We start from the raw sequence: 114,800 nt of genomic DNA on the forward strand, positions 1-114,800 counted from the left end.
TGTCGTCGGATTCCGTTGCGGTGTTCTCCGGCTGGGGCGCCTCCTGCGATCGCTCGACCGCCGTGCCGATGGTCGCGAGCAGCCGGGAGCCGGCGACTGGCTTGACCAGGAAGTCGAAGGCCCCGAGCCGCATCGCCGCGATCGCCCGCGAGAGCGATCCATCGGCCGTCACAACAACATATGTCGGCGCATTGGCATCGCGGTTCTCGAGCAGCGACAAGCCGTCGCCATCGGGCAATTGCAGGTCGAGCAAGGCCGCAGCGAAACGGGTCGAGGTCAGCGCTTCGCGCGCTTCGGCGAGGGAGGCGGCGAGCGTCACAGCATAGCCAGCCTCTTCGAGCTGGGCGGCGTAGCCCAGCGCGAGCGACGCGCTGTCTTCGATGATCAGGACGGCTGGTTTCGACATCGACTATCCCGCGAGTGCGAACTCCGCTTGCGATCCATCTTCGCTGGCATGAACCCATTCGAGTTTTCGCTCATCGCCGAAATGGCGCATCGCGCCGCTCACCAGTCCATGCGCGATATGCGCGAAGGGGCGATGCGAGGCATAGCGCACGTGCAGGACATTACCTTCACAATGGGTGGTCACTTTCGGTGGCTGCGCGTCGGGGTAGAGGACTTTGACCTCCTCGTGGATATGGTCGCCAACATGCGCCAGCAATGCCTCGGCATCGCCGTAGCGCCCGACGATATCGGCGTAGAGCACGGTAAAGCGATCGAACAGATAGGCGCCGAACTGCTGGCACAAATCGGCGAAGTCGGCACCGCTCTCGCGCGAAGCGACTTCGACCACCCGTACGGCCTCCTGCCAGGGATACTGGCCGATCCGCGAATAGGCACCGCCATGCGGCAGGTCCGCGTCGGCCAGCACCTTTTCGGCGAATGCCGGCCCACCCGCGCGATCGAGAAAGCCGACCAACTCCGAAAATACGATACCCTTCACCACCAACTCCTGGGTTCCTGCATGCACATGCGAAACGCCATGCAAGAGCCGTGCCGCTCCTAAAGCGCCAATCCGGGGCATTTTCAGGGTCATTTCGCCGCAATATGCGAAAAGCCTTTGCAAATTGCAAAGAGCGCCGCCGCATTTTGCAAGGGTGCCCTTCGCAAATTGCGATGACCAGCGCTGAAAACGGCAGAATTCTGCGATTGGCACGGTGCTTGAACAGGTGTCGTCACCAATCAACGGAGATGTGACGTGCCCCGATCGAACATACGAAATGCGAGCCTCAGCCTTGCCGTCGGTGCCCTCATGGCGGGGTGCGTGTCGGGGCCGGCCCCCGCCAACCACCGCGCCGCGCTCTATGCCCCGCACCAGGCCGCAGCCGACCGCGGCGGCCATCCCGAGGGTGACTGGATCGCCTCAGCGCCGGTCGCTCGCGGTGCCCCGACCTGCGATTGGCAGGTCCCGCGCGAGCTCGACACCTATCGTCGCGCATCGATCGGAGAATTCGTATCGGTCAACGCGCCGCTCGCGGCGGGCGACCGGCTTGTCATCCGCATTCTGGGCGACAGCGATCGGCTGTCCGGCACTTACGTCGTCGAAACCGACGGCACCGTCCGCCTGCGCGGGATTGCCCCAACCCGCGCAGGCGGCGGCTCGTTGCAGGATCTCGAAACGGCTTTACGTGGCCGCTTGCTCGCGGCCGGGATAGTCCGGCCGCTGCGCAACGCCGTGTCGGTCTCTCTGATCGAGGCCGCTGGCGTGTCCGTGGCTGTCAGCGGCGCCGTGTTCGAACCGAGCGCGGTCCGCGCGGGCGAGCGGACCCCGGAAAGCCGCATCGGACTCAAGGAAGGTGCTGTGACCGGCGATGCCAATGTCGCGCGCTCGGTCGCGACCGCCATTCGTGCCGCGGGCGGCGTGCGCCCCGATGCGGATGTCCAGCGGATCTTTCTCCTCCGCGACGGTGCCTATGTCGAACTGGACCTCTCCGGCCTCGTCAACGGCTGGGCCGCTCGCGATGTGCCGATCACAAGCGGCGACCGGATCATCGTGCCGAGTCGCAACTGTTTCGACGCCAAGCTGGCGCGGCCGACCCCGCTGACGCCACCGGGCATCCGCGTCTATATGTCCAACCTTACCCGCAGCGCGAACAACAATGCCGGTGCCGCCATCGGCAAGGACGCCACCTCGCTGCCCTATGGCACGCGCCTGCTGCAAGCGCTGGTGGCGGCCAATTGCGTCGGCGGGAGCTACATGCAGTCCGATCGCCGCGCGGTCCTGATTTCACGCAATCCGATCAGCGGACGTAGCGTGGTGATCGAGCGCGATATCGAGAAGCTGGTGCGCGAGGCCGATCGCGATGCCTACGACCCCTTCCTCATGCCGGGCGACGCAATCGCATGCTACGACAGCCGCTGGACGAACTTGAGCGAAGCGATCGGGCTCGTGTCACAAGGCGTCAGCACCGTGACCCCCGCGATCCTGCTGGACAATGCGCTGTGATGGATGTTGCATCGCCCCCGGTGGTGCCGGCCCGCTCGCGCTTTCTCGAAAGCGCGTGGGTGCTGGTACGCGACGGCCTGCCATCCGTCGGGCGCTATCGCCGCTATTTCGCGGCGCTGGCCGGCCCGCTCGCGGTGATATGGTGCGTCACGATCGCCTATCTGATGTTTGCGCCCGATCACTTCGACAGCCGGATGACGCTGATCCTGCCGGGCACGGGCGTGGGCGGTTCGCTCAATCTCGAATCGATCGGCCAGGCGACCACCACCACCGCCTCGGCCTTTTCCAGCCCTTCGCTGAGCCCGACCGAAAACTACAAGCGCCTGCTTACGTCCGATATCGTGCTGCGCGATGCCGCGCGGCGTGCGGGCGAAGAAGAATCGGCGTTTCCCGCCCCTAAGATCAAGCTGATCGACCAGACCAATCTGATCGAGGTCGACATGCCCGCCGGCAGTCCGGAAACGGCGAAGCGGCGCATGCAGGCGCTCGAGGCGGCCTTCTTCGGCGCGCTCGATACGCTGCGCAAGGATGAGGCGGAAGCGCGCGAGAATGCCGATGCCGCCCGCATCGCAGAGCTCGAGGCCAAGGTCGACGAAGCGCAGAAAGCACTGCTCGACTTCCAGGGCGAAACCGGTCTCGTGTCGCTCGACCAGTTCGCCGGCCGCGTCACCGCGCTCGACCAGCTCAAGGCGAGCGAGCGCGACCGCCGCGTGCAACTTGCGCAAAGCAGGGCCGGGGCAGGGCGTCTTGCCGCCACGCTCGACATCAGCCTGCAAGAGGCGCGCATGGCGATGCGGCTCAAGGCCGATCCCGAATTCCGCAATCTGCTAACGCGCTATGCCACGGTCGCCGCGCAATTTGCCGAGAGCGGCGCGACGCTGGGCGATGTCCATGCCACGATGGAAGAGCTGGCGGTCGAGCGCGATGCCCTGCGCGATGCGCTGGCAAGGCGCGGTGCCACGGTCTCCGGAGCGCGCGAGGCCAACGTGCTCTCCTTCGCCGATCTTGCCGTTTCGGACACGCGCGAGCGGCTGTTCGCGGCGCTGACCGAACGCGATGCGGGCGGGGCCGGGCACAGCGCCGCGCTCGCCGAATTGCGACGCCAGATTGCCGCGCAATCGGGCGACGCGCAGCGCCAGGTCGAAGAGGCCGCGCGCCTTGCCGATCTGATGCGCGACCTGCGCGTGGCCGAGGCAGTGTTCAGCTCCGCGCTCGCGCGGCTCGACACCAACAAATCGGATCCCTTCGCCTCCTACCCGCTCGTCCAGATCCTCGAAGCGCCTTCGCTCCCGCGCACCAAATCGGCACCGTCGTCGCTGCTGGCGATCGCGGGCGGGCTGGGCGCCACCCTGTTCACGCTGTTCGGATTTCTGCTGCTGTGGCTGCGCCAGCCCATCATCCGCAAACTGCTGCCGAACGCATAGTCGGCGGCACGATCGCAGCGACCTGGCTGCTGTGGCTGGTCGGCGGGCTGTATGTCGCCGGGCCGGTGATCGGCTGGGTACTCGCGTTGCTGGTGTTCGGCTCGCTCTATCTCGACCGCAAGCCGGTCGGTGCCATTCCCGGCACGATCTGGTTGTGGCTGGCCGCGATGGCCGCGATGCTGGTCGTCCTCTGGATCGGACATGCCAATTTCGCGCTCGGGAGCGGGCAGACGATCAAGAGTTCGATCGGCTGGGCCAAGGGCTGGGCGCTTATCGCGCTCTTCCCACTGGCGGGTGCGGTACTCGACATCCGCATGGCGGTGATCGCGCGGGCGGTCTGCCGCCTCGGCATGTGGACGCTGGCGCTCCTGCCGCTGTTTCTGGCAGCCCCCTATCTCGGCTTGCCGGCGACGCTGTGGGTCTCGCCGCTCAAGGCGGTCGGCGGGCCGGGGCCGGAATATTTCGCGACCATACTCTATACGATCGAGCCCGGGGCGGGCACGCCCCGATGGCAGTTCTTCGCCCCCTGGTCTCCGGCCGCCGGGATGATCGCGGTGATCTATGTCTTCCTCGCCGCGCAGGAGCGCCACCTTGCCTGGCGCCTCGTCGGCATGGCCGGGTTCCTCGCGATCGCACTGCTCTCGCAGTCGCGGCTGGCGCTGGTCGCGCTCCCCCTGATCGCTCCGGCGGTCTGGGGGGCCGCCCGGATCGACCGGGGGACGACCTGGCTGCTGGCTGCCCCGGCATTGGTGTTCGTCGGCCTGTTCGGATTCGAACTGCTGGCTGCGTTCGACCAGCTGATGAGCGAGTTCAGCTCGGCGCGGGCGGATTCGAGCCGGGTGCGCGCAGCGCTCGGTAGGATCGCGCTCGACCGCTGGGAGAACGAGGCCTTCTGGTTCGGCCATGGCGTGGTCGAAAACGGCCCGCATCTCGTCGAATATATGCCCATTGGCAGCCATCACAGCTGGTATGGCTTGCTGTTCGTCAAGGGGCTGGCGGGAGCGCTCGCCCTGGCGAGTCCGCTCGCCGTGACGTTGGCCATCCTGTTCTGGCGCGCGCGCCATAGTGGCCTCCATCGCGCCGGCCTCGCCATGGTGCTGGTGCTGGTGCTCTATTCCTTCGGCGAAAACCTAGAGATCCTCGCCTATCTCATCTGGCCCGCGCTGATCGTGGTGGGCAAGGCTCTGGCCAGCCCGCAGCAAGCGAAGAACTGATCCGGTCTCTCTTCTCGCTCAGCTGATTGTCCTTTGAAATTGACTGCTCGAGCTCCGCGGTGGTGCCTGGGCCGGACGGGCGGCCCATTCCGCACCTCGACACGTTGGCGTTTCCTCGGGCTGGAGCGTCGCTTTGCTCTTCTCTACTTTCCGGTCCGCGTCGATCGCTATCGGGGTGGCGCTGCCCGGCTCCCACGAGACAATAGCCAAACATGCTCGTCCCCATCCACCGAGGCGGCGTGTGCCCAAAGGGAAACCGCCCCGCCCCCACCCGGATCTCCGGGGGGAACGAGGCGGCCCTTGCAGCGCCTGGATGGGGTCGCGAGTCAGGCGCTGGCAATTCGGGCCGACCGGGCGTCGGCTGTCGCGGGATTTCGTTCGGCGGCGCGTTGAATGACTGCCAGCCAACCGGAGATGATGGCATCGTGCTGGCGGGTGACGCCTGCGCGCGCGGCGCGGCCCATGGCGGGCAGGTCGGCATTCATCAGCCGCACGATGCCGCTGGCGATGTCCGCTGCGCCGTGAATCGGTGCCGCAAAGCCGGCGCCGCCGCGCAATTGCGCGGTCAGCCCATCGACATCGGCGACAAGCAAGGGTCGCCCGGCCATGCGCGCCTCGGTCGCGACCAGCCCGAAGGCTTCGTAGCGCGAGGGCACGATTACCGCGTCGCAGGCGGCCAGTCGGGGCGCCAGTTCATTGGTCGAGGGTTGCAGGCGGACATTGTCCAGGCTTTCCGCGAGCGCGGTAAGCCGGTCCTCTTCGGGTCCGGCACCGAAGAGCGTTAGCATGACTTCGTCCGCCCGAAAGCACGTCATTGCCTCGATCAGCGCGGCAAAGTTTTTCTCCCGGGCAAGCCGGCCGTAGGCAAGCAGCTTAAGCGGGCCCTGGCGCGGTTGCAGGTCGGGAATGGCATAGAGTTCCTCGCGCCCGCACCAGGGATTGATCGTAGCCAGCTTCTCCTGGGGAACACCGACGTCGGCGAGCCATTCCCTTTGAGCCTCGGATACAGCGACGACCTCGTCGACGAGGCGTGCGGCGGTCCGCAGCAGGGTGCGAAAACGGATGGGCGATGCGACCTGGTCCGCCTCGAAGGCTCGGGTGTAGCTATGTTCGACCTGCACGATCCGCGCGCCGGGATTTCGCAGCCTGAGCGACATCAGATAGGGTAGGCGGCTCCAGCAGGGTGGAACGTGGATGACGATGATATCGGCCTCGAGTCTCGGCGCCTCGCCCGGCCCCCGGCCCATGGCGACGCTGCACGAGTGCGCAATGCGCGTGAGGCGCGGGTCGTCGAACAGCGACAGCGCGCGGGTGACGCCGCCCATGCCGAAATCGTCGAGCAGGTGGACCATCCGGATCATGCCGCCGCGCCCAGGTAAGGCCGCGCAAGGCGCTGGAAACGGTCGGGTCCGGCAAGCAGGGCGAGCTTGATCGCGCCCCATGTCATGGCCGATTTGACCGGCTCCTCCCAGTGGATTTGCGGCGCGAGACGGGTCGCGCGCCCAAACAGGTCGTCTGCCAGATCGGCATTGCCCAACTGGATCGACCGGCGCGCCAGATAACGCAGCTGGTAGGCCCGCGCCCGGTCGCCGAATTTCGCGACGAGTTCTGGCGCGTTGGTCCGGGCGATGTCGAGCATGCGCGACCAGCTGATGTATTGCTTGACCACATTGGCCGACAGCGCGCCGCCGATGATGCGATATTCGGTTAGCAACCCGGCAATGCCTTCGAAGCTGACGCCATGGACCGACGCGAGGCGGACCCACAGTTCGATGTCTTCCGACTGGCGGAAACTCTCGTCGAACCAGCAGATCCGGGTCGGTTCTTGGGGATGGCGGAATGCTGCGCGATCGAGCGCCTCGCGCCGCAGGACCGGAGCACTGCCATTGCCGACCGGGTTGCGGCAGAGAATGTCGCTTGCACGCACGCCGGACAGTTTGGGCCGCATGGCAACCGCCATGGCCTCGCCGTGCTCGTCGATCATGCGCGAGCCGGAATAGCTCACGCCGATATGTGGATTGGCCTGCAGATGCACATAGTGCAGCAGCAGCTTGTCCCTGTGCCAGCGATCGTCGGAATCGAGCAGCGCGATATAGGGTGCGCGAGCATAGGCTATCCCGGTATTGCGGGCACCGGCCAGGCCGCGGTTGTCCTGCGAGATGATCCGGATGCGCCGATCGTCAAAGCTGCGCGCCAGCGTCCTTGAGTTGTCGGACCCGCCATCGTCGACGACGATCAGTTCGAAATCCTCGAAACTCTGGTCGAGGACCGACTGGATGGCTTCTTCGATATAGGCCTCGACATTGTATGCGGGCATGACGACGGACATGCGGGGACAGGTCATCTTGGGTCTCCTACGGATAATGGGATCAGGCGAAGATCGCGCTGCGCGCGCGGGACGGGATTGCGCTTCCTGCGATGGCGGCACCGGCGGTCATGACGCCGCGCGCGCCGCCGGACAGAAAGGCCTTGCCATCGCTCGCGAAGCCGCGGCGGACGAAATCGCGTGCGAGGGTCGTCGTCGCACCCGATCGCAGCGCCCGCCGCGCGAGGTAGCGACAGTACAGCGCCTCGCCGCGCTTGACGTCGATCCGGTCGGCCCAGCGACTGGCCAGCTCCTTCCAGGCGGCGAGCATGGCGGCGAAATCGCAGCTCAGCCCGTCAGCGCTCATGCGATAGCCGACCAGCGTTTCGGGAATGCCGCGTAGCAGGTGGCCATTGCCGACCAGGCGAGCGAGCAGGTCCTGGTCCTCGACATGGCGCATCGCGCGGTTGAAGCCGCCGATCGCGAGCAGTGTTTCGCGCTCCACGACCAGGTTGGACATGGTGCAGACGGCGTTTTCGACCACTACGTCCTCGAGCGCGCAATAACCCTCGGGCACGCTTGATTTCGTGCGGCCGGCGCGCAGCGGGCCTGCCCGATCGGGGCAGAAGGCGATCCGCGCAAAGCTTGCTTCGGTCTGCGGGTCGTCATCGTGCAGCCGTGCATGGCTGGCCAGCTTGTCGGCATGCCAAAAGTCGTCGGCATCGAGGAAGGCGATAAGCTCGCCGCTTGCCTTGGACACGCCCAGATTGCGCGCGGCCGAAACACCCTGGTTGGATTGCGAAGCCACGCGGATCCGCTCGTCTATGGCGGCATAACCAAGCAGTATCTTGAGCGTGTCGTCCTGCGAGCCGTCGTCGATCGCGACGATTTCGAAATCGGTCTCGCTTTGCGCCAGCACACTGTCGAGGGTTTCGGCGATGGTGCGCTGCGCATTGTAGGCGGCGATCACGACGGAAAATCGGGGCGTGTTCATGACATGGCTCCTTGGATGGAAAGCGTATTTCGGGTGGGGACGGCCAGCCTGAGGGCGGCTGCGGGAATGAAGGCGAGCGCAAGGCCGGTGCCGTATCCGATGCAGGCACCGGTCAGGCCGAATGGAGAGCCTGCGGCGAGGCCGGCAAGCGCGGCGGCGCTGGCGCAGGCGGTCAGCAGCGTCTCGCGCTGGGGGCGGCGTTCGACCCGCAGGGCCGCACCCACCAGCGATCCGGCGTAGAGCGGCAGGGCAGCGAGCGAGAGCAGCGCGATATAGGGCGCCGCCGGGATCCAGGTTTCGCCGAACACCAGCGGCACGTAGAAGGGAGAGAGCAAGGCCTGGGCGGCGACCACCGGTGCCAGCATGGCGAATCCGGCGGCGAATGCCTTGCGGAATTCGCGCTGGCCGCTCGCGTGACCGGCCTTGGCCAGATGCGGGAAGATCACCAGGTTGCAGGCGGCAACGAAGCTTTGCGTAATGCCGAGACCGGCATTGAAGGCGAAGTAATAGAGGCCGAGCACTTCGGTCCCGAACAGCGCGCCCACCACCAGCTTGTCGGCATTGAGCCGCGCGGCGGCGAGCATTTCGCTGGCGAGGATCGCCGGTCCGAAGAGGGCAAATTCGCGCCACGGGTCGGGGCGGATAGAGCGATCGGCGTGCCACGGAGTCGAGCGCCGGGCCAGCAGGGTCCACACGGGAGCGGCCAGCAGTTTGGGCAGGACGATGGCCCATGCGCTCGGCCAGACGAGCACCAGCGAAAGGGTCAGCAGGCTGTCGGCGATGTTCTGCGTCGCGGCGATCCGAGCCACGCTCTCCATACGCATGGCACGCATGGTCAGGAAAATCTGCACGAGACCCGGGGGCATGGCGCAATAGATGATCGCCAGCACGGCCAGCATCGCGCCTGCTTGCGGAAGGTCGAACAGCCAGGCGGCGATTGCCGCCACGCTCAATTGCACGCCGGCGACGCCGAGGCACACTATCCAGAACAGGCGATAGGCGGTGCGGCACAGCGCGGGCAGCTCGGCGTCGGAAGCGAGAATGAGCCGTTGGCCGATGCCCGCATTGGCAAGCACGCGGACCAGTTCGAACAGGCTCAGCGCCAATGCGGCGGTCCCGAACATTTCGGGCGTCACGCGGCGCGCGACGACGAGAAGCACGCCGAGCCTGATCACGCGCGTCGCCGCTTCGGCCGAGCCGAATGCGACCAGGCCTCGCACCAGCGGCGAAGCGGTGAGCGCATAAAATGATGAGCGAATGGCAGGCATGAGATCCTCGAATTGCGATTGCCGAGGACGTTTCAAAGAGCGTGCCAACTCCAGGAAAGCGCGCGATTCCGGGAGTTTTTCAGTTTGCCCAATGCAGGCTTCGCATTCTGCACCGGCGCATGATGCAATTTGCATCGAACACCTGCCGCAAAATGCGAAAATGCCTCTTCTTCGGGAGAGGTGTGTTTAGGCGCCAGTTAAAAATCTGTAATAAATCAAATATTTAACCGAAGTGGCACGGGGGTTGCCCCTACGACGATGACTTTGACCAAGGAGCATCGCCATGAAACATATCCCCGCTTCGGCCTTACGCACTGCCGCCTTTCCGGTCGATTTGGGCCTGCCGAGCGCGCGACGTGCGGAAGCCTTCCGCACGATCCATCTGTTCGGCCTCGAGCTCGCCAGCGCTTCGCCCGAATTCGCCGCCTCGCAGATTGTCGAATGTGCGGGTGCGGGTGAGCGCATGACAGTCAATTTCATCAATGCCCACTGCGTCAATCAAGCGCGCGACGATGCGAATTACCGCCACGACATCGCCGACAGCGATCTGCTGCTGCCCGATGGAATCGGCATTGAGATTGCAGCGCGTCTGTGCGGCAGCGAGCGCCCCGAGAACCTCAATGGTACCGACCTGTTCCCGCAAATCTGCGAGCGAGCGGCGGTCGAGGGGACGGGCCTGTTCCTGTTGGGAGGCGTGCCGGGTGTCGCGGATGCCGCGGCGGCCTGGGCTTGCGACCAGTGGTCATCGCTCAGAATTCGCGGAACGCACCACGGATATTTCGACCCCGCCGAGGAAGACGCATTGATTGAACGGATCAACGCCTCAGGCGCGGGGATACTCATGGTTGGCTTCGGCGTGCCGCTGCAGGAAGGCTGGATCGCCCGCAATCGCGCGCGTCTGCAGATTCCGGTCGTGATGGGTGTCGGCGGGCTGTTCGACTATTATTCCGGCCGCATCGCGCGTGCTCCCCTGGCCGTGCGCAAGTTGCGCTGCGAATGGGTCTGGCGATTGGCCATCGAGCCGCGCCGCATGGCCAATCGCTATCTCGTCGGCAATGTTCGTTTCCTCGCTCATAGCATGCTGGAGGCCGCCCGCGTGCGCGGAGTGGGTGCACAGATCGGCGCTGCAACGAAACGCCTGTTCGATATCGCCGCCGCCTCATTGGCGCTCTTGATGCTGCTACCGCTGTTTCTTCTCACGGCGCTTGCCATTTGGGCCGAGGATCGCGGCCCGGTATTCTTTCGCCAGGATCGGGTCGGCGCGAACGGTCGGACGTTCTCGATGATCAAGTTCCGCTCGATGTTCACCGATGCGGAGGCGCGCAGGGCGGCGCTGCTGGCGCGGTCCGATCGCGCGGGCACCTGCTTCAAGATGCAGGACGATCCCCGGATTACCCGGGTAGGCAAGGTCATCCGCCGCCTGTCGATCGACGAATTGCCCCAGCTTCTCAATGTTTTAGGAGGCAGCATGTCGCTGGTCGGACCACGCCCCGCCTTGCCCACCGAGGCCGCCAGCTATCGCGACCGCCAGTGGGAACGCCTGTACGGCAAACCCGGCATTACCTGCAGCTGGCAGGTCAAGGGGCGCGCGGAGATCCCCTTCCATCGGCAGGCGATCATGGACCGGGCCTATTTGCGCCGCCGCTCCTTCGCGACCGACCTGCGATTGCTCGCAATGACCGTCCCGGCGGTCATCGGCGGACGCGGCGCCTATTGATCGGTCGCGACCAGCGCTTCGTAGAGGTCGTCGACTGCCAGCAGGCAGGCGGCGACCGCTTCGCGGAAAGCCTCGATCGACGCTTCCCCGTCGCGTCTCGCCTCGCGATAGGCAGAGAGTTCCTCGACGATGCCGATCGCTCCGATATTGAGCGCAACGCCGGTGAGCGAATGCGCTGCCTTCGACAGGGCTTCCTCGGCATCGGTCTCGACTGCAGAAAGCACATCGCTGGCATATTTGGTAATATCGGTCTTGGCGGCATCGCGCATTCGCTTGCGATAGGCCGAAGGCAGTTCGCTGAATGTACGGCGGAAGAGTTCGTGATCGAACCGGGCTTCATTCCGGCGGACGTCCCGCCCCGAGATCAGGGCCGTGCGAATGGCGGTTTCCAGAGCGTCCTTGCGCACGGGTTTTGCAAGACAGGCGGTCATTCCCGCCGCCAGCAACCGCTCCCGCTCGGATTGCAGGCTGTGCGCCGTCGCGCCGATGATCGGTGTGCGCGCGGCCGGTCCGGCGAGAGCGCGGATCGCCTGCGTGGCTTGCTCACCGTTCATGATCGGCATCATTACGTCCATCACGACGAGGTCGAATCCCTCGCGCCGTACTGCCTCGACCGCAGCTGCGCCGTTCTCCACCGAAGTGACGTCGCACCCCAGCTCGGCGAGCAGGCGCTCCACTACATAGCGGTTGCTTTCCGTGTCTTCGGCAAGGAGGACGCGTGGTCGATCGGGTATGCCCTCCGCGGCTCCGGGGGTCTCCATGGCGGGCGGGTCTTGTGCGAGCACCGGATGTTTGCCGTCGTCCGCTGCCGCTTCCTCGATCAGGCGCGAGGCTAGCTCGCCAAGCTGCTCCGCCGCCTCGCGGGCAACCGCAAGATCCTTCGCGCCATCTTCGTGGACGTATGTCTCCAGAAGCTCCAGCCCGCCAGTGAGCGACGCGAGCGGCGTTCGGATGGCGTGCGCCATTTCCGAAATGAAGCGATTGCGCGCGTTCAGCGCATCTTCGACCTGGGTCTTTGCCGCGGCTAATTCCAATTGCAGCGTCGCAAGCTCGCGCACGCGTCGCTCGGCCCGCAATTGCAGCGCACGCACGCTGCGCTCGTTGCGCCGTTCCTCGGTAATGTCGCGTACCATTGCGACGATGTGCGAAGGGCGTTCCTCGGTGCCCGGCTCGCGTTTGATCGACCAGCGGAGCCAGCGTGTCTCGCCATTGTCCTGTCGTATGATGCGATGTTCGTAGCGATGGGCGACACCCGTCGTTCGGTCTCGAAAGAACTGGATGCCTTCGCGCATGATCCGGTCGCGATCGAGCGGATGGATCGCCTCGACAAGCTTCTCGAGCGTCGCCTCCTCGCCTTCGGGGGTACCGAGGATCGATCCAGCACTGTCCGAGACGGTAAAGCCCCGGTCACGTTCGCCGTAAGCGGTCGCCATTTGCGCATTCGACAGCGCGCCGAGGAGAAGCGCGCTTTCGATTTCCAGCTTCCGTGCGAGATCGTTTTCGCGCAGGCGCAGTTCCTGGTTGGCCCGGTACAGTTCCTTCATACGGCTTTCGAGGGCGGTCTCGGCATCGCGCAAGGCCCGTTCGCTGCGATCGAGCCGGGCAGTGAGGATCTCCACCATGCGGTCTGCAGGGATGTCTTGAGCTTTATCCATCGGCGACCTCGTCGAGCAGATCTGGAAGCATGTCGAGCAAGTCCGCCTCGGTCGCGTACAGCACACCGTCACGTCTTGCTGCCTCGCCGCTTTCCACCACTATGACCTGCAGCTTGAACGTAGGCTCGATTTCGGGCTCGGGATCGTCCGTCACCAACATGTCTGCACTGGCAATCTCGGCGTCGCTTGCCGCAGAATCGAAAATCGCAAAGCCTTTGCGATGAGCGATCACTTCGACCCGCAATGCCAGCGAAGCCTTGGTAAGCCGGACCGCGACGACTCCACGTTCGAGCGAAGAGACATCGTCGTGGGTCACCGCCTCGAGTGGCAAGGCCAGGTCCATGCGCGTTCCGCCTTCATCCCCAATCCGAGCGGCGACGGTGCCACCCATCTGCTGCGCAAGATCGCGCGTAATCGACAGGCCGAGCCCACTGCCGGTAGAGCGGCCAAGCGTATCGGGAGCGCTGCCGGAAAAGGGCTCGAATATGGTCTTCAGCCGTTCCGAATCGATTCCTGCCCCCGTATCCTCGACGCTGAAGGTCCAGATCTCGGAATCCTTCTCGGGTGGATCGAAGGAGAGGGTGACCCTTCCGGTGGACGTGAACTTGATCGCATTGGAAACGAAATTGGCGAGGATCTGCTGGATGCGGGTTGGCTGGCCGATGACCAGGCCATCCGGTCCCGTCACCACGTCGAGCGCCAGGCCCTTGCGGCGGGCGAGCGGGCGGAACAATTCTGCCACCCGTTCGACGAGCGCGGCAGGCTGGAACTCTTCCACTTGTGATACCGTTTCCTCACGTTCGGATCGCGTGCGCTGCAGGGTCGCATCGAGCGTCTTGAGCAGCGCCTCGGAAGAATCTTCGATGAGAGTGAGCGCGCGGCTGCGCTCGCTTTCGGAGCGTTCGCGACGTACCTGGTCGATCAAGCCTAGAATACCCGCAACGGGTGTTCGGATCTCATGCGCGATGACCGCCAGGATATCGGTCTTCGCTCGCGCTTCCGCGCGAGCTGCGTCGCGCGCGCGTAGCAAGGCCTGCGCGGCGTTTTGCTGATCGGTGATGTCGTGGCCGATATAGGCCGTCCCGAACGGCGCACCGGCCTCGTCTTCGAGCGCAACCAGCGCTTCTTCGAGCCAGACCCTACGCCCGTCCGCAAGCGGCCGTTCGATCACCGAGGGTTTGGGACCCGGCCGATCCGCGAGATCTGGCATGACATCGCCTTCGGTAGCCAGGCCCCAGCGCGCCGCGAGTTCGGCAACTTCTTTCTCCCCGAACAGGTCGACGGCCCCCTTGCTGGCGCGAAGGAGACGACCGCGCTCGTCGAACAGGATCATCGCATAGCGTTCTGCTGCGTCGACCAATACGTCGAACGAACGGCGCTCGCGCGAACGGGCGAGGGCAAGACGGTGCTCCATCTGGTCGAAGGCATGCTCCAATTGCCTGATCTCGTCGCTGGTCCCGGCATCCAGGTCCATCCCCTCCATCGCGGCGACACGGTCGATCCGTGCTCCGAGCCGGGCTATTCGTAGTGCCACTGTACGGTGAAACACCGCTGCGAGAAGCAAACCGAGAGCCAGCGCGCCGACCAGCGCGACAAGGATGACACGCCGGGCGACGGACCATGCCCGGTCGCTGAGTGCCTGTTCGGGCAGCAGCGTAAGCACATACCATTCCGGAGCTTCGAGCTGGCGGGCAGAAACATAGGCGTCCAGGCCTTGCGCGAAATCGGTACGGTCCTCGATTCCGTCCCGCACATAGCTCCAGAGCGCGCGGAGGTGGTCGTCCTGAGAATTTGCAAGGTCCAGATTTGCGGCAAGCTGCCGATTATCCGCGCCGGCAACGCCCGAATGGTGGATCATCTTTCCGCTGCGGCTGACGATGACCGTGTAGGCTCCGTCGGGAGGTGGCCTGAGTTTCTGCGTGAGATCCTTCAGCGGAATGCTGATACCCCATGCGCCGAGATGCCTGCCATCGACTCGCACGGGCAGCATGCAGCCGGTGGTCCACAATTCGCCGGATTCGTCATAGGCGGGACGCTGAAGGCTGGTGCAACGCAGCTCGCCTTCGGGATTGTTGGCCGGCGACGTAATCCGGCTGAACTCGGATCCCTGGAAATCGAAATCCGCCGGGGCGCTCCGGTAGAATGACAATCGGTCCGGGCGGCGCGGCGCGTAGATCAACAAATCGTTCGCCTGAGAGAAGAAGTAAAGGCTCTCGATCCTGCTCGGCAGGCCGTTGGACATTTGCTTGAGGGTTTCGAAAGCGGCAAGGATCGCTGCGCGGCGCTCTCCGAGCGGTTCCGGCGGAGCCAGAAATCCGCCGATCCCCGTCAATCTGATCGCACCGGGAAACCTCTGCCCGGTCCACAGCTCGTCGCGCGTATGGAAGGCGCCGTCGGGTGCCCGCACGAAAACGTCGTCGAGATCGGTCGGCCCGCCTTGCTCGAGCTTGCGCGCCATGGTCGCCGCGGCCTTTTCCTCGGTCTCCGCGATCAGCGCGATTTCGCGCTCGAGCGTTCCAGCCGCCGCGGCATTTGCGATATCGATTTCGTTGGCCGCGTTCGCCCGATCGGCGGCGATATTGGCACTGTAGATGCTCCAGGCCATGCCGCCGATGATCAGCGCAACTATCGGGAGCGCAATGAAAAGGCCTCTGAGCGAGAGCGACATCGTCCGGGTTCTCGCCTATTCTTGCCCAAGGCACAACGGCTTATGAAAAACCGCCGTCCTAGTCCCGGGCGTAGGCACGGCAGAAGACTTCCACCGCGCCCTCGATGCGTCGGCGATTGCGATCGGGGTCGTCGGCGGCACCGAAGCGTCTTTCGAGATCGCCCATCCCCTTGCACATGCTGGCGAATTGCTCGGCCGCGAGTTCGGGGTCGCCGACTTCGATCTCGCCCGCATCGTGCATGGCGGCGATCAACGCTGCGAAGGCTTTCTTCATCCGCAGCGGACCGGCCGTCAGGAAGGCTTCGCCAACCGCCGGTTCGTGTTCGGTATCGGCAGCTATGCGCCGCTCGAACTGCACCATCCTGGGACGTGAGAGAAACGCGACCATGGCCTCGCCGATTGCGGTCAGGCGGTGGCGCAGACTGCCTGACGGGATATCCGGGACCTTCAGGCTGTCACGAAGTTGCTCGCATTCGAGCTCTACCGCCGCGGTGAACAACGCGCGTTTGTCGCCGAAGCGGTTGTAGATCGTGACCTTCGAAACGCCGGCATCGGCCGCAATCTGCTCGATCGAGCTCGCCGCGAAACCGTGCTCGAAAAAGCAGTCGGCGGCGGCCGCGAGGATTGCCTCGCGCTTGGCCTCGTCCGCCGGTCGCCCGGTCCGTTTCGGTTCGATGCTTGACAAACTGAACGCCTCCGTTCACTTGAACGACATCGTTCACTAATGGACCTATCGGCAGGTGAAGGCAAGTTAGCGTGCTCTGGATTGCGATCAGGATGCTCACCGGGGACGCCCAGAAGTTCTATGGGCTGGTCTTCGGCATTGCCTTCTCGACGCTGCTGATTACCCAGCAGCTGACCATTTTCGTCAATCTGATCGAACGCGGTGCGAGTGGCGTCTACAATGTCTCCAGCGCCGACATCTGGGTGATGGACCCGGTCAGCCGCACGACCGATGTGGCTTATGCCATGCCCTCGACCGCGCTCGACAAGGTGCGCAGCGTGCCGGGGGTGGAATGGGCCGTGCCGCATATTCGCGCGCAGGCCAGCGTGCGCACCAAGGATGGCGATCTCGAAGGTGTGGCGGTGATCGGGGTGGACGATGCCACTCTGATCGGCCTGCCCAAGCGGATGCTGGAGGGCTCGACCGATGTGCTCTCGCAGCCCGATAGCGTGATCATCGACGACGTCGGCACGACGCGCATGTTTCCCGGCCAATCGCCCATTGGCGAACGTCTGGAATTGAACGACCAGCGCGCGGTAATCCGCGGTATCGCCGATGCGATACCCAGTTTCACCAGCACCGTCGTGCTCTATACCAAATACAGCCAGGCATTGAACTACGTGCCCGGCACGCGCAACCGCCTGTCCTTCGTGCTGGTCGGCGCGGAGAACCCGCTCGAGGCCAAGGCGCTGTCCGAGCGGATCGAGCGCGAAACCGGGCTGAAGGCGCAGACACGCGACGAATTCGCGCAGGACGGGGTCCAGTTCATCATCGAGAATACGGGCATCCCGCTCAATTTCGGGATCACCGTCATGCTCGGTTTCATCGTCGGCGTGGCGATCGTGGGGCTGACCTTCAGCCTGTTCATTCGCGACAACATCAAGCAGTTCGGGGCGCTCAAGGCCATTGGCGTCACCAATTCCAAAATCCGCCGGATGGTCGCCGTGCAGGCGGGACTGGTCGGGCTTACCGGCTACGGGCTGGGCGTGCTGGGCACCGTATTCTTCATCTGGGGCTTTTCGGGCGATCCGACATTCAAGGGCTTTTACATCCCTTGGCAGATCCCGCTGATCAGCGCGCTGGCGGTGGCCGTGATTCTGGCTCTGACCGGCTGGCTGGCACTGCGCAACGTGCTCAAGACCGAGCCCGCCTCGGTGTTCCGCTGATGGGCAAATCGATGGACACGACCGCAATCGGCGGGTGCAATCCCGAAGCCGCGATCTGCACGCGCGGGGTGACGCGCGATTTCGAAGCGGGCCAGCAGACGATCACCGTTCTGCACGGCATCGATCTCGATGTCCGAGCGGGCGAGCTCACCTTTCTCGTGGGCGAGAGCGGATCGGGCAAGACCACGCTGATTTCGATCATGTGCGGTATCTTGTGGCCGACGCTGGGCGAGGTGAAGGTGTTCGGCACCGACATCTACGATCTGGGCGATACCGATCTTGTCGAATTCCGCCTGCAGAACATCGGTTTCATCTTCCAACAATACAATCTCATCCCCTCCATCGATGCGGCGAACAACGCCGCCGTGCCGTTGATCGCCCAGGGCATGGACCGGCTGGAGGCGCGTGAGAAGGCGGTCGGCATGCTGGAGAAGCTGAATATCGGCGACCAGGCCGGCAAGCTGCCCAGCCAGCTCTCGGGCGGGCAGCAACAGCGCGTCGCCATCGCCCGCGCGCTGGTCCACGAACCGCGCCTGGTGGTGTGCGACGAACCCACCGCCGCGCTGGATGCATCTTCCGGCCGACGGGTGATGGACCTGCTGCGCGACGTCGCCGTGGCCGAAGACCGCGCCTGCATCATCGTCACGCACGACAATCGTATTTTCGACCTCGCCGACCGCATCCTCGTGCTCGAGGATGGGCGGATCACCCACGACGGCAAGGACATGCCCGAAGGACACTGACATGGCACTCGACTGGAAAAACCTCAGCTTCTCGCGCCAGATCCTCCCGGCGATCGCTCTGCTCGGCCTGCTCGCGGCAGTGCTGTTCATCTTTGTCGGCCTGCCCGATCGAAACTTGACCGAACCCGACCGCGAACCTCCGCGTGCCCCGGCCGAGCTGGCGGCGCAGGCGCGCGTTGCCGGTGCGGGCGTGGTCGAGCCGTCTAGCGAGACGATCCAGATCGGCTCGGCGTTATCGGGATTGATCACCGGCCTGTTCGTTCAGCCGGGCGACCGCGTGACAGAAGGACAGGTGCTGTTCACCGTCGACGATCGCGCGGTCCGCGCGCAGCTGCGCGAAGCCAACGCCGCGATTGCCGAGGCGCGTGCATCGATCGCCGAGGCACGCAGCGCGCAGGCGACCGCAGCGCAGCAGCTCGCGCTCTATCGCAATGTCGATGATCCGGCCGCGGTTAGCCGGGCGGAAGTCATCCGGGCCGAGGGCGAAGCGGCTGCTGCGCGCGAACGGTTGAGCCTTGCGCAGGCACGCCTCCAGGCAGCGCAGGCCCGCGCGGGCTCGGCCCAGACCGAGATCGCCCGGCTGACCGTGCGCGCACCGATTGCGGGCGAGATCCTGGCGGTGAATATCCGTAAGGGGGAATATGTCAGCACCATGGGTGGGAGCGGTTCGCAGCCTTTCATCGAAATGGGGCAGACGCAGCCGCTGCATGTCCGCATCGATATCGACGAGGAGCAGGCCCCTCGCGTCGCGCTCGGCGCGCCGGCGACGGTCAGCCCGCGCGGTGCGTCCGATCGCCGGGTCGAGGCCGAATTCGTGCGCGCCGAGCCGCTGGTGGTGCCCAAACGTTCGCTGACCAACAGCGCGGCCGAGCGCGTCGATGTGCGGGTATTGCAGGTGATTTACGAACTGCCCGAGACCAACGGCCTGTTCCGCGTCGGCCAGCAGGTCGATGCCTATATCGCTGCGAAGGGGGCAGAGGAATGACACGGCGCGCGCTCTTCCTCGCGGCGAGCGCGCTGTCGCTCGCGGCCTGCGCGGGCGGACCGCCGCCCGAAATCGCCACGCCCGCACCGGTCCTGCCCGAAGGTTTCCTGTTCGCACCCGATGCCGAGCAGGGCACCACGCTGGCCCGATTGATGCCCCTGGGCGACCCCGCTTTCGATACGCTCGCCGCGCAGGCGCTGGCTTCCTCGCCCACACTGGCCGAGGCGGCCGCGCGGGTGGAACAGGCGCGGGCAGGTGCCGATCGGGCGGGGGCGGAACGTCTGCCCGATATCGGTGCCAATGCCGCCGTGACCGGCACGCGCACCAATCCCGCCTCTTTCGGAGGCGATCTGCCGCCAGGTGTCGCCTTCGATACGGAGCGCGTGTCCTACGCCGCCAATCTGACCGCGCGTTGGGATCTCGATCTGTTCGGACGCCTGCGCGCGCAGGAACGCGCCGCCTTGGCCCGCGTCGATGCCGCCGATGCCAGTGCGCGGGCGGTGCGCAATGCGCTGCTCGCGGAAATCGCGGCAAGCGTGATCGACTGGCGCACGCTCGAAGCGCGCGAAGCCGAAGTGCGCAGCGACATCGCTTCGGCAGAGGAACTGGCACGGCTGGCGGGAGTGCGCGAACGCGCCGGGATTGCACCCGGTTTCGATCGTGTGCGCGCGGAAAGCTCGGCGGCGAGCTCGCGCAGCCGCCTGGCCGCGCTCGATAGCGAGCGCACGCGCCTTCTCGGCCGGTTGGTCACGCTGACCGCGCAGGGCGGGGCGCAAGTACGCGCTTCACTCGCGCAGGGAGAAAGCCGCGCCGATCTGCCCGCGCCCCCCGCAACGCTGCCCTCCGCATTGCTCGCCAACCGTCCGGACGTACTCGCCGCCGCCGCTACGCTCGCGGCCGAGGACGCCGAACTGGCCGCGACCGCGCGCAGGCGCTTCCCGACCTTCGACCTGTCGGGGGCGATCGGCCTCCTGGCTTTCGGCATCGGCGATCTGTTCGACAGCGAATCGGTGGTCGGCTCGCTTGCCGCGACGATTGCCGGGCCGCTGCTCGATTTCGGGCGGATCCAGGCGGAAATCGATGGTGCCGCGGCGGAAAAGAAGGCGGCCTTCGAGGCTTATCGCGGCGCGGTCTATACCGCGCTGGGCGATGCCGAGGCCGGCTATGGTCTGGTGGCCGCCGCCGATGTCGAGGCGCAGGCAGCGGCAGCCGAGGCTGCGAACCTGCAGCGCGCCGCGCGGCTTGCCAACACCCGCTACGAAGCCGGACTGGCCGATTTCCTCACCGTGCTCGAGGCACGCCGTGCCGCCGATGCGAGCGGCGAACGCGCTGCGGCGGCGCTGGGCCGGGCACAGCGTGCCCGCGTACTGCTGTGGCAGGCGCTGGGTGGCGGCGAATTGCCCTAGGCCGGCGGCTAGATCGTCGCCCCGCCATCGACCACGATGGTCTGCCCGGTTGTCCACTTCGCCGCGGGGGAGGAAAGATAGACGGCAGCGCCCGCAATATCGTCGGGTTCTCCGATGCGGCGCATGGCGAGGGCCTTCTCGGTCGCGGCGAGGGCTTCGGGATTGTCCCACAGGGCCTTGGCGAAATCGGTCTTTACCAGGCCGGGTGCGATCCCGTTGACGCGAATTCCGTGCTTGCCGTTCTCCGCGGCATAATTGCGCACCAGCTGGAAATCGGCGGCCTTGGAGATGCAATAGGCCCCGATCGTGGTCGAGGCGCGCAGGCCCCCGATCGAGCTGATGATAACGATAGCCCCGTCGCCCTTGGCGCGCATGTCGGGCAGGGCAAGCTGGATCAGCCAGTGGTTGGATATGACATTGTTGTCGAGGATCTTGCGGAACTGCTCGTCCGCGATGCCGTCCATCGATCCGTAATAGGGATTGCTTGCCGCATTGCAGACGAGGATGTCGACCGGGCCGAGCTCCGCTTTGGTCCGGGCGAACAGATCCTCGAGCTGGGCTTTTTCCGAAATGCTCGCGGCGATCGCCACCGCGCTGCCTTCGCCATGCTCGGCATCGATCGCGGCGGCTACCTCCTCGCAGGCGTCCTGCTTGCGGCTCGAAATCACCACCCGCGCGCCTTGGGCGGCGAGGTTTTCGGCAATAGCGCGGCCAATGCCGCGGCTCGATCCGGTGACGATGGCGACCTTGCCGGTCAGGTCGAATGACGACATGGCTGGAACTCCTATTCCCAAGAAAAAGGGCCCGGCATCGTCCGACGCCGGGCCCGTATGTGGCTCATCCGATGCGGATCAGAAGCCGGCGCGAACGGTCACGCCATAAGTCCGCGGTTCGGCCAGGAAGGCCGAATAGGTCTGCTGCGGCGCGATGAACGGCGTGTTGAACGCCACCTGGGTGTAATCCTCGTCGAAGAGGTTGTTGGCCCAGAGTTCGACACCCCAACGCCGGTCGGGACCGGTGATCCCGATGCGACCGTTGACGATGACATAGGCGTCCTGCTCCTTGCCAAAGAGAAGGTCGGAGCCGGTGTTGAAATCGTCGGTGGCACGGGCGTTGATAAAGAACAGTCCCGACAGGCCGGAATCGCCGATCGGCGGGGTCCAGCTGAGCGATGCCGTACCGACCCACTCGGGCGCGTTCGACAGATTGTCGCCCGGCAGCAGGCGCAGCGCCGGATCCAGGGGAGCGCCCGTATCGTTGCCGATCAGGTCGTTCTCATAGCTGGTATCCGAATAGGTGATGCCCATCGTCATGGTCAGATCGCGGATCGGGCTGAGCGAGGTTTCGAATTCGAAACCCTGCGCAACGACGCCCGGAACCACGTCGTCGACTGCGCAGGACCCGGTGGTGGCGCTCGCGTCGCGATCCGCTCCATTCAGGTCGGAGCCGCAGCCGTTGACGTTCTGAACGAGGAAGACCGAGCCGTTGAAGGTGTTCAGCTGGAAGTTGGAGAATTCCTGCCGGAATGCGGCAAGGCTGAAACCGAACTTGCGGCTCGAATACTTCACCCCGACCTCGAAAGCGTCGACCGTTTCCTCGTCGAACTGCAGGTTTGCAGTGTTCAGATTGGTGACATCGAGGAACAGCGGGTTCGACAGCGCCGAGCGGTCCAGGTTGAAGCCACCCGCCTTGTAGCCTCTCGAGTAGGAACCGTAGACCAGCCAGTCCGGATCGGGCTTCCAGCTCAGGATGGCCGTGCCGGTGAACTCGTCCTCGTCGCGCGTATCGGAAACGGAGACGCCGTTGAGTTCTGCGGTCGAGTTGCCCTGGCAGGACAGAGCAACGAGACCTCCCGCGAGACCTGCAAGCGGGGCAAGATCGGGAATTCCGTCACCATCGGTATCGACGGACGGTTCGAATAAATCAGGCGCGCCATTCCCATTTGCATCGAAGAGCAAGCGGGCTCGATTGGCCGGGCAGAACACGTTGTCATTACCAAAAGTCGCGCCGAAGTCCTTGGTTTCGTTGGTGTAGCGAAGGCCCAGGGTCAGATCGATTGTGTCGGTGAGATGGATAATGTTGTGCGTAAAGACGGCGAAGTTCTCGCTCGTCTGGTTATAGACGTCACCCGTACCGCCGAGGTCGCGGATCTGCGCGAGATCGTTGATCCCGGCAATGATAAGCGGAGTCGCCGCACCGAATGCGGGCGGTCCAAGCGTGCCGTCGATGGCGGCGATATTGGCGCCGAAGCAGTTGGTTGCGGACGGATTGGCCAGCGCCGGATTGATCGCCAATGCGATGCGGCAATTGGCGAAAGTTCCGTACTGGGTGCCGAACCGAAGATTGTCGCGAGTCTCCAGCTTTTCGTTGGCGTAATAGGCGCCGATCAGCCAGTCGAGCCGGTCGTCGAACGCCGTGCCATTCAGGCGGAACTCCTGCGTGAAGGTCTTGAACTCACGGGCGCCCGCGTCGGGGCCGGGGGCGCGATAGAGGATGTCCACCGTGGTGTAGTCGGTGTCGGATGCCTGGTTGTTCGAATACTCGCGATAGCCCGTGATCGAGGTCAGCGTGATATCGCCGAACGACCAGTTGAGCTCACCCGAAATACCGTAATCTTCGGTTTCGCCCGCATAACTGCGGCCCGCCGTGGGATAGATATTGCGGTTGAAAGTCGACTGCGACAGCGCGCGCGGATCCTGCCCGAGACCCAGCAGGATCGGAATAATCGGGTTCGAAGTACTGGTCAGAGCCGGCCCGCCATTGGGGCGGTTGAATGGATCGAGATTCGGGCGGCCCGTTACCGGATTGATACTCGTATCAACGCGCGCAAGCGGCGCGAATTCCGGCTGAACGAAGGTCGCCGCGCAGCAGGCTTCGTCTTTCTTCGAATAGTCGCCGACCAGCCGGAAGCTGATGTCCTCGGTCGGCTCGAACAATGCCTGCGCGCGGATCAGGTAACGGTCGCGATCGTTGACGTCGGTATTGTTGGTCACGTCGGTATAGAAACCGTCACGCTTGAAATAGACACCGTCGATCCGCGCCGCCACCGTCTCGCCCAGCGGTGCATTGACGCCGCCCTCGATCTTGATCGCGTCGTAATTGCCGTAGGTGAAGGCGCCGTAGCCGGAGAATTCGAATTCGGGCGGGGCCGTGTAGATGTTGATCAGGCCGGCCGAGGAGTTGCGGCCGCCCAGAGTGCCCTGGGGACCGCGCAGGATTTCGACCCGATCGATCGGGCCGAGTTCGGACAGTGCATTACCCGAGCGCGAGCGGTAGACGCCATCGACGAACACCGCGACCGAGCTTTCGAGGCCCGGGTTGTCGCCGACCGTACCGATGCCGCGGATACGCGCCGAACCGTTTGCCTCATTGCCGGTCGAGGATACGAGCAGGGACGGGGCGACCTGGTTGAGGTCGCGGATATCGGCCACACCCGATTTTTCGAGCAGTTCGCCGGAAACCGCCGAAACCGCGACCGGAACGTCGGCCAGCGCCTGCGCGCGGCCCTGTGCGGTAACGATGATGACATTGCCGTCGTCAACGTCGGCTGCATCGACGAGATCGGGGGCTTGATCGTCGGTAGCCGGGTCTTGCGCTTGCGCCGCAGCGGGCGCGAAGGCCAGCGCTCCGGCCAATGCTCCAAGGGCGCAATGGTGGCGTAATCCGAGTCTTTGCATGGGTTTCTCCTCTCCTCTGGGCCGTGCACTGCCGTGCGCGTACCCTTGCATCGAATGTCAATGCGCATTGCATATTTATGTCAAGGGACAACGGCTCAACGCATGGTTTCAATCGTCGAATTGCGTACCGCTGTTTCGAAATTGCCGCACTTATCGACTCATCCTGTGAATTTTCCATTCCCCTCGGCGGACTTGCGAAGATAGCCGCTGACCGGCAGGCCGTGCTTCTCCAGTCCGGCAATGACGGTGTCGAGACCGATCGTGTCGGCCCAGAACATCGGGCCGCCGGTGTAAAGCGGCCAGCCGTAGCCGTTGATCCACACGACATCGATATCGCTGGCGCGCTGGGCCATGCCCTCGTCGAGGATCTTCGCGCCTTCGTTGACCATCGGGTAGAGCAGCCGTTCGCGAATCTCTTCCTTGGAGATCTCGCGCTGCTCGCGGCCTTCCTTGGCGGCGAAATCGGCGATGATCGCCTTCACTTCGTCCGATGGCGTGCGGTTGCGCGCTTCGTCATAGTCGTAGAAGCCCTTGCCCGCCTTCTGTCCGAAGCGCCCCTTGGCGCACAGCGCTTCGCGGATCGTGGTCACCTTGGTCGGGTCGCGGTGCCAGCCGATGTCGATCCCGGCGAGATCGCCCATCTGGAAGGGCCCCATGGGGAAGCCGAAGTCGAGCAGCACGTCGTCGACTTCCCAATAGTTCGCTCCCTCCATGATCAGCTCGTTCGCCTGTTCCTGCCGCTTCGACAGCATGCGATTGCCGATGAAGCCGGGGCATACACCCGATACCGCCGCCACCTTGCCGATTGTCTTCGACAGCTTCATCACCGTGGCGAGCACGTCGTCGCGCGTTTCCTTGCCGCGCACGACTTCGAGCAGCTTCATGATGTTGGCGGGCGAGAAGAAGTGCATGCCGAGCACATAACCGGGCCGCTTGGTCGCGGTGGCGATCTCGTCGACATCGAGATAGCTGGTGTTCGAGGCGAGGATTGCCCCCTGCTTCACCACTTCGTCGAGCTTGGTGAAGACTTCCTTCTTGACGTCCATGTTCTCGTAGACCGCCTCGATCACCAGATCGCAGTCGGCAAGGTCGTCGTAGGACAGCGTGGGGGTCAGCAGACCCATCGCCCGTTCGACCTGCTCGTCCGTCATCCGGCCCTTCTTGGCGGTGTTCTCGTAATTCTTGCGCATCACGCCGGTGCCGCGATCGAGCGCGTCCTGCGCCATTTCGAGGATGGTCACCGCAATGCCGGCGGACAGGAAGTTCATCGCGATGCCGCCGCCCATAGTGCCGGCTCCGATCACCCCGACCTTCTCGATCGGGATCAGTGGCGTCTCCCTGGGAACGTCGTCGATTTTGTTGGCGGCGCGCTCGGCAAAGAAATAGTGGCGCATGGCGGCGCTCTGCGTACCGGACATGAGCTTCATGAACAGTTCGCGTTCCTTCTTGACGCCGTCTTCATAGGACAATTCGCCTGCGGCCTTGACCGCCTCGATCGCGGCATTGGGTGCGTCGAAGCCGCGGATCTTGCGCGCTTGCGATGCGCGAAAGCGGTCGAACAGGTCGGGATCGCGGACGCCGTCCTCGTTCGCCTTGCCTTCCGAGGCGCGTGGGACCGGCTGGCCGATCTTGGACTTGGCAAAGGCAATCGCGTCGGCCTCGAGGCTGCCCTCGCCCACCAGTGCATCGACGAGGCCGATCGCTTCTGCCTTCTTGGCCGGGATCGGATTGCCGCCGACGACGAGGGGCAGGGCAGCTTCCGCCCCGACAAGGCGCGGCAGGCGCTGCGTGCCGGCGGCACCCGGTATCAGGCCAAGCTTCACCTCGGGCAGGCCGAGCTTCGCGCTTGGCACCGCGACGCGGTAATGGCAGGCGAGCGCCACTTCGCACCCGCCGCCCAGCGCGGTGCCGTGAATCGCGGCCACCACCGGCTTCTCGCTTGCCTCCATCGCGTCGAGCGTCTCGGGCAGGTTGGGGCCGACCGGCGGCTTGCCGAATTCGGTGATGTCGGCGCCGGCAAAGAAGGTCTGGCCGTCGCAGCGGATGACCACCGCTTCGCTGCTGTCGTCACCAAGCGCTTCCTCGATCGCGCCTTTCAGCCCGGCACGCACCGCCTGGCCCAGCGCATTGACGGGCGGATTGTCGGAGATGACGACGAGGACGTTGTCATGGCGTTCGGTGCGGATGGGGGAGGTCATGGGGGTCTCCTCAGGCATATGTTTCGGTGAGGGCGGAATAGATCAGCGTCTTCAATTGCCGCCGGACGGGATAGGTGGACGAGGGATAGACCTGCGTCATGAAAACCATGGTGATCCGCTCCACAGGATCGACGAAGAAGGCGGTCGAATAGGCGCCGCCCCAGTAGAATTCGCCGAGGCTGGAGGGCATCAACGTTTTCGCCGGGTCGATCACCATGGCGAAGCCGAGGCCGAAGCCGGTCCCGGCGTTGTTGGCCTCCGAAAACAGGCTGCTCGACATCTCGGTGAGGTCGGCATTGTCGGGCAGGTGGTTGGTGCGCATCAGCCGCACCGTCTTGGGGCTGAGGATGCGCGCGCCGTCGAGTTCGCCGCCGTTCAGCAGCATGGTGGCAAAGCGGTGATAGTCGGCAGTCGTACCGACGAGACCACCGCCACCGCTGTCGAATGTGCCGGGCTTGTTCAGCTTGCTGGTCGCGCCCGCATTGATCATCTTCGGCGCCTGTCCCGGCCGATAGGAATAGGCATCGACCAGCCGTTCGGCCTGCCCCTCGGCCACGCCGAAGCGCGTGTCGGTCATCCCCAGCGGGTCGAAGATATGCTTCTCGAAATACTCGCCCAGCCGCATCCCGCTGATGCGTTCGACCGCTATGCCGAGCACATCGGTCGAGACCGAGTAGTTCCACCCCTGTCCGGGCGCGAACTCGAGCGGTAGTTTCGACAGCTTGTCGACGAAACCATCGCTGTCGAGATGGTCGCGGGCGAAGTCGAAATTGTGCTCGCGATAGACCGCATCGATATTGTTGCGGTTCTGGAGGCCGTAGGTCAGGCCCGACATATGCGTCAGCAGATCGACGAAGCGCATCGGATGCGCAGGCGCGCCCGGCGCGAAAGGGATCGACCCGCCGCCGCCCGCGTAGACCTTGAGATCGGCGAGCTCGGGGAAAACCCGCGTGACCGGCTCTTCCAGCGCGACCTGGCATTGTTCGACCAGCTGCATGAAGGCGACCGAGGTGACCGGCTTGGTCATGCTGGCGATGCGGAACAGCGCGTCGTCGCGCAGCTCTCGCTCGTCGTCGCCCATCGTGCCCAGCCTGGTGTAGTGTACCGGCTGCCCGTCGCGCGCGACCAGCAATTGGGCGTTCGGCAGGCGACCGCTGTCGACATAGGCCTGGGCAAGGAAGGGCGCGATACGCGCAAGCCTGTCGGCATCGAAACCCAGTGATCCGGCGTCGGCCAGCTCGAACATTGCGCTCTCCTCTCCCGCGCATACCTATGCTTCGGTTTTGCACGAATAGCGATTTCATCTGTTCTTGCCACCCTCATACCTTTCCTTCGAAGGCGGCTTGCCTAGGAGCGCCAAGCGCGGTTAGACCACGGATGGAGAGAGTCGCCCGGACAGAGGCGGCGTATAAGGGGATGCCATGAACGAGCTCGCGCATGCGACCGATTTCGTGTTGCCGACGAACTGGCCTGCCATGTCGAGGGAGAACTGCGTCGAGCGGTTGACCGCTCCGGGCACGCGCTTCGAGATGGACACGATCGACATTCGCGGCGTCCCGACGCGCGTGTGGAAGAATGCGCCTGCGAACCTGCGGTTGGTAGCGATGGCTGCCCGCGCGCATGGCGAACGCCTATTCGCGATCTATGAAGACGAGCGGGTTACCTACGATGCGTGGTTTCGCGCGGTCGCGCGTCTCGCCGCCGAATTTCGCGCGCGCGGGATCGTCAAGGGCGATCGCGTGGCGCTGGCGATGCGCAACCTTCCCGAATGGCCGGTCGCCTTGTTCGCTGCGACCACGATCGGCGCGATCTGCGTTCCGCTCAACGCCTGGTGGACCGGACCCGAGCTGGCCTTCGGGCTCGCCAATTCGGGTTCGAAACTGCTCGTCTGCGATGCCGAACGGTGGGATCGGATCGCGCCCCACCGCTCGGAGTTGTCGGACCTGGCAACCATATTGGTTTCGCGCGGCGAAGGAACGACCGAAGGAACCGGGCGGCTCGAGGACATCCTCGGCACCCCGAACGATTATGCTGCGCTTCCGCAGGCCGAATTGCCGCCGGAAGAAATCGCCCCCGATGACGAGGCGACGATCTTCTACACCAGCGGCACCACCGGCCAGCCCAAAGGCGCGCTGGGTACGCATCGCAATCTGTGCACCAATATCCTGTCTAGCGGATTCAATGCCGCCTGCGCCGCGCTGCGCCGGGGAGAGGAACCGCCGGAACCGGTGCAGAAGGTCGGGCTGACGGTCATTCCCCTGTTCCACGTCACCGCCTGCTCGGCCGGACTGATGGGCTATGTCGTGGCCGGCCACACGCTGGTTTTCATGCACAAGTGGGACCCGGTGAAAGCATTCCAGCTGATCGAGCGTGAGAAGGTCAATCTGACCGGCGGCGTACCGACCATCGCCTGGCAATTGCTCGAACATCCCGAGCGCGGGAATTACGATCTCTCCAGCCTGGAAGCGATCGCCTATGGCGGCGCCCCGGCCGCGCCCGAACTCGTCCGCAAGATCCACGAGGAATTCGGCGCACTGCCTGCCAATGGCTGGGGCATGACCGAGACCATGGCGACGGTCACCGGACATTCGTCGGAGGACTATCTCAACCGCCCCGACAGTTGCGGTCCGCCGGTCGCGGTAGCGGACCTCAAGATCATGTCGGATGATGGCGAGACCGAGCTCCCGACCGGTGAGGTGGGCGAGTTGTGGGCGCGCGGCCCGATGGTGGTCAAAGGATATTGGAACCGTCCCGATGCGACCGCCGAAACCTTCGTCGACGGCTGGGTGCGCACCGGCGACCTCGCCCGGCTCGACGAGGAAGGCTGGTGCTATATCGTCGATCGCGCGAAGGACATGATCATCCGCGGCGGCGAGAACATCTACTCTTCGGAAGTCGAGAACGTGCTCTACGACCATCCTGCTGTGACCGATGCGGCGCTGGTCGGCATCGCCCACCCGACGCTGGGCGAAGAACCTGCCGCCGTGGTTCACCTCGCCCCCGGCACTTCGGCGAGCGAGGAGGAACTGCGTGAATGGGTCGCGGCGCGGCTGGCGAAATTCAAAGTGCCCGTGCGCATCGCCTTTGTCGAGGAGACGCTGCCACGTAACGCCAATGGCAAGATCCTCAAGAAGGACCTGGGGGCCTTCTTCGCGTGAACGGTCCCGCCGCCACCCGCAAGTTCGGCGAGAAGCGCGAGGCGATCGTCCATGCCGCCGCCGTGCTTATCAACGAGGTAGGTGTGCAGGCGACCACGCTGGCGGAAGTGGCACGCGCGATCGGCCTCAATGCGACCAGCGTGACTTATTACTTCCCGCGCAAGGAGCAACTGGTCGTCGCGGTCTATGACGAGACGCTGACGCTGATGGAGCGCATGGCGCGAGAGGCATTGGCGCAGGACGATCCCGCAGCGCGGCTGCGGCACTTCATCGCCGCGCATGTCGCGCTGAGGAAACGAATCCGCGCGGGCGAACGCGGGCTGACCACCGCATTGTCGGAAATCCGCACGCTCGATCCCGAGGTGCAGGACCCGCTGATGGAGCATTACCTGCGAGTAGTCGATCTCGTGCGGCGGTTCTTCGGCGGATGGCGCGATAGAGATCAGCGGGCACTGTTCTCGGCGCGCGCGCATATCCTGCTCGAGGCGATGATGTGGTGGCCGGTGTGGTCGCTGCGCTACTCGGTGCTCGATTTCCCGCGGATCGAGGAGCGGCTGTTCGATGTGCTCGCGCACGGACTGCCCGCGCAGCGCGGCGCTTTCGATCCGCAACCCCTTGTAGGCAGTTGGCGCACGACGGAGGACGACGAGGCGGGCCAGAACGAGGCGTTCCTGCGCGCGGCGACGGTGACGATCAACGAACGCGGCTATCGCGGCGCCTCGGTCAATCGCATCGCCGAGAGCCTCAATGTCACCAAGGGCAGTTTCTACCACCACCACCAGGCCAAGGACGATCTGGTGCTGGCGTGTTTCCAGCAAAGCTACGATCGCCTCTCGGCGGTGCAGATCGCCGGGCGCGATATCGAGACCGACTACTGGACCCGCCTGTCGAGCGTGCTGGCCGAATTGGTCGATTTGCAATTCTTCGATCGCACGCCCTTGCTGCGGACGACAGCGCTGCAGGCGCTCGATGCGGAACACAAGATCGATGTGGTCACCCGGTCGAACCGGCTGGCGCGGCGCTTTGCGGGGATGTTGATAGACGGCATCGCCGATGGATCGGTGCGCGCGATCGATCCGCTGGTGGCGGGGCAGGTCATCATGTCGACGGTCAATTCGGCCTATGAGGCGCGCCATTGGGCCGCCCGCTTCGACCCGCCCGAGGCCTCGATCCGGACCTATCTCTCGGCCATGTCCGAAGGCCTGCTGGCGCCGTCATGCTGAGCCGCGCGGCTCGCGCACGCGCCAGGTCATCAGCGCCAGGCTGGCAATTAGCGAGGCGAAGGCCGCAACGATCAGCGGGGCATAGCCCAGCGCGGCGATGCTGAGGCCCACCAGCACCGGACCGATGGAAGACACGCCACCCTCTACGGTGGTGGTGAGCGCAAGCCGCATGGGGATGTCTTCGTGCTCGCCGAATTCGAGAACCAGCGTGACCGCCGCCATCATCCAGCCCGAAAATCCGAAGCCGAGGAAGACGAAGCTGGCATAGAGCAGCCAGCCGTCGCCCAGCACAAGCAGCAGCATTCCCGCAAGGCTGCTCGCGAGCGCGCCGAGATAGACCGAGCGAAAGCCCCATCGATCGCCGAGCGATCCCCAGACGAGGTTGGACATGGTGTCCGCCGCGAGGAAGGCGAGGCTCAGCGTCCCGATTAATGCCCCGTCGAGGCCGAGCCGGTCGCCGACATAGAGCGTCCAGAAAGGCAGGCCGACCCGGGCGATCGCGGCGAGGCCATGGGCGTAAAGGAAGGCGCGGAAATCGCGGTGCCGAAGCAGTTCGCCGAATTGCCCGATCCGCTCGCGCAACGGCGTGACCGGGCGCAGCCGCGGCGCATCGGGCTCGCGAATGCCCATTTTGAGCACGACGAGCCCGATCGAGGTCAGGACGAAGGCCAGCAGGAAGGTCGTGGCATAGCCATTGCCCAGCCATTGCTGCTCGATGAAATAATGCCCCGCGACCCAGGCGAGACCTGCGGCGATCAATCCGCCCACCGTATTGCGGATGCCTTGCAGGCGTCCGCGCCGGTCGATGGGAATGAGCTTGGCCATCAGCATCTGGAACGCCACCCGCTGCGCGCCGCTGAAGAAGCCCAGCAGCAGGAAACTGGCGAGGGTGACGACCAGCAGCGCAGTGCCCTCCAGCGTCCACGCGGCAAGGGCGAGGGCCAGAACCATGACCCGCATCATCGAACCCACGGTGATCGCGTAAGGCAGGATGCGCTTGCGGCTTTCGACCTGCGCGCCCGAGAGAATGGGCGAAACCGTACCGCCCAACTGCAGCAGCGCGGTGCCCAGGCCAACCGCAGCGGCGCTGCCGGTCAACAGGTAGAGATAGGCGGGGATGATCGTGGGCGCATAGATCAGGCGAAAGCCCGTCATGCCGAACACGCCATGTGTCAGGTTGACCTTATAATTGCGCCGGAGGTTCGCCTCCATAAATGCGCGATGGCGCCCCCAGACGTCGCCGTCGGGGAGCGCCGTGTCATCCTCGCCCGATGAGGCGAGTGCCTCGCTCAATAGCTGGCGAGCTTGGCGAAACGGTCCTTGAGATAGCTCGACGAACCCCAGCTGGCTTCGAGCACGCGGGCGCGCTTGAGGTAGAAGCCGACATCGTATTCGTCGGTCATGCCGATGCCGCCGTGCAGTTGGATGCCCTGATTGCTGATCGTGTGCAGCACGCGGTTGGCTTCCGCCTTGGCGATGGTCGCGGCGCGCGCGACGCCGAATCCGCCATCGACCGCCTGCAGCCCGGCCTCGACCGCGCTACGCATCTGCGCGAGGTCGGCGAAGAGGTCGGCCATGCGGTGCTGCAGCGCCTGGAAGGTGGCGAGCACCTGGTTGAACTGCACGCGCTGCTTCAGATAGTCGAGTGTCGTGTCGAACACCTGCTGCGCCATGCCGAGCATTTCGGCTGCGGTCAGCATGCGCGCCCGGTCGAGCACATCGTCGAGCAGGCTGTCGCCACCGCCTTCGAGCTTCTCCGCCGGCGCGCCGTCGAAACTCACGTCGGCATGGCTGCGCTGGTCGGTAAGCTTGCGCGTGGTTAGCGATACGCCGTCACCCTTTTCGACCAGATAGAGCCCGTCCCTGGCCGCGACGACGAACAGGTCGGCGCCGTGCGCTTCGTGCACGAAGGCCTTCTTGCCGGTCAGCTTCCCGCTCGAAACGCTGGTTTCGATGGCCGAAGGATCGTGATGCGCGGTTTCGTCGACCGCCAGCGTGGCGACCGTTTCGCCGCTGGCGAGCTTCGGTAGCCACTTGGCCTTCTGCTCATCGCTGCCGCCGAGCACGATCGCGCTCGCCGCAATGGTCGTGGCGACCAGCGGGCTGGCGGTCAGCGTCTTGCCGAGTTCCTCGACCACGAGGCCTGCCGACATGAAGCCGAAGTCCGACCCGCCATGTTCCTCGGGGATGATAACCCCGGCCCAGCCCATCTCCGCCATCGTGGCATAGGCATCGGCATTATAGGCATGCGGCTCACCCGCCGCGCGAACCTTGCGGAATTCGGTGACCGGGTTTTCGTTGGTCGCCCATTCGCGCGCCATGTCGCGCAGCATTTCCTGTTCTTCGTTGAGAACTGCCATGTCTGTGTGCTCCCCTCTCTTACTGGTGGTCGAGCATGCCGAGCACGCGCTTGGCGATGATGTTGTTCTGGATCTCGGTCGAGCCGCCGTAGATTGTCGTCGCCTTGCCGAAGAGCCAGCCGCGTACGGCCTCGAGCTCGCCGTCGGTGAATTCCTCGCCCTCCCAGCCGAGGCCCTGAAGCCCGCGGATTTCGATCAGCAACTCGCTGCGTTCCTGGCTGAGCTTGGTGCCGACCTTCTTCAGCACCGAGCTGATCTCGGATACGCCGCCCTGCGCTTTGCTTTCTTCCACCGCGCGGCGGGCGGTGAGCAGAAAGCTGTTCCAGCGGATTTCGAAATCGGCGATCTTGTCGCGCAGAACCTTGTCGGAGAGTTCGCCATCCGCATCGGTCTCGCCATATTTCTTGGCGATATCGCCGAGGCTCTGGCCCATCAGCCGGGCAAGGCTGCCGCCACCCGAGATGTTGGTGCGCTCGTGCTGGAGCAGGCGCTTGCCGATGGTCCAGCCCTGGCCTTCCTCGCCGACGAGATTCTTCTTGGGCACTTTAACATTGTCGAAGAAGGTTTCGCAGAACGGGCTGGTGCCGCTGATCATGGTGATCGGACGGACTTCGACGCCCGGAGCGTCCATGTCGATCAGCATGAAGCTGATGCCGCGATGCTTGTCGCTCTTGTCGGTGCGCACGATGGCGAAGCACTTGTCCGCCCACTGACCGCCGCTGGTCCAGGTCTTCTGGCCGTTGACGATATAGTGGTCGCCCTTGTCTTCGGCGAAGGTCTGGAGATTGGCGAGGTCGGATCCGGCATTGGGTTCCGAATAGCCCTGGCACCAGCGGATTTCGCCGCGGCAGATGGGCGGGATGTGCTCCATCTTCTGCTCTTCGCTGCCATATTCGAGCAGGGTGGGGCCGAACATCATCACGCCCATGCCGCCGATCGGATTGTAGGCGCCGACCTTGGCGAATTCCTGATCGATGATCTTGGCCTGCGCCTTCGTCAGCCCGCCGCCGCCATATTCCTTGGGCCAGGTGGGTGTTCCCCAACCGCGCTCGCCCACGGCCTCGCGCCATTTCGTCTGCGCGGGGCTTTCGTTGGTCGGTCCGTCGACGCCCGACAGAGCATTGGACTTTCCCTTGAGCTCCTCGGGGAAATTGGCGGCGAGGAATTGCTGCACTTCGGTGCGGAAGGCGTCCTCGTCTGCGCGGACGTCGGGTTCTAGCTGGGTCGCCATGATTCTCTCCTAAATCTCCACCGATCTGCATACCGCAAAGCTTACGCTTACGGAAATACGCTAGGGCATGCTTGACGAACGCCGGGCTTTGCGTCTCAAGCACGCGCATGACCGCAATACCCGAACCCCGAATCCGCATGCGCAGCTGGCTTTTCGCACCCGGCGACAGCGACAAGAAAATGACCAAGGCGAGCGAGAGCGAGGCCGACATCGTGATCTTCGATCTCGAAGATGCGGTGGTCGAAAGCGGCAAGGCCGATGCGCGGAGCGCGATAACGCAATTCCTGAGCAAAAAGTCCAAGGAAGAACGCGCGCGGCTGTGGGTGCGGGTCAACCCGCTCGATGGCGACTGGACCGCCGAAGACCTCGCCGCAGTCATGCCGGCGCGCCCGGGCGGGATCATGCTTCCCAAGTCGCGCGGACGGCACGATGTGGAGGAACTCGATCGCCAGATGACCGCGCTCGAGGTCGAGAACGGGATCGAAGCCGGATCGACCCCGGTGATTGCGCTGGTGACCGAAACCGCGGCGGCCATGTTCACCACGGGCGATTACGGCGGCGCGCCGCGACTGGCGGCGATGACCTGGGGGGCGGAGGATCTCGCCGATTCCCTCGGCGCGCAGAGCAACAGGGATTTCGATGGCGATTTCGCCTTTACCTACAAACTCGCGCGTAGCCTGTGCCTGCTTGGCGCGGCGGCTGCCGAAGTGATGCCGATCGAGACGATCGATACCAATTTTCGCGATCTCGAGGCATTGCGCAAACGCGCCATCGAGGTGCGCCGCCAGGGCTATCGCGGCATGCTCGCGATCCACCCGGCGCAGGTGCCGGTGATCAACGAGGCCTTCAGCCCAAGCGAGGAAGAAGTCGCCGAAGCGCGCGAGATCGTGGCGCTGTTCGAGGCCAATCCGGATGCGGGCACGATCGGCTGGAAGGGCGGCATGCTCGACCGCCCGCACCTGTCGCGCGCGCGCCAGCTGCTGGCTCAGGTCGAGGGCTAGGCCGAGAGCTTCGCCACTTCGCCCAGCACCCGTTCGGCCCATTCCGGGCGGCAAATCAGCAGGTCGGGCATGAAGGTGTCGGACTTGTTGTAGACAAGCGGGCTGCCGTCGATGCGGCTGGCATGCAGGCCGTGGGCGAGTGCGACCGCTGCGGGCGCCGCGCTGTCCCATTCGTATTGGCCGCCGGTGTGAAGGTAGATTTCCGCTTCGCCGCGGACCACCGCCATCGCCTTGGCGCCGGCCGACCCCATGCCGATCAGATCCGCGCCGATGGCCTCGGCAACGGCGATGGCTTCGGCGGCCGGGCGCGTCCGGCTGACGACCATGCGCGGCTTTTCGGCGGCGGCAGGGACATCGACGGGGGCATCGCTGCGCAGGACGATGCCGAGGCCGGGTAGGGCGACAGCGCCGGTTTCGGGCCTGCCGCCCACGCAAAGCGCGACATGGACCGCCCAGTCGGTTCGCGCTTCGCCATATTCGCGCGTGCCGTCGACCGGATCGACGATCCATACGCGCTCTTTCGAAAGCCGCTCGGGCGTGTCCTTGCTTTCTTCGGAGAGAAGGCCGTCATCGGGTCGCTGTTCGCGCAGGGCGTGGACGAGGAACTGGTTCGCGGTCTGGTCGCCCGCATTGCCCAGCGCCTTGCCTTCGAACATGCCGCTCTCGCGCACCTCGATCAGAATTCTGCCCGCAACTTGGGCGAGATGCGCGGCCAGTGCGGCGTCGGTCATGTCGATGGTATTCCCGGTGTCCAAATGATCGGGGGTCGCATGGCAGACCGTCGCCGCCTTGCGAACCCCCGAACTTGTGCAGCTGCGAGATCAGCCGATGGCCGGTCGCCGGGCAAAGACCCCGAAGCCGGCGATGATGGCGTAGCACACCACCGGAATCACCATCGCCGCCGCAAGATTGCCGCCAGTCGCATCGGCGACGACGCCGTAAAGCAGCGGGACGATCGCGCCACCGCAGATCGCGACGTTGATGATGCCCGATCCATCGGCCGCGCGCGGTCCCAGCTTTTCGCAGGCGAGCGAGAAGATCGTCGGGAACATGATCGAGTTCATCAGGCCGACCGCCAGCAAGCTGTATGCCGCCACTTCGCCCTCGCCGTTGGCCGAAATGAGGATCAGCAGGATCGCACCCGTCGCGTTGAAGGCGAGGATCTTGCCCGGCGAAAAGATGCGCAGGAAATAGGAGCCGATGAAACGACCGACCATCGCGCCGCCCCAATAGAGCCCGATCATCCAGCCGATCACGCTTTCCGGCTGCCCCAATACGCGCTCTTCGGAAAGGTAGTTGATGATGACCGAGCCGATCGAAACCTCGGCACCGACATAGAGGAAGATGCACAGCGCGCCGTATCCGAAACGGCTGCGCTTCAGCAGGTCGAGACCGGCAAGCCCTTCGGAGGCTTCGTGCTTTTCTCCCTGCAGGCGATTGCGGAACATCCAAACAACGAAGGCGACCAGCGCGATCAGTGCGGCAAGGCCGAGATAGCCCTGCCAGATCGCCTCGCTCTCGGCCTGGCGATAGGCCTGGAGCTCCGCGCCCGACAGCTGGTCGGCGCTGACCGTGGCGAGGCTGCCGAGGATGATTGCCGCCCCGACGATAGGGAAGATGGTGGTGCCGAGCGAGTTGAATGCCTGCGCGAAGGTCAGGCGGCTGTGCGTGGTGCTGGCCGGGCCGAGCAGGCTGATCAGCGGGTTGGCCACCACCTGCACGATCACCACGCCGCTGGCGAGGATGAATAGCGCGAACAGGAAGATGGCATAGGTCGCGGTCTGGCTGGCCGGGATGAACAGCAGGCAGCCGGTCATCATGGTCAGCAGACCCGCCACGGCGCCGCGCATATAGCCGATCTTCTTGACCAGCTTGGCACCTGGAATGCCGATGATCGCATAGGCTGCGAAGAAGCAGAACTGGACCAGCATCGCTTCGGTCCAGCTCAATGTGAAGAGCTCTTTCAGCTTCGGGATAATCACATCGTTGAGCGATGTGATGCCGCCGAAGATGAAGAACAGGCCGAAAACGAAATATTGCAGGCCCGGCGCATTCACATGCGTGCCCTCATCCTCGATCGGATTGGGATCGGTGCTCGTCGCAACGTCGGGTGCGAGTGCCATGTCGGTATCCTCCCTGAAACCGGTATCGCCTTTCGCGACCCGGCCTTTGTCCTCATGCTAGGTGTGGCAGGCTTTTGCCGTCACACAAAACGAATACGAATGTGCTCGCTCAGAACGAGCAATCGGTTCCCTCGGCCACCTCTTCACGGGTGATTGTCGCGATGTCGAAACTGAAGGCGCCCTGGGAGGTGAACGTCAGGCTGTCGCCCAGACCCGCCGCACATTGACCGGTGATGACCATTTCGCGCCAGTCCTTCTCGGCAGCGACGGAAAACGGGTGGGTCAGGTCGACCGTCACGTCGCCCACGGTGAGCGACACCGGCTGGGTCGGGCGCCGCTTGACGCGGTAGACGATACGATAGGCGCCCGAGCCTGCGCCTTCCTGTGCGATGGTCAGCGACGCGCCGGGCGCGAAGGCGATTTCGCGCGAATCTTCCTGCGCATTGCGGTCGATGCCAATCGCGGTCACCCCCGCTGCCGAGCCCCGCAGGTCGGGCAAATCGGTGCTGCCGGCCGTCGCGATCACACCGTCTGCGAAGCGGCCATTGACGAACCATTCGGCGCCCTCGTGTGCGAGCAGCGCGTCGCAGTTTTCGTCGAGCCGGCGCAGCGGCGAGGTGTCGGTGAGAGCGCGGCCATAGCCTACCATAAACAGCGCACCTTCGGGTCCGTTGAGCGGGCCGTAGTCGCAGGTCGCAGGCCAGCTGAAACCGAGCTTGCCGGTCGCGGGAACTGCCCCGGTGAGGACATCGGCAACGCCCGCGCCCTCGCTACCCGGGAGCCACGAGGCGACGAAGGCGTCGGCGGCATTGAGTTCGCGGTTGACCCACATCGGACGCCCGCTGAGGAACACGGCGACGGTCGGAACACCCTCGGCCTCGAACTTGCGCAGCAGGCCGAGCCCTTCTTCGTCGCGGAACGCAAGGTCCTTCCGGTCGCCCGCGAATTCGGCATAGGGTTCCTCGCCGAATACCACGACTGCGACGTCCGGCTTGTCGGTATAGCTCCCGTCCGCGGACAGAACGGCACTTCCGCCGCCGGCTTCGGCTGCGTCCTTCAATCCCTTCCAGATGGAGGTGGCGCCGGGAAAATGTTCGTTATTGTCGAGTTCGAGCCCTCCCTGCCAGGTAAGCGTCCAGCCGCCTGAGGCCTGCGCGATGCTGTCGGCTGCGCTTCCTGCGACGAGGATATTTGCACCCTCGGCCAGCGGCAGCACGCCGTCATTCTTGAGCAGAACCTGCGATTTGGCCACCGCTTCGCGGGCGATCGCGCGATGCTCGCGGGAACCGAGCAATTCATACTCGCCCGCATTGGGCCGGTCGGATGGCTTGACGAATTCGTCGAGCAGCCCCGCGCGCATCTTCACCCGCAAGACCCGGCTGACCGCCTCGTCGAGCACCGTCATCGGGATCGTGCCGTCCCGAACCTGGCGCACAAGCGTGTCGTGCAAACCCTTCCACTCGTCGGGCACCATGTAGATATCCAGCCCGGCGAGGAGCGACTGCGGACAGTCGGTGTTCGTACAGCCCGCGACCTGGCCGTGGCCGTTCCAGTCGCCCACGACGAGGCCGTCGAATCCCAGCTCGCCGCGCAGCACGTCGGTCAGCAATTCCTTGTTGCCGTGCATCTTGCGGCCATTGATCGAATTGAAGCTGGCCATCACCGACTCAACGCCGGCCGCGATCGCGGCGGGGTAGGGCGCGGCGTGGATCGCCTTGAGCGCCTCGATGTCGCCGGTCACCTCGCCCTGGTCGACCCCCTGGTCGGTGCCGCCGTCGCCGAAGAAGTGTTTTGCCGTCGCGATGACATGGCCCGCGCCGAGCCGGTCGGCTTCGCCCTTGCGGCCTTGCAGCCCCTCGACCAGTGCTGCGCCGAGCGGGGCGACGATGGCGGGATCTTCGGAATAGCTTTCGTAAGTGCGCCCCCAGCGATCGTCCTGCGCCACTGCGACGGTGGGCGAGAAGTTCCAGTCGATGCCGGTCACTTCGATCTCGACCGCCGTAGCCTCGCCGATACGCCGGATCAGGTCCGCATCGCGCGTCGCGCCGAGGCCGACATTGTGCGGAAAGATCGTGGCGCGCACCACATTTGTATGGCCGTGGACCGCATCGGTGCCCCACATTGTCGGGATGACGGGCTCGTCGCCCTCCATCGGCTGGACGGAGGCGACATGCATTTCATCGGCATGGCGCAGCCATTCCGAAGCCGGTGCGAATTCGTCGCCATAGGGGCCGCGATTACCGCCGTTGAGATAGCTGCCGAAGCGATAGCGCTCCATGTCCTCGGCGGTGAAGGAGCCGATCTGCGGCTGGATCAATTGCGCGACCTTGCGCTCCAGGCTCATGCGCGCAACGAGATCGGCTACGCGCGCATCTTCGTCCGAAACGGGCGCCGACGCCGCGCGCGGCGTATTCCGAGCTTCCGACGAAACCGTGGTGCAACCCGCCAAACCCATTGCGGCAGCCGTCGCCAGTAGAATCGCTCGCATTCGAAACATCCCTCCACGCATTCCCATTCTTGAGAACGTTCTCAAACACGAGGATTGCCATGGGGTCGCAGCAAAATCAAGCCGCGAGTTCGCTTCGTGGCATGGTCGTGAGCAGGATGGTCGCCAGGGCGGCAAGGCCGGCGAGTAGCCAGAATAGGCCGCCGAAACCGAACACCGGTACCATTGCCAGCGTCAACCAGGGCATGATCAGGCTGGGCACGGTATTCGTCAGGTTGAAAAAGCCGAGATCGCGCGCCCGCCGTGCCGGTCGGGGCAGCACCCTCAGCGTCTGGCTGGAATGCAGAGCCAGGAAGACGCTGGTCGAGAGTCCGAAGATGACGTAACCGGCAATCGCTCCGCCAAGCCCATCGGCAAGCGCCATGATCACGAGGCCTAGGCTTCCGATTCCGGAGCCGATCACCAGCGGAAGGATGGGGCGACCGCGGGCATCGGACCAGCGACCGGTAAGCAAGGCTGCCGGTACCGAGAGGCCGAGCACGATGGCGAAGATGCGCGCGATATCGTTGTCGCCGAAGGTGGGATCGATTCCCGTAATCCAGATAAGCAGATAGGCGAACAGCGCCGCTTCGGCTATCTGGACCAGCAGCCGGGCGAGCCACATCCGCGCGACCGCGCTGCGCTTGACCCGGCCGCGCAATTCGCCGTCATGCGGCGTCTCGACCATCAGCTGCGGCATGGGACGCGGACGTCCGAACAGGACGACCGGCAGCACCATCGCGGCGACCAGGCCTGCGACGAGGCCAAGCCGCCCGTCGGCATCGGCAAGGCCCGGCAGGGTCACGAAGGCGCCCGACAGCGCGCCCAGCGCCGGTGCGAAGGCAAGCAGGCCGCCGAGCAGGCCCTTCTGGTGGTCCGGCACGACGTCGCCCGCCCATGCCGCCAGCGGTGCAAGCATCATGTTGATCGACACCTGCCATATCACGATCACCAGCAGCAGCTGCGCGGGCGTCTGCGCCAGCTGGACCAGTTGCAACAGGGCTCCGGACACGATCATGCCGCCGACGATCCAGGGCTTGCGTGTCCGGGTGATGTCGCTCAGCCAGCCGAAGCCGATATTGGCGATGCTGGCCGCGATCGCCCCGGTAAAGGCGGCATAGGCGAGCAGATCGATGGTCGCCTCGCCCGCCATTGCGCTGGCCCTGAGCGGGAGCAACAGCGTGAGGAAGGGGGCATAGGATACGGAGCCACCCGCGACGGCCAGCGCATACAGCAACAGGAACCGCCGGGACTGGTACTGTCCGGGCGCTGCGTCAGCTGCGGGCATGGTTCGGCGCGCGTGCGGTCGATCCGCGAACGATCAACTCACCCTCGACCACCACCGGTTGATCGGGGGCACCGTTCTTGCGCGCGTCGATGAGCAGTTCGACCGCCCGCGCCGTCGTCGCCGAAATCGCCTGATCGAGCGCGGTGAGGGCGGGGCTGGTGAAGCGCACCACCGGGGTATTGTCGAAGCTGACGATGGAAAGATCCCGCGGCACGTCGAGGCCGCGTTCCCTGGCTACGTCCAGTGCTGCAAGCGCCATCTGGTCGCTACTGGCAATGATGGCGGTCGGTGGATCGTCCCGGTCGAGCAGCGCGCGCGCTGCCGCCAGCCCGCTCTCGAAGCCGAAATCGCCCTGCTCCAGCAGGCCGTCGCAGTCGAGCCCGGCATTTCCCATCGCCTCGCGCCATCCGTCGACGCGCCATGCCGACAGGCTGTATTCGTCGGGACCGGCAACAAAGCCGATCCGCATGTGGCCGAGTTCGATGAGATGGTCGGTCGCCTTGCCAGCGAGCAATTCGTCTCCCATCGTCATGGCGATGCCGGGGCCCTCTTCCTTAGAGCCGATCCGTGCGAAGGGAATGCCACGCTCGGCGAGCAGGCCGGTAATCTGCGGATTTTCCGAGTGCGGCGGAGTGACGATGACCCCGTCGGGCTGCAGCGCCGCAAGCGCCGCGCCAAGCTCGCGCTCGACATGGTCGCTATGCGTGTCGACCAGCTCGAAGATCATGCGATAGCCGCGCTCGGCCGCGGTCAGCATTCCGCCAAGCAGCATCTGGTCGATCCAGTCGCGTCCGTCGCGCGCCCGCCAGTCGGCGATCGTGCGGTCGCGGTCGTTTATGGCGAGGATGAGATAGGACCGCGATCCGCTCATGCGCTGCGCGGCGATAGAAGGAACGTAGCCGAGCTTGTCGATGCTCGCCTGCACCTTCTCTTTCATCGCGGGGCGAACGTTGGGTTCATCGTTGATGACGCGGCTGACGGTCTGGAGGGAAACCCCTGCATCGGCTGCGACATGCTTGATGGTGACTGACTGGCGCCGCCGACCCATAGAATTGAAAACCCCATTCTCGCCCGGCTACGCCTTAACGAAGATCACAGGCCCTGTATTCGATCAGGCGTTTATCCAGCCGCGATTGCGCAACGCTGCGTCGCACAATAAGCAACGGGCCCCGGTCTTGCAACCGAGGCCCGCACTCATTTCATCGGTTCAATCCGCTCAGAAATTGAAGCGAGCGATGAAGGTGAACCGGCGGTCGTTGCGGAATGCCGAACGCGTAACCCTCGTGCCGTCGAAATCGATAACCTGCGAAGTTTCGGTCACCTCGTCGAGCAGGTTTACACCCTGTACCCCCAGTTTGAGATGGGAATTGACGTCGTAGAAGATCGACGCATCCAGCTGGCCGGTATCTTCCTGCCAGATGGGCGAGAAGGGGAAGATGTCGTCGCGCGGGGTGATCAGGAATTCCGAACGCCAGTTATAGGCGGCGCGCATCGAGAGCGGCCCCTTCTCGTAGAAGATGGTCGCGTTGATCGTATGCTCCGAAATTCCGGCCAGCGGTTGCCGCGATACGAACGGTCCGCCGTTCAGGGGTTGGAACCCGGTGGAAACCGAGGGCGATCCGATATCCGACAGGTCCGGGTTGGGGAAATCCCCTCCGTCGATGTAGGTATAGGTGAGTTGTGTGCCCAATCCGCTCAACAGTCCCGGAAGGAAATCATAGGTCTGCTGATAGGCGAGTTCGAAGCCTTTCAGAGTGCCGCTGAGATCGTTGGCAGGGCCGTTGATGATGACGTCCTGAGAAAGCCCGCTTGCGGTCGTGTAGTTCACGACACCCGTCCCGGTGGTCACGATCCCCTCGATATCTTTCACGAATACCGCCGCAGTCAGCGAGCCGACGTCGTCGAAGTACCATTCGGCAGACAGGTCGTAATTCCAGGATTCGATCGGCAGGAGATTGCGATTGCCCGTCGCTATCGAGAGCAGCGGACCGCTGTCGACCCGGCCGCTGAAGCCGAGCACGCCGCTGGCATTGAACAACTGCAGGTCCGGCCGCGAGATGCCTTTGGAAACAGCGCCACGAATGACCACTCCGGTGCCGCTGTCCAGCCTGATATTGAAGGCCGGGAGCCAATGGTCGAACGTTATCTCGCGATCGTCCTGGATGACCTCGCCGGTGAATAGCGAGGCAAACTCTTCAAGGCGAGCACCCGTCAGATTACAGAACAGCCGCTGCTGGCCCGGCGGAAGCGGGGTCTGGCAAACCGCCGAGATTTCGGCAGCCTGGACGACGCCATCGCCGTTGGCAGCAGGGTTGATCGACGGATCGTCGAACTGACCCGGTTGTGGGAAACCGATCAATCCGCCGGAACTCACCCGCGTTTCGACGTAACGCAGGCCGATGTTGCCAGCGATCGACCAGCCGTTGTCGAAATCGTGGCCGAAGTCCACCCGAGCGTACGCAGCATTGGTGATTTCGGTGACATCCGAGATTTCGGGCGGGCAAAAGGGATCGCAAGCAGTTACCGTTCCGGTTACCGGATCGGTGAAAGTGCGGCCGTTCACGCCGAGATTGAAGCGCTCCGGGGTCTGCGAGAAGGTAGTGATCTGATCCCATTGCTGGTCGGTCGTGCCGGCAAGATACTCGCCGAGGAAATCGTCCCCGCCGAAGAAATAGGCCGCGCCGTTCGGAACCGGAGTCGCCGTACGTCCGCGCTGGAAATTGTCGGCGAAGGGCGAACGGATCCGCGAGAAGTCGGGGAACTCGTCCGTGAAAGCCCCCCCGGCGATGGTGAATTCCTGTCCGTCCAGGCCGGTGTAGAAGCGGCCCGGAGTGAAGCCCGACCAGTCGGGCACGAACGGCTCCGATCCGGAAAAGCAGCCGGGGCCTTCGCCCCAGGGCAGGCATCCGCCGCGCCCCGCCCAGGGCGCGGACAGATTGCCCCAGGTGCTGAAGTTGGTGTTGCGGGTAATCCGGTCGCGCGCGGCCCAGCGCGCGCCGAAGCGGGCCTTCTTGAAGAAGCCGTCGTCGCTGATGTCGTATTCGAGATCGGCCTTGACGCTGAACAGGTCGCCTTCGTTGCGCTCACGGCTGTCGAGGCCGAACCAGTAATAGGTGAAGAAACCGCTCGAGAAATAGTCGTCCGGCGCACCCGGAGGCGCGAGAAACTCGACATTGGGCGTATTGCCGCTGAGGTCGAGTGCGATGTCGGCCCAGGTGCTCATCGCGCCGAAGACCGAGTCGCGATTGAGGTCAGAGGTAACGTATTGCGCTTCGACATTACCGCGGAAGCGGTCGGTGAAATCCATGTCGATGTCGAAGGACAAATCCTGGGTCACCGATTCGGTGTCGCGCAGGAACCGCAGCGTATCCAGCGGTATCCCGCCGAGACCGAAGGGGGTCGCGTAGGCGTTGCCGACATTGTCGGTCAGGATGCCGCTCACGAAGCGCCCGTTGTCATCGAAGGTGAAATTCGTGCCCGGACGCGGGTCGGGCGCCGATACGCCGTCGTCGATGCGGCCCAGCAGCGCGAATTCCTCGGTGAAGAAGCTGGTTTCCGAGCGCAGGTACTCGAAGGTCATCAGCAGGTCGCCATCGAGCGTCTCGAACTGGCCGACTGCGGAAAATGCCTCGCGATCACGATCGAGATCGGTGGTGCGAACACCGGCATATTGCGGAACGATCACCGCGCCCGCCGGCGGGAACTGGTCCTCGGTGAAGTTGGGCGTATCGCCGAAACCGCCGGAATTCACATCGAACACGCGCAGGCATCCGCCGCTCAGATCGGCATTGCGGTAGCAGGGGTCGGCAACCTGCGAGGCGTCGGTACGGCTCTTGAGCTCCGACCGGGAATAGGCAAGTTGCAGGCCGAAGGTGCCGGCGCTCGTATCGAAAGTATCCGATACGAGCAGATTGAACGTGGGCGACCATTCCTCGCGCAGATCGCCGTAATTGCCCTCGATCGAACCGGCAATGTTCAGACCCGGATTGTCGAGCGGCTTGCGCGTCACAAGGTTGACCAGGCCAGCAATCTGACCTTCGATCATGTCCGCGGTGGTGTTCTTGAACACCTCCACACGACCCACGAGTTCGGGCGATACGTCTTCGAAGCTCAGCGACCGTCCGCCGGTGGCCGAGAAGATGTCCCGACCGTTGAGCTCGGACCGCACGAAGGGCAGGCCGCGGATGATCACGCCGGTACCTTCGACCGAGAACCGGTCGGGGTCGGAAGTTTTTTCGAATCGCCCGATGTTCACGCCGGGAACGCGCTGGAGGGTCTCGGCGATCGAGCGGTCGGGGAGTGCGCCGATATCTTCCGCGGTCACTACGTCGACCACGGTATCCGCATTGCGCTTGATGTTCTGCGCACTCGCCAGCGACTGGCGGAAGCCGGAAACGACGATGACATTGGCATCATCGATTTCCTCGGGTGTTCCGCCCGGAGTTTCCTCGTTGAGCGTGTCGTCCGTTTCCTGCGCCCATGCGGGCTGTGCTGCTACCAGCGCCAGGCCCGATGCTGTGGTGAGCGCGGCGATACGGCGCGAATATGCGGCGACGCCAGTCCTTCTAAGAGACATGTTTCCTCCCTTGTCCCAAGCTTCCCGGCAGGTTTGATCCTGCAATCTGATTGAAACATATCGAAGGTTGTGAGCGTTCACAAGATACAATATGTGCGAGGCGATGAGGCGTGGCGCTCTGGCAACAGAGGCCCCGAAATGGCATGAGGGGAGCGATGGCAATAGAACATATCGTAATCGTGGGTGGCGGCACTGCAGGCTGGATGGCGGCGGCAGCGCTGTCGCGGATTCGCGACGGCCGGCCGGTCGCCATCACGGTGATCGAATCGGAACAGATCGGGACGGTGGGCGTGGGTGAGGCGACGATCCCGCCACTCGTCGAGTTCAACCAGGCGCTGGGTATCGATGAACGCGAGTTCCTCGCCGAAGTGCAGGGCACCTTCAAACTGGGAATCCAGTTCGTTAACTGGGGCCAGGTCGGCGAGAGCTACATTCACCCGTTCGGCGCCTATGGCTACGACATCGGCGGAATCAATTTCCACCAGGTCTGGCACAGCCTGCGCGGGCGGGGGGACAAGCGCCCGCTGCAATTGTTCAATCTCGAAACCATGGCGGCCTATTACGGGAAGTTTTCGCGCACCGAAGACTATGCCCGCGACGATCTGCCGCCGATGAACTACGCCTACCACATCGATGCGACGGCCTATGCGCGCTATTTGCGCAAATATGCCGAGAAGCGCGGCGTAGTTCGCCGCGAGGGAATCGTGGAGCAGGTGGCGCTCGACCCGGAAAGCGGCCACGTGGCCAAGCTGACCCTGTCCGATGGTGAGGAGATCGAGGGCGATTTCTTCGTCGACTGCACGGGCTTTCGCGGCCTCCTGATCGAACAGGCGCTCGAAACGGGGTACGAAGACTGGACCCATTTCCTGCCCTGCGACCGCGCCGTGGCGCTGCCATGCAATCGCGACGACGGTTCGCCGCCGCCGCCGTTCACGCGGGCCACCGCGCACAAGGCGGGCTGGCAATGGCAGGTCCCGCTGCAGCGCCGCAACGGCAATGGGCATGTCTATTGCAGCCAGTTCATGGAAGCCGACGAGGCGCACGACATTCTCGTGCAGAACCTCGCCGGCAAGCCGACCGCCGAACCCAACCACCTGCGCTTCGTGACCGGCCGCCGCAAGAAGGTCTGGAACAAGAACGTGGTCGCGCTCGGTCTTGCTTCGGGTTTCATGGAACCGCTCGAAAGCACCTCGATCCACTTGATCAACACGGGCGTGAACAAGCTTATCGCGACCATGTCGCTCGACGGCATTACCGAGGCCCAGGCGAATACATTCAACCGGCTCACGGTCAAGGAATACGAGCGGATCCGCGATTTCCTCGTACTCCATTACAAGGCCACGCGGCGCGACGATTCCCCGTTCTGGGACTATTGCCGGACGATGGACGTGCCGGATTCGCTGACCGAGAAGATCGAGCTGTTCAAGGCGAATGGCCAGGTGTTCCGCGAGGAGGACGAACTGTTCACCACCACCAGCTGGACCGCGGTGATGATGGGGCAGGGCATCTCGATGGAAGGCAACAGCCCCATGGCTGCGGCTGTGGCGGACACATCGGCGCAGGAGATCGACGAAATGGCGAAATCGATCCAGTGGCTGGTCCAGCAGATGCCCGGGCATCACCAGTATCTCCAGCGCTACTGCCCTGCGCGCCAGCCAGCGCCCGCCTGAGGCTTGCCCTTATCGGTGGGCCGCTCTAGCGCTCGCTGTGCATGTTCGATCCGCTGGCCTTCCGCAATGCACTGGGTTCCTTCGCCACCGGTGTGACCATTGTCACTGCGCGCGATGACTCCGGAAAGCCGGTCGGACTTACGGCCAACAGCTTCAACTCGGTAAGTCTCGATCCTCCCATGGTGCTGTGGAGTCTTTCGCTCCATTCGGGCAGCCTGTCGGTGTTCCGCGATGCGGATAACTGGGCGGTACACGTTCTTGCAGCCGACCAGCAGACGATGTCGGATCGCTTCGCGAGGCCGGGACGCGACAAGTTCGATGGGCTGGACATGGCAGACGGTCCGGAAGGCGCGCCGCTGCTCGAAGGCTGCGCAGCTCGCTTCGGATGCCGCGCGCGGTTCGAATACGAAGGCGGCGACCACGCCATCTTCCTTGGCGAAGTAATCGATTTCGACCGGCGCGAGGCCGAGCCGCTCATTTATCACGGCGGGCAATACGGGCGCATCATGCGGCCCCCGTCGGGGCAGGACCTCGAACGCGAGGGCCTCGCGGAAAAGAGCGCCTCGGGACTTTCCCTTACGGAACGCGGCAGCCAGTTGCTCGCCGCGCTGCAGGCGGTGGCGAAGCGCTAGACTCGGCGCGCTCGTCCCGATACCGGTTGCGAAAAGCAACCAAGGGAAGAGGCAGCATCATGAAAACCCGCATCACCGAAATGTTCGGCATCGAGCATCCGATCATCCAGGGCGGCATGCACTATGTCGGGTTTGCGGAGATGGCGGCGGCGGTTTCCAATGCGGGCGGCCTCGGCATCATTACCGGCCTCACTCAGGGCACGCCCGAAAAGCTTGCCGACGAGATCGCGAAATGCCGCGACATGACCGACAAGCCCTTCGGCGTGAACCTGACCTTCCTGCCCACCGTCAACGCGCCCGACTATCCCGGGCTGGTTCGCGTCATCATCGAGGGCGGGGTCAAGGTGGTCGAAACCGCGGGCAACAATCCGCAGCAGGTCCTGCCCTATTTCAAGGACGCCGGGGTCAAGGTGATCCACAAATGCACCAGCGTACGCCACAGCCTGAAAGCGCAGTCCATCGGCTGCGACGCGGTCAGCGTCGACGGCTTCGAATGTGGCGGTCACCCGGGTGAGGACGACATCCCCAACATGATCCTGCTGCCCCGCGCGGCGGACGAACTGGAAATTCCCTTCGTCGCCAGTGGCGGCATGGCCGATGCGCGCAGCCTCGTCGCCAGCCTTGCGATGGGAGCCGACGGTATGAACATGGGCACGCGCTTCATCGCGACGCAGGAAGCGCCGGTGCACGAGAATGTGAAGAAGGCGATCGTGGCCGCTTCCGAGCTCGACACAAGGCTCGTCATGCGCCCCTTGCGCAATACCGAACGTGTGATGACCAACGACGCGGTCGAGGAATTGCTGCAGATCGAGAAGGAAAAGGGCTCCGATCTCAAGTTCGAGGATATCATCGAACAGGTAGCAGGCGTCTATCCGAGGATCATGATGGAAGGCGACATGGACGCGGGCGCCTGGTCGTGCGGCATGGTCGCGGGTCTCATCAACGACATCCCGACCTGCAAGGAACTGATCGATAGCATTATGGCCGAGGCAGAAACCCTGATCCGTCAGCGCCTGACCGGTTTCCTCGACGGCTGATCCGTTTCGTCCGATACAAGGATGCAATTCTTATGAATTCGATCGCTGCGGCCGACCGGCCCGCATGGGCGGCGCTGGTTCTGCCCATTGTCTTGCTGGGCGCAAGCATGCTGCTGTTCGTCGCCGTCGGGGCGGCGGACTATCCCGGCAAGATCGCCAAGGAGATGGGGCGCAGCACGGCGCAGCTCGCGATTGCCGCTGCGCTGGTATTCCTGCTGTACCGGACCGGACTTGCCCGCGAGGCCGGACTCACGCGTCCCGTGCGCGAATGGCCCCGGGGTTGGCCGCTCGCGGTGATTCCGATGGCGCTCATCGGGCTGATCAATCTGCTGTCGGTCGACGTGCAGGCACTTAGTTTCGACCTGCCGAGAGTCGCGGGCTGGCTTTACAACAGCATGTCTACCGGCCTGTTCGAGGAAATCCTGCTGCGCGGCTTTTGCTTCTACTATCTCTATCGCGCCTGGCATAACCGGCCCAATGCGCTGATCAAGGCGGGCATTGCGCAGGCGCTGATCTTCGGAATCGCGCATGCCTTCAATATCTTCCAGGCGCCGCTTGGCGATGTCGTTCCGCAGGTCGTCTATGCTACCTTGCTGGGGATCGGCTTTGCCGGGATCGCAGCCTACACGCGCAGCCTGTGGCCGGTGATCGGCATCCACGCGTTCATCAATGCGATGGGCGATCTCGACGTGTTTTTCGGTGTCGAGAGCCCGGCGGAAGCGGGCAGTGCGTCGGGTTATGTCGTCGCGATCGTGATCATTTTCGTGGTCTCTACGCTTCCCGGACTGGCCATGTTGCGGCGTCGGCAGGCGCAGATCGATGGAGCGACGCCGCATGCGTGATTTACTAGACCGCCGACGTGGGGCATCGTGCCCGTGACCCATCTCCCGCCCCGGAATTGAGGAGCTTTCGCATGCTCGATACCAGCTATCGCACCGCCTACAATGAAGACCACGAGGCCTTTCGCGATACCGTGCGCAAGGTCTTCGCCGAGCATATGACGCCCTATCTCGACCAGCACGAGGAAGAGGGCATAGTTCCCCGCTCGGCGTGGAAGGCGCTGGGCGAGGCGGGCATGCTGTGCCCGACGGTCAAGGAAGAGAATGGCGGGCTGGGCCTCGATTTCGGCTTCAACTGCGTGCTGTGCGAAGAGCTGTCCTACCTCGGGAGTTCGGCCGGTTTCACCCTGCAGAACGACATCACTGCCAATTACATCGAACGCCTCGGCACCGACGAGCAGCGCGCCAAATATCTGCCGGGCATGGTCTCGGGCGATGTCATAACCGCGATCGCCATGACAGAGCCGGGTGCCGGCAGCGATTTGCAGGGCATTCGCACCACCGCGATCAAGGACGGCAACCACCTCGTGGTGAACGGGTCGAAGACCTACATCACCAATGGCCAGAATGCCGATATGGTGATCGTCGTCGCCAAGACCGATCCCTCGCAGGGCGCCAAGGGCACCACGCTGGTACTGGTCGATGCCGATACCGAAGGTTTCGAGCGCGGGCGCAATCTCGACAAGATCGGCCAGCATTCGGCCGACACCTCCGAGCTGTTTTTCAACGATTGCCGTGTGCCGATGACCAATATCCTCGGCGGCGAGGGACGCGGCTTCATTCATTTGATGGAAGAACTGCCGCAGGAACGGCTTGGCATTGCCGTCGGCGCGCAGGCCGCCGCGCAGCGCGCCTTCGACGAGGCGGTGAACTTCACCAAGGACCGCAAGGCATTCGGCAGAACCGTGTTCGAATTCCAGAATACCAAATTCGTCCTCGCCGACCTCAAGGCCAAGCTGCAGGTCGGCTGGGCGCATCTCGACTGGGCGATAAAAAAGCATCTCGCTGGCGAACTCACCACCGACGAGGCGAGCGCGGCGAAGCTATGGCACACCGACCTGCAGTGGGAGGCCTGCGACAAGGCGCTGCAACTGCATGGCGGGGCGGGCTATATGAACGAGTATACCATCGCCCGCCTGTGGCGCGATGCGCGCGTGACCCGCATCTTCGGCGGCACCAACGAGATCATGAAGGAAGTGATCAGCCGCTCGATCTGAAGGAGAGCAGCCAATGTCCGATCCGCTCGTTTCTTCGCGAAAGACCGCCCTCATTCTCGACGGGTCGACCGGACGTGGCAATGGCGTGGTCCCGGGCGACGAGCCGTCATGGCCGAACGAGGAAACGACCGGATCCGAGCAGCGTGCCGGCGGCGCCGTCGCGCGGATTCCGGCGGGGCGCATGGGCACCCCGCAGGACATGGCGGGTGCCGCGCTGCTTCTTGTCTCGCCGCTGGCGGATTATGTCGTCGGCCAGATAATCCGCGTCGATGGCGGGATGACGCTCTCATGAGCGTTGGTTGGAGGCTTTCCTACTCCACCGGCGTTTGCGATGTGGGCACCATGGAGCTGAGAGGCACTGTGTTTTCGTCGCGCCCACCTTGTGCCACTTTTGCGGGATGACGATGTAAAACAATAAGTTGGCGGCGTTTTCAAGGGTGACGCAGTGTCACCTTTGTCACGCAGACCGGGCATGGAGAACGTTTCGCCGTCGCACAGGGAGGACCTACACATGGAATACGTCAATCTCGGCCCCTCGGGTCTCAAGGTTTCGCGCCTTTGCCTGGGCTGCATGAGCTATGGCGATACCAGCAAGGGATGGCACGGGGACTGGGTGCTGTCCGAGGAGGAAAGCCGACCCTTCATTCGCGAGGCGCTGGAGGCGGGGATCAATTTCTTCGACACCGCGAACATGTATTCGCTCGGCGCGTCAGAAGAGGTCGTCGGACGCCTGCTCTCCCAATTCGCCCGGCGCGACGAAATCGTGGTCGCCACCAAGGCCTTCATGCCCTGGCGGCAGGCGCCCAATACCGGCGGCCTCTCGCGCAAGGCGCTGATGCAGGCGATCGACGACAGCCTGACACGGCTCGATATGGACTATGTCGATCTCTTCCAGATTCATCGCTGGGATACCGAGACGCCGATCGAGGAAACCATGGAGGCGCTGCACGATATCGTGAAGGCCGGCAAAGCGCGCTATATCGGTGCGTCCTCGATGTGGGCGTGGCAGTTCGCCAAGGCGCAGGAGGTTGCGAAAGCGAACGGGTGGACCCGCTTCATCTCGATGCAGAACCACGTCAACCTGCTCTACCGCGAGGAAGAGCGCGAAATGCTGCCATTGTGCGCCGATCAGGGCGTGGGGGTGATCCCGTGGAGCCCGCTTGCGCGTGGCAAGCTCGCGCGGGCCTGGGATGAAAGCACCGTGCGCAGCGAAACCGACGGTTTCGGCAAACTGCTCTATCGCCAGCAGGAAGAGGCGGATCGCGCCATCGTCGAGGCAGTCGGTGCGATTGCCGAGGAACGCGGCGTCTCGCGCGCGACCGTCGCGCTGGCCTGGCACTTCGCCAAGGAGGTCACCGCACCGATCATCGGGGCGACCAAGGACGGTCACATCGGCGCCGCGGTCGCCGCCATGGGTCTGGAGCTGACGGCGGAAGAAGTGCGTCGGCTCGAGGAGCCCTACATGCCGAAAGCACCGGTCGGCGTGGAAACCACCGTCCCGCGAGACTGGTCCGTTTCCGTTCGCGAAGAGTAGAAAATTCGCCCTTTTTCGCGAAGTGTTACAATCGCGGAAAGGGGGTCACATACAAGTCACAAGACTGCGGCATCGCTGCCTTCGACAGGTGGGGTGATTGCCGCGTGCGCACGATTAACATTTTCCTGACCGACCCGATCGCGGGAGACCTTCCCGACTTCGACAACGGGGACATCCGATACGTTTTTGCCCGTCTCTATCCCGACGGGCCGAGACGGCTGGTCGAAGGGCCCGTCTGCGCCTTCGTCGACTGGGTCATGGACGACCTTTCCGGGCTGGAGATGTGCCGCCGCTTGCGCACCGATCCGCGTATGGAAGATGCGCATATAACCATCGTGCTCGAAGAAGACGATGCGGAGGACAAGCGGCGGGCATTGCGGGCGGGCGCGGACGATTACGTCGTCGGCCCGATAGACCGCACTGCCGTCCTCGACCGGGTAATGGCGCTGCAGGTCGGCGGCGCGCAGCCGCGGGTCACCGAACGCCTCGAGCTCGGCCAGTTGCTGGTCGATCTCGCCGCGTTGCAGGCACGCTGGAACGGCCAGGCACTCGACTTGCGGCCGAACGAATTCCGCTTGCTGCATTTCCTTGCCCAGAACCCGAATCGGGTGCTGTCGCGCGCGGACCTGATCGCCGCTCTCGGCAAGCAGGAGCCGCCGATCGACGAGCGTACCGTGGATGTCTGGATCGGCCGCCTGCGCCGCGCCCTGCGCAAGGTGGGTGCCGGAGAGCGCGTGCGTACCGTGCGTTCGCTCGGATACGTATTCGATAGCTACGAGTGACACTGGCGCAGGATTGGTAGCTGCAACGGTCCTGATCGAATCCAAGCGGGCATTTGCAACAAAAAAGGGGCCGCCCGAAGGCGACCCCCGGGGTGTGAAGCCTGTCTATTCTCAGAACTCGGCGGAGAGCGATACGGCGAAGCTGCGACCGACGTCGTAGCTGTTGATCTCGATCCGGTTGGTGCCGTTGGTCTGGAATTCGAAGTGATCGCGACCGGTCAGGTTGCGGGCTTCGAGTTTCAGTTCGAGGTCGGTCCCGGAGAGTTCGAAGCCCTGGCGGACCACGAAATCGAGGCGCAGGCCCGGATCCTCGATGATATCGGGCAGAGCCGCCGTCCCGCGGCTGGTCACACGCTCGCTGGCATAGCTCAGCAGGAAAGTGGCCTGGCTGATCTTGTCGAGGTCCTCGATCCCAAGCTGCAGGTTGACGAGATGGTCCGACTGGCCCGTGAGCGGCACGCCGTCGCGGAAGAAGTTGGTCGCCGGCTGATCCGCGAAGGGGAAGACCCGCGCGATATCGCCGGAACCGACTTCCAGTTCCGAATTGGTATACGTGTAGTTGGCAATCGCGACGAGGCGCTTGCTTTCCCACCAGTCACCCAGATTATATAGGTCCTTGTTCCACTGCAGTTCGACTTCGGCGCCGTAGAGCTGGGCCGACGGAGCATTGGCAAAACCGCTGATCTGGTTGTTGTCCGAGAAGCTCGAGAAGATCTCGATCGGGTTTTCGATATCCTTGTAGAAGCCGGCGACGCTCGCCTTGCTGCCCGAGCCCCAGTAGTATTCGAGCCGTGCTTCGTAATTCGTTAGCTCGCTGTCGACCAGCGACGGGTTGCCGTTGAACTGGCGGTTGGTTTCCGGATCGAAATAGGTCTGGAAAATCAGTTCGCGGAACTGCGGGCGCGCGATCGTCTTCGATGCGTTCAGGCGCAGCTGGAGGCTATCGGTAACTTCCCAGGTGAGCGTGGCGCCCGGTAGGAAGTAGTCGTTCTCGAGCAGGGTCGTATTGCCCGAACCGCTGGGCGTGCCGTCGAGGCCGAGCGGGATGACTTCCTGCGTGGCATCTTCGTAGCGCACGCCGACATCGAGCGAAACGCCGAGGGTCGGTTCGATCCGGGTCTGGACGTAGCCCGCCAGAATTTCGAGACCTGCGGCGAAGGCCGGGTCCGAACCGGTCGTATCGAAGATGGTATAGGTGAACGGGCCGATACCCGCGGCATCCTGGGCCGCCTGATCGTAGCCGAGTTCGATCAGCGAATCGCCGAGGAGATTGTCCGGGCGGAAGGCACCGAAAACATCGGGATAGCCGCCCGAGGCACGGATATCGAATTCGCGTCGCGAGGACAGCCGCTCGGTGTCGGTATAGGCACCGCCCACCGTCACTCCGAGCCAGTCCGCCAATTGGTAGCTCAGATCGACACCGCCGTAATAGAGGTCTTCGGTCAGATCCGAGAATGCCACCACGGCGCCCCCGCGCTGCGGGTCGAGCGTATTGAGAAAGACGTTTCCGAGCGGATCGTTGGCATTATTGGTGCGGGTATAGGTGAACTCCCATTCATAGGGCGCTTCCCGCTGTGTCTGGGCATAGCCGCCACGCAGGTCGACCGAAAGATCGCCGAATTCCAGTTCGCCGGTAAATTGCGTATCGAACAGCTGGCGCTCGTACCAGGCGGTGTCCTGGACCTGGTCGGTGTCGTCATTCTGGAAGTCGGTGCCCTCGGCGAGCGAGGCGCGCTTCAGGCTGTCCCGGATGAACAGGTTGACGATCCGGAAGCGATGCTCGCCAACCTCGAGGCCGAAGCCCAGCATGGCGTTCGCGAGGATGCGCTGGTCGGTGGTGAACTGGCGGAAGTCGGTGTCGAGATCGAGGTCCGTATTCACCGCGGTCTGGCGTGTGATGAACCGATTGCGCCACTTGTTGCTCAACGAAGCCGTGGCGATGATGCCGAAGCGGCCGTCGGAAAAGACGTCGAAGCTGGTTCCCGCGGTGATTCCCGTCGACCAGTTGGCCGGCAGATTGTCGGTGCTCTGCAGCAGGATCAGGTTGGGATCGCCCAGTTCGAGCAGGATCGAGCGCTGGTCGACGCTCGGGTCCGAGATAGGAACACCGCTGTCGAGATAGTTCTGCAGCGCGGGCCTTGTGGTGCGGCGGCCGTCGTCGAAACCGAACCAGTCGTAGCTCGACCCATAATAGGTGTAGCCGGTTCCGAAGTTGGTTTCGCTGTCTCCGGAAATCCCGGCGCTGATCTTGATGAAGCTTTCATCGGGAACGGCGCGCGTGGTGAGGTTGATCACGCCGCCGCCGAATTCGCCGGGGAAGTTGGCCGAGTAGGTTTTCTGGACCAGGCTCGATGCGATGATACTGGTGGGAAAGATATCCAGCGGCACGACGCGGCTGAGGGGCTGCGGCGACGGCAGCGGGAGACCGTTGAGGAGCGCAAGCGAGTAACGATCGCCCAGGCCGCGAACGAAGACGAGGCCGTTGCCGACGGTCGACAGGCCCGTGACCCGGGTCAGCGCGCCGGCGATGTCGCCTTCGCCGGTGCGGGCGATGCTGGCGCTGTCGAGTACCGAGACGACCTGCGAGGATGCGCGAGTCACGTCCTGGCGACGGCGGCCGGTCACGACGATCGCGCCACCGGGAACGGAAATCTCGGGCTCCTCGAACTCTTCCTCGACTGGCGTGTCGTCGATACCCTCGACCTGTTGTGCCAGGACGGCGTCGGTCGCGAGGTCTTCTTCGGCGGGAACGCCTTCGGCGCCGGTGCCTATGCCCGTTTCCTGGGCATAGGCGGCGCCGGGAATGGTGAGCGCGGTGGTAAGCAGGAGCAGCGCGGTTAGCTGCTTGCCGGTCGACATGGTTCGAGACCCCCTCATGATCAGGCCTTTGAAAACTGTGTGGAGCCCTGCGACGGCTCCCGTGCGAAAAAGCGAAGAAGGCCGCGGGATGCACGATGTGCGTGCGTCCCGCGGCCTTCGGTGCCGATTAGTAGACCGGCAGGCTCGAGCAATCGGAAACGGCGGCGTCGAAGGTCACCGTGGCCGAGTTGCAGGTCCAGCCCTGGATCCAGGTGTCGTTGCCCGGATAGGCTGCGCCGATGTTGGTCGGCAGCGTGAAGAACGCATCCAGCGAGGTCGGATCGAACACGGCGACACCGTTTTCGTTGGCGCCGTTGACGAAGGTCATCGTCAGCGTGTTGGTGAAGCCCGCATCATTGTTCGATCCGCCATCGTAGATCGCCTGCGTCTGGGCGGCGGTGACCCCGCCGCTACCGTCGCGGAAGTCGACATCGCAATCCATCACGAAGCTTTCGAAGACCGGCGGGCCGTCTTCGTCGGGACCTGCGCCGGCGGCGCGGATCGTTTCCGGGAGGTCGAGACGCAGGCAGGGCGTACCGCCGGTCCGGTCGATCAGAACCGAGTTCACGATGGCGAAATCGGCGCCGCCGCGGATGCGAATGGCCTGATCCTGCTCGGCGCCATTGTGGATGAAGGTCGCATTCGAGATCTGCGTCTTCTGGCGCGGGGTCTGCTCTTCGAGGCCGTTGTTCGAGTCGGCTTCGATGATCGTATCGCCGACGCCAGGACGCTGGACCACGATAACGTTCTGCATGTTGGACTTGACGCCGGTATCGGTGTCGAGGCTGTCGTCTTCCGCACCGACGACGATCAGGTTACGCACGTCGAACTGGCCGCCGAAAAACTCGACCCCGTCATCCGAGCTGTTGTAGCTCATAATGTTGCTGATGCTGGTGCCGCTGCCGACACCGCCGGTGGTCAGGGCCTGCAGTTCGTTGTCGCCCGAGAGGACGAAGCCCGAATAGCGGATCTGGACGTAGTCGAGGTTGCCCGAGTCGTCGCCCGCGGTTGCGCCGCCGAACAGGGCAGGCTGAGCCGCGCCTTCGACCTGGCGTTCGCAGGCGACGGTGCCCGGCGTGGCGCCCGGTGCGATGCAGTCGGTAACCGGGGCGCGGCCGGAGAGGACGAGACCGCCCCATTGACCCGAAGAGTTGACGGTGTTGAGGCCCTGGACGTTGTCGCGGCTGGTGAAAATGATCGGACGGGCGGCAGTGCCGACGGCCTGGATCGTGTTGCCGCGGTTGACGTTCATCCAGCCCGAACCCGACGAGAAGAGGATGACGCCCGGCTCGATGGTCAGCTCGACATCGGTATCGGCGCCGGTATCGGCGGGGCCACCGTCGGTGCCGACGTCGACACGTTCGTTGATGCGATAAAGCAGGCCGTTGATGAAGGGCAGGGTGGAGGAAGCGGTAAAGCGCTCAGGCAGTTCACACACGCGGTAGGTGCCGGTCGGGCCCGAAATGGTTCCGGTGTCGGTCAGGCCGACGGGGTCCGAGATGGTCGGGCAACCGGCGGCCGGAGTGACCAGCGTCGACGTCGGGGTCGGTGTCGGGGTCGGCGTGGGTGCCGGGGTATTGGTGTTGTTGATGGTGATGTTCCCGCCGGTGCCCGGCGAGACGATTTCGTCGGCGCCGCAGCTGGCGAGAGCCAGAGCGGAGCAGCCGAGTACGAGCGAACGATGGAAATTGGTCACGGGTAACGGTCCCCTCAAAAACCGGATGAATCGAAATGCGAATTCGTTGATCGCGACTCGTCCGCTAGGGGTGCTTCGTGACACTTTTTATCGTTTCGTGACCGTTGTGTTGCAAAACCGGTGAATGGCACGACGAACCGAGCCGGTTCTCGAAAATACCTTTGCCGGCGCTCGAAATTTCAGTTTTGTGACAATGTTACGGAATTGTTGCAGTCGCTTTGGGCGGGGTTCATAACAACTCTCAGAACAGGAAAGGGAGAGCTGTCATGGCGATCATTACCAGCGTTGCTTTGGCCCTTCTCGTGCAGGGTCCCGTCGACGCGGCCAAGACGCCGCAGGCCGAATATGACGTCGGCTACGAAGAACTCGTCGCGAACGACAATCTTGCGGCGCGCGAAATCATCGAAAACTCGGATGAGTTGGCCGAAGATGATCCGGCACGGTTGATAAACCACGGCATCGCGCTCGCGCGCACGGGCAACTATGAGGCGGCGCGCGCCGCATTCGAGGCCGCAGCCAGCGCCCGCAACAGCGTCGAGCTTGAAACCGCACAAGGCAAATGGGTGGATTCGCGCCGCCTTGCCCGCAAGGCCCTGGCAATGCTCGATAAGGGCGAATTTGCCCGCTATTACGCACTGTCGCTTCGCTAAGTCCGCGCGAGATCACCGAACCAACGGGCCCGCCTTCCTTTTTTGCGGAAGGTGGGCCAATTCGTATCGGCCGCGATAGTTTCCTCCACAATTCAGCTTTTTGTCACCCGCCTGTCATGTAGTATCCTCAATGGGGCCGCACGGAGGGTGCAATGATTCTCGCACGCTTGGCGCTGGTTTTGGGATTGTCCTGCGCAGCGCTTTCCGCCTTTCCTGCAAAGGCGGATGTCATGGAGATCGACGCGGACGGAGCGCGCTGGGTGACCGGCGGGGGCACCGCCCTTCCTGCTGCGCAGAACGAGTTGGCGGCGTCCGGACCGCTGGCAGAAGTCCCTGCGGATCTTGTCGTTCCCGACATCGCGGTCGCCGATCCCGTCGAACATGCCCGGCTGGTGCCCGAGGGATACAAGGCGAAAGTGGCCGAACTGGCCGCGCGTTTCGACCTCAGCCCGACGCTGATCGAGGCTGTCGTGTGGCAGGAGAGCCGCTGGCGTGCCAATGCGGTATCGCCGGTCGGTGCCCGGGGTCTTGCCCAACTGATGCCCGGCACCGCGCGCGATCTCGGCGTCGACCCCGACGATCCCTTCGCCAATCTCGAAGGTGGGGCACGCTATCTGCGCGAACAGCTCGACCGGTTCGACGGCGATCTCGAAAAAGCGCTAGCCGCCTACAATGCCGGACCCGGACGCGTCATTCGTGCGGGCGGCATTCCCCGCATTCGCGAAACACAGCATTATGTGGCGGCCATCATGGGCCGTCTGTCAGACCATTCACGGGAGTAGATAATTGAGTCGCAAGTTTACCGTTCCGGCAGCTCTTGCCGCATTGACGAGCCCCAACGCCGCGTTTGCGCAGGCTGCCGATCCGGCAGGGTCGGGCCCCATCGTCGCAGCGCTTGGCTGGCTGCAGGGGACCTTGCTCGGCAATGTCGCCACCGCGGTTGCCGTCATGGCGGTGGCGGCCGTCGGGTTCATGATGCTGACCGGGCGGCTCAACTGGCGTTTCGGCGCGACCGTGATCATCGGCGTGTTCATCCTGTTCGGTGCCGCTTCGATCGTCGCCGGTATTCAGGGCGTGGCGAGCTAGCATGACCGCGCTCGTCCGCCATCCCGTTCACCGCGCACTGACGCGCCCGCAGATGTTCGCGGGGGTGACATATAACTATTTCATCATCAACGGGATGGTGACGACCGAGGCATTCCTGATCACCGGCAGCTGGCTGGCGTTGCTGGTCTTCGCCGTGATGCATGGCATCGGCTATTTCGCCTGCCTGCGCGAACCGCGCATTTTCGACCTGTGGATTACCAGGGTCAGTAAGTGCCCGCGGGTGAAAAACTACAAGCGCTGGGGGTGCAATTCCTATGCCGCGTAAAGAGAAATGGATGGGCGCTGCGGCGTGGAGCGCGAAGGAAGCGCGCGCCGGCGACCGCCTGCCCTATCTGCGCCTGATCGACGAAAGCACCATGCTGTTGCGTGACGGCAGCGTGATGACCGCGATTCAGGTTCCGGGCCTGCTGTTCGAGACCGAGGACAGCGAAGCGTTGAACGCCCATGCTGCGACGCGCGAAGTCGTGCTGCGTTCCACGCTCGATGCGCGTTTCGTTCTCTACCACCACGTCATCCGTCGCCGCGTTTCGGTGGAGCTGGAGGCGCAGTATCCCGATCCGATAAGCCGCCATATCGACGAGCGCTGGCGCGAGCGGCTCGGCTCGGGCCAGCTGTTCGTGAACGACCAATTCATTACGCTGATCCGCCGGCCTGCACGCGGCAAGGCGGGGCTGGCCGAACGCATGAGCAAGAAGTTCAAGCGCGGTGGCGGCGAACGGCTCGAAGCCGATCCGAAGGACCTGCGCAGCTTGCGCGCCGCCTCGCAAGGATTGGTCGCCGCGCTGCAGGCCTATGGCGCGACCCCGCTCGGCGACTATGTCGGCCCGCAAGGACATACCAATTCGGAAATGCTCGAGCTCTTGAGCGCGCTCTACAACGGCGAGATGCGCCCCGTGCGCAAGCCTGCCGACGATGTCGATCTGGGCCACATGCTGCCCTATCGCCGCGTCAGCTTCGGGCTCGATGCAATCGAAATGCGCGGATCGGGTTCGCCCGATTTCGGCGGAATTCTCGGTCTCAAGGACTATCCCGAAGCGACCAGCCCGGGCCTGCTCGACAGCCTGTTGCGTCTGCCCTTCGAAATGGTCGTATCGGAAAGCTATGCGCCTGCCGAACGCCAGACCGCGCGCGAGCGCATGGATCTCGCCATCCGCCGACTGAAAAGCGCGGACGAGGAAGCCGCCGCCGAACGCGCCGACATGATGGCTGCGCGCGATGCGCTGGGTAACGGCGCGGTCGGTTTCGGCGACCATCACCTGACCGTCATGGTCAAGGAACGCGATCTCGGCCGGCTCGACGACGCCATGGCCGCCTGCGCCGCTGCGCTTGCCGACACCGGCGCGATCGCAGTGCGCGAGGATACCAATTGCGAGCCCGCCTTCTGGGGTCAGTTCCCGGGCAATGAGAGCTATCTCGTCCGCCGCGCGCTGATTTCGAGCGCCAATATGGCCAGCTTCGGGAGCCTGCACGGCTTCGCGCTCGGCCAGGCCCAGGGTAATCACTGGGGCGAGGCGGTTACGCTGCTGGAGACGACCAGCGCGACTCCGTTCTTCTTCAACTTCCACTACGGCGACCTGGGCAACTTCTCGGTTATCGGGCCGTCGGGTTCGGGCAAGACCGTGGTGATGAATTTCCTCGCCGCGCAGGCGCAGAAGTTCAGCCCCCGCACGATCCTGTTCGACAAGGATCGCGGCGCGGAACTGTTCGTGCGCGGGATCGGCGGGCGCTACGACAGCATCCGCGCGGGCGAGCCGACCGGTTTCAATCCGCTCGCTCTTCCCGAAACCCCGGGCAACAAGGCGTTCCTGCGCGACTGGCTGGGCGTGCTGCTCAAGGCCGAGGGGCCAGAGGAAGAGCAGACCATCGCGGCCGCCGTCGATGCGGCCTATGCCAACGATGCCTCGCTGCGTCGCCTGCGCCATTTCAAGGAGCTGCTTTCCGGCAGCCGCCGCCCGCAGCCGGGCGACCTCGCGGATCGTCTCGGCGCATGGATCGGTGAGGGCGAGAACGCCTGGATGTTCGACAATGCGGAAGATCGGCTCGACCTGACGAGCCGCGTGCTCGGCTTCGACATGACCGCTCTACTCGAAAACCCGAAGCTGCGCACGCCGACCATGATGTACCTTTTCCACCGCATCGAGGAGCGTCTGGACGGCAAGCCGACCATGATCCTGATCGACGAGGGCTGGAAGGCACTCGACGACGAGGTCTTCGCCGCGCGCATCCGCGACTGGCTCAAGACGTTGCGAAAACGCAACGCGCTGGTCGGATTCGCCACACAGTCGGCGCGCGACGCGCTCGAAAGCCGCATTTCGACCGCATTGGTCGAGCAGACCGCGACCATGGTGTTCATGCCCAATTCGCGCGCGCGGCCGGAAGATTACTGCGACGGCTTCGGCCTGACCGAGCACGAGCTTGCGCTGATCCGCACGCTGCCCGCGCACAGCCGCTGCTTCCTCGTGCGCCAGCCCGATGCGAGCGTGGTCGTGCGCCTCGATCTGTCGGGCGCGCCCGAAGTGTTGACGCTGCTTTCGGGCCGCGAAAGCTCGGTTCGCCGCCTCGACCTGCTCCGCGAAGCATTGGGTGATGCGCCCAGCGAATGGTTCCCCGCGCTCACCGGCACCAAGTGGCCAGGCGGCGCGAACGATGAAGGGGAGGCGGGGGTCGAAGCCCTCGGCCTCGCCGCGGAGTGAGCGTGAATTGCCAGCAGGCCACCGAGCAGGTCGGCAATGGCGTCGCCGCCGCACTGCGCGGGGTGGACTGTATCGCGGGCGAGGCGAGCGCGGCCGCCTTCGGCCGCCTGTTCGCGCCGGGCGGTTCGCTCGGAACCGTGCTCACCATTCTTCTGACGATCTTCATCGCGCTGTTCGCGCTCGCGCTGCTGACCGGGCGCACCAACATCGGCGTGCGCAGCCTCGTCCCCCGGATGATGACGCTGGGATTGGTGCTGACCTTCGCGACAAGTTGGATCGCCTATCAAAGTGTGGTGTGGAACCTCGCCGTCGCAACGCCCGACTATCTGGCGGGCATCCTGACCGGCACGCGGGGATCGGCCATCGACACGTTCGCGCAAAAGATCGACGTGGTCTTCATCGCCATCCAGGAAGCGAGCGCGGGAGCGGAAGACATCTCCACTTTTTCGCCCGAAGGAATGATGTGGTTCGGTGCGCTTCTCTTCATGCTCGGCACGGTGGGCCTGCTGGTCACCACCAAGATTGCACTGGGCGTGCTGATCGCGCTCGGTCCCCTGTTTGTCGTAATGGCGCTTTTCAACGGTACGCGGGGCCTGTTCACCGGCTGGGTCAAAGGGCTGACGATGTGCGCGCTCGCGCCATTGTTCGCGGTGCTCGGCGGCAGCGTGATGCTCGAACTGGCAGTGCCCATCCTTGCCGCGCTCACCGCCGTACCCGGGCAGGTCGATCCGCAGGCGGGCATGGCCTTCTTCATGATCGGGGCCGTGCACGTTGCGCTCATGGTGCTGGTGCTCAAGGTCGCCGGTACGATGGTGGCGGGCTGGAGCGTTTTCGGTCTCGTCCCGGACAGGGAAGAAAAGCCGGCTCCCGCGGCCGCTCCACAGCAGGCCGCACCGGCCGCCGCGCTCGCTCAGGCGCAGTCGGCCAACCAGGCCAGTTCGCAGGCGCGCAAGATCGACGTATCGGCCGTGCCGACTGCCTACGCCGCCAACGATTCCGGCGGTTCTGGCGCCGGCGGGGCGCGTGTGACCAAGGTTTACGCGACCTCGTCAGGCTCCGCTCAGCATTCCATCACTAGCAAGGCCCGCGTGCGCGGTTCCGGCATCGGCAGCCGGTTCAAGTCCGCGACGCCCAAGGCTCTCGACCGATCCATGGAGAAACACGCATGACCCGCGCGCTCATTCCCGCGCTCGCTCTAGCCCTGCTGGCTGCCCCCGCGGCAGCACAGGATTCGCGCCTCGTCGAGGTGATGTATGACGAGGCCAAGGTGGTCCGCGTCGAAGGCCGCGTGACCGTGCAGGCCAGCATCATGTTCGGCGACGACGAGGTGATCGAAAATGTCGCCATCGGCGACAGTTCGACCTGGCAGGTGACCCCAAACAAGCGCGCCAACATCCTGTTCGTAAAACCGCTGGATGCGCGCGCTTCGACCAATCTCACGGTCATCACGAGCAAGCGGACCTATCTGTTCGACCTCGTCGCCAATCCCAATGCCAAGCCGCTCTACCTGATGCGATTCGCCTATCCGGACGAGCCCGAGGAAGAACAGACGCAGATGGCCGCCGCGCCCAATGCCATCGAGCGGCAGGCCGCGCGCGATCCCTATGCCGTGGTCGACCCGGCGGATCTCAACTTCGCCTGGAACGCCTCGGGCGATCCCGAACTGTTGCCCGAGAACACTTATGACGACGGCACCGCGACATTCCTGACCTGGCCGACGGGCAAGGACGTGCCCGCGATCCTCGTGACCAATAGCCATGGCGTGGAAGGACCGGTCAATTTCACCGTCCGCGGCGATACCATAGTGGTCGACGGCGTACCGCGCACGATCGTCCTGCGGTCGGGCGACGATTCCGCCCAACTCATCAACACCGGGCCCGAACGGCCCGCTGCCAGTGCGAGCGGCAATCCCGCTCTCGCCTCGAAGGGGAGGTAAACGATGCGTCTTGCCATGCGACTGCCCGAAAAGAAGCCGGGCGATAGCGGGATCGCCAATGATGTCGATCCGCGCGAAGGTGCCGATGCAGAAGTCATCGACCTGGCGCAGCGCAATGCCTTTCCGGCGGTTGCGCGTCCGGCGGGAAAGTCCGACGCGCTCGGCCTCGTGGCGGGTATCGCGATCGTCGCCGGCCTCGGCCTGGTGACGCTGTGGAGCATGAATTCCGCCCGCGTGGCGCCGCCCGAGGGGATCGGCGGCCAGCAGGCGCCGGTGGAGGCGGCACCTGCCGTGCCTCCGCAGGCGATCACTCCGCCGGCCCCCGCGCAGGCCGTCGCGGCCCCCGCAGCCCGGCCCGATCCCGCGCCGCAGCCGGTACTCGCCGCGCAGCCTCAGCCCGGTCTCGCGGCCAATCCCTATGCCAATCCGACGGTAGTCTTCGACTCGGGCGCTTCACCCGCCACGCTGGCGATCGTCGAGCCGGGCACCGGCGGCGATACTGCTGCCGCCGGATCGACCGGCAATTCCGCGACCGATTTTGCCAGCCGCATCGGCGGCGTGGGCGGTGCGCCCGCGCAGGCCAAGGCGATGGTCAATCCCACGACCACGGTCACGCAAGGCACGCTGATCCCCGCGATTCTCGAAACCGCGATCGATACCAATGTTCCGGGCTACGTCCGCGCGGTAGTCAGCCAGGATGTGCGCAGCTTCGATGGGACGAAGATCCTCGTCCCGCGTTCCAGTCGCCTGATCGGCCAGTATCAATCGGGGCTGCAGAACGGCCAGAAGCGCGCCTATGTCATCTGGACACGGCTGATCCGTCCCGACGGGGCCTCGGTCAATCTGGCATCGCCCGCGATCGGGTTCGACGGGACAACCGGCCTTGCCGGCAAGGTTTCGGGCAACAGCTTTTTCAGGCGGTTCGGTTCGGCCATGTTGCTTTCCGTGGTCGGCGGCGTTGGTTCGCTCGCCACCGGCGGTGCGGCCGGCGTATTGATCGGCGGAGCGAGCCAGTCGGCTGCCGCAACGGCGGCGGAGCAGGATGGCCAGCGCGGTCCGACCGTGCGCGTGCGGCAGGGCGAACCGATCCGCATCTTCACCGCGCGCGACCTTGATTTCTCCTCGGTCAGCTGAGCGAGTCAGATAGCGTGAGCGCCGACGTCCATCCCTTTCACCCGGACGATCATCCGGAAGAAGACGCGCCGCCGGTTGACCTGCATGGCGAGCGTAGCGTCTACCTCGATGCCTATCTGGCGCCGTTTCGCGAATGGCTAGAGCGCGACACGGTGACCGAGATCCTCGTCAATCGGCCGGGCGAGGTCTGGGTCGAGGATGCCGCCGCCGGCGGGATACAGAAGATCGTGCGTCCGGACATCGACGATCGGTTGATCCAGCGCCTTGCCGAACAGGTGGCGCGGGTCAGCCACCAGGGCATCAATCGCGAACATCCGCTGCTCGGTGCAACCTTGCCCGGCGGTGCGCGTGTGCAGTTCTGCGGTCCGCCCGCGGCCCGCAAGCACTGGGCGATGGCGATCCGCAGGCATCGCCGCCTCGACCTGCCGCTCGACGCCTATGACACCGGACCGCTGGTGCCGCCGCAGCGGGGCGCCATGCCCGATGCGCAGGCAGAGCCGGTCGCCTTTCTGCGCGAGGCGATCCGCCAGCGCCGCACTATCCTCGTCTCCGGCGGCACGAGCACCGGCAAGACGACCTTCCTCAACGCCATGCTTGGCGAGATCCCCAGGCACGAGCGCGTCGTGCTGGTCGAGGATACGCCCGAACTCAAACTGCCTGGCGAAAACGGCGTAGGTCTGGTTGCGGTCAAAGGCGAGCTGGGCGAGGCCAAGGTCACGGCCAATGAACTCTTGCAGGCCGCCCTGAGGCTGCGGCCCGATCGCATCGTCCTAGGCGAATTGCGCGGCGCGGAGAGCGTCAGCTTCCTGCGCGCGATCAATACCGGCCACCCAGGGAGCTTCTCGACCATCCACGCCAATTCGCTTCGTGGCGCGCTCGAGCAACTGTCCCTGATGGTCATGCAGACGGGAATCGGCCTCACCCGCAACGACACGATTGCTTACGCGGCCAGCGTGATTGACGTGATCGTACAACTCGGACGCGACGGATCGGGCAAACGCGGCATTACGCAGATCGCCGAGAGCCATACGCTCGTCTGACTGCGGTAAATCTGCATCACTGTTCGCGAGCCCGCGATGCCGTAACGTCAATCGCGCACGCAATCGACACCCTCGAACAACACTTGCCAAAAATATGTGGGCCTCTGCGCAACAATCATGCGCGAACCCTTGCGTGCATACGAATGTATGATAGCTATGGGATCATAGGCCGCAAAAGACGGCCACATGGAGAGGAGAGGGTTAATGAGGGTAAGGGCTTCCCTGCTCGCGGGGATCTGTGCGAGCGCGATTTCGTTTCCGGCAATCGCGCAAGAGGCTACCGACGACGATCTCACTGATCCGCAGTTCGGCAATACTGTCATCATCGTTACAGCGCAGCGTCAGGCACAGAGCCTGCAGGAAGTGCCGATCGCGGTCAGCGCCTTCGATGCCGAAGCGCTCGAAGCGCAGCAGATCGAGAATGCCAGCGACCTGCAACTGACGCTGCCTAACGTGTCGTTCACCAAGTCCAACTTTACCGCTTCGAGCTTTACGATCCGCGGTATCGGCGACCTCTGCGTCGGCGTGTCATGCGACAGCGCGACCGCAATCCACCTCAATTCTGCGCCGCTGTTCAGCACACGGTTATTCGAGACCGAATATTTCGATCTCGAGCGGATCGAGGTTCTTCGTGGTCCGCAGGGCACTCTGTTCGGTCGCAATGCGACATCGGGCGTGGTCAATGTCGTGACCGCAAAGCCGGAACTCGGTGCCTTCCGCGCTTCCGGCGAATTCGAATACGGCAATTACGACAGCATCAGGGCGCGCGGCATGCTCAACGTGCCGCTGGGCGACACGATGGCGCTGCGGGCCGCAGGCTACTATCTCAATCGTGACGGCTACACGCGCAATCTCTTCGACGGCAGCCGGATCGATGGCCGCGACATGTATGCGGTGCGCGGCTCGTTCCGCTGGGAGCCCGGCCCCGATACGACGATCGACCTTCTGGGTTTCTACTTCCGCGAAGACGACGATCGCCTGCGCATCCAGAAGCAACTGTGCCAGCGCGACCCGACCGGCGTGCTGGGCTGTCTCAACACCCGCCGCGATTTCGCCAAGACGAATGCAAACTCGACCTTCACCGGAACGCTGGGATCGTCGGAATTTCTCGCCATCAACGGAATTCCGGCCACCCTCGGGTTGAATAGCCTTTACGGTCCCGATGCCTATGCGAATTTCAATGAGCCCAACGACGTACGTGTTGTGAACACGCAATTCACGCCCGAGTATTTCTCGGACGAATTGCAGCTGCAGGCTCATGTCGAGCAGGGTTTCGGACCGTTAAAACTCTCGGTGACCGGGACCTATCAGGAAACCGAAGTGGATTCGCGCCAGGATTATAACCTAGGCGTGGGTGCCATACCTCAGGCAGGCACGGCCTTTACGACGCTCAACAGCTTGGCTGCCAATGGCATTCCGATTTTCGATCCCGTAACCGATGCATTTCTTGGGTTCGCGCCCGGCACTGGTGCCTACTTCCAGCCGATCGTCGATGCGTTGTTCGACGGAACGGGCAATCTGTGCGTTTCCGACACACGGCTCGACAATCGCGGTGCGTTCGAAGGGGAGCGGATCTGTACTCCGGACGGGACCCAGTTCGACCGTTCGAACCAGCAGACCAAGGGTTGGTCGGTCGAAGCGATCCTCTCGTCCGATTTCGATGGCCCGTTCAATTTCCTGCTGGGCGGCATCTATGCCGAGAATGAGTTCTCCGAAAATAGCTATTATGTAAATGCCTTCGCGATCGACTATATCGCGGGCGTGTTAGGTTCGTTCACGTCTTTGGGCGGCGGCCTTCCTCCGAGCTACCTCGGCACCTCGTTCTTTCGGAACAATACGTCAGATTTCAAGTTGGAGAGCTTCGGCATCTTCGGCGAAGTGTATTTCGACATAACAGATCGGCTCAAGGTAACCGCCGGCCTGCGTTACAACGATGACAGCAAGTCTATCCAAGCACGGTCTACTCTCGCGAGTTTCCTTGTACCCTATGGGACCACCGATCCGTTCGCTACGCCGTTCGGCGCTGGCTTCGATGCCGACCCTGCGACCAATCCCGATCCGGCCTTGAACCTTGCCAATCCTGGCGATCCGGAGACTACCTGTGCGGACATTTCTCCGGTCGGCCCCATCGGGTCGGTTCCAGGGTGCGAAGCGTTCCAGGAGCGCTCGGTCGGTTTTGACGAAATGACTGGCCGATTTGTGGTCGATTACGAGCTGTCTCCCGACAACCATCTCTATTTCTCATACTCTCGTGGGTACAAATCCGGCGGTATCAATCCACCGTTACAACCGATATTCCAAGTGAATGACAGCTTCGATTCAGAACAAATCGATGCGTTCGAAATCGGATCGAAGAACACTTTCCTCGACGGCAGCTTGCAGGTCAACCTGACCGGTTTCTACTACAAATATTCGGACCTGCAACTCAGCCGCATTATCGCCAGGACGTCGGTCAATGATACGATCGATGCCAAGATATGGGGTCTCGAACTCGAGACGATCATGCGGCCCAGCTACAACTGGCTGATCAATATGAACGTAAGCTATCTCAATGCCGAGGTGGACGGCGATCAGTTCTTCAGCAATCCGCGCGATCCGGGTGGTGGCGATCCCTCCGCAGTGATCATCAAGGATATCACAAACGGAGCGTTGTGCGCAGTGACGGGTGCAGGTGCGAATGCCTTCGTCGGACTTGTTAACGGCGGTCTCGGCCTCCAGGGTCCTGCTCCTTTCCCGGCTGATGGTGGTATCGCTTCGAACGGGGCATTCAGCATCTGCAGCGTGCTTGATGCTCAGACTGCTAATCCGGCCTTCGCCGCGCTTGGGCCACTCAATGTGCTGAGCCCGGGTGTCCAGGTGAACCTGCGCGGCAACAAGCTGCCCCAGGCGCCCGAGTTCAAGGCGTCGATCGGGGTGCAGTATACGGCCGAATTCGACAACGGCATGTCGCTCGTGCCGCGGTTCGACCTCGCCTATACCGGCGAACAGTTCGGCAATGTCTTCAACGGAAATGTTAATCGGATTAAGCCCTTCGTACAGGCGAATGCGCAAATCCAGCTCAACGGCGCCGACGATCGCTGGTTCGTCCGCGGGTTTATCCAGAACATTTTCGACAGCGATTCGGTGACCGGTCTATACGTCACCGATGCCAGCTCGGGCCTGTTCACCAACATCTTCACGCTCGATCCGCGCCGCTATGGCATCGCGATCGGTGCAAAGTTCTAGGATCACGCCTTCATCGGGGGAGGGAAGGGGCGGCCTGCGGGTCGCCCCTTTTTGCCGTTCAGCCCCTCGAAGACGCGAAGGGTGAAAAGTCGGTCTGCGTATCGAAGACCTCCACCCCTTCCGCGCGCTTGAGTGCGCCGACCACTGCGTAGGTTACCGGCGTCAGCAGCGCCTCCCATGCGGTCTTGATCGCCCATTGCGACAGCACGACCTGCCACAACAGCTCGACCGGCCATCCCGCGATCCCCCAGAAAGCCAGCGGATAGAAAATCAGGCTGTCGAGCCCCTGGCCGACCACGGTCGAGCCGATGGTGCGCATCCACAGGTGCCGACCCTGCGTCCAGACCTTCATCTTGGCGAGCACGTAGCTGTTGGCGAACTCGCCCACCCAAAAGGCGATCATCGAAGCAAGAACGATGCGCCAGGAATTGCCAAAGACGAATTCATAGGCCTCTTGCCCCGGCCATCCGTCGGCAGGCGGCAATTGCACCACCACCCAGGCCATGAAGGCCATGAACAGCAGGGCAGCGAAGCCGGTCCAGATCACGCGCCGAGCCCGGGCATAGCCGTAGACCTCGGTCAGGATGTCGCCGATGATGTAGCTGATCGGAAAAAACAGCACGCCCGCACCGAACGACCATTCGCCGACGATCGGCAGCGTGACATAGCTCGGCTTCGACGCCCCGATCAGGTTGGAGAGCAACAGGATCGTGACGAAACCCGCCATCACCAGGTCGTAGTAACGGAACTGCTGCGTGGCGGTCGGGACGGACTGCGGTGCGTTTTTCATGGCAAAGTGGGTTAGTGCCGATTGGCCCGCCGCGAAAGGCGCGTTATGGCGTCCCCCAGAGCGCGCCCGTAGTTCAACTGGATAGAGCACGAGCCTTCTAAGCTTGGAGTTGCAGGTTCGAGTCCTGCCGGGCGCGCCACTTCCACGACCGGTCGGCTCGGCCTGGCGCGGTATCGGCGTCGATCCTGAGGTCCCGAGGGACGAAAGAATGACTCTTTAATCAGGAAATTGGCGGACACCGCGGAACGCGGCTAGCTCCTGAAGGGGGCGAAATGCGTTCGTCGCTCGACCGGGTTCACGCCTAGAAATTGTATCGTGTCGAAACCTGCACGCGCTGGAGGTTGCCGCTGCGTCCGTCTTCGAGCGTTCGTTCGGCGTACATCAGTTCCACCCCGATATCGATCGGATCGACGGGCGACCAGATGAGATTGGCAAGCACGTTCCAGCTCTCGTCGGTTACCTGGTTGGTGGTCAGCAGGATCGGATTGTCGGCCTTGAAATAGGCGCCCGAAATGCTGGAGCGCAGCTTGTCGCTCCACAGGTGCCGGTAGGCGAGAAAGCCCGAATAGGTGAAGATCGGATCGAGATCGCCATTGGCATCGAGCGCGGCGTCGTTGACGATATTGAGCCCGATGTACCGCCCGAGCCCGTCACCAGCGGTGGCCATGAACCGTAAATCGTCGTGCGGGCCGATCTTCAGCTTGCCCGCGACGCTTGCGCCATAGGCCAGCGCGCTGTCCGTGCCGGAGCCGAAATCGTCATCCGTGATCCGCAGGGTGCGAACGATCCCGGCAAGCGAAACCGAACCCCAGTCGCCGGCGAAATTGTAGCGGCCGACGATGTCGGGGAATGTGTCGTCGCCTGCTAGCACGCGCGCTCCGGTGGGCGAAGTCACTGTCGTCTCGGGCTGCTCCACCGCAATCTGCAGCCCGCCCCTGGTGTAGCGGATCATGGGCTGGCGATCGAACACCGTGCCCGGCGTCGCGCCGATGAAATCGAGGCTGTCGGGAAGGGCGCCCACATTCTGGAATGTCGACCAGGCCTGGCCGAACAGCCAGTTGTCGTAGGTTATGTAAGCTTGCCGCAGGCGCGGGACATAGCTGTTCGAAATACGCTCGTCGCCGCCGGGTGTGACCATGAAATCCAGCTCGATATGCGACGCCAGCTTATGCTCTGTGCCGACATCGGTTTCGGTCTTGAAGAAGAATCGCGTCTGGCGCGCATTGAAATCGGTATCGAATCCCGAGGGGGCGCCGCCGACCGGGATCGCACCGGGGATCAGAAAGTCGCGAATGATGCTGCCATCGGCGACGTTGCCACCGCTGAACCGCTGCGAGATCGCGTCGAGCTTGACGTAGCCGCCATAGGCGACGGTGGTTTTGCCGACCTTGAACCCCTTGCCATCCTGCTGACTGGGGGCCGCAGTTTGCTGGGCGAGTTCCGCCTGCTGCGTCTTCAGATCCCGGGTAGCGGCGAGCAGTGCCTCGCTCTGCTCGCGCATCTCGGTGCGGATCGCCGTTTGCTGCGCGGAGTTTGCACCCTCCTGCGCGTCCATCCGCTCAAGCAGGGAACCGACCATCGCCTCGAGCCGGTCGAGGCGTTCTTCGACCGACGCGTCCTGTGCCAGCAAGGGGCTGGCGGTAAGACAAGTGGCCGCCAGCAGGCTGGTGCGGATGGCGATCCGGAGCGTGGTGCGCGGCATGATTGGTCCCTCCCAGGATTGTCGTTGTGCGGAAGAGATTGGCCCAATGTTATGGCGCCGGACAGTTAGCGAAACGTCTTACGACCATTGTCTGAAAGCCAGCCGCGCCAAATTCGCTTAGCTTTTCCGGCGCAAACGGGAGAGTCACGATGATCCAAGCCGTCAAACGTCCTCATGTCGATCACGCGACGCACTGCCGCGCCGGGCAATACGACACCATGTACCAGAGGTCGGTGGAGGATCCGGATGGTTTCTGGCTGGAACAGGCCGCGCGCCTCGACTGGTTCACGCCGCCCACCAAGGGCGGCGAATGGTCGTTCGATCCGGTCGAGATAAACTGGTTCGCCGACGGCACGGTCAACCTGTGCCACAACGCGGTCGACCGCCATCTCGATACGCGTGGGGACCAGGTGGCGATCATCTTCGAGCCCGACGATCCGGCGACGCCGGGCCGCACGCTGACCTATCGCGAGCTGCACGGCGAAGTGCTGCGCATGGCCAATGCGCTGAAGGCGATGGGCGTCGCCAAGGGTGACCGGGTCACGATCTACATGCCGATGATCGTCGAGGGTGTCACCGCGATGCTCGCCTGCGCGCGGATCGGCGCGATCCACTCGGTCGTGTTCGGCGGTTTCTCGCCCGAGGCGCTGGCGGGCCGGATCGAGGATTGCGGCAGCCGGTTTGTCATCACCGCCGACGAGGGGCTGCGCGGATCGAAGCGCGTGCCGCTCAAGGCCAATGTCGATGCCGCTCTCGCCGAACCCGATCACGATACACCGCTCGACGGGATGCTGGTGGTGAGGCACACCGGCGCCGATATCGCGATGGCGAAGGGCCGCGATCACTGGTTCCATGACATCGCGAGCGATGCCGATGTCCCGTGCGAGGAAATGGCGGCGGAAGACCCGCTGTTCATCCTCTACACCTCGGGCTCGACCGGCAAGCCCAAGGGCGTGCTGCACACCACCGGCGGATATGGCGTATGGACCGCAGCGACGTTCAATTACGTGTTCGACTACCAGCCGGGCGAAATCTACTGGTGCACGGCCGATATCGGCTGGGTCACGGGGCACAGCTACATCGTTTACGGTCCGCTGATCAACGGGGCGACCAGCGTCGTCTTCGAAGGGGTGCCCAACTATCCCGATCACGGCCGCTTCTGGGACGTGGTCGATAGGCACAAGGTCAATATCCTCTATACTGCACCGACTGCGATCCGCGCGCTCATGCGTGAAGGTGACGACTTCGTGACCAGCCGTGACCGGTCGTCGCTGCGACTCCTCGGCAGCGTGGGCGAGCCGATCAATCCGGAGGCCTGGCGTTGGTATTTCGAGGTCGTCGGCGACAGCCGTTGCCCGATCGTCGATACCTGGTGGCAGACCGAAACCGGCGGCGTCATGATCACGACACTTCCGGCGGCGCACGACATGAAACCGGGAAGCGCTGGCCTGCCGTTTTTCGGCATCCAGCCGCAGCTGGTCGACCATGAGGGAGCCGTTCTCGACGGTGCGGTCGAGGGAAATCTGTGCATCACCGCCAGCTGGCCGGGCCAGGCGCGCAGCGTCTACGGCGACCACGACAGGTTCGAGCAGACCTATTTCTCGACCTACAAGGGCAAATACTTCACCGGCGACGGATGTCGCCGCGACGAGGACGGCTATTACTGGATCACCGGCCGCGTCGATGACGTGATCAACGTTTCCGGTCACAGGATGGGTACCGCCGAGGTCGAGAGCGCGCTCGTCCTGCACGACAAGGTCGCCGAAGCGGCGGTGGTCGGCTACCCGCACGACATCAAGGGGCAGGGCATCTATTGCTACGTCACGCTCAATGCTGGCGAAGCGGGCTCCGACGATCTCTATGCTGGGCTGCGCCAGCACGTGCGCAAGGAAATCGGCCCGATCGCGACGCCCGACCACATCCAGTTCACCGATGGCCTGCCCAAGACCCGCTCGGGCAAGATCATGCGCCGGATCCTGCGCAAGGTCGCCGAGAACGACTACGGTTCGCTCGGAGACACGTCGACCCTGGCCGATCCATCACTGGTTGATCGATTGATCGAAGGGCGGCAAAATCGCTGACGCCATGGCACAGCGGATCATCATCGCGGACGATCATCCCCTCTTTCGTACGGCTCTCGGCCACGCGGTCGGCAAGGTCTGGCCCGAGGCTGCAATTGTCGAGGCAAGTTCCGCGGGCGAGGCCCGCACCGCACTTGGCGAAGGCGAGCCCGAAGCGCTGTTGCTCGACCTTCACATGGAAGATTCGAACGGTTTGTCGGTGCTGATGGACATGCGCCAGGACTTTCCCGCCTTGCCCATCGCCATTGTCTCGGCGAGCGAGGAAACGCGCGTCTTCGCCGCGGCAAGCCAATTGGGGGCAGCAGCGTTCATTCCGAAATCCTCCGGGCTCGACGAAATGCGCTCTGCGCTCGCTGCGGTTCGGGACGGCGACAGATGGTTCCCCGATTGCGATGGCAGTGAGGACGACGATCTCGCAAAGATCGCCAGCCTCACGCCCGCGCAGCGCCGCATACTGGGCGCGATCCGTCAGGGCCTGCTCAACAAGCAGATCGCATATGAACTCGATATCAGCGAGGCGACGGTCAAGGCGCATATCACTGCGATCTTCCGCAAGCTCGGCGTGAACAATCGCACGCAGGCTGTGCTTCTGGCTGCGAAGCTCGACGTCGATCAGCCGGTGGCCGATTCCGCGTCGGTGTGACCGCCCTCGCGCGAGCCTTGGATAAGACATGTCGAAATGAGGGCGCGGAGCGATGCCGGTGAAGAGGGCTTGAGCAAGCGGTTCGCTCCCATGTTGCGGGCTGCGATCTTGGTTTCCTCCGAGTCTTCTGCGGTCAGCAGGATAGCCGGAACCTTGCTGCCCCAGGACCGGCATAGGGCCGCATAGACGGCATCGCCGCGCTCATCGCCATCAAGCCGGAAATCCATGATGACGATCTCTGGCGTGTCGGGACAAAGGTCGAGCGCCTGCGACAGCGAGGCTGCGCAGATCGCGGACAAGCCCCATTTGTCGAGCAGGGCGGACGTTGCCGTGAGTGCCGAGCGGTCGTTGTCGACCACGAGCACGCGGGCGTCACCGAGAGCCTGCACCGGCTTGCGCGATGGCTGCTTGCGGCTCGCCTTGGCCCAATGTGTCGCCGACATGTACAGGGCGAACTGGCTTCCGCGCCCGGGCTGGGAAGTGGTTTCGATATGGAGGCCGAGGAGCCGTGTGGTTCGACGCACGATCGCCAGGCCGAGGCCGAGACCTTCGCGGTCGGTCGAATTGCCGCGATTGAACTCTTCGAAGATTGCGTCGCGATCCTCGGGTTCTATCCCGCGACCGGTATCGACTACGCATACGCGCAATTCCGGATCACCGCGGCGCACGCCGATCACCAGTCCGCCTGTATCAGTATAGCGTATCGCATTGCTGACCAGATTGCGCAGCACGCTGGTGATCAGCGCGCGATCGGTTTTCACCCAGGCGCTTGTCGACACCCGGCGCAGCTTCAAGCCCTTAGCGGCCGCCTGCACTGCGAATTCCCGCTCGATCTCCAGGAGAACCCGGTCCAGCGCGACCGGCTCGATCCTCGGCACTATGCCCCCGGCATCGAGTTTCGAGATGTCGAGCAGCGTTCGGATCAGCCGATCCGCCGACACGATCGACCCATCGAGATCGCGCACCAATCTTTCGAGATCGCTTTTTCCGGCGACTTCTTCCCCCAGCGCCGAGGTGAACAGGCGGGCTGCGTTGAGCGGCTGGATGAGATCGTGGCTCGCGGCTGCGAGAAATCGCGTCTTCGAACGGGTCGCTTCGGACAGCGCCGAATTGGCCCTGCTCAACTGCTCGGTTCGCTCGGCGACCTTTTCTTCGAGCGCCTGTTCAGCGCGGCGATCTTCGGTAATGTCGGTATATGATGTCGTGTAGCCGCCGCCCGGCGTCGGCGTGCCCACGATCCGCATGATGCGTCCGTCGGATTGCTCGCTCTCGATTCTGTGTTCGCGCCCCGCTCGCATGTGTTCCAGGCGCCGCGTGACCTGCTGTTCGATCACGTCGGCAGGAAGATCGGTTCGCTTCAGATTGAACCGGATCAGCTCGGCAATAGGCGTCCCGACGCACACCAATTCTTCGGGTAGGTCGAACAATTCCTGATAGCGGCGGTTCCATGCGACCAGGCGCATTTCCGCGTCGACCAGCGCGACGCCCTGGTCGATATTCTCGATCGCGATCTGCAGCAGTTCGGCGCTGAAAGACAATCGCCGGTTGGTCTCGTCGAACATGGCGACGACCTCGGCCAAGGGGATGGGATCACCATCCGACCACGACCCCACGAGCATCCGTGCAGAAGGTGTACCGATGACCCCCGAAATCGTCCGCTCGGCCATCTCGATCACCGCCTGATCGGCAGGCTGATTGTCGGAATAACCGCCACATAAAGCAGCAATGCTTCTGTCGGCGTGTTCCCGCCCGACGAATTGGGTAAGGAGCAACCGCACATCGGCTACGCGCTTGTTGGTCGCCAGACGCGGGGTCGCCCCTGGCATTGGCGTACCGACGAACGCCGCCGCCTGGGCAGCGTCGACCAGCGAAGCTTGCCGCATCGACGAGCCGATCCAATAAGCGGCAAGGTTTGCGCCCAGGCTCAGAATCACCCCGGAAACCAGAGGATCCGGGTGGATCGAGATAATCGGTGCCTTTTCCGTCGCTGCGGGCAGGATCAACAAGACGAGCCAAAGCGCGACCCCGACCCCGAGCCCCGCAAGCATACCCGCCTTGTTTCCTGCCCGGCTCACCATGCCGAGCACGAGGCCGGGGGCGAACTGCGCGGCAGCTGCGAAGGCGAGCGTGCCGAGCCCCGCCAGGCTGCCGAGCGCACCAAAGCCAAGGTAGAAGAGATAGGCGAAGAACAGCAGCGCGGCGATGACCAGTCGGCGGACCATCAGCAACCGCTCCGCAATCTGGCTCCGGTCGCCGGACCCGCTCAGCGCGCGGCGAAATGCAAGCGGCGCGATGATGTCGTTGGTGATCATGGTCGATAGCGCCACGCTGGCGACGACGATCATTCCCGCCGAAGCCGAAAAGCCGCCGATGAAGACGAGCAGGGCGAGCGCCTCGTTCCCGGCCGCAAGCGGCAAGGCGAGCACGATCGTGTCGGGGTCGGTGCCCGCGGGAAGCGCCGTCAGACCGGCCAATACGATCGGAATGATGATAATCGCCGTGACGAGCAGATAGGCGGGAAATACCCATTGCATGGCGGGTGTCGCGCGTTCGCCGCCTGCCTCGACGAAACTCATATGGAACTGCCGTGGCAAGCACAGGGCGGCGCATGCCGCGATGAGCGTGAGGGTCACGAAGCGTGCGTTGATCTGGCTGGTCGAAAAGACATTACCCGGATCGATGGCAGGCCCTTGTGCGCCGGAAATCACCATCAGTGCCAGCACAGCAACCGCAATCAGGGCAACCAGCTTGACCACCGCCTCCACCGCGATGGTGAGCACCATCCCTGCATTGTCACCGGCTCGGTCCGCGCGCCGCGATCCGAACAGGATCGCGAACAGCGCCATCGATCCGGCGACCAGCAGGACCAGCTCGTCCGCTGCGACCTGGCCGAGGAGTTCGGGACTGAGCGTCAGCAGCGATGCGCCCACCGATTGCAACTGCAGCGCCATATAGGGAAGCGATCCCATGGTCGCGATGATCGTGACCATGGCGGCAACGCTCGCGCTTTTCCCGTATCGTGCCGAGAGAAAATCGGCGATCGAGGTGGAATGCTGCGCCTTCGATTGTGCGAGGATACTGCGGACAAGGCCGAATCCAACGGTGAAGACGAGAATAGGCCCGAGATAGATCGGAAGGTAATCGAGGCCGGCAGTCGCCGCGGTACCGACACCGCCGAAGAACGTCCAGCTGGTGCAATAGACCGCGAGGCTGAGACCGTAGATCAGCCCCGCATGCCTCGAAAGAAAATCGGGCTTGCCGCCCGCCGTCGTTTCGGCCCGCGCGGTGCGATCACGCCAGGCTGCGAGCCAGAACAAGCCGGCCAGATAGAAGCAAGCTGCGGCGACCGCCGCGCCGAGCAACATCATTCCTCTCCTCTCACTAGGGGAGGCTACGCAAAATGGCGCGAGGTGCAAGCGCGTCGCCCGAAAGGAGAAGGGGCGGCGCACGAACCGGCACTGCCCCTTCCGTCATGCAACCCTGTCGGGTCGTGTTCAGTGCGCGTGGGCTTCTCCCGCACCACGCGGCACGCGGATCGAATCCACCAGCTTGCGAATGTCCTTCGGAGTGCTCGTCGTCATGCTGGCGACTGCGATGGCGGCGCCGAAATTGATCAGCATGCCTATCACTCCGATGCCTTCGGGGGAGATACCGAAGAGCCAGTTCTCTGCCGTGTTCGCGGCCGGGTTCATCAGCTTGAAGTATAAGATGTAACCAAAAGTGAACACGAGCCCCGAGACCATTCCGGCAATGGCTCCTTCCTTGTTCATCGACTTGAAGAAGATGCCCATGAAGATTGCCGGGAAGAGGCTCGATGCTGCAAGTCCGAACGCGAATGCGACGACCTGGGCCACCCATCCTGGCGGGTAGATTCCCAGATAGCCTGCCACCAGGATTGCCGCCGTTGCCGCAATTCTCGCCGCGAGCAGTTCGGTCTTGGCCGATATCTTCGGGGCGAACGTACTCTTGAGCAAGTCGTGGCTGATCGAACTCGAGATCACCAGGAGGAGCCCCGCTGCCGTAGACAAGGCTGCGGCAAGACCGCCAGCCGCCATCAGTGCGACCACCCAGCCTGGCAGATTGGCAATCTCCGGATTGGCGAGAACCATGATGTCGCGGTCGACATAGACCTCGTTCGCGCTGTCCGGATTCGGCGTGTTCGCAACGACCCGCTCGCCCGATTCACCGGTTTCCCCGGTGAAGACCGGCTTGCCTTCGAACGCGTCGCCGCTGCGATATTGCATCACGCCGTCGCCGTTCTTGTCCTGCCAGGCGATGAGATCGGCGCCTTCCCAGTTGGTGAACCAGCTCTCGGCCTCGCTATATTCGGTTCCGTCGGTCTTGTTGACGAAGTTGTAGATGCCGAACGCGCCCACCGCCGGAGCGGTAGTGTAAAGCATCGCGATGAAAACCAACGCCCAGCCTGCCGATTTGCGCGCATCCGATGCCTTGGGCACGGTGAAGAAGCGCACGATCACATGCGGCAGGCCTGCAGTACCGACCATCAAGGCCATGGTGATGCAGAACATGTCGATCATGCTTTTCGAGCCGGCCGTGTATTGAGTGAAGCCGAGCTCCACGAGCACGTTGTCCAGCTTCTGCAGGACATGCATCCCCGATCCGTCGTTCAACTCCGAGCCCAGGCCGAGCTGGGGGATCGGGTTGCCGGTCAGCATGAAGCTGATGAAGAATGCGGGAACCATATAGGCGAAGATCAACACGCAATATTGCGCAACCTGAGTATAGGTTATGCCCTTCATTCCGCCCAGGACGGCGTAAATGAAGACGATCCCCATGCCGATGATCACGCCCATCGTGATGTCCACCTGCAGGAATTGCGAGAACACGATTCCCACGCCGCGCATCTGCCCGGCGATATAGGTGAAACTGATGAAAATAAGGCAGATCACGGCCACGACCCGTGCGGTCTTCGAATAGTATCGCGTGCCGATGAAGTCGGGCACCGTGAACTGGCCGAACTTGCGCAGGTATGGCGCCAGCAACAGGGCCAGCATGACATAGCCGCCGGTCCACCCCATCAGGTAGACCGACCCATCATAGCCCATGAAGGCGATCAATCCGGCCATCGACAGGAAGCTTGCCGCACTCATCCAGTCGGCTGCCGTGGCCATTCCATTGACGACGGGGTTCACTCCGCCGCCGGCGACATAGAAGTCTTTCGTCGAACCCGCTCGGCTCCAGATAGCGATGCCGATGTACAGGGCGAAGCTGGCACCGACGAAGAGATAGATCAGGGTTTGCGTTTCCATTGCTCAGTCCCCCTCAATCGTCGAGATCGTACTTGCGCTCGATCTGCTTCATACGAACGACGTAGAAGAAGATCAGCGCGATGAAGATGTAGATCGAGCCCTGTTGCGCGAACCAGAAGCCGAGCGGGTATCCGCCGAGCATGAACTGGTCGAGGAAGCCTCGGAACAGGATCCCTGCGCCATAGGAACAGGCAAACCATATCGCCATCAGGCCAATGAGCAGGCGGAGGTTTTCGCGCCAGTATGCGCCTTCGGTCTCGCTTGTTTCGCTGTCGTCGGGATTCCGTGGCATCGGCCCGGAATTTTCTGCGGCCGGATTACCGTCCTCGTCGGGGCTGCCGTGTCCGCCGGGATCGGTCGGTGAGTTTGAAGTATTCATGTCCCTCCCTTTCGCTTGGGCTGGAGACGACGTGCCATTGACGCACGCAATTCTCGAACCATCGCCAGCAGGCTACGGCCCTTGCGCGCGGCGAACGAGGGAGACTTTAGTCTTAGAGCCTTTGGAGGTGCCTATCGTCTCTCGAGCTGGCCCAGCGTCGCATCGGCGGGCAGGCGACTGAGCTGGGCCTGAAACAGTTCGGCGGCAGCGATTGCGTCGGTCAATGCATCATGCGCGCGATATTCGGGCAGGCCGTAACGATGCCGACTTGGCCCAAGCCTGTAGGCTTGCGAGCCCACCAGACGCGGCTTGAGGTGTTTTTCCAGTACCAGAGTGCAGATGCCCCATATCGGAACATCGACCCCGTAGAGAGCGCGCGTAGCACGTTGGAGGGCATATCGCTCAATCGCCTCTCCATGGGCGACCATTACCCGCCCGGCCAGCATGGCGATCAATTCGGGTACGACATCGCGCAGCCTCTGTCCGTTGGCGGCGCGCTGTTCCCCGATGCCGTGTATCGTAACCGCGGTATCGTCCAATTCCGCGGAGCTTCGGATATCGACCGAATGCGCCTCTTCGAGCGAGATCGTAGTGCCGACGAACGGCACCCACCCCGCCTGCAGGAGATGCGCGTCCTTGCGCAGCCCGTCGAGTTCGAAATCGAGGGCGAGATAGGAGGCCTCCGTGGCGCGGCAGTCCCGCTGCGGCCATGCCGCATTGGCGTAGTCGCGCAAGACGGAGTGGTCGCTTTGCCGCAGCGATCGCAACGCGCGCTCGAACCGCCACCGGGCGAACATTTCAGGCAATACCGCCGGCGAAATTCCGGCGCAGCGCTTCCAATGCCGATCGGATCAGGGAAAACGCGTCCTTGAGATAGTCGCGCTCCAACGGGGATAGCGTATCCGGCGCAATCAGATTGTCCGCCGCCTCGCCGCGCTCGACCTGCCTTGCCTGATGTGCGATCCGCATTTCGTTCACCAGAAGCATTGCATCCTCCAGGCTCTGGGCATCGTCGCGATTCATCTTCCCCGCTTGCGCCAGAGCGCGCAGCCGAGCGACGGTGCCAACCTCGTCCAGACCTGCTGCGAGTGCATGGGTGCGTGCGATATCGATGATCGGCATGATCGCCTGCCGCTTGGCATCGAACACTCTCTGCCCGTCATCCGCTGTTTCGAGAACCAGATTGCGAAAAATCCCCAGCGGTACCTTGCTGCGCAATGCATCGCGCGCAAGGTAGCTCACGAACAGCGGGCTGTCCTTGACCAGGGCAACGGTTCGCTCGTGCAGCCTGCGCGACAGCGAGGCATCCCCGTGGATGTGGCGCATGTCGAAGAAGATTGTAGCACGCAGGATGCGGTCTTCATCGGGCCGTGAAATCCACTGCGCGTACCGATCGCACCATCCTGCAAGCGTCTGCCGTTGATCGGCATTCTTCGCCATGATGCCGCCTCTGCAATAGACGTATCCGCAATCATCGAGCAGATCGGAAATGCGCGTGCCAAGCTTCTCGAAATAGCTTCCGTCCTTTTCCTCGGTTTCATCTGCGAGCACGAGGCCATTGTCCTGATCGGAACCGACAAGCTGTTCTTCGCGGGCCAGGGAACCGAACACCACCAGCGCATAACGATTGGGCGGCTCGCCCAGTTCGGCTTCGGCGAGCTGGGCGGCCTTGCGATGCACGGCTTCGCCCAACGCAGAGGTGAAGCGCATCGCTTGCGCCGCATGCACGCCCGAATCCACCATGACGGTGAAGCTTTCCGGAATGCGCCTTGCCACCTCGATCAATTCCTTCGGCGTCCGCGCGCGTGCAATCATCACCCCAAGATCGATTGCATTGTTGCCGACCGCAGCAAGAATGTCGGTGGCGCTCAAAATGCCCGACAGCGCCCCGGCCTCGTCGAGAAGTGGAATGTGGCGAAAGCCGCCACTCGTCATCAGCGCCATCGCTTCGGCGGCGCTGCTGTCGGTCGACAGGGTAAGTGGCGACGGGGTCATCACATCACCGATCTTGCCCTCAAGCGGTAAACCCGCCGCCACGACACGGTTGCGCAGATCCTTGTCGGTGAAGATTCCGGTCAGAGCCCCCTCGTCGTAGATCGCGAGCGTACTGACATCGCGCGCGTGCATCAGCTGAACGGCATCGGCGATGGTTGTTTCACTGGGACATGAAACCGGCATGCTGCGACGGATGAGTTTTCCCGCCATCTCCCGATCGAGTTGGAAGCCCGCTGCCTGCTGACGGTCCTTCAGGGCGTGAGCGATCCGCGCGGCTTCGCCTTCCGCGAAAAACTTCCGAAATCGCGGACAGCTATCGCGCAGCGCGTGAAAGCGATCGGCCGGAACCGCATAAAGCAAGGTATCTTCGATCGCGACCGTCGTGTTGTGCACTTCGCCTCCGCGCAAGAGCGATGGATATGCAAAGGTCGATCCCGTTGCGAGGCGGGCCGTGAGGTCGTTTCCCGCAAGGCGCAGCTCGACCGCACCTGACCGGACAATGAAGAGGCGATCATTCTGATCCCCGGCGGTAACGATGGCGCTCCCCGATCTGGCGTAGCGAACTTCGATCGTACGACTGAGAGCAGCGCGTTCGGCGTCCGAAAGCGCCTCGAATGGAGGAGTCCGCTCTAGAAATCCGGCAATTTCCGCAATCTCGACCGTCATTTTGCGACTATTACATCACATCTCGTTGCGATCACATTGGACGATCGTATCAAGCCAAAAAACCGGGTCGATCGAAATCGGTCGGGACTTGTATCGATGCGCATGAATGTCCGGCTCCCCTTGCACCCTTGGCTGCCGCAGCGGACTTTTGATCGCCTCTAACAGCGCTCTAGCTGGATACGGCGTTGAATCGATTCGTCATCCAGTCCACACCCTTCCAGAACTCTCGCAGCAAGCTGCAGGCTTGCTTCGACCGTTTCGGGAACCGTGGCGGTTGCTCCCACGTCCGACAGGCGATCGGCCTGACCTTTGTCTCGGGCTCGAACGAATAGTGGAACATGCGGTGCGGCCTCGCGCATGCTCACGGTCAAGGCTTCCGTATTCCTTTCATCCCCGATCGTTATGACCAGAGCAGTGGCTTGCTTCACCTCGGCGGCTTGCAAAACCTCTATACGAGACGCGTCCCCGTACCGTACCGGCAAGCCTACCGCCCGAGCCTCGGAGGCCACGGTGGGATCCTTGTCGATCGCGATATATCGAAGGCCTTCCCGATCGAGGATCGAAGCGATCACGCGGCCAACTCTTCCGAAGCCCGCGATTACGACATGCCCCTCGAGATCTTCGGCCGGATCGCCGGAACCCGCGGGCAGGGCGGCGGCGCGTTCCTCGAGCCTGCTGCCCAGCTTTCGCGCAAGTCCTTCCAACGCGGGGGTGAGCACCATGGTCAGGCTGGCGACAATCAGCATGAACTGACCTGTGTCGCCGGGCAGCAATCCAACCGACATCGCGAGGCCTACCACGATAAAGGCGAATTCTCCGGCCTGGGCAAGGAGCAGTCCCGCTTCCACCGCGCGATGAAGCGGGGCCTTCCACAGCAGCAGGAGACCCACGTTCAAGGTAGCCTTGATGGCAAGCAGACCGACCACCGAAGCGGCGATCCAGAAAGGAGAATCCCCCAGGACCCGCCAATCGATACCCATACCGACCGACATGAAGAACAGGCCGAGCATCAGGCCTTTGAACGGTTCGATATCGACTTCGACCTGGTGCCGATATTCGGTTTCGGCAATCAGCAGTCCCGCGAGGAACGCCCCGAGCGCCATCGACAGCCCGACCACCCCGGTAATCGCTGCTGTTCCCAAAGCGATCAACAGGATCATTGCCATGAAGGCTTCGCGGCTGCCGGTTTGCGCGATCGTCCGGAATATGGGCCGCAGCAGCAGGCGGCCCACGGCATAGATGACGATGACCGTCACCGCGGCTTCCGCCAGCGCGATCGCCAGCCCGCCGAACACTCCCTCGCCGGCCGAAGCCGTGCCGAGGACGCCGACGATGAACAGGATCGGGACGACGGCGAGGTCCTGCATCAGCAGGACCGAAAATGCGAGCCGACCTACGGGCGTGGTAAGCCGGCTCTTCTCGATCAGCAATTGCATGACGATCGCCGTGGAAGAAAGGGCCAGGCAGGCGCCCAGGACGAGCGCGACGGGCCCCGGATTGCCCCAGGCATAGGCAATGCCGCCGATGAGCGATCCGGTCAGGATGATCTGCGCACTTCCCAAACCAAAAACGAACCGGCGCATCGACCACAGGCGGTCGAGCGATAGCTCTAAACCGATTGCGAAGAGGAGAAACACCACGCCAACCTCTGCCAGAGCGCGCACACCATCGAGATCGTCGATCACAAGAAATGCGGCGAGAGGAACATCGTCCGCCAGCAGCCCCAGACCGAAGGGCCCTATCAGCCCGCCGATGAGCAGATATCCGAGAACCGGACTGACCCTGCGCTGAAGTACGGGAACGACGAGACCCGCCACAACGAGGAATACGATGACTTCCCGCAGGTAAGGGATGTGGAGCTGCGATTCCATTATCGCGACCTTCCGAGAAACGACCGGACTTGTCGATACCGCAATGCGCAAATCCCTTGGTCTCGGAAGCCCTGGATGTTAGGAATCCCCGCGCATGGGAAGGGTTGCAACAGTCGAGTAAAGTCATGAGCAATAAGATTATTGTCGGAACGGATTTTCGAGCAGAGGCTGATCGCGCAATCGATAGAGCGTTGAAGCTGGGCGAAGAGTGGGACTTGGACGTCGTAATCGTTCACGCACTCGATCCTTCACTGGGCGAACCGCCGCCGAGGGCGGAACTCGACCGGCGCATGCGCTCCGTGCTTCCCGATCCCGAAATGGAAGTAACGTTTCGCTATCCGATGGATCGCGCCGATTACGCCATCGCCGGCGTGGCCGAAGAAGAAGATGCGCGGTTGGTCGTGCTTGGCGTGGCCCGGTTCAACAGCCTGAGAGACTTCTTGCTGGGAACGGCCGTGGACTATGTGATCCGCCATTCCCCGGTCCCAACGCTGGTGGTCAAGAACCGGCCGACCGGGCCCTATCGACGCATTGTCTGTGCAACGGACTTCTACCCGCCCTCGCGCCATGCGCTGGAAAAAGCGGCGGACCTGTTTCCGGATGCCGATCTGCAGTTGATCCACGCTTACCACGTACCGTTCGAAGGGTGGCAAAAAGCGGAATACGTGCGCAAGGACGTCGAAAAGGCCGAGCGGAAGGTTTTCAAGGAATTCATGAATGAGCTTCGCCCTGAAACGCGGGAGCGAGTAACCCCTCATCTCGTCTACGGCAGTGCTGCAGGGGCGCTGAGAAAGGACATTCGTGATAGCGAGGCAGACTTGCTGGTCTTGGGAACGCATGGGGAGTCCGCACTCCGGCACGCGACCATCGGCAGCACGGCCAACGAACTGCTCCGCAGTCTTCCGATCGACACGCTCGTTATCAAGAACCACGAGTGACGCGGAGGCCGCATATTTCGGCGCGCGGATGGCCGGCATTTCTTCGCCCTATGCCCTATACGGAATGCGTCGCTGATACCTTTCGCTTCATGGCCTGCCCCTTCTGATTGGCGAAGCCAGGCGGGCCCCCGCGCGGTCCTGACCGATATATCCCGGCTGCGGTGTTCCCGCAGCCGGGATTTGACCTCGATGCGTCGATTCAGCCGATGGCAAGCGGGTCAGGCGGGACGCCGCGCGAATATGCCGAAACCCGCGATTATCGCGTAGCAGGCAATGGGTAGGACCATTGCGACCGCGAGACTGCCACTGACATCGGCCAGCATGCCGTAAAACAGGGGAACCACGGCGCCTCCGAAGATGGCCACGTTGATGATGCCGGAACCATCCGCCGCGCGCGAACCAAGTTTCTCGCAGGCGAGCGAGAATATGGTGGGGAACATGATCGAGTTCATCAGCCCCACCGCAAGCAGCGCATAAGCCGAGACTTCGCCCGTCGTCAGTGCACTGATGAGGATGAGCATAATCGAACCGGTGGCATTGAAGGCTAGGATCTTGCCCGGCGAGAAAATCCGCAGGAAGTAGGAGCCGATGAACCGGCCGACCATCGCTCCGCCCCAGTAGAGGCCGATCATCCAGCCGATCACGCTTTCGGGCTGGTCGAGCACGCGATCCTGCGCGAGGTAATTGATGATGATCGAGCCAATCGACACTTCTGCGCCGACATAGAGAAAAATACACAGCGCGCCGTAGCCGAAGCGGCTGCGCTTCAGCAGGTCGAGGCCGGCGAGGCCGGAGGACGCTTCGTGCTTCTCGCCCTTGAGGCGATTGCGGAACAGCCAGACCGCCAAGGCAACCGATGCGATGAGGATCGCCACGCCGAGGTAACCCTGCCAGATCGCTTCGCTTTCAGCCTGGCGATAGGCGATGAGCTCGCTGCCGGAAAGATCCGCCGCAGTCACATTTGCCAGACTGCCGAGGATGATCACGGACCCGGCGATCGGAAAGATGGTCGTGCCGAGCGAATTGAAGGCCTGGGCAAAGGTCAGTCGACTATGAGCCGTTTGCTGAGGGCCGAGAAGGCTGATCAGCGGATTGGCCACCACCTGTACGATCACTACGCCGCTGGCGAGAATGAATAGGGCTGCGAGGAATACCCAGTACGTTGCCGTCTGGCTTGCCGGTATGAACATCAGGCAACCGACCATCATCGTCAGCAGGCCTGCAACCGCGCCGCGCATGTAACCCAGCTTCTTGACCAGCTTTGCTCCGGGAATTCCCACTACGAGATAGGCGGCGAAGAAGCAGAACTGCACCAACATTGCCTGCGTATAGTTGAGCGTGAACAGCTCTTTCAGCTTCGGGATGAGTACGTCGTTGAGAGAGGTGATACCGCCAAAGATGAAAAACAGGCCGAAGACGAAATAGTTGAGGCCGGGCGCAACGATCCCGTTGTCATTGTCCTCGATCGGGACCGAATCGGTGCTCGTTGCAAGATCGGGTGCGAGTGCCATTTAGTTTTCCTCTTTCGATCCGGTGCGCCCTGTCGGCGCCCGGCGATGTTTTCTTCCCTTCGGCCGTGCCGATCGCTCCAGACATGGCCCCTCTAGAGTCCCGGATAACCAAGAATGTAACCGGTTGCACGAATTTTCTGGCGCCCTTCCTGTCGAGGCCCTAGCCTCGCTGCCGGAGGTGAGAATGACTGAATTTTTGGTGGCCTGCAGATGCTGGACCGTGCTCCTCGCGGCGGGGCTCTTTCTGTGCTTCCCTTCTGCCGACGCGCTCGCCCGGGAAGACACGACGCTCCGGCAATGCTCTCCCGACGGCCGTCTCTGTTTTGCGCTGACCACCGTCGCTGGAGTACCGACCTATTCGGTCGATCGTGGCGGGGTCCCGGTGATCGATCCATCGACACTGGGGTTCATGCTGCGTGGCGCGGGGAAATGGGGCGGCGCTATCGAATTGGGCGACGCGGTTCGATCGAGCGTCGACGATAGCTGGGAGCAGCCCTGGGGCGAAAACCGGCTCGTCGTGAACCGCTACAGGGAAATGCGCGTCCCGATGGTCGAGCGACGCGCCACTCTGCGCGAAATCCGGTTGGTTGTGCGTGTGTTCGATCAGGGCCTCGGTTTTCGTTTCGAATTCCCTGCCCAAGACCAGCTAGTCGACGTCACGATCGATGAGGAATTGACCGAATTTGCAATCGCCGGCGAGGCCGAAGCGTGGTGGATCCCTGGCGGCGAGAGCAACCGTTACGAATATCTCTACAGCCGGACGGCTGCGAAGGAAGTCGGCACGGCGCACACGCCGATCACTTTCCGCCGGGCCGATGGGCTGCACCTTGCCATCCACGAGGCAGCGCTGGTCGACTATTCGGCATTCTGGCTGCAACGGATCGAGGGACAGCGCTTCCGCACGCGTCTCGCGCCGTCCTCGCAACCGTGGAAGGTGCGGCGAGAGGCGCCGTTCGCAACGCCGTGGCGAACGCTTCTTGTCGGGAAGGACGCACCGGCGCTCTATGCCGCTTCCGACATCATCCTCAACCTCAACGAGCCCAACAGGCTCGGCGATGTGAGTTGGGTCAAGCCACACAAATATGTAGGAATTTGGTGGGCGATGCACCTCGATGAATGGAGCTGGAATTCCGGTCCGAAGCATGGTGCGACGACTGCGAATGTACTCGAATACATCGACTTTGCTGCGGCACACGGCTTCGGTTCAGTCCTGATCGAAGGCTGGAACGAGGGCTGGTGGAGCGAGAGCGGTCGAAACTTCGAATTCGCGACCGCCTATCCCGATTTCGACATGGAGCGGGTGGCAGCCTATGCCGCGCAAAAAGACGTTGCCATCATGGGGCATCACGAAACTGCGGGCAATGCCGGACTTTACGAGCGCCAATTGGAACAGGCGCTCGACTATTACCAGCGACATGGAGTGCATGCGGTCAAGACCGGCTACGTCGCCGACGCGGGCGGGGTGCTACGTGAAGATCCGGACGGCACCGAGCAATGGGAATATCACGACGGACAGTTCATGGCGCGACACCATGTGCTTGTAGCTCAGCGCGCGGCCGAGCACCGGATCGCGATCAATGCGCACGAGCCGATCAAGGATACCGGCCTGCGGCGGACCTATCCCAATCTCGTTACGCGCGAAGGCGCGCGCGGTACCGAATACAATGCCTGGGGCGAACCGCCTAACCCGCCTGAACACGAACCGACCCTGCTCTTCACGCGCATGCTCTCCGGTCCATTCGACCTGACGCCCGGCATCGTCAGCCTGGCCGGGCGTGACGGCCGACCGATTCCGAACACGCTCGCGCGCCAGCTCGCCCACTATGTGGTGATCTACTCGCCGCTCCAGATGGCGGCAGACCTGCCGCAAAACTACCGGAAGCGACCAGATGCGCTCGCATTCATCGAACGGGTCCCGGTCGATTGGGAGCGATCGCGCGTGGTGGCTGGCGACATTGGGGAGTCTGCAGTCGTTGCGCGCCAGCGCCGCCATGGCTCGGACTGGTGGCTCGGCGGCGTGACCGATGACAGCCGCCGCGAGGTCGCGGTCGATCTGGCGTTCCTTGCGGACGGCAAGGACTATACTGCGGAAATCTGGCGCGACGGGCCGGGCGGGGGAATCGATGGTGATCGCTTCGCGATGCTCCGCGAAACTCGTACGGTTACCTCGCGCGACACCTTGTCGCTGACGATGGAGGCAGGCGGCGGGTTCGCGATGTCGCTGACGCCGATCGACTAGGGCCGGCAGACAGATACGGCCACTTAGTAGCCGCGCCCCGAAGTCTTGAGCTCGGGGCGCGGCGATCGTCTACTCGGTGATGGAAAAGGTTACCGGCGTGCTGGCTGCCGCACCGGAGGACGGGGCGATCCACAGCTGGAATTCGCCCGGCTCCCATCCATGCGTAATGTCGGCGCGGGTGAAGGCCAGGTCCTCGGGACGCAAAGTGAAGGAAACCGTGCGAGCTTCACCCGGCTGCAGCATGACCTTTTCGAAGCCCTTGAGCTCCTGGACGGGCCGGGTGACCGAGCCGACGAGGTCGCGCACATAGAGTTGGACGACTTCTTCGCCCGCGCGGTCGCCTGTGTTGGTCACGGTAGCGCGCGCGGTGATCGAGCCGCCGGGCCCCATCGATGCGGCGGAGAGGGTTGCTGGCGAGTAGCCGAAGCTCGTGTAGCTGAGCCCGTATCCGAAACGGTAGAGAGGGTCGTTTGGCGTGTTGAGGTAACGCGAGACGTATTTGGCACCCGGCGCTCCGAGTTCGATCGGGCGCCCCGTGTTCTTCATGTCGTAATGAATCGGGACCTGGCCGACGTTGCGCGGGAAAGTGACGGGCAGCTTGCCGGAAGGATTGTAGTCGCCGAACAGTACGTCGGCGACTGCGTGGCCGCCTTGCGTGCCCGGATACCAGGCATGGAGGATGGCATCGACATGCTCGTCTGCCCAGGTGATCGAATTGGGGCGCCCGCTCATCATCACCAGCACGACCGGCTTGCCGGTCGCGACCAGCTGCTCGAGCAGCGCCTGTTGGTTGCCGGGCAGATCGAGCGAAGTGCGGCTCGCCGCTTCGCCGGTCATGTCCCATTTCTCGCCCATTGCGGCGACGATCACATCGGATTCTTCCGCCAGGGCAAGCGCTTCGGCGAAGCCGTCGGTCTTGCCTTCGTCGGCAAACTCGTAGCTTGCACCCTTGGCATAATCGACGCGCACACCGTCGCCGGCGCGCGCCCGCAGACCTTCGAGCACGGTCACCGGTCGGGTTTGCCTGTCGCCGGCAGCGGCCCAGCTCCCGATCATATCGGGCTTGCTGTCGCCGAGCGGACCGATCACCGCGATCCGGTTGGCGTCGGCGGCGAGGGGTAGCGTGCCGCCTTCGTTCTTCAGGAGCACCATCGACTTGCGCGCAACGTCGCGCGCCGCATCGAGAAATTCGGGTTTGTAGAGCGTGGCTTGCTGGCGCTCTGCGTCGGCATAGCGATAGGGGTCTTCGAACAGGCCCAGGCGATACTTCATTTCGAGCACGCGGCGCACGGCGCGATCGATACCGGCCTGGCTGACGCGGCCTTGCTCGACAGAATTCACCATGTTTTCCATGAACACTGCGCCCTGCATGTCCATGTCGACGCCGGCATGAAGCGCCTGTTCGCCAGCCTGAGCGAGATTGCGCGCATAACCGTGGGGGACCATCTCGTTGATCGAGGTGTAATCCGTAACGACGAAACCGTCGAAACCCCATTCGTCGCGCAGCACGTCGGTCAGCAGGAACCTGCTGCCGCTGGCAGGTACGCCATCGTACTCGTTGAACGCGGTCATGAAGGTAGCGACTCCCTCGTCGACCGCCGCCTTGAATGGCGGCAGGTAGGTGTCGCGGAGGGTCCGTTCGGATATGTCGACGGTATGGTAGTCGCGCCCCGCCTGCGCGGCCCCATAGGCGGCGAAATGCTTGGCTGTGGCGAGCACGGTATCGATCGCACCGAGATCGTCCCCCTGATATCCGCGCACACGTGCCTTCGCGATAAGGCTGCCGAGGAATACGTCTTCGCCGGCGCCCTCCGATCCGCGGCCCCAGCGCGCGTCCCTGCTCACATCGACCATTGGGGAAAAGGTCCAGTGAATGCCTTCGGCGGAGGCCTCAACTGCGGAAATGCGCGCCGATTCCTCGATTGCATCCAAGTCCCAGCTGGCGGCTTCGCCGAGCGAGATCGGAAAGATCGTGCGGTGACCGTGAATGACGTCGTAACCGAACAGCAGCGGTATTCCCAACCGCGTCCCTTCGACCGCCATAGCCTGCAGGTCGCGCGTGTATTCGGCGGTATAGGCGTTGAAGATCGCGCCCACGCGACCTGCGGCGATGTCCTGCTTGTACCCTTCGCGCATAGTCGGACCGGTCGATTCCCAGTCGCTTGTCAGCAGCGTAAGCTGGCCGACCTTCTCCTGCAGCGTCATTTTGGCGATCAGTTCGTCGAGGAAGCGATCCATTTCGGCATCGCGCCTCGCCCAGGCTGGCTCGGCCGATTGGCTCGATGCAAGGGTAGGCGACGACCCCGCATTCGCTTCCCGTTCCGATGCCCCGCTCATAGTCGCGCAACCGGCTAGTGCCAGGGCGCTTGCGCAGGTCAGCGCGGCTCGGTGCAGTGATCGCATGAAATACCTCCCCAAGTGGATTTTCGTTCATAGACCGCGACGGATCGCGCAGAGGGAATCGCCTCCAAGCCCCATCTATACAGGCAGAATGAAACCGGTTACAAGCACACTCGTCAAATGTCGATTCGCTGGCGCTACAAACATGTGGCGTACCGACAGAGACCAAGAAACGGTCGTGTTTATGGGGAGGAAGTAATGAGTTCATACCGTCGCACCACTGCTAATCGTGTGGCACGCAAGCTTGCCGTCGCGCTGGCTACGAGCACCTGCGCATTGTCGCTTACGGTGCCTTTTGCGTCGGCGCTGATGGCGCAGGACACGGCCGGTTCGCTTCGTGGCACGATTGCCGGGGCCGACGCATCCAGCACCGTTACCGCAATCGAAGTCGGCACCGGCGCCAGCCGCACGGTTCCGGTCGAGGCAGACGGCAGCTATCTTTTCGCCTCGCTGCGCCCCGGCACCTATCGGCTCGAGGTCACCACTCCCGACGGCATGCGCCAGACCGATGAGTTCGAAGTACGCGTCGCGCAGGATGCGGTTTTCGATTTCGATCTCGCAGAAGGCCGCCCCGCCGATCCGGGCGTCGCCGCGGCAGACGGCAATGTCATCATCGTAACCGGCGGGCGCGTTCGCGCGGCCCCGGGTGGGGCGGTCGGCGCCAGCGTCTCGCAGGAACAGATCAAATCGCTTCCACAGACGGACCGCAACTTCCTGTCCTTCGCGGCGCTTTCTCCCGGTGTCGTCTATCTCGACAGCGAGACCGACAAGGGCATCCAGTCGGGCGCCTCGACCCGCAGCCAGGTCAATGTGTTCATCGATGGGGTGAGCCTCAAGAACAAGCTGCGCGAAGGCGGCATTGCCGGGCAGCAGAACAGCCGCGGCAATCCCTTCGGGCAGCTGGCGGTTCAGGAATTCCGCGTCCTCACGCAGAATTACAAAGCCGAGTATGAAGAGGCTGGTTCCGCAATCGTCACTGCGGTGACGAAGTCGGGTACCAATGAATTCCACGGCGAGGCCTTCGCCCAATACACCGACCGCAGCCTGACCGAGATCGATGTCATCAATGCGCGGCAGGATCTCCCCGAACCGCCGTTCGAGCGCAAGCAATACGGCATTTCGCTGGGCGGTCCGATCATCAAAGACAAGCTGTTCTTCTTCGCTGCCTACGAGGGCAACGATCAGGATCGCGCGTTCAACGTCATTGCCGGCGGCACGCCTGCCTTGCGCAACCAGTTCGAGGCCAGCTCCGGTCGTTCGATCGACGAATTCGAAGGGGCCTTCGTCAGCCCGTTCCGCGGCGATTTCTATTTCGGCAAGCTGACGCTGACGCCCGACGATCGCCAGATCTTCGACCTGTCTTTCAGCCGCCGCGAAGAAACCGACATCCAGAACTTCGGCGGACAGACCTCGTTCGAGGCAGCCGAGAACAAGAAGAACCGCGTCGACTCGGGCCTGTTCAAATGGACCTATCAGGGCGACGATTTCACCAACGAATTCAGCGCCAGCATGATCGACTACGTGTTCAATCCCACTTCGATCAATCCAGGCCTGCCCCAATTCCAGTACATCGGTGTGCTGACGTTCGGCGGCAAGGATTCGACCCGGCGCGAACAGCAGCAAAGCTACACGATCCGCGACGATTTCACCTATTCGGGCCTCGCCGATCATACCATCAAGTTCGGCGCGCGTGTCGAAGTGCTGGATATCGAATTCGATAACCGGGCCTTCGTACAACCGCGCTATACGTTCTTCGTCGACGATGCGAACAATCTCGATTTCCGCTTCCCGGCGGAAGCGCGGCTGGGCCTTGGCAATTCGCTGATTACCGCGTCGAATACCTCCTTGGGCCTCTACATCCAGGACGACTGGCAGGTAACCGACAGGCTCGAGCTCAATCTCGGCGTGCGCTGGGATTACGAGACCAACGGATTCAACAATGACTACGTCACGCCGGCAGCCGCCGCCGCCGCATTGCGGGCCCTTCCCTCGACCTTTTATTTCGATCCCGAGGACTACATTACCGACGGGACCGAGCGCGACCCATTCATGGGCGCCATTGCGCCGCGTTTCGGGTTTTCCTACGATCTGAGCGGAGATGGCACGACGATCCTGTTTGGCGGGGCGGGGCGCTATTACGACCGTAACACCTTCAGCAATACGGTCGACGAGATTGCCCGGCTGCGCAATCCGGTCGGCGTGTTTCGATTCTCGGAAGATGGCTCGCCTCGCAATGGCCTGCCCACTGTCGCATGGGATCCGAGCTACCTCACCCGCGACGGCCTGATCGCATTGCGCGAAACCTCGACCTCGGGCCTTCCCGAACTGTTTGCAGTGCCGGAGAATGCCAAGCCGCCCGTGAATGACCAGTTCAGCCTGGGTATTCGCCACCGGTTCGGCGATTGGGAAGCTGCTCTTACCGGCTCCTACCAGCGCGGTCGCAACGGCTACACGCATCTCTTCGCCACGCGCCGCGACGGCGGACTCGGGAATTGCTGCGATACGTCTCCCGTCGTTCCATTCGGCTTCGCCAATGTCCTGATCGGATTCGATGGTCTGGATACGCGGTACAAGGCGCTCTTCGCCACGCTCGACAAGAACTACACCGAAGAGTCGGGCTGGGGTCTGAACATTGCCTACACGCTCTCCAAGGGGGAACAGAACGGCAATGACCTGTTCAGTCTCGACGGCACGGTTCCCGATTCCTACGGCTGGCGTGCGCGACCGGGCGACGAACGCCATCGCGTGGTCATTTCCGGCCTGGTCGATTTGCCGTGGGGTTTCCGCTTCTCCACTCTCAGCACGTTTGGAAGCGGGCGAGCCTACCAGGTTGTCGATGCGACCGACGGCTTCGACAACGGACAGCTACGGATCACATCCGCCTATCCCGAAAAGACCTGTGTCGATGGTGTATTCCAGTTCTGCGAGGTCAATCTGACCCTGGCCAAATTCATCGAGTTCGGCGACGATCGGGAAATCGAGCTTGCGGTCGACTTGCTCAACGCTTTCGATAACCCGAACTATTCTGGATTCGACGGCTTCTTCAACAGCGTCGACCCGCTCGATCCGGCAAACGGGGAATTCAATCCGCAAACCAACAGGTACAACGCCAGCTCCATTCTGACCCTACCCCGCAGGATCCAGTTCCGCGCCGCGGTGCGGTTCTAGGGCTAAGCCGCCCGAGGGAGATACCGCCCTCGGGTCGCGCGTGGCAGGGGAAACCCTGCCACGCCTCGCGTTCACTACAAATAGGGCAAGCATCTGATGAAAACGCTGCGTCTTCTGGCTCCACTGGCAATCGCGCTCGCAACTTCCGCCTGTCTGCAGCCGGCAGTAGAGAGGGTTGCCGCCAAGCCTGCGGACGTCGCCGATGCCTCGGAGGTTGAAGCGTTTTCCGAAGATCTCACCCTTCGCACATTCACTTACTTCTGGGAAACGACCGACACGGAACGGTGCCTTGCACCCGATCGCTGGCCCACGCGCACGTTTTCTTCGATCGCGGCAACGGGATTTGCCCTGACCGCGTATGGGATAGGGGCCGAACGGGGTTACGTATCCCGTGAAGCCGCAGCACTGCGCACACGCGATTGCCTCGCCGTCTACTGGAACGCGCCGCAAGGACCGGAAGCTTCGGACACTACCGGATACAAGGGCTTCTTCTATCACTTCCTCAAATATGAGGACGGGACGCGCTACAAGACCGTTGAATTGTCGACCGTCGATACGACGCTCTTCCTTGGCGGCGCGCTGTTTGCGCAAAGCTATTTCGATCGTGACAATGCCGTCGAAGCGGAAATTCGCGATCTCGCCGAGAAGATCTATCGCCGGGTCGAATGGGATTGGGCGCAGCGCAACACCACCGGAACCGAGGCAATCAACCTTGCCAATTCGCATGCGATCACCATGGGTTGGTATCCCGAGAAGGGTTGGGAAAAGGCCGATTGGGTCGGCTACAACGAAGGCATGCTGGTATATGTGCTGGCGCTGGCTTCGCCGACCCACCCGGTGGGGAAGGATGCCTGGGACAAAGGCTGGGCACGAAAGCTCGAAGAGGATTGGGGCACCTATTACGGCTACGAGCATCTGCAGTTCGAGCCGATGTTCGGCCATCAATATAGCCATGTCTGGATCGATTTTCGCGGAATCCAGGACGATTTCATGCGCGAAAAGGGCATCGACTATTTCGAGAACAGCCGCCGCGCCACGCTAAGCCAGCGCGCGTATGGTGCGGACAATCCCAATAACTGGAAGGATTACAGCGCCGATATCTGGGGATGGACCGCTTCCGACGGACCGGCCGGATCGTCTGGCGAATATGCGGTCAATGGCAAGCCGCGCGATTTCATGACCTATTCCGCACGGGGCGTCAGCAGTTTGCGAGTTGTCGACGATGGCACCATCGTCCCGACGGCGGCCGGTGGTTCGATCCCGTTTGCGCCCGAGGTCACCATACCCGCCTTGATGAAGATGAAAGTGAAATACGGGGATCGCTTCTATACCGACTACGGTTTCAAAGACGCGATCAATCCCAGCTTCACCTTCGTCGAGGAAGGATCGACCACCGGCGAGACGGATCCGGTCAGAGGCTGGGTGGCGAATGACCATCTCGGAATAGACCAGGGGCCGATTCTCGCGATGATGGAAAACCACCGCAGTGAACTGGTGTGGGACACGATGCGCAAGAATCCGCACATTCGGCGAGGCCTTGAAAGGATAGGCTTTACGGGCGGTTGGCTTGAGACCGAACAGGTCGAATAGCGGGTCATTCCTTCTTTCGGGCGCGCCGCTGCGACAGAAGCCACAGATAGAGAGCCGGATCCTCATAGGCAGGATCCCACGCGTTGTGACCCAGATCGGGATAGATCGTCAGTCGACTGATCCGCCCCCCGCAATTCCTGATTGCCCGCGCCATGGCAAAGCTGCCTTCGGGCGGGACGACGTCATCGCGGTCGCCATGAAGCGCCCAGACAGGCGTATCTACGAGCTGGCATGCGGTCTGCGGATCGCCTGTGCCGGCAACTGGTGCAAGCGCGGCAAAACGCTCAGGGCTGTGCGCGCCCCAGCGCCAAGTGGCATGGGCTCCGCGACTGAGCCCGGTAAGGTACACACGGTCGGAATCGATCGGCAATGTAGCGAGCGCATGATCGAGGATGGCCTCGAGCTTGCCGATCTCCCAGTCCTGATCGGCGGGGAGCAAGGGAGAGATCAGGATGAAGGGAAAGCCCGGCTCCAGCTCGGCATGTTTTGGAGGTCCATGGACCTTCACCTTGTCGATGTCGTCGCCGCGTTCGCCCGAACCGTGCAAGAAAATCATCAGCGGCCAGGTTTCTGTGCCGTCCGCAGCTTCGGGAACGAACAATTGGTAGCGATAGCCGCCCGTTTCGACACTCTGCTGAGGGTATTGCCCCGAAATCAGGGGCGCCCGCTCCGCGGCGGCCGTAGGTACGCCGATGCATGCCGCGAGAAGCAATAGCGCGCTCGTTGGTGGCGTGATCTTCCCGTCCAATCTCGGCATAGACTCCGCCCTCCAAAAAGAAATCGGTTACATTTGCTAGGCGGCTTGAGACAGGGTCGTCAAACGTTCTGTCGGTCCACCGCTATTCGCCCGCCGCGGTCGAACCTCGGACGGCGAGGGTAGGGGCGATGATCAGGCTGTCGTCCTGATCCAGCTCTTCACCCTTCATCATACGCAACATCATGAGGGCAGCTGTCGAGCCCAGTCGCGTGATATCCGAATGCACGGTCGTGAGCCCCGGAGAAACGTAGCGCGCCAGCGGGATGTCGTCGAAACCGGCGACGAGCAGATCTTCCCCGATCTTGCGGCCCGACGTGCGCATTTCGGTCATGAAATCGACCGCCATGATATCGTTGCCGGCAAAGACAGCGTCGAATGGTATATCGCCATTCAGCAGCAGTCGTGCAGCTTTTCTGCCGGCATCCTCGCGGAAATCGCCCGGAAGGATTAGCGGGCTGCTCTCTCCCAGCCGCTCGAGCAGTACGTCGCAATAGCCACGCTGGCGTTCGCGCGCATCCCTATTGCTGGCCGGGCCGGCTATATGAACGATCTTGGTCGCCCCGCGTTCGATCAAATGCTCGGTAACGAGGCGCGCTCCCGCATAATTATCTACTGCAACGAACGGGGTTCTGCCGTCATTTGCGTGGGCATTCATCAGCACGGTGGGAATATCGCGCGTTACCGCCTCGATGTCATCGGCCTGCGAATTGGGTGGCATCACCAGCAAGCCGTCCACCCTGCCGCGCATCGCGCGTATCGCAAGCACCGTTTCATCAGCACTGCCATGCATGTTACCCAGCAAGAGGTTCTTGCCGGCACCATGCGTGACCATGTCGATGCCGCGAACTATTTCCGAGAAAAACTCACCGAACAAGTCGGGCAGGATAACTCCGATTGTATCGGTCTTGCGGCGGGTCAGGCTCCGGGCCCCGCTGTGGGGGACGTAATTCAGCTCTTCTGCGGCGGCTTCGATTTTCTTGCGCGTCTTTGCAGTCACGACCGACAGACCATTGAGGGCGCGGGACGCCGTTGCGACCGACACTCCTGCAGCCTTAGCAACGTCCCTAATGGTTACCATTTGCCCACCACCTACTTGAGATCCTCGGGTTAATTGAATTGCGAAGGACAGCCCACGGGATCTGGTATGTAGAACGCCGATCTAGCATGCGAGGATAAATTCCGGAAACACCGACTCGAGTTCGAAATTCACAGTCGCAGATAATGTATTTTCGGGAGTGAGGTGATCGAATTCATTGCCGGATCGAATGATACCGCAGTGTCGACAGTGGACGGGATCGGAGCGCCGCAGCCTCGCATGCTGATGCCGCCCGGACGGTTCTTCCGATCCAGGTGGGTGTCCGTCGCCATTTTCTGCCGGGCCAGGAAGGGTACCGCTCTCACCCTCTTGCAACGCTCTCCAAGGGCTCGCCTGTAACCGGATAGCCGAGGTCCTCACCGATTTCGAGCCATCTCGCGCCGCCGCGCTCGCCCATATAGGGCGTGATGGTGCGAACCGGAATGGCCTCGGCCTGCGCTTTCGCCTCGGCGAAGCTGTCGAACAGCGCAAGCCGCTCGAGATTGCGGCGCGTGGGGAAGATGACCTTGATGTCGCCTCTCTCCGCCGCGTCGAGCGCGCCTTGGGCGGTGGTCCAGAAAAGATGCGTGTTTTCAGACAGATCGGCTTCGATCTCGACCGCGCCGGTGCCGAGATCGGCGAGATAGAAGCGGGTATCGTAGACGCGCGGAATGCGCTCGTTCTTGGGATACCAGCGAGCGAAGGGGACCAGCTGGTCGAGGTCGAGCTGCCAGCCGAAATGATCGAGCACCGGAGCGAGTTCGCCGGTTTCCTGCAAGAAGTTGCGGGCTGCGCGCGCCTTTCGCGCATCGATGGCGCCGGACAAGCCGATCGCCAGCCCGGTTTCCTCCAGCGTTTCGCGCACCACCGCGACTTGGTGCGCCGCCTCTTCCGGATCGAGCGGGCCACCCATGCCGGCACCGAGCTCGAAATCCGCGGGGTCTACACGGCCGCCGGGGAACACAGCCATGCCGCCCGCGAAAACCATCTCGCGCGAGCGGATCGTCATCAGGATTTGAGGGGGGCCGCCCTGGGGTGCGTTCCGGAAGATGACTACGGTTGCTGCGGGTATGCCCTCGGGCCCCACGTCGGATTGTTCAGTCATTGGGATGTTGTGGCGAGCGGCGGGCGGCTTGCCAAGGAGAAACCGGAACCACGGTGTCGGCGGATTTTACACTAAGCACTGCGGTGAAAATCGCTTTAACCATAGAAACCCGCGAATTCGGACATTTGGGAAGGTTTGGCACGCGGCATGCAGGTACCTCCGTGTCCCGTTCAAGTCTTCGACGGGGGCGCGTCGCAAAGGTCTCCGAACACCGCGCCCGCAGACATATAAAGGCCCGCCCGGCTGTCTCTCCGGGCGGGCCTTTCCCGTTCTGGTTGTGATCTGTATCGAGGCAGGCGGAAGGCGCGTGCGCGAACGTTCAGCCTTCGGCCTTGGCGACCTGCTTTTCATCCATCATCTGCTGGAGCTCGCCGGCTTCGAACATTTCCATCATGATGTCGCTGCCGCCGACGAATTCGCCCTTTACATAGAGCTGGGGGATGGTCGGCCAGTCCGAATAGGCCTTGATGCCCTGGCGGATTTCCATGTCCTGCAAGACGTCGACGCTGTCGTAGGCGACGCCGCAATGGTCGAGAATGGCTACCGCGCGGCTCGAGAAACCGCATTGCGGGAACAGCGGGGTGCCCTTCATGAAGAGGACGACGTCGTTTCCGCCGACGATATCGGCAATGCGCTGGTTGGTGTCGGACATTGGGTCCGTCCTTTATGCTGAATTCGGTGTGTGGAGAATCAGGTGGGGGCTTGCGTGGTCAGTTGCAAGGCGTGAAGTTCGCCGCCCATGCGTCCGCCCAATGCGTCGTAGACCAGCTTATGCTGCTTGACGCGCGTCAGCCCTGCAAATTGCGGGGCGGTGACCTTGGCCGCCCAGTGATCGTTGTCGCCCGCGAGGTCGCGCATCTCGACCGTTGCGCCCGGAAGCGCCTCCTCGATCAGCGCGACGATGTCTTCGGCGGCCATCGGCATGTCGGTCAGTCCCGATCGGTCATGAACTGGCGGCGCGCTTCGATTGCGCATTGCTCCAGCTTGGCGCGAATGTCGGCCTCGCTGACATCGCATTCGGCAGCTGTCAGGTCGCCAAGCAGCTTGCGGATCACGTCTTCATCGCCCGCTTCTTCGAAATCGGCCTGGACGACCGCCTTCTTGTAGGCGTCGGTTTCCTCTTCGGTCAGGCCCATCAGGCTGGCGGCCCATTCGCCGACCAGCCGGTTGCGGCGCGCGGCGATCTTGAAGGCGTTTTCCTCGTCGAAGGCGAACTTGGCTTCCTCGCCGCGTTCGCGATCCTTGAAATCGGTCATGGTGGTCCTCTCGGGATCGAATCTCGGGGGCCGGAATAGGCGTGCGCCGCGCACGAAACAAGGGATGAGTCCCCACCAAGGCAGGGACCTCGATCGGATTGGCGCCAAATAGCCCGAGGTTCCCGCCTTCGCGGGAACTCACCGACTATTCCATTACGACGACGAGCTTGCCGATCGCGCCGCGGTTTTCCAGCTTCGCAATGGCTTCGTGCGCGCGCTCGATCGGATAGGTCTCGCTGACCAACGGGTCGATCTTGCCCGCCTTCCACAGGTCGAACAGTTCTGCGATGTTCTTCTGGTTGCGTTCCGGCTCGCGCGCGGTGAACGCGCCCCAGAAGACACCGCGAATGTCGCAGCTCTTCAGCAGGGTGAGATTGAGTGGCATCTTGGCAATCCCTGCGGGGAAGCCGATCACCAGGAAACGGCCTTCCCAGGCGATCGCGCGCAGTGCGGGTTCGGAATAGTCGCCGCCGACGATATCGTAGACGATATCCGCGCCATTCGGGCCGACGGCAGCCTTGAACTCGTTGGCAAGCTGCTTGGAGTTGTCCTTGTCGAACGGAGCGCGCGGATAGATCACGACTTCATCCGCACCGTGCTTCTTTGCGACGTCGCCCTTCTCCTCGGTCGAGACGGCAGCGACGACCTTGCAGCCATAGGCCTTGGCCAATTCGACTGCAGAGAGGCCGACTCCGCCCGCCGCGCCGAGGACGAGGACGGTTTCGCCTTCCTCGATGTCGCCGCGATCCTTGAGGCCGTGGATGGTGGTGCCGTAGGTCATCAGCAGCGCGCTGGCTTTCACCAGGTCGATCCCCTCGGGCACCTTGAACAGGCGCGCGGCGGCAACCGCGACCTTTTCCTGCAACCCGCCATTGCCGATACCGCACATGACCTTGTCGCCCACGGCGAAGCCTTCGACACCATCGCCCAGTGCCTCGATCGTACCGGAAACTTCACCGCCCGGCGCGAAGGGGCGGGGCGGTTTGAACTGGTACTTATCGCGGATGATCAGCGTATCGGGAAAGTTGATTGCGCAGGCCGCGACCTTGACCAAGACCTCGCCCTTGCCGGGGGTGGGTTCGTCGATTTCCTCTACAACGAGGGTTTCGGGACCACCGACTTCCTTAGAAAGGACTGCCTTCACGCTGCATCTCTCCTGCTTGGTTTATCGAGCCAGGGCAAGGTGCCCTCGCGCATCTGTTCGTGCTTTGTAACTGCGCTTTCGCTGCCGAGCGTGAGGCCGATCTCGTCGAGCCCTTCGAGCAGGCAGCGCTTGCGGAACGGGTCGACTTGGAATTCGAACCGGTCCTGAAACGGCGTTGTGACGACCTGGTTTTCCAGATCGATGGCGATCGGATGATCCTTCGCGACCTCGAGCAGACGGTCGACCTGTTCCTGCGGCAGTTCGACCGCGAGGATGCCGTTCTTGAAGGCATTGCCCGCGAAAATGTCCGAAAAGCTCGGAGCGATGACTGCGGTCAGACCCATGTCGAGCATGGCCCAGGCGGCATGTTCGCGGCTCGACCCGCAACCGAAATTGTCGCCCGCGATCAGGATCGGAGCATTTGCGAAATCTTCCAAGTCGAAGGGATTGCCGGGGGTCGCGCGGATGGTTTCGAACGCGCCCTTGCCGAGCCCTTCGCGGCTCACGGTCTTCAGCCAGTGGGCGGGAATGATGACATCGGTGTCGATGTTCTTGAGGCCCAGCGGGATCGCGCGGCCCTCGATCGTGGAAACGGCCTGCATTATCGCGCGCTTTCCGGGAAGGTGGGGAGGCGGACGAGATGACGCGGGTCGTGCTGGATCACGATCGTTGCGTCGAGATTGTCGGCCATCTGGTTGAAGCGGTGGAACGAAGCGAGCGTGTCGGCGCGGTCGGTGTTGAACACGGGAACCCCCTTGTTCTCGATCTGCTCTTCGAAGTGGTAGAGGTCGCCGGTGAGCATGTAGGTCCCCGATTGCGGTAGCTCGACCACCAGCGCCTTATGGCCCGGCGTGTGCCCATGCATCGCGACCATGCGCACCGAACCATCGCCGAAAACATCGTGATCGCCAGCAATGCGGGTAACTTTACCCTCGGCACCCTCCGCCAACCAAGGCGCGAGCTGGGCGCGGGTCGCTTCCATCCGGCCAGAGGTAACTGCTTCGGCATCGCCGCGCCCGATCAGCAGTTCGGCATCGGGAAACTCGGCGGCCTGGCCTATATGGTCGTCATGATAGTGGCTGACACCGATATAGGTGATATCGGAAGCGGCCACTTCGATTTCGGCGAGCTGTTCGGCAATGGTCTTTTCGACGCTGAGCGTGAAGACCCATTGGGTCGCGCTGGTACCCCTGAGCGCAGCGGGCAAGCCCGCGTCCCACAGCAGATACCTGTCGCCATTGCGGATGAGATAGCAACTGTCGGTCAGCGTGCGCGGCTCGCCATCGTAGAGATGCGTGTCTGAAAACGGCGCGGTATCGCTGAGTTCGATCGTGCCGCAATCGAGCCGCCACATTTCGATATTGGGTGTCTCCTGCGCGGCGGCAGGTGTAGCAGAACCTGCCAGCAACGCGGCTAGCAGGATGGTTCTCGGCGCCATGTCTCTCTCCCCCGTAATGCGCGACCTCAATCGGTTTCGGGATTTTCCCCCGAGGGAATCGGACCCGGTTGCTTCGGGGCCTTCTTCCTCTCTTTGCGCTTGTTCGCGTAGAGCAGCGCGGCGGCAACGGCGGCGGAGCCGATGGCTCCGGCAATCTTGAGCTTGTTCGTCATGCCGCTTCAATGGTCAGCCGCCGTCGGCTTGGCAAGGGGCGAGCTTGCGTACATCGGCCAAGCGCCCGGTGACTGCGGCGGCAGCGGCCATGGCGGGGCTGACCAGGTGGGTGCGCGACCCGGGTCCCTGCCGGCCGACGAAATTGCGGTTGCTGGTCGAGGCGCAGCGCTCGCCTGGCGGTACCTTGTCTGGGTTCATCGCTAGGCAGGCCGAACAGCCCGGCTCGCGCCATTCGAAACCGGCCTCGGTGAAGATTCGGTCTATGCCTTCCTCTTCCGCCTGCTTCTTGACCAGGCCCGATCCCGGCACGACGATCGCCCAGCGCACGCCCGGCGCTATCGTGCGGCCTGCAAGCACTTCGGCGGCAGAGCGCAGGTCCTCGATCCGGCTGTTGGTGCAGCTACCGATGAAAATGTTCTCGACCGGGATGTCCTCGATCAGGGTGCCGGGAACGAGGCCCATGTAATCGAGGCTTTTTCGCGCGGCTTCCCGCTTGGAAGTATCGGCGAAGCTTTCGGGGTCCGGCACGCGCCCGCCCACGGGGACGACGTCCTCGGGGCTCGTGCCCCAGCTCACGGTCGGCTCGACATTGGCGGCGTCGATCACGACGCTCTTGTCGAACACCGCGCCTTCGTCGGTTGCGAGCGAGCGCCACCATGCGACGGCGCGGTCCCAGTCCTCGCCCTTGGGGGCGTAGGGACGGCCCTTTAGATAGGCGAAGACCTTGTCGTCCGGCGCGATCAGCCCGGCCCGTGCCCCGCCTTCGATGCTCATGTTGCAGACCGTCAGGCGCCCCTCGACGCTCATCTCCTCGAACACGCGGCCGCGGTACTCGATGACGTGGCCGGTACCGCCGGCAGTGCCGATTTCGCCGATGATGTGGAGTATCAGGTCCTTCGGCGTGACGCCCGGACCGAGCGAGCCTTCGACCCGCACTTCCATCGATTTCGACTGACGCAGCTGCAGGGTCTGGGTGGCCAGTACGTGCTCGACCTCGCTGGTGCCGATTCCGAAAGCGAGCGCGCCGACGCCGCCATGCGCGGCGGTGTGGCTGTCGCCACAGACGATCGTCGCACCGGGAAGCGAGAAGCCCTGCTCGGGCCCCACCACGTGAACAATTCCCTGCGCGAGGGCGATGGCGTCGATGTAATCAATGCCGAATTCGGGCGCATTGCGTTCGAGGGCGGCAAGCTGCGCGGCGCTCTGCTCGTCCTCGATCGGCAGGCGCGAACCATCGGCGGCCACGCGCGGCGTGGTCGGCAGATTGTGGTCGGGAACGGCCAACGTCAGATCGGGGCGCCGCACCTTGCGTCCTGCAAGACGCAGAGCCTCGAAAGCCTGCGGGCTGGTGACTTCGTGAACGAGGTGGCGGTCGATATAGATCAGGCAGGTGCCGTCATCGAGCCGTTCGACGACGTGGCTGTCCCAGATCTTCTCGTACAATGTGCGCGGTTTGCTGGCCATCGCGGTGAAGTGTGCGGCAGCTTTGCCACGCCTGCAAAAAGGCAAATCCAGAGTCTTCCAAACTTAACCTTTCTCTGCTTTATTGACACTTATGTCAGCAAAGCCGTTTTCCTTTCCGATCAAGGTCCTGCCGGACGATATCGATTTCATGGGGCACGTGAACAATGCGCGCTACCTGAACTGGGTGCAGGACACGGTCCTGGCGCACTGGCAGAAACTGGCCCCTGCGGACGAGGTGGCGAGCAAGGCCTGGGTCGCGCTCAAGCACGAGATCACGTATCGCAAGCCTGCTTTTCTCGACGACGAGGTGATTGCCGAAACGGTGCTCGAAAAGATCGCCGGGGCGCGCAGCTTCTACAATACGGTGATCCGCCGCGGCGAAGACGTGCTCGCCGAGGTCAAGAGCATGTGGTGCTGCATCGATGCGGAAAGCCTGCGTCCGGCGCGGATCAGCCGCGACGTTGCAGAGACTTTCTTCGGCCTCCCTCGCAAGCAGAAGCCCTACGCAGGCGAATAAGACGCTGCGGGCAGGCTTTGCCTGCGAAGCGACAGCCACTATATGGGCAGCATGGATTTCCTCGTTCCCGCCCTGATTGTCCTTGCCACCGTCATCGCAATGGAATGGGTCGCCTGGGCGAGCCACAAATACATCATGCACGGCTTCGGCTGGAGCTGGCACCGCGACCATCATGAGCCGCATGAAAAATTGCTCGAGAAGAACGACCTCTATGCGATTGTCGGAGCGGTTATGAGCATTTCGATGTTCGCCCTGGGCAGCCCTTTGGTCGCTGGCGAGCTGGCATGGTGGCCCGCCACATGGATCGGTCTCGGCATTCTGTTCTACGGGATCATCTATACGCTGGTCCATGACGGCCTCGTCCACCAACGCTATTTCCGCTGGGTGCCGAAGAGAGGTTATGCCAAGCGGTTGGTGCAGGCGCACAAGCTGCATCATGCGACTATCGGCAAGGAAGGCGGGGTAAGCTTCGGTTTTCTGCTAGCCCGCGATCCGGCGAAACTGAAGGCGGACCTGCGGCGCCAACGCGATGCAGGCATTGCCATCGTACGCGAAAGCGCAGGAGCCTGAGCCATTACGGGCCGGCTCGACCTGACCGGCGAGTGGGGCGGATCTTTCAGCTATCCCTGTGGCGAGGCCACCACGCCATTTCGTGCGCGGATCGTAGAGACCGCCGGCCGCTTTGTCGGCTCGCTTATCGAGCCCGACCTCTATCGCGCAGGGGAGACTGTTGGCGCCGAGTTCATCGGGCATCGGTCGGACCGCGCAGTCGATTTTACCAAATCCTATGTCGACCCGCCGCAGGGCTACAAGAACCCTGTCGATTACGTCGGGCAGCTTTCGCCGGACGGTTCGAGCATTAGCGGCATATGGAGCCTGCTGAAAATGAACGGCACGTTCGAAATGCAGCGCGAGCAGGGGCGCGGCGAAACGGAAGAGGCCGAAACCGCTGCGACGGTTCCGGCCTCCGGCATGTTGTTCTGAGATCGATCCGCCTTAGCGGGCGTAGTTGACGTAAAGCCCGTGGATCAGGCCGGGAATGAACCCGAGCAGCGTGAGCACAAGGTTCAGAAGCGTCGTCCCGCCTAGTCCGTGCTTCATCGCTACGCCCAGCGGCGGCAGAAGGATCGTGGCGATAAGAATGAGGATTGCCATTCGGAATGTCCTTTCGTCAGCCCTCCCGTCGTTCGAACAACCAACGGCTTGAATACCAACGGGTTCCGAAGGCGTTATTCGTTGCGCGTGGCGATCCAGGTGCCGCAGATCACGAGGATCGCGATCGAAATCCAGTACCAGGGGTGGCCGAGCGTGTACCAGGTGAATGCCGCTCCGACGGACATCGCTCCGATCGCCATGATCTTGGCGCGTCGGTTGATCGCCCGCCGCTCGCGCCAGTCGAGAACCTGCGGACCCCAATGCGGATGGTCGAGGATCTTCCGTTCGAGCTCCGGGCTCGAGCGAGCGAAAAAAAAGACGGCAAGCAACAGGAACGGTACGGTCGGCATGATCGGCAGCGCTGCCCCGATGGCGCCGAGGCCGACGGCGAGGAAGCCGAGACCCTTGTAGACGGGCCGCTTCATTCTATCCCGCCGCGATCCGCGCGGCATGCTCCTTCACCAGCGCGATCATGTTCGGCACGCCCTGCGTGCGATTGCTAGAAAGCTGGTTTCTGAGATCGAACGGTTCGAGTTCGGCGGCAATGTCCATCTTCGCAACGTCGCGTGCGGGACGGTCCTGCACTGCGGAAATTATCAGCGCGACGATACCCTTGGTGATTGCCGCATTGCTGTCGGCGAGGAAATGCAGCCTGTCATTGTCGCTGGTAGGATAGACCCAGACCTGGGCACTGCAGCCGCGCACCAGCGTGGCATCGGTCTTGAGGGCATCGGGCATAGGCTCGAGATCGCGGCCCAATTCGATTAGCAGGCGATAGCGTTCATCGCCCTCGAGAAACTCGTATTCTTCGGCAATATCGGAAAGTGTGCGCATGGCGCGCCCTTAGCGGGCAGGTCGGCAGGCGTCCATCGGCCTCAGCCGGACAGACCGCCGGGGCGGGTGAAAGCGTAATAGACCACGTAGAACCATCCGAAGAAACCGTGGATCGCGGCCCAGATGATCGACTGGTGCAAGCTCCAGCTGATCGCCACCGCAATGGCGCTGCCCAGACCAATCCCTGCGCGCGCGGCATCGGTACGCACGACGGTCAAAGATCGACTCCGCTCGCGATGGCTTCGAGCTTCTTGATCCGCTCCTTCAGGTCGGCCAATTCGATACGGGCTGCGCCGATCGAAGAACCGCTGTCTTGGTCCGTGCCGGTGCGATCCTGTTCTAGCTGCTGACGCTTGAGCGCCAGCCAGCCATGCCAGGCCCGCAGCAGGGCCGCAGCGACAATGGTCAGTCCGACCAGCGAAGCGCCTGCGATTATCATAGTCGGTTCGAACATCACCTCATGTCCTCCTTGAACCTTGCCGTCCTCAATCCGCCTGCTTGTCGCGCAGGGCCTCGATCTCGGAGGCGATTCGTTTCGTTTCGCGCGCGTCGACCGAATTGCGTTCGGTTGCGATACGCTCGAGTACCTTTATCCTCTCGCGCAGCTCCTCGATCTCGCGCTGCGCTTCCGTATCCGTCGCCTGACCGGCGTAGCTCTCGTTGCCTTCCTTGTCGGTCAGGATGCCGCGTTCGTTGCGATGCCTCACCCTGGATATCTGGACGATGCCCCAGACCACGATCGCGATGATGGCTACGATCACCCAACCGCTCATCGTGCGCGCTCCCGCTGGCTTGTCAGATCCTCGATCTCCTGCAGGTCGCGTAGCTGCTCGATCTGAGCGGTGAGATTGTGATTGCCGTCGGTGGCGATCCGCTCCAGCACGCGAACCCGCTCTTCAAGCTTGGCGTAGTCGGCGCTGCCCTTGCCGATCTGATCGGCCTTGGCCTGCTCGATCTGCGCCTTAAGCTCCAGCTTGCGCTCGTCATGACGGACCACGCGGCGATGGATGACGTGGGCGGTCAGTAGCGCCATCGTCACGATCGTGATGATGAAGCCGAAAATAAGGATCAGGTCGCCATCCATCAGTTGGTTTCCTTGCCATCGCGCAGGCGGTCGATCTCATGCGTCAGATGGTAACCGCTATCGGTCACGATCCGTTCGACATTGCCGAGCCGATCCTTGAGCGAGCCGAGTTCGGCACGCAATTCGGCATTTTCCTGAGTGAGCAGCTTGACCCGCTCGACCGCTTGGTCGGTCTTGGGGTAGACCGCCTTGCCCCAGCTGTTCTCCAGCGGATAGCCGTTCTTGACGCGGATCCAGGTGTTGGCGATCCAGGCGAGCGATATGGCAATCACTCCGCCGATAACGGTCGTTTCGGTGATGAATTCCATCACGCTTTCTCCCCTGTCTTGATGTCCAACGGCATACCGGTACCGTCTGCAGCCGGCCTGTCGCGCAGCGCCTCGATCTCGTCGTGCAGCGAATAACCTCGGTCGGTGACGATCTTCTCCAGCACGACCATGCGATCCTGCATGGTATCGAGCTTCTCGTGCAGCGCGCGGTTTTCCTCACGCAGACGTTTGGTCTCGCTAGTGTCGGCGCGTTCGGTCTTGCCGCCCCACTCGTCTTCGAGCGAGTAGCCGTGCTTGGCGCGGATCCAGTTGTTGATCAGCCAACCACCGGTGCTCAGCGCGATTATCGCGATCACGAATTCGGGGCCACCCCAGTTCATTGCGCTTTCTCTCCCTGTTTTATTTCGAGCGGAGTGCCGGTTCCTTGGTCGTCGACCTTGCGTTGATCGCGAAGGGCCTCGATCTGGGTTGCAATGTCATAGCCGCGGTCGGTTACGATGCGTTCGAGTACCTGAACCCTCTGTTCCAGTTCGGTGACGCGACTGGCGTATTGCGCGGCCTTTTCGGAACTGGCTTCGGCGGTGGCAGCGATGCGCTTTTCTTCCAGCTTGCGGTTGTTCACCAGCCAGATGATGCCAAGCACCATGATGAAGGGCGCCAACGGTATGAGTATTTCCAGTCCCATGCGCGTATATCCCGTCCGTTCGTGTCTTAGCGAAGCCGTTCGATCTCGGCGGTCAGGCGCGGATTGCTGCTGACGTAGAAGGTTTCCACTTCAGCCAGGCGACGGTCGACATCCTTCATGCGGGCACGGATTTCGCGTGCCGTGCGCTTCGGATTCTGCCGCACGCGCTGCCAATAGTTCTGCTCTTCACGATCGACATAGAGATGCGCAGGCTTCTTGTTCAGCAGCAGGCCGGCGATGAAATAGAACGGGATAGTCGAACCGCCGCTCATGAAGGTCAGGCCGAGAAAGCCGAGGCGCACCCAGAAAGCGTTGACACCGGTGTAGTCCGCGATGCCCGAGCAGACGCCCATCAACTTTGCATTCTGCTTGTCGCGGTAAAGCGTTGTGCGGGGACTGTTCACTGGCTGGCTCCTTTTTTCTCGGCCATCAGCTGCTCGAGTTCGCGCAGCTGCTGATTGTCCTGCTCGCTGTCGTGGACGAGGCGCGCGGGCTTGAATTCGGGATTGTCGCTGGCGACCAGGCGCTCGACCGTGTCCATCCGGTCGTCGAGGCGTTTGGCGAGGCTGTAGAGCTCCTCCAGCAGAGCCTCGTCATCGGTGGTGATGGTTGCCGAGGTCTTCCATTTGGTGATGTAGTGGAGGATGATCCACGGTAAGCCGATGAATATGGCTACGATTGCAAAAATCTCTTCCACGGATCAGTCCTCCTTGTCGGCGCTGCTTTTGCCGAGCGCCTTTTTCATCTGTTCGAGTTCGTCATCGATCGCGTCGGCACCTTCCAGTGCCGCGATCTCGTCCGACAGGCTCGGCTTGTCCGACTTGTCGGCAATGCTCAGCGCATCCGCGCGGCCCTCGGCATAATCGACGCGGCGTTCGAGCTGGTCGAACCGGTTGAGCGCATCGTCGACGCGTTCGTTGGTCATCAGGCTGCGCAGCTTGACGCGGTTTTCCGCGCTTTCGAGCCGGGCGGCGATGGCGGTCTGGCGGCTGCGGGCCTCGCGTAGGCGATTCTGCAGCTTCTGGATGTCCTGCTCGTAGGCGCGCAGTGCGTCGTCGAGTACGGCAATCTCCTGCTTGAGCTGCTCGCTCATGTCGGCCGCTTTCTTCTTTTCGACGAGTGCGGCGCGAGCGAGATCTTCGCGGTCCTTGGAGATGGCGAGCTGCGCCTTCTCGTTCCAGTCCGCCTGCAGCTTGTCGAGCTTGACCGTATGGCGATGCATCTCCTTCTGGTCGGCGATCGTGCGCGCCGCGCTGGCGCGGACTTCGACCAGCGTTTCCTCCATTTCGAGGATGATCATGCGGATCATCTTCTGGGGGTCGTCCGCTTTGTCGAGCATGTCGTTAAAATTGGCGGCGATGATATCGCGGGTGCGGCTGAAAATGCCCATCAATGGTGCTCCACTGGAGAAAAAGTCGGATCCCTTGGACCGTCCGCCATCGCGGGTGGGAGTCGGCGAGCGGCGCAGCCGTTCTACCTCTTCCTCGATCCGCGACAAGCGGGGGCGGGCCGGAGAGTCGTCGGCATCGCTGCCGTGGGGACTGTCGGGGGAGCGACGCTCCGGCCCAAGGGGATCATGGTCGGGAGGCAGGGTCATGCGATCTCGACCTGTTCGTATGCGGCCATAATCGGCGTGGGTGCAGTAACCGCGATCTGCGAGCTCAGCAGGACGAAAGTGCCCATCGCCGCGATGCTGGCGATTGCGGCCTGTCCGAGCTGGCTGCGGAAGAAGCTGCGGTTGTACATCTGGGTTACCTCCCTTGGGGCCGATTGGCCGATTGCTGTTGTACCATATTTAGCAAGTGCCATGCCAAACCCGGAAAACGGCAGAAAACCGTGCCTTTCGGACAATTCGACCAACGACATGTTGGTTTGATTGCCAAGTATCGGGAAAAATTCCTATCTCTTGGCTATGGAGCGGGAAAATCAGTTTATCGGTCAGTCGGGCGCCTTCCTCGATGCGGTCGAGCGCGCCAGCCGTGCAGCGCCCATGCGGCGCCCCGTGCTCGTCATCGGGGAGCGCGGGACCGGCAAGGAACTGATTGCCGAACGCTTGCATCGCCTTTCCACCCGCTGGGACGAACCTCTGGTCGTCATGAACTGCGCCGCGTTGCCCGAAACGCTGATCGAGGCCGAGCTGTTCGGGCACGAGGCGGGTGCATTTACCGGTGCTACCAGAGTCCGCGCCGGAAGATTCGAAGAAGCCGACAAGGGGACGCTATTTCTCGACGAACTGGGTACTTTGTCGATGGGTGCCCAGGAAAGGCTGCTCCGTGCCGTGGAATATGGCGAGGTAACGCGGATCGGCTCGAGTCGCCCCACACGTGTCGATGTACGTATCGTTGCTGCGACGAACGAGGATCTTCCGGCCAAGGCTGCGCGCGGCGATTTCCGCGCCGACCTGCTCGACCGGCTCAGCTTCGAGGTCATCACTCTGCCTCCCTTACGCGTGCGCGAGGGCGATGTCGCGGTTCTGGCGGATTATTTCGGGCGCCGCATGGCAGCCGAACTGGGGTGGGAAGGCTGGCCCGGCTTCGCGCCGCATGTCGCCGAACAGCTCGAGAAACACGACTGGCCCGGCAACGTCCGGGAATTGCGCAATGTCGTCGAACGGGCGATCTATCGCTGGGACGATTGGGATCAGCCGATCGGACATGTAATCTTCGACCCCTTCGACAGCCCATGGAAGCCCAAGGGCCTGCCGGTGCCGGCAAGCAAGGCGCCAAGTGCAGCACAGGTCGCGCCTAAACCGGCCGCTCCCGATTTCGATGGGATCGACGATTTGCGTGCTGCGGTCGATACGCACGAAAGGGCGATCGTCGAATATGCGCTCGGCAAGCATCGCTGGAATCAGCGGCAGACCGCCAAGGCGCTGGGGCTGACCTACGACCAGCTGCGTCATTGCATCAAGAAACACGCGCTCGCGGAGGATTGAGGCCGGGCGAGGTAGGCGTTGACACGGCCAATATTTCGATTATTCTTGAAATATGGAAACGACCGAACCCAAGTTAGTTGATGAGGAAATGGTGAAGCGCCTGTCCGCGCTTGCCCACGACCATCGGCTGGCAATCTTTCGCGTGCTCGTTCGGGCCGGGACGACCGGACTGTCCGCGGGCAGCATTTCGGAAAAGCTCGACCTGCCTCCAAGTTCGCTGTCATTCCATATCTCGAATTTGCGCAATGCCGGGCTGGTGAGCGACGAGCGTGTCGGCCGATCCATCGTCTACCGTGCCGATTTCACCGCGATGGCGGGGCTGGTGGCCTATCTCAACGAAAACTGCTGCGCCGACGATCCCCTCGGTTCTTGCGCTTGATCGTTCAGGAGAAATTCCCATGCGTATTCACATCAGCCTGACGGCAGAAGATCTCGACGCTGCCAGGGCTTTCTATACGGCTCTTTTCGATCACTCGCCGACGTTGGAACGCGAGGGCTATCTCCAATGGCTGCTCGACGAGCCGCGGGTCAACTTCGTGGTCGAGAAAGGCTGCGGCACGCCGGGACTCTCGCATCTCGGTGTCCAGGCCGAGAGCGAAGGCGAACTCGACACCCAGTTCGCACGCGTTGCCAATACGCACGCCGCAGTGATCGACGAGGGCGAGACCCAATGCTGTTACGCGCGCTCGACCAAGAACTGGACCAGCGATCCGTCGGGCATACGCTGGGAGAGTTTCCTGACGCACGAGCGCACCGGCGATTATGGCCAAGCCTTCGTTCCCGAAACCGATAAGGGCGCGGTGGCGAATGGCTGCTGTTGAAGCGGAGCCGTCCTCGCTCCATCGCCAACTCGGTGCCGAGGCGCTCGGCAGTTTTTTCCTCTTTGCAACCGTCGTCGGCTCCGGGATTATGGGAGAGGCGCTGGCGGACGGTAACATCGCCATAGCATTGCTGGGCAACACGATCGCCACCGGTGCGATCCTGTTTGTGCTGATCGCCGCGCTTGCGCCGGTATCGGGCGCGCACTTCAATCCGGCGGTTACGCTGGTCTTCGCGCTGCGGCGGGAGATCCCCCTAGGTGCTGCCTTGCTGTTCGTGGCGGCGCAACTGGCGGGGGGCATGATCGGCGTGTGGACCGCGCACGTCATGTTCGATGCGCCGGTGTTCCAGTTGAGCGAGAACATCCGGACCGGCCGGGGGCAATGGTTGGGCGAGGGGATCGCCACTTTCGGCCTGCTGTTCACGATCCTCGGTTGCCTGCGCTCGCGCCCCGACTGGGTGGCGCCGGGAGTGGGGCTGTTCATCGCGGCAGGCTATTGGTTTACCAGTTCGACCAGCTTCGCCAATCCGGCGATCACCGTGGGGCGCGCCTTCACCAACAGCTTTTCGGGCATCGCGCCAGCCGACGTTCTCGGCTTCGTCCTCGCGCAATTCGCCGGCGCCATTCTCGCCTGGCTCGCCTGCCGCTGGCTGTTCGCCGAAAATCAGCGATTGCAATAGCGTCTGGCCCCGACTATATCGCTGCTCATCCCGACATTGTCGCGACACTGGAGGGGCTGGCGCCGCGAGGGGCCGGCAC

At 63.1% G+C, this 114,800-nt stretch carries 100 protein-coding genes and 1 tRNA gene (1 of these 101 cut by a window edge); 42 read left to right on the forward strand and 59 right to left on the reverse strand.

Features of this window, described 5'->3' with window-relative positions; all coding sequences use genetic code 11:
- Both ASS64_RS10780 and ASS64_RS10785 read right to left on the reverse strand, forming a co-directional pair.
- Positions 1-406, reverse strand: partial view of a sigma-54 dependent transcriptional regulator gene (locus ASS64_RS10780; protein WP_198147697.1) — the 5' end (the start) only. 1,016 nt of this gene lie to the left of the window's left edge; the window shows 406 of its 1,422 coding nt (coding positions 1-406); its start codon is at positions 404-406; its stop codon lies off the left edge, out of view.
- A 3-nt stretch (positions 407-409) separates the two neighbouring features.
- Positions 410-943 carry a heme NO-binding domain-containing protein gene (locus ASS64_RS10785; protein WP_067695191.1) on the reverse strand — a complete coding sequence of 178 codons (534 nt, stop codon included), beginning with the start codon at positions 941-943 and terminating at the stop codon, positions 410-412.
- Between the two features lie 255 nt (positions 944-1,198).
- On the opposite strand from ASS64_RS10785, the gene ASS64_RS10790 reads away from it, so the two are divergent.
- From ASS64_RS10790 to ASS64_RS10800, 3 genes are read left to right on the forward strand one after another with little or no spacing between them, the layout of a single operon-like run.
- Positions 1,199-2,446 carry a polysaccharide biosynthesis/export family protein gene (locus ASS64_RS10790; RefSeq protein ID WP_234002383.1) on the forward strand — a complete coding sequence of 416 codons (1,248 nt, stop codon included), beginning with the start codon at positions 1,199-1,201 and terminating at the stop codon, positions 2,444-2,446.
- Complete coding sequence (locus tag ASS64_RS10795; protein ID WP_067694049.1) at positions 2,446-3,870, forward strand: hypothetical protein; 1,425 nt, start codon at positions 2,446-2,448, stop codon at positions 3,868-3,870. The genes ASS64_RS10790 and ASS64_RS10795 overlap by 1 nt, the downstream gene beginning before the upstream one ends.
- On the forward strand, positions 3,825-5,084 hold the full coding sequence (locus tag ASS64_RS10800; protein ID WP_067694052.1) for a capsular biosynthesis protein: 1,260 nt from the start codon (positions 3,825-3,827) through the stop codon (positions 5,082-5,084). The genes ASS64_RS10795 and ASS64_RS10800 overlap by 46 nt, the downstream gene beginning before the upstream one ends.
- Positions 5,085-5,410: 326 nt before the next feature.
- On the opposite strand, the gene ASS64_RS10805 is transcribed toward ASS64_RS10800, so the two are convergent.
- Genes ASS64_RS10805 through ASS64_RS10820 form a run of 4 tightly spaced genes read right to left on the reverse strand, consistent with a single transcriptional unit; the run spans position 5,411 to position 9,651 of the window.
- A complete protein-coding gene (locus ASS64_RS10805; protein ID WP_067694055.1) occupies positions 5,411-6,445 on the reverse strand; it encodes a glycosyltransferase family 4 protein in 1,035 nt (344 codons plus the stop codon).
- Positions 6,442-7,428, reverse strand: coding sequence for a glycosyltransferase family A protein (locus tag ASS64_RS10810; protein WP_067694058.1), 987 nt, complete (start codon positions 7,426-7,428; stop codon positions 6,442-6,444). Before ASS64_RS10810 ends, ASS64_RS10805 begins: the two co-directional genes overlap by 4 nt.
- Positions 7,429-7,453: 25 nt before the next feature.
- Positions 7,454-8,383, reverse strand: coding sequence for a glycosyltransferase family A protein (locus ASS64_RS10815; RefSeq protein ID WP_067694059.1), 930 nt, complete (start codon positions 8,381-8,383; stop codon positions 7,454-7,456).
- Positions 8,380-9,651 carry an oligosaccharide flippase family protein gene (locus tag ASS64_RS10820; RefSeq protein WP_067694061.1) on the reverse strand — a complete coding sequence of 424 codons (1,272 nt, stop codon included), beginning with the start codon at positions 9,649-9,651 and terminating at the stop codon, positions 8,380-8,382. The genes ASS64_RS10815 and ASS64_RS10820 overlap by 4 nt, the downstream gene beginning before the upstream one ends.
- Positions 9,652-9,934: 283 nt before the next feature.
- On the opposite strand from ASS64_RS10820, the gene ASS64_RS10825 reads away from it, so the two are divergent.
- Positions 9,935-11,368: a WecB/TagA/CpsF family glycosyltransferase gene (locus tag ASS64_RS10825; RefSeq protein WP_083508316.1), complete on the forward strand. Its 1,434-nt coding sequence runs from the start codon at positions 9,935-9,937 to the stop codon at positions 11,366-11,368.
- Here the strand turns inward: ASS64_RS10825 and ASS64_RS10830 are convergent.
- The 3 genes from ASS64_RS10830 to ASS64_RS10840 all read right to left on the reverse strand — a co-directional run bounded on the left by ASS64_RS10830 (position 11,362) and on the right by ASS64_RS10840 (position 16,376).
- A complete protein-coding gene (locus ASS64_RS10830) occupies positions 11,362-13,023 on the reverse strand; it encodes a response regulator (protein WP_083508317.1) in 1,662 nt (553 codons plus the stop codon). The genes ASS64_RS10825 and ASS64_RS10830 overlap by 7 nt on opposite strands.
- On the reverse strand, positions 13,016-15,628 hold the full coding sequence (locus ASS64_RS10835; protein WP_198147698.1) for an ATP-binding protein: 2,613 nt from the start codon (positions 15,626-15,628) through the stop codon (positions 13,016-13,018). The genes ASS64_RS10830 and ASS64_RS10835 overlap by 8 nt, the downstream gene beginning before the upstream one ends.
- A 121-nt stretch (positions 15,629-15,749) precedes the next feature.
- The gene (locus ASS64_RS10840) at positions 15,750-16,376 is read right to left on the reverse strand and encodes a TetR/AcrR family transcriptional regulator (protein WP_067694071.1); all 627 of its coding nucleotides are present in this window, start codon (positions 16,374-16,376) and stop codon (positions 15,750-15,752) included.
- 71 nt (positions 16,377-16,447) lie between these two features.
- On the opposite strand from ASS64_RS10840, the gene ASS64_RS10845 reads away from it, so the two are divergent.
- The 4 genes from ASS64_RS10845 to ASS64_RS10860 are packed head-to-tail and all read left to right on the forward strand — an operon-like array spanning position 16,448 to position 20,715.
- Positions 16,448-17,581, forward strand: coding sequence for an ABC transporter permease (locus ASS64_RS10845; RefSeq protein WP_067694073.1), 1,134 nt, complete (start codon positions 16,448-16,450; stop codon positions 17,579-17,581).
- Positions 17,582-17,592: 11 nt separating this feature from the next.
- Positions 17,593-18,324: an ABC transporter ATP-binding protein gene (locus ASS64_RS10850; RefSeq protein WP_067695196.1), complete on the forward strand. Its 732-nt coding sequence runs from the start codon at positions 17,593-17,595 to the stop codon at positions 18,322-18,324.
- Position 18,325: 1 nt separating this feature from the next.
- The gene (locus ASS64_RS10855) at positions 18,326-19,309 is read left to right on the forward strand and encodes an efflux RND transporter periplasmic adaptor subunit (protein ID WP_067694076.1); all 984 of its coding nucleotides are present in this window, start codon (positions 18,326-18,328) and stop codon (positions 19,307-19,309) included.
- On the forward strand, positions 19,306-20,715 hold the full coding sequence (locus ASS64_RS10860; protein WP_067694078.1) for an efflux transporter outer membrane subunit: 1,410 nt from the start codon (positions 19,306-19,308) through the stop codon (positions 20,713-20,715). The genes ASS64_RS10855 and ASS64_RS10860 overlap by 4 nt, the downstream gene beginning before the upstream one ends.
- A gap of 8 nt (positions 20,716-20,723) precedes the next feature.
- Here the strand turns inward: ASS64_RS10860 and ASS64_RS10865 are convergent, their stop codons facing one another.
- The 4 genes from ASS64_RS10865 to ASS64_RS10880 all read right to left on the reverse strand — a co-directional run bounded on the left by ASS64_RS10865 (position 20,724) and on the right by ASS64_RS10880 (position 27,836).
- Positions 20,724-21,488: an SDR family NAD(P)-dependent oxidoreductase gene (locus ASS64_RS10865; protein WP_067694081.1), complete on the reverse strand. Its 765-nt coding sequence runs from the start codon at positions 21,486-21,488 to the stop codon at positions 20,724-20,726.
- A gap of 78 nt (positions 21,489-21,566) precedes the next feature.
- A complete protein-coding gene (locus ASS64_RS10870) occupies positions 21,567-24,392 on the reverse strand; it encodes a TonB-dependent receptor (RefSeq protein WP_067694084.1) in 2,826 nt (941 codons plus the stop codon).
- Positions 24,393-24,550: 158 nt separating this feature from the next.
- On the reverse strand, positions 24,551-26,590 hold the full coding sequence (locus ASS64_RS10875; protein ID WP_067695199.1) for a 3-hydroxyacyl-CoA dehydrogenase NAD-binding domain-containing protein: 2,040 nt from the start codon (positions 26,588-26,590) through the stop codon (positions 24,551-24,553).
- Between the two features lie 10 nt (positions 26,591-26,600).
- Positions 26,601-27,836: a serine hydrolase gene (locus ASS64_RS10880; protein ID WP_067694087.1), complete on the reverse strand. Its 1,236-nt coding sequence runs from the start codon at positions 27,834-27,836 to the stop codon at positions 26,601-26,603.
- A gap of 175 nt (positions 27,837-28,011) precedes the next feature.
- Between ASS64_RS10880 and ASS64_RS10885 the strand changes: the two genes are divergently transcribed.
- Complete coding sequence (locus tag ASS64_RS10885) at positions 28,012-29,748, forward strand: class I adenylate-forming enzyme family protein (RefSeq protein WP_067694090.1); 1,737 nt, start codon at positions 28,012-28,014, stop codon at positions 29,746-29,748.
- Positions 29,745-30,971 (forward strand): TetR/AcrR family transcriptional regulator, encoded by a 1,227-nt coding sequence (locus tag ASS64_RS10890; RefSeq protein ID WP_067694094.1) that lies wholly within the window; start codon positions 29,745-29,747, stop codon positions 30,969-30,971. The genes ASS64_RS10885 and ASS64_RS10890 overlap by 4 nt, the downstream gene beginning before the upstream one ends.
- Here ASS64_RS10890 and ASS64_RS10895 read toward each other — a convergent pair.
- The 3 genes from ASS64_RS10895 to ASS64_RS10905 are packed head-to-tail and all read right to left on the reverse strand — an operon-like array spanning position 30,963 to position 34,562.
- The gene (locus tag ASS64_RS10895; RefSeq protein ID WP_234002384.1) at positions 30,963-32,264 is read right to left on the reverse strand and encodes an MFS transporter; all 1,302 of its coding nucleotides are present in this window, start codon (positions 32,262-32,264) and stop codon (positions 30,963-30,965) included. The two genes, ASS64_RS10890 and ASS64_RS10895, sit on opposite strands and share 9 nt — an antisense overlap.
- A complete protein-coding gene (locus tag ASS64_RS10900) occupies positions 32,261-33,331 on the reverse strand; it encodes an acyl-CoA dehydrogenase family protein (RefSeq protein ID WP_067694097.1) in 1,071 nt (356 codons plus the stop codon). The genes ASS64_RS10895 and ASS64_RS10900 overlap by 4 nt, the downstream gene beginning before the upstream one ends.
- Positions 33,332-33,350: 19 nt before the next feature.
- Positions 33,351-34,562 carry an acyl-CoA dehydrogenase family protein gene (locus ASS64_RS10905; RefSeq protein ID WP_067694100.1) on the reverse strand — a complete coding sequence of 404 codons (1,212 nt, stop codon included), beginning with the start codon at positions 34,560-34,562 and terminating at the stop codon, positions 33,351-33,353.
- Between the two features lie 107 nt (positions 34,563-34,669).
- Here ASS64_RS10905 and ASS64_RS10910 point away from each other — a divergent pair, with 107 nt between their 5' ends.
- On the forward strand, positions 34,670-35,563 hold the full coding sequence (locus ASS64_RS10910; protein WP_067694103.1) for a CoA ester lyase: 894 nt from the start codon (positions 34,670-34,672) through the stop codon (positions 35,561-35,563).
- Here the strand turns inward: ASS64_RS10910 and ASS64_RS10915 are convergent.
- From ASS64_RS10915 to ASS64_RS10940, 6 genes are all read right to left on the reverse strand, one after another.
- Positions 35,560-36,294: a 3'(2'),5'-bisphosphate nucleotidase CysQ gene (locus tag ASS64_RS10915; protein ID WP_067695204.1), complete on the reverse strand. Its 735-nt coding sequence runs from the start codon at positions 36,292-36,294 to the stop codon at positions 35,560-35,562. The genes ASS64_RS10910 and ASS64_RS10915 overlap by 4 nt on opposite strands.
- Before the next feature lie 90 nt (positions 36,295-36,384).
- Positions 36,385-37,686 (reverse strand): sugar MFS transporter, encoded by a 1,302-nt coding sequence (locus ASS64_RS10920; protein WP_067694105.1) that lies wholly within the window; start codon positions 37,684-37,686, stop codon positions 36,385-36,387.
- Between the two features lie 109 nt (positions 37,687-37,795).
- Positions 37,796-40,174, reverse strand: a complete 2,379-nt coding sequence (locus ASS64_RS10925) for a glycoside hydrolase family 3 protein (RefSeq protein ID WP_067694108.1) — start codon at positions 40,172-40,174, stop codon at positions 37,796-37,798.
- Between the two features lie 76 nt (positions 40,175-40,250).
- Positions 40,251-41,459 (reverse strand): MFS transporter, encoded by a 1,209-nt coding sequence (locus tag ASS64_RS10930; RefSeq protein ID WP_067694112.1) that lies wholly within the window; start codon positions 41,457-41,459, stop codon positions 40,251-40,253.
- On the reverse strand, positions 41,446-42,507 hold the full coding sequence (locus ASS64_RS10935) for a LacI family DNA-binding transcriptional regulator (RefSeq protein ID WP_067694115.1): 1,062 nt from the start codon (positions 42,505-42,507) through the stop codon (positions 41,446-41,448). Before ASS64_RS10935 ends, ASS64_RS10930 begins: the two co-directional genes overlap by 14 nt.
- A 168-nt stretch (positions 42,508-42,675) precedes the next feature.
- Positions 42,676-46,035 carry a TonB-dependent receptor gene (locus ASS64_RS10940; protein WP_067694118.1) on the reverse strand — a complete coding sequence of 1,120 codons (3,360 nt, stop codon included), beginning with the start codon at positions 46,033-46,035 and terminating at the stop codon, positions 42,676-42,678.
- 155 nt (positions 46,036-46,190) lie between these two features.
- Here ASS64_RS10940 and ASS64_RS10945 point away from each other — a divergent pair, with 155 nt between their 5' ends.
- From ASS64_RS10945 to ASS64_RS10980, 8 genes are all read left to right on the forward strand, one after another.
- Entirely contained in the window at positions 46,191-47,705 is a 1,515-nt protein-coding gene (locus tag ASS64_RS10945) for a tryptophan halogenase family protein (RefSeq protein WP_067694121.1), read from the forward strand.
- A gap of 41 nt (positions 47,706-47,746) precedes the next feature.
- On the forward strand, positions 47,747-48,337 hold the full coding sequence (locus tag ASS64_RS10950; RefSeq protein ID WP_067694125.1) for a flavin reductase family protein: 591 nt from the start codon (positions 47,747-47,749) through the stop codon (positions 48,335-48,337).
- Between the two features lie 59 nt (positions 48,338-48,396).
- Entirely contained in the window at positions 48,397-49,374 is a 978-nt protein-coding gene (locus ASS64_RS10955; RefSeq protein WP_067694129.1) for a nitronate monooxygenase family protein, read from the forward strand.
- Positions 49,375-49,406: 32 nt separating this feature from the next.
- Positions 49,407-50,216 (forward strand): CPBP family intramembrane glutamic endopeptidase, encoded by an 810-nt coding sequence (locus ASS64_RS10960; protein WP_067694132.1) that lies wholly within the window; start codon positions 49,407-49,409, stop codon positions 50,214-50,216.
- A gap of 71 nt (positions 50,217-50,287) precedes the next feature.
- A complete protein-coding gene (locus ASS64_RS10965) occupies positions 50,288-51,430 on the forward strand; it encodes an acyl-CoA dehydrogenase family protein (RefSeq protein ID WP_067694137.1) in 1,143 nt (380 codons plus the stop codon).
- A 13-nt stretch (positions 51,431-51,443) separates the two neighbouring features.
- Positions 51,444-51,722: an SDR family oxidoreductase gene (locus tag ASS64_RS10970; RefSeq protein WP_067694140.1), complete on the forward strand. Its 279-nt coding sequence runs from the start codon at positions 51,444-51,446 to the stop codon at positions 51,720-51,722.
- A gap of 219 nt (positions 51,723-51,941) precedes the next feature.
- Positions 51,942-52,964: an aldo/keto reductase gene (locus ASS64_RS10975; protein ID WP_067694143.1), complete on the forward strand. Its 1,023-nt coding sequence runs from the start codon at positions 51,942-51,944 to the stop codon at positions 52,962-52,964.
- A gap of 104 nt (positions 52,965-53,068) precedes the next feature.
- Positions 53,069-53,746: a response regulator transcription factor gene (locus tag ASS64_RS10980; protein WP_067694146.1), complete on the forward strand. Its 678-nt coding sequence runs from the start codon at positions 53,069-53,071 to the stop codon at positions 53,744-53,746.
- 111 nt (positions 53,747-53,857) lie between these two features.
- Here the strand turns inward: ASS64_RS10980 and ASS64_RS10985 are convergent, their stop codons facing one another.
- Both ASS64_RS10985 and ASS64_RS10990 read right to left on the reverse strand, forming a co-directional pair.
- On the reverse strand, positions 53,858-56,605 hold the full coding sequence (locus ASS64_RS10985; protein WP_067694149.1) for a TonB-dependent receptor domain-containing protein: 2,748 nt from the start codon (positions 56,603-56,605) through the stop codon (positions 53,858-53,860).
- Positions 56,606-56,732: 127 nt separating this feature from the next.
- Complete coding sequence (locus ASS64_RS10990) at positions 56,733-58,301, reverse strand: hypothetical protein (protein WP_067694152.1); 1,569 nt, start codon at positions 58,299-58,301, stop codon at positions 56,733-56,735.
- A gap of 266 nt (positions 58,302-58,567) precedes the next feature.
- Here ASS64_RS10990 and ASS64_RS10995 point away from each other — a divergent pair, with 266 nt between their 5' ends.
- The 10 genes from ASS64_RS10995 to ASS64_RS11040 all read left to right on the forward strand — a co-directional run bounded on the left by ASS64_RS10995 (position 58,568) and on the right by ASS64_RS11040 (position 70,086).
- Positions 58,568-58,951, forward strand: coding sequence for a hypothetical protein (locus tag ASS64_RS10995; protein ID WP_067694155.1), 384 nt, complete (start codon positions 58,568-58,570; stop codon positions 58,949-58,951).
- A gap of 152 nt (positions 58,952-59,103) precedes the next feature.
- Complete coding sequence (locus tag ASS64_RS11000) at positions 59,104-59,733, forward strand: lytic transglycosylase domain-containing protein (RefSeq protein WP_067694158.1); 630 nt, start codon at positions 59,104-59,106, stop codon at positions 59,731-59,733.
- Positions 59,734-59,737: 4 nt separating this feature from the next.
- Positions 59,738-60,037: a TrbC/VirB2 family protein gene (locus ASS64_RS11005; RefSeq protein WP_067694161.1), complete on the forward strand. Its 300-nt coding sequence runs from the start codon at positions 59,738-59,740 to the stop codon at positions 60,035-60,037.
- Between the two features lies 1 nt (position 60,038).
- Positions 60,039-60,323, forward strand: coding sequence for a type IV secretion system protein VirB3 (locus ASS64_RS11010; RefSeq protein WP_067694164.1), 285 nt, complete (start codon positions 60,039-60,041; stop codon positions 60,321-60,323).
- On the forward strand, positions 60,313-62,751 hold the full coding sequence (locus ASS64_RS11015; RefSeq protein ID WP_067694168.1) for a VirB4 family type IV secretion/conjugal transfer ATPase: 2,439 nt from the start codon (positions 60,313-60,315) through the stop codon (positions 62,749-62,751). The genes ASS64_RS11010 and ASS64_RS11015 overlap by 11 nt, the downstream gene beginning before the upstream one ends.
- A gap of 2 nt (positions 62,752-62,753) precedes the next feature.
- Entirely contained in the window at positions 62,754-63,920 is a 1,167-nt protein-coding gene (locus tag ASS64_RS11020; RefSeq protein ID WP_369815371.1) for a type IV secretion system protein, read from the forward strand.
- A complete protein-coding gene (locus ASS64_RS11025; protein ID WP_067694173.1) occupies positions 63,917-64,687 on the forward strand; it encodes a TrbG/VirB9 family P-type conjugative transfer protein in 771 nt (256 codons plus the stop codon). The genes ASS64_RS11020 and ASS64_RS11025 overlap by 4 nt, the downstream gene beginning before the upstream one ends.
- Before the next feature lie 3 nt (positions 64,688-64,690).
- Positions 64,691-65,821 carry a TrbI/VirB10 family protein gene (locus ASS64_RS11030; RefSeq protein WP_234002385.1) on the forward strand — a complete coding sequence of 377 codons (1,131 nt, stop codon included), beginning with the start codon at positions 64,691-64,693 and terminating at the stop codon, positions 65,819-65,821.
- Between the two features lie 14 nt (positions 65,822-65,835).
- Complete coding sequence (virB11, locus tag ASS64_RS11035) at positions 65,836-66,861, forward strand: P-type DNA transfer ATPase VirB11 (protein ID WP_067694177.1); 1,026 nt, start codon at positions 65,836-65,838, stop codon at positions 66,859-66,861.
- Positions 66,862-67,065: 204 nt separating this feature from the next.
- Positions 67,066-70,086 (forward strand): TonB-dependent receptor, encoded by a 3,021-nt coding sequence (locus tag ASS64_RS11040; protein ID WP_067694180.1) that lies wholly within the window; start codon positions 67,066-67,068, stop codon positions 70,084-70,086.
- 58 nt (positions 70,087-70,144) lie between these two features.
- Here ASS64_RS11040 and ASS64_RS11045 read toward each other — a convergent pair whose 3' ends face one another.
- Positions 70,145-70,876 (reverse strand): queuosine precursor transporter, encoded by a 732-nt coding sequence (locus ASS64_RS11045; RefSeq protein ID WP_067694183.1) that lies wholly within the window; start codon positions 70,874-70,876, stop codon positions 70,145-70,147.
- Between the two features lie 62 nt (positions 70,877-70,938).
- Here ASS64_RS11045 and ASS64_RS11050 point away from each other — a divergent pair.
- Positions 70,939-71,015: transfer RNA gene (locus tag ASS64_RS11050), tRNA-Arg, on the forward strand.
- Between the two features lie 162 nt (positions 71,016-71,177).
- Here ASS64_RS11050 and ASS64_RS11055 read toward each other — a convergent pair.
- Positions 71,178-72,578 carry a DcaP family trimeric outer membrane transporter gene (locus ASS64_RS11055; RefSeq protein ID WP_234002386.1) on the reverse strand — a complete coding sequence of 467 codons (1,401 nt, stop codon included), beginning with the start codon at positions 72,576-72,578 and terminating at the stop codon, positions 71,178-71,180.
- Between the two features lie 149 nt (positions 72,579-72,727).
- On the opposite strand from ASS64_RS11055, the gene acs reads away from it, so the two are divergent.
- On the forward strand, positions 72,728-74,659 hold the full coding sequence (acs, locus tag ASS64_RS11060) for an acetate--CoA ligase (protein ID WP_067694186.1): 1,932 nt from the start codon (positions 72,728-72,730) through the stop codon (positions 74,657-74,659).
- A gap of 4 nt (positions 74,660-74,663) precedes the next feature.
- Positions 74,664-75,302 carry a response regulator transcription factor gene (locus ASS64_RS11065; protein WP_067694189.1) on the forward strand — a complete coding sequence of 213 codons (639 nt, stop codon included), beginning with the start codon at positions 74,664-74,666 and terminating at the stop codon, positions 75,300-75,302.
- Here the strand turns inward: ASS64_RS11065 and ASS64_RS11070 are convergent.
- From ASS64_RS11070 to ASS64_RS11095, 6 genes are all read right to left on the reverse strand, one after another.
- Positions 75,272-78,670: a PAS-domain containing protein gene (locus ASS64_RS11070; RefSeq protein WP_234002387.1), complete on the reverse strand. Its 3,399-nt coding sequence runs from the start codon at positions 78,668-78,670 to the stop codon at positions 75,272-75,274. The genes ASS64_RS11065 and ASS64_RS11070 overlap by 31 nt on opposite strands.
- Positions 78,671-78,796: 126 nt before the next feature.
- Positions 78,797-80,572: a sodium:solute symporter family protein gene (locus ASS64_RS11075; RefSeq protein ID WP_067694192.1), complete on the reverse strand. Its 1,776-nt coding sequence runs from the start codon at positions 80,570-80,572 to the stop codon at positions 78,797-78,799.
- A gap of 13 nt (positions 80,573-80,585) precedes the next feature.
- Positions 80,586-80,951 (reverse strand): DUF4212 domain-containing protein, encoded by a 366-nt coding sequence (locus ASS64_RS11080; protein WP_083508319.1) that lies wholly within the window; start codon positions 80,949-80,951, stop codon positions 80,586-80,588.
- A gap of 131 nt (positions 80,952-81,082) precedes the next feature.
- Positions 81,083-81,748, reverse strand: a complete 666-nt coding sequence (locus tag ASS64_RS11085; protein ID WP_067694198.1) for an exonuclease domain-containing protein — start codon at positions 81,746-81,748, stop codon at positions 81,083-81,085.
- 1 nt (position 81,749) lies between these two features.
- Positions 81,750-83,612 carry a putative nucleotidyltransferase substrate binding domain-containing protein gene (locus tag ASS64_RS11090; protein WP_067694201.1) on the reverse strand — a complete coding sequence of 621 codons (1,863 nt, stop codon included), beginning with the start codon at positions 83,610-83,612 and terminating at the stop codon, positions 81,750-81,752.
- A 158-nt stretch (positions 83,613-83,770) separates the two neighbouring features.
- Positions 83,771-85,483 carry a cation:proton antiporter gene (locus ASS64_RS11095; RefSeq protein ID WP_067694204.1) on the reverse strand — a complete coding sequence of 571 codons (1,713 nt, stop codon included), beginning with the start codon at positions 85,481-85,483 and terminating at the stop codon, positions 83,771-83,773.
- A gap of 125 nt (positions 85,484-85,608) precedes the next feature.
- Between ASS64_RS11095 and ASS64_RS11100 the strand changes: the two genes are divergently transcribed.
- Complete coding sequence (locus tag ASS64_RS11100) at positions 85,609-86,421, forward strand: universal stress protein (protein ID WP_083508320.1); 813 nt, start codon at positions 85,609-85,611, stop codon at positions 86,419-86,421.
- A gap of 218 nt (positions 86,422-86,639) precedes the next feature.
- On the opposite strand, the gene ASS64_RS11105 is transcribed toward ASS64_RS11100, so the two are convergent.
- Complete coding sequence (locus tag ASS64_RS11105; protein ID WP_067694210.1) at positions 86,640-87,932, reverse strand: sugar MFS transporter; 1,293 nt, start codon at positions 87,930-87,932, stop codon at positions 86,640-86,642.
- A 184-nt stretch (positions 87,933-88,116) separates the two neighbouring features.
- Between ASS64_RS11105 and ASS64_RS11110 the strand changes: the two genes are divergently transcribed.
- Entirely contained in the window at positions 88,117-90,171 is a 2,055-nt protein-coding gene (locus ASS64_RS11110) for a glycoside hydrolase family 97 protein (protein WP_083508321.1), read from the forward strand.
- A gap of 69 nt (positions 90,172-90,240) precedes the next feature.
- Here ASS64_RS11110 and bglX read toward each other — a convergent pair whose 3' ends face one another.
- On the reverse strand, positions 90,241-92,508 hold the full coding sequence (bglX, locus tag ASS64_RS11115) for a beta-glucosidase BglX (RefSeq protein ID WP_157075170.1): 2,268 nt from the start codon (positions 92,506-92,508) through the stop codon (positions 90,241-90,243).
- Between the two features lie 261 nt (positions 92,509-92,769).
- On the opposite strand from bglX, the gene ASS64_RS11120 reads away from it, so the two are divergent.
- Positions 92,770-95,739 (forward strand): TonB-dependent receptor, encoded by a 2,970-nt coding sequence (locus ASS64_RS11120; RefSeq protein ID WP_067694218.1) that lies wholly within the window; start codon positions 92,770-92,772, stop codon positions 95,737-95,739.
- Between the two features lie 96 nt (positions 95,740-95,835).
- Positions 95,836-97,329 carry a glucoamylase family protein gene (locus ASS64_RS11125; RefSeq protein WP_067694221.1) on the forward strand — a complete coding sequence of 498 codons (1,494 nt, stop codon included), beginning with the start codon at positions 95,836-95,838 and terminating at the stop codon, positions 97,327-97,329.
- A 4-nt stretch (positions 97,330-97,333) separates the two neighbouring features.
- On the opposite strand, the gene ASS64_RS11130 is transcribed toward ASS64_RS11125, so the two are convergent.
- The 11 genes from ASS64_RS11130 to leuC form a co-directional block, all read right to left on the reverse strand.
- Complete coding sequence (locus tag ASS64_RS11130) at positions 97,334-98,086, reverse strand: prolyl oligopeptidase family serine peptidase (protein ID WP_083508322.1); 753 nt, start codon at positions 98,084-98,086, stop codon at positions 97,334-97,336.
- A gap of 82 nt (positions 98,087-98,168) precedes the next feature.
- Positions 98,169-99,164, reverse strand: a complete 996-nt coding sequence (locus ASS64_RS11135) for a LacI family DNA-binding transcriptional regulator (protein ID WP_083508323.1) — start codon at positions 99,162-99,164, stop codon at positions 98,169-98,171.
- A gap of 319 nt (positions 99,165-99,483) precedes the next feature.
- Positions 99,484-100,266: an NUDIX domain-containing protein gene (locus ASS64_RS11140; protein WP_067694229.1), complete on the reverse strand. Its 783-nt coding sequence runs from the start codon at positions 100,264-100,266 to the stop codon at positions 99,484-99,486.
- Positions 100,267-100,585: 319 nt separating this feature from the next.
- Positions 100,586-100,918, reverse strand: coding sequence for a Grx4 family monothiol glutaredoxin (grxD, locus tag ASS64_RS11145; protein ID WP_067694232.1), 333 nt, complete (start codon positions 100,916-100,918; stop codon positions 100,586-100,588).
- A gap of 38 nt (positions 100,919-100,956) precedes the next feature.
- Positions 100,957-101,190, reverse strand: coding sequence for a BolA/IbaG family iron-sulfur metabolism protein (locus ASS64_RS11150; protein ID WP_067694235.1), 234 nt, complete (start codon positions 101,188-101,190; stop codon positions 100,957-100,959).
- 5 nt (positions 101,191-101,195) lie between these two features.
- Positions 101,196-101,522: a DUF1476 domain-containing protein gene (locus ASS64_RS11155; protein ID WP_067694238.1), complete on the reverse strand. Its 327-nt coding sequence runs from the start codon at positions 101,520-101,522 to the stop codon at positions 101,196-101,198.
- Between the two features lie 145 nt (positions 101,523-101,667).
- A complete protein-coding gene (locus ASS64_RS11160) occupies positions 101,668-102,666 on the reverse strand; it encodes an NADPH:quinone oxidoreductase family protein (protein ID WP_067694241.1) in 999 nt (332 codons plus the stop codon).
- Positions 102,663-103,268: a 3-isopropylmalate dehydratase small subunit gene (gene leuD / locus ASS64_RS11165; protein WP_198147699.1), complete on the reverse strand. Its 606-nt coding sequence runs from the start codon at positions 103,266-103,268 to the stop codon at positions 102,663-102,665. The genes ASS64_RS11160 and leuD overlap by 4 nt, the downstream gene beginning before the upstream one ends.
- Positions 103,268-104,104, reverse strand: a complete 837-nt coding sequence (locus ASS64_RS11170; RefSeq protein WP_067694247.1) for an N-acyl homoserine lactonase family protein — start codon at positions 104,102-104,104, stop codon at positions 103,268-103,270. Before ASS64_RS11170 ends, leuD begins: the two co-directional genes overlap by 1 nt.
- 26 nt (positions 104,105-104,130) lie before the next feature.
- Entirely contained in the window at positions 104,131-104,277 is a 147-nt protein-coding gene (locus ASS64_RS11175; protein WP_067694250.1) for an isopropylmalate isomerase, read from the reverse strand.
- A gap of 13 nt (positions 104,278-104,290) precedes the next feature.
- Complete coding sequence (gene leuC / locus ASS64_RS11180) at positions 104,291-105,742, reverse strand: 3-isopropylmalate dehydratase large subunit (protein WP_067694253.1); 1,452 nt, start codon at positions 105,740-105,742, stop codon at positions 104,291-104,293.
- A gap of 91 nt (positions 105,743-105,833) precedes the next feature.
- On the opposite strand from leuC, the gene ASS64_RS11185 reads away from it, so the two are divergent.
- Together ASS64_RS11185 and ASS64_RS11190 are read left to right on the forward strand one after the other, a co-directional pair.
- Entirely contained in the window at positions 105,834-106,259 is a 426-nt protein-coding gene (locus ASS64_RS11185) for a thioesterase family protein (RefSeq protein ID WP_067694256.1), read from the forward strand.
- A gap of 51 nt (positions 106,260-106,310) precedes the next feature.
- Entirely contained in the window at positions 106,311-106,829 is a 519-nt protein-coding gene (locus ASS64_RS11190) for a sterol desaturase family protein (RefSeq protein ID WP_067695208.1), read from the forward strand.
- Between the two features lie 426 nt (positions 106,830-107,255).
- On the opposite strand, the gene ASS64_RS16425 is transcribed toward ASS64_RS11190, so the two are convergent.
- The 14 genes from ASS64_RS16425 to ASS64_RS16840 form a co-directional block, all read right to left on the reverse strand.
- Positions 107,256-107,414, reverse strand: coding sequence for a YqaE/Pmp3 family membrane protein (locus ASS64_RS16425; protein WP_083508324.1), 159 nt, complete (start codon positions 107,412-107,414; stop codon positions 107,256-107,258).
- 74 nt (positions 107,415-107,488) lie between these two features.
- Positions 107,489-107,839, reverse strand: a complete 351-nt coding sequence (locus ASS64_RS11195) for a YbaN family protein (protein WP_067694260.1) — start codon at positions 107,837-107,839, stop codon at positions 107,489-107,491.
- Position 107,840: 1 nt separating this feature from the next.
- On the reverse strand, positions 107,841-108,248 hold the full coding sequence (locus tag ASS64_RS11200; RefSeq protein ID WP_067694262.1) for a SufE family protein: 408 nt from the start codon (positions 108,246-108,248) through the stop codon (positions 107,841-107,843).
- A 41-nt stretch (positions 108,249-108,289) separates the two neighbouring features.
- Positions 108,290-108,466, reverse strand: coding sequence for a hypothetical protein (locus tag ASS64_RS16835; protein WP_198147700.1), 177 nt, complete (start codon positions 108,464-108,466; stop codon positions 108,290-108,292).
- Positions 108,463-108,702: a hypothetical protein gene (locus tag ASS64_RS11205; protein ID WP_067694264.1), complete on the reverse strand. Its 240-nt coding sequence runs from the start codon at positions 108,700-108,702 to the stop codon at positions 108,463-108,465. Before ASS64_RS11205 ends, ASS64_RS16835 begins: the two co-directional genes overlap by 4 nt.
- A gap of 31 nt (positions 108,703-108,733) precedes the next feature.
- Positions 108,734-109,021, reverse strand: a complete 288-nt coding sequence (locus ASS64_RS11210) for a hypothetical protein (protein WP_067694267.1) — start codon at positions 109,019-109,021, stop codon at positions 108,734-108,736.
- Complete coding sequence (locus tag ASS64_RS11215; protein ID WP_067694270.1) at positions 109,018-109,332, reverse strand: hypothetical protein; 315 nt, start codon at positions 109,330-109,332, stop codon at positions 109,018-109,020. Before ASS64_RS11215 ends, ASS64_RS11210 begins: the two co-directional genes overlap by 4 nt.
- Positions 109,332-109,640 (reverse strand): hypothetical protein, encoded by a 309-nt coding sequence (locus ASS64_RS11220; RefSeq protein ID WP_067694273.1) that lies wholly within the window; start codon positions 109,638-109,640, stop codon positions 109,332-109,334. Before ASS64_RS11220 ends, ASS64_RS11215 begins: the two co-directional genes overlap by 1 nt.
- Entirely contained in the window at positions 109,640-109,981 is a 342-nt protein-coding gene (locus ASS64_RS11225) for a hypothetical protein (protein WP_067694276.1), read from the reverse strand. Before ASS64_RS11225 ends, ASS64_RS11220 begins: the two co-directional genes overlap by 1 nt.
- Positions 109,978-110,286, reverse strand: a complete 309-nt coding sequence (locus tag ASS64_RS11230; protein ID WP_067694279.1) for a hypothetical protein — start codon at positions 110,284-110,286, stop codon at positions 109,978-109,980. Before ASS64_RS11230 ends, ASS64_RS11225 begins: the two co-directional genes overlap by 4 nt.
- Before the next feature lie 26 nt (positions 110,287-110,312).
- Positions 110,313-110,690, reverse strand: coding sequence for an envelope stress response membrane protein PspC (gene pspC / locus ASS64_RS11235; RefSeq protein WP_067694281.1), 378 nt, complete (start codon positions 110,688-110,690; stop codon positions 110,313-110,315).
- The gene (gene pspB / locus ASS64_RS11240) at positions 110,687-110,983 is read right to left on the reverse strand and encodes an envelope stress response membrane protein PspB (RefSeq protein WP_067694284.1); all 297 of its coding nucleotides are present in this window, start codon (positions 110,981-110,983) and stop codon (positions 110,687-110,689) included. The genes pspC and pspB overlap by 4 nt, the downstream gene beginning before the upstream one ends.
- A gap of 3 nt (positions 110,984-110,986) precedes the next feature.
- Complete coding sequence (gene pspA / locus ASS64_RS11245) at positions 110,987-111,784, reverse strand: phage shock protein PspA (RefSeq protein ID WP_067694288.1); 798 nt, start codon at positions 111,782-111,784, stop codon at positions 110,987-110,989.
- Between the two features lie 95 nt (positions 111,785-111,879).
- Entirely contained in the window at positions 111,880-112,032 is a 153-nt protein-coding gene (locus ASS64_RS16840) for a hypothetical protein (protein ID WP_198147701.1), read from the reverse strand.
- A 166-nt stretch (positions 112,033-112,198) separates the two neighbouring features.
- Here ASS64_RS16840 and pspF point away from each other — a divergent pair, with 166 nt between their 5' ends.
- Genes pspF through ASS64_RS11265 form a run of 4 tightly spaced genes read left to right on the forward strand, consistent with a single transcriptional unit; the run spans position 112,199 to position 114,721 of the window.
- Entirely contained in the window at positions 112,199-113,221 is a 1,023-nt protein-coding gene (gene pspF, locus ASS64_RS11250) for a phage shock protein operon transcriptional activator (protein ID WP_067694290.1), read from the forward strand.
- A 52-nt stretch (positions 113,222-113,273) separates the two neighbouring features.
- The gene (locus ASS64_RS11255; RefSeq protein WP_067694293.1) at positions 113,274-113,600 is read left to right on the forward strand and encodes a helix-turn-helix transcriptional regulator; all 327 of its coding nucleotides are present in this window, start codon (positions 113,274-113,276) and stop codon (positions 113,598-113,600) included.
- A 19-nt stretch (positions 113,601-113,619) separates the two neighbouring features.
- Positions 113,620-114,042, forward strand: coding sequence for a VOC family protein (locus ASS64_RS11260; RefSeq protein ID WP_067694296.1), 423 nt, complete (start codon positions 113,620-113,622; stop codon positions 114,040-114,042).
- Positions 114,029-114,721 (forward strand): MIP/aquaporin family protein, encoded by a 693-nt coding sequence (locus tag ASS64_RS11265; protein ID WP_067694298.1) that lies wholly within the window; start codon positions 114,029-114,031, stop codon positions 114,719-114,721. Before ASS64_RS11260 ends, ASS64_RS11265 begins: the two co-directional genes overlap by 14 nt.
- Positions 114,722-114,800 lie beyond the last annotated feature (79 nt).

This window comes from Erythrobacter sp. AP23 (genome assembly GCF_001542855.1).
Classification (GTDB): Bacteria; Pseudomonadota; Alphaproteobacteria; order Sphingomonadales; family Sphingomonadaceae; genus Qipengyuania.

Excerpts from the sequence above, each read along its gene's own strand:
- ASS64_RS10940 (WP_067694118.1), bottom strand. The coding sequence starts at position 46,035 with ATGTCTCTTAGAAGGACTGGCGTCGCCGCATATTCGCGCCGTATCGCC.
- ASS64_RS10850 (WP_067695196.1), top strand. The coding sequence starts at position 17,593 with ATGGACACGACCGCAATCGGCGGGTGCAATCCCGAAGCCGCGATCTGC.
- ASS64_RS11130 (WP_083508322.1), bottom strand. The coding sequence starts at position 98,086 with ATGCCGAGATTGGACGGGAAGATCACGCCACCAACGAGCGCGCTATTG.
- ASS64_RS11230 (WP_067694279.1), bottom strand. The coding sequence starts at position 110,286 with ATGGGACTGGAAATACTCATACCGTTGGCGCCCTTCATCATGGTGCTT.
- ASS64_RS11110 (WP_083508321.1), top strand. The coding sequence starts at position 88,117 with ATGACTGAATTTTTGGTGGCCTGCAGATGCTGGACCGTGCTCCTCGCG.
- ASS64_RS11185 (WP_067694256.1), top strand. The coding sequence starts at position 105,834 with ATGTCAGCAAAGCCGTTTTCCTTTCCGATCAAGGTCCTGCCGGACGAT.
- ASS64_RS10925 (WP_067694108.1), bottom strand. The coding sequence starts at position 40,174 with ATGCGAGCGATTCTACTGGCGACGGCTGCCGCAATGGGTTTGGCGGGT.
- ASS64_RS10975 (WP_067694143.1), top strand. The coding sequence starts at position 51,942 with ATGGAATACGTCAATCTCGGCCCCTCGGGTCTCAAGGTTTCGCGCCTT.
- ASS64_RS11070 (WP_234002387.1), bottom strand. The coding sequence starts at position 78,670 with ATGATGTTGCTCGGCGCGGCGGTCGCCGCAGCTTGCTTCTATCTGGCC.
- ASS64_RS16425 (WP_083508324.1), bottom strand. The coding sequence starts at position 107,414 with ATGGCAATCCTCATTCTTATCGCCACGATCCTTCTGCCGCCGCTGGGC.
- ASS64_RS11080 (WP_083508319.1), bottom strand. The coding sequence starts at position 80,951 with ATGAATACTTCAAACTCACCGACCGATCCCGGCGGACACGGCAGCCCC.
- ASS64_RS10970 (WP_067694140.1), top strand. The coding sequence starts at position 51,444 with ATGTCCGATCCGCTCGTTTCTTCGCGAAAGACCGCCCTCATTCTCGAC.
- ASS64_RS11205 (WP_067694264.1), bottom strand. The coding sequence starts at position 108,702 with ATGTTCGAACCGACTATGATAATCGCAGGCGCTTCGCTGGTCGGACTG.
- ASS64_RS11200 (WP_067694262.1), bottom strand. The coding sequence starts at position 108,248 with ATGCGCACACTTTCCGATATTGCCGAAGAATACGAGTTTCTCGAGGGC.
- ASS64_RS10960 (WP_067694132.1), top strand. The coding sequence starts at position 49,407 with ATGAATTCGATCGCTGCGGCCGACCGGCCCGCATGGGCGGCGCTGGTT.
- ASS64_RS10950 (WP_067694125.1), top strand. The coding sequence starts at position 47,747 with ATGTTCGATCCGCTGGCCTTCCGCAATGCACTGGGTTCCTTCGCCACC.
- ASS64_RS11055 (WP_234002386.1), bottom strand. The coding sequence starts at position 72,578 with ATGCCGCGCACCACGCTCCGGATCGCCATCCGCACCAGCCTGCTGGCG.
- ASS64_RS11015 (WP_067694168.1), top strand. The coding sequence starts at position 60,313 with ATGCCGCGTAAAGAGAAATGGATGGGCGCTGCGGCGTGGAGCGCGAAG.
- ASS64_RS10860 (WP_067694078.1), top strand. The coding sequence starts at position 19,306 with ATGACACGGCGCGCGCTCTTCCTCGCGGCGAGCGCGCTGTCGCTCGCG.
- ASS64_RS11000 (WP_067694158.1), top strand. The coding sequence starts at position 59,104 with ATGATTCTCGCACGCTTGGCGCTGGTTTTGGGATTGTCCTGCGCAGCG.
- ASS64_RS11100 (WP_083508320.1), top strand. The coding sequence starts at position 85,609 with ATGAGCAATAAGATTATTGTCGGAACGGATTTTCGAGCAGAGGCTGAT.
- ASS64_RS11170 (WP_067694247.1), bottom strand. The coding sequence starts at position 104,104 with ATGGCGCCGAGAACCATCCTGCTAGCCGCGTTGCTGGCAGGTTCTGCT.
- ASS64_RS10830 (WP_083508317.1), bottom strand. The coding sequence starts at position 13,023 with ATGGATAAAGCTCAAGACATCCCTGCAGACCGCATGGTGGAGATCCTC.
- ASS64_RS11155 (WP_067694238.1), bottom strand. The coding sequence starts at position 101,522 with ATGACCGATTTCAAGGATCGCGAACGCGGCGAGGAAGCCAAGTTCGCC.
- ASS64_RS11210 (WP_067694267.1), bottom strand. The coding sequence starts at position 109,021 with ATGAGCGGTTGGGTGATCGTAGCCATCATCGCGATCGTGGTCTGGGGC.
- ASS64_RS11225 (WP_067694276.1), bottom strand. The coding sequence starts at position 109,981 with ATGAACTGGGGTGGCCCCGAATTCGTGATCGCGATAATCGCGCTGAGC.
- ASS64_RS10875 (WP_067695199.1), bottom strand. The coding sequence starts at position 26,590 with ATGACCTCCCCCATCCGCACCGAACGCCATGACAACGTCCTCGTCGTC.
- ASS64_RS10795 (WP_067694049.1), top strand. The coding sequence starts at position 2,446 with ATGGATGTTGCATCGCCCCCGGTGGTGCCGGCCCGCTCGCGCTTTCTC.
- grxD (WP_067694232.1), bottom strand. The coding sequence starts at position 100,918 with ATGTCCGACACCAACCAGCGCATTGCCGATATCGTCGGCGGAAACGAC.
- ASS64_RS11260 (WP_067694296.1), top strand. The coding sequence starts at position 113,620 with ATGCGTATTCACATCAGCCTGACGGCAGAAGATCTCGACGCTGCCAGG.
- ASS64_RS10810 (WP_067694058.1), bottom strand. The coding sequence starts at position 7,428 with ATGACCTGTCCCCGCATGTCCGTCGTCATGCCCGCATACAATGTCGAG.
- ASS64_RS10870 (WP_067694084.1), bottom strand. The coding sequence starts at position 24,392 with ATGCAAAGACTCGGATTACGCCACCATTGCGCCCTTGGAGCATTGGCC.
- ASS64_RS10855 (WP_067694076.1), top strand. The coding sequence starts at position 18,326 with ATGGCACTCGACTGGAAAAACCTCAGCTTCTCGCGCCAGATCCTCCCG.
- ASS64_RS11040 (WP_067694180.1), top strand. The coding sequence starts at position 67,066 with ATGAGGGTAAGGGCTTCCCTGCTCGCGGGGATCTGTGCGAGCGCGATT.
- ASS64_RS10930 (WP_067694112.1), bottom strand. The coding sequence starts at position 41,459 with ATGCCCGCAGCTGACGCAGCGCCCGGACAGTACCAGTCCCGGCGGTTC.
- ASS64_RS11195 (WP_067694260.1), bottom strand. The coding sequence starts at position 107,839 with ATGAAGCGGCCCGTCTACAAGGGTCTCGGCTTCCTCGCCGTCGGCCTC.
- ASS64_RS10820 (WP_067694061.1), bottom strand. The coding sequence starts at position 9,651 with ATGCCTGCCATTCGCTCATCATTTTATGCGCTCACCGCTTCGCCGCTG.
- ASS64_RS10865 (WP_067694081.1), bottom strand. The coding sequence starts at position 21,488 with ATGTCGTCATTCGACCTGACCGGCAAGGTCGCCATCGTCACCGGATCG.
- bglX (WP_157075170.1), bottom strand. The coding sequence starts at position 92,508 with ATGAGCGGGGCATCGGAACGGGAAGCGAATGCGGGGTCGTCGCCTACC.
- ASS64_RS11150 (WP_067694235.1), bottom strand. The coding sequence starts at position 101,190 with ATGCCGATGGCCGCCGAAGACATCGTCGCGCTGATCGAGGAGGCGCTT.
- ASS64_RS11030 (WP_234002385.1), top strand. The coding sequence starts at position 64,691 with ATGCGTCTTGCCATGCGACTGCCCGAAAAGAAGCCGGGCGATAGCGGG.
- ASS64_RS10880 (WP_067694087.1), bottom strand. The coding sequence starts at position 27,836 with ATGTTCGAGCTGGCCGACGCCGGATCACTGGGTTTCGATGCCGACAGG.
- ASS64_RS11175 (WP_067694250.1), bottom strand. The coding sequence starts at position 104,277 with ATGACGAACAAGCTCAAGATTGCCGGAGCCATCGGCTCCGCCGCCGTT.
- ASS64_RS10915 (WP_067695204.1), bottom strand. The coding sequence starts at position 36,294 with ATGACCGACGCCGCACTGGCCGCGCATCTCGCCCAAGTTGCGGGCAGA.
- pspF (WP_067694290.1), top strand. The coding sequence starts at position 112,199 with ATGGAGCGGGAAAATCAGTTTATCGGTCAGTCGGGCGCCTTCCTCGAT.
- ASS64_RS11075 (WP_067694192.1), bottom strand. The coding sequence starts at position 80,572 with ATGGAAACGCAAACCCTGATCTATCTCTTCGTCGGTGCCAGCTTCGCC.
- ASS64_RS11045 (WP_067694183.1), bottom strand. The coding sequence starts at position 70,876 with ATGAAAAACGCACCGCAGTCCGTCCCGACCGCCACGCAGCAGTTCCGT.
- acs (WP_067694186.1), top strand. The coding sequence starts at position 72,728 with ATGATCCAAGCCGTCAAACGTCCTCATGTCGATCACGCGACGCACTGC.
- ASS64_RS10920 (WP_067694105.1), bottom strand. The coding sequence starts at position 37,686 with ATGGCACTCGCACCCGACGTTGCGACGAGCACCGATCCCAATCCGATC.
- ASS64_RS10815 (WP_067694059.1), bottom strand. The coding sequence starts at position 8,383 with ATGAACACGCCCCGATTTTCCGTCGTGATCGCCGCCTACAATGCGCAG.
- ASS64_RS10900 (WP_067694097.1), bottom strand. The coding sequence starts at position 33,331 with ATGGCAGTTCTCAACGAAGAACAGGAAATGCTGCGCGACATGGCGCGC.
- ASS64_RS11135 (WP_083508323.1), bottom strand. The coding sequence starts at position 99,164 with ATGGTAACCATTAGGGACGTTGCTAAGGCTGCAGGAGTGTCGGTCGCA.
- ASS64_RS11265 (WP_067694298.1), top strand. The coding sequence starts at position 114,029 with ATGGCTGCTGTTGAAGCGGAGCCGTCCTCGCTCCATCGCCAACTCGGT.
- ASS64_RS11140 (WP_067694229.1), bottom strand. The coding sequence starts at position 100,266 with ATGACTGAACAATCCGACGTGGGGCCCGAGGGCATACCCGCAGCAACC.
- ASS64_RS10910 (WP_067694103.1), top strand. The coding sequence starts at position 34,670 with ATGACCGCAATACCCGAACCCCGAATCCGCATGCGCAGCTGGCTTTTC.
- ASS64_RS10935 (WP_067694115.1), bottom strand. The coding sequence starts at position 42,507 with ATGGGTCGGCGGCGCCAGTCAGTCACCATCAAGCATGTCGCAGCCGAT.
- ASS64_RS11010 (WP_067694164.1), top strand. The coding sequence starts at position 60,039 with ATGACCGCGCTCGTCCGCCATCCCGTTCACCGCGCACTGACGCGCCCG.
- ASS64_RS10825 (WP_083508316.1), top strand. The coding sequence starts at position 9,935 with ATGAAACATATCCCCGCTTCGGCCTTACGCACTGCCGCCTTTCCGGTC.
- ASS64_RS10955 (WP_067694129.1), top strand. The coding sequence starts at position 48,397 with ATGAAAACCCGCATCACCGAAATGTTCGGCATCGAGCATCCGATCATC.
- leuC (WP_067694253.1), bottom strand. The coding sequence starts at position 105,742 with ATGGCCAGCAAACCGCGCACATTGTACGAGAAGATCTGGGACAGCCAC.
- ASS64_RS11085 (WP_067694198.1), bottom strand. The coding sequence starts at position 81,748 with ATGTTCGCCCGGTGGCGGTTCGAGCGCGCGTTGCGATCGCTGCGGCAA.
- ASS64_RS11190 (WP_067695208.1), top strand. The coding sequence starts at position 106,311 with ATGGATTTCCTCGTTCCCGCCCTGATTGTCCTTGCCACCGTCATCGCA.
- ASS64_RS10905 (WP_067694100.1), bottom strand. The coding sequence starts at position 34,562 with ATGGCGACCCAGCTAGAACCCGACGTCCGCGCAGACGAGGACGCCTTC.
- ASS64_RS10805 (WP_067694055.1), bottom strand. The coding sequence starts at position 6,445 with ATGATCCGGATGGTCCACCTGCTCGACGATTTCGGCATGGGCGGCGTC.
- ASS64_RS16840 (WP_198147701.1), bottom strand. The coding sequence starts at position 112,032 with ATGTACAACCGCAGCTTCTTCCGCAGCCAGCTCGGACAGGCCGCAATC.
- ASS64_RS10835 (WP_198147698.1), bottom strand. The coding sequence starts at position 15,628 with ATGGCCTGGAGCATCTACAGTGCCAATATCGCCGCCGATCGGGCGAAC.
- ASS64_RS11090 (WP_067694201.1), bottom strand. The coding sequence starts at position 83,612 with ATGACGGTCGAGATTGCGGAAATTGCCGGATTTCTAGAGCGGACTCCT.
- ASS64_RS11095 (WP_067694204.1), bottom strand. The coding sequence starts at position 85,483 with ATGGAATCGCAGCTCCACATCCCTTACCTGCGGGAAGTCATCGTATTC.
- ASS64_RS11255 (WP_067694293.1), top strand. The coding sequence starts at position 113,274 with ATGGAAACGACCGAACCCAAGTTAGTTGATGAGGAAATGGTGAAGCGC.
- ASS64_RS11105 (WP_067694210.1), bottom strand. The coding sequence starts at position 87,932 with ATGGCACTCGCACCCGATCTTGCAACGAGCACCGATTCGGTCCCGATC.
- ASS64_RS10885 (WP_067694090.1), top strand. The coding sequence starts at position 28,012 with ATGAACGAGCTCGCGCATGCGACCGATTTCGTGTTGCCGACGAACTGG.
- ASS64_RS11220 (WP_067694273.1), bottom strand. The coding sequence starts at position 109,640 with ATGGAATTCATCACCGAAACGACCGTTATCGGCGGAGTGATTGCCATA.
- ASS64_RS11025 (WP_067694173.1), top strand. The coding sequence starts at position 63,917 with ATGACCCGCGCGCTCATTCCCGCGCTCGCTCTAGCCCTGCTGGCTGCC.
- ASS64_RS10985 (WP_067694149.1), bottom strand. The coding sequence starts at position 56,605 with ATGTCGACCGGCAAGCAGCTAACCGCGCTGCTCCTGCTTACCACCGCG.
- ASS64_RS11215 (WP_067694270.1), bottom strand. The coding sequence starts at position 109,332 with ATGGATGGCGACCTGATCCTTATTTTCGGCTTCATCATCACGATCGTG.
- ASS64_RS10995 (WP_067694155.1), top strand. The coding sequence starts at position 58,568 with ATGGCGATCATTACCAGCGTTGCTTTGGCCCTTCTCGTGCAGGGTCCC.
- ASS64_RS10965 (WP_067694137.1), top strand. The coding sequence starts at position 50,288 with ATGCTCGATACCAGCTATCGCACCGCCTACAATGAAGACCACGAGGCC.
- ASS64_RS10945 (WP_067694121.1), top strand. The coding sequence starts at position 46,191 with ATGGCAATAGAACATATCGTAATCGTGGGTGGCGGCACTGCAGGCTGG.
- ASS64_RS11125 (WP_067694221.1), top strand. The coding sequence starts at position 95,836 with ATGAAAACGCTGCGTCTTCTGGCTCCACTGGCAATCGCGCTCGCAACT.
- leuD (WP_198147699.1), bottom strand. The coding sequence starts at position 103,268 with ATGCAGGCCGTTTCCACGATCGAGGGCCGCGCGATCCCGCTGGGCCTC.
- ASS64_RS11065 (WP_067694189.1), top strand. The coding sequence starts at position 74,664 with ATGGCACAGCGGATCATCATCGCGGACGATCATCCCCTCTTTCGTACG.
- ASS64_RS11120 (WP_067694218.1), top strand. The coding sequence starts at position 92,770 with ATGAGTTCATACCGTCGCACCACTGCTAATCGTGTGGCACGCAAGCTT.